The organism is Nocardia sp. NBC_00403, assembly GCF_036046055.1.
GTDB lineage: Bacteria > Actinomycetota > Actinomycetes > Mycobacteriales > Mycobacteriaceae > Nocardia.
Map to the genome: position 1 here is coordinate 5050999 of NZ_CP107939.1, position 115343 is coordinate 5166341.

General features: G+C 65.4%; 79 protein-coding genes, 3 pseudogenes and 1 riboswitch (1 of these 83 running past the window's edge). Of the genes and pseudogenes, 50 read left to right on the forward strand and 32 right to left on the reverse strand.

The window, feature by feature from the left end; genetic code table 11:
* Window positions 1-27: 27 nt before the first annotated feature.
* Window positions 28-465: an Lrp/AsnC family transcriptional regulator gene (locus tag OHQ90_RS22425; RefSeq protein ID WP_328400492.1), complete on the reverse strand. Its 438-nt coding sequence runs from the start codon at window positions 463-465 to the stop codon at window positions 28-30.
* A 138-nt stretch (window positions 466-603) separates the two neighbouring features.
* Here OHQ90_RS22425 and ddaH point away from each other — a divergent pair, with 138 nt between their 5' ends.
* The gene (ddaH, locus tag OHQ90_RS22430; protein ID WP_328400494.1) at window positions 604-1476 is read left to right on the forward strand and encodes a dimethylargininase; all 873 of its coding nucleotides are present in this window, start codon (window positions 604-606) and stop codon (window positions 1474-1476) included.
* A gap of 154 nt (window positions 1477-1630) precedes the next feature.
* On the opposite strand, the gene OHQ90_RS22435 is transcribed toward ddaH, so the two are convergent.
* From OHQ90_RS22435 to OHQ90_RS22445, 3 genes are all read right to left on the reverse strand, one after another.
* Complete coding sequence (locus OHQ90_RS22435) at window positions 1631-2179, reverse strand: hypothetical protein (RefSeq protein ID WP_328400496.1); 549 nt, start codon at window positions 2177-2179, stop codon at window positions 1631-1633.
* Window positions 2180-2267: 88 nt separating this feature from the next.
* Window positions 2268-2819, reverse strand: coding sequence for a hypothetical protein (locus OHQ90_RS22440; protein WP_328400498.1), 552 nt, complete (start codon window positions 2817-2819; stop codon window positions 2268-2270).
* 28 nt (window positions 2820-2847) lie between these two features.
* Window positions 2848-4086: a precorrin-3B synthase gene (locus OHQ90_RS22445; RefSeq protein WP_328400500.1), complete on the reverse strand. Its 1239-nt coding sequence runs from the start codon at window positions 4084-4086 to the stop codon at window positions 2848-2850.
* Between the two features lie 119 nt (window positions 4087-4205).
* On the opposite strand from OHQ90_RS22445, the gene OHQ90_RS22450 reads away from it, so the two are divergent.
* From OHQ90_RS22450 to OHQ90_RS22465, 4 genes are all read left to right on the forward strand, one after another.
* The gene (locus tag OHQ90_RS22450) at window positions 4206-4646 is read left to right on the forward strand and encodes a nuclear transport factor 2 family protein (protein WP_328400502.1); all 441 of its coding nucleotides are present in this window, start codon (window positions 4206-4208) and stop codon (window positions 4644-4646) included.
* Window positions 4647-4985: 339 nt separating this feature from the next.
* Window positions 4986-5279, forward strand: coding sequence for a hypothetical protein (locus OHQ90_RS22455; protein ID WP_328400504.1), 294 nt, complete (start codon window positions 4986-4988; stop codon window positions 5277-5279).
* Between the two features lie 114 nt (window positions 5280-5393).
* Window positions 5394-5493, forward strand: a riboswitch (cobalamin riboswitch).
* Window positions 5494-5525: 32 nt separating this feature from the next.
* A complete protein-coding gene (cobN, locus tag OHQ90_RS22460; protein WP_328400506.1) occupies window positions 5526-9098 on the forward strand; it encodes a cobaltochelatase subunit CobN in 3573 nt (1190 codons plus the stop codon).
* A 532-nt stretch (window positions 9099-9630) separates the two neighbouring features.
* Window positions 9631-10161 (forward strand): hypothetical protein, encoded by a 531-nt coding sequence (locus OHQ90_RS22465; RefSeq protein ID WP_328400508.1) that lies wholly within the window; start codon window positions 9631-9633, stop codon window positions 10159-10161.
* A gap of 250 nt (window positions 10162-10411) precedes the next feature.
* Here OHQ90_RS22465 and OHQ90_RS22470 read toward each other — a convergent pair.
* A pseudogene (locus OHQ90_RS22470) lies at window positions 10412-10662 on the reverse strand (helix-turn-helix transcriptional regulator); the annotation flags it as partial.
* Between the two features lie 421 nt (window positions 10663-11083).
* Between OHQ90_RS22470 and OHQ90_RS22475 the strand changes: the two are divergent.
* Entirely contained in the window at window positions 11084-13675 is a 2592-nt protein-coding gene (locus OHQ90_RS22475) for an MFS transporter (RefSeq protein ID WP_328400510.1), read from the forward strand.
* Between the two features lie 127 nt (window positions 13676-13802).
* Here the strand turns inward: OHQ90_RS22475 and OHQ90_RS22480 are convergent, their stop codons facing one another.
* Window positions 13803-15464, reverse strand: coding sequence for a hypothetical protein (locus OHQ90_RS22480; protein WP_328400512.1), 1662 nt, complete (start codon window positions 15462-15464; stop codon window positions 13803-13805).
* A gap of 203 nt (window positions 15465-15667) precedes the next feature.
* Complete coding sequence (locus tag OHQ90_RS22485) at window positions 15668-16138, reverse strand: cupin domain-containing protein (protein WP_328400514.1); 471 nt, start codon at window positions 16136-16138, stop codon at window positions 15668-15670.
* Between the two features lie 287 nt (window positions 16139-16425).
* On the opposite strand from OHQ90_RS22485, the gene OHQ90_RS22490 reads away from it, so the two are divergent.
* The gene (locus tag OHQ90_RS22490; RefSeq protein ID WP_328400516.1) at window positions 16426-19323 is read left to right on the forward strand and encodes a UPF0182 family protein; all 2898 of its coding nucleotides are present in this window, start codon (window positions 16426-16428) and stop codon (window positions 19321-19323) included.
* A 194-nt stretch (window positions 19324-19517) separates the two neighbouring features.
* Here the strand turns inward: OHQ90_RS22490 and OHQ90_RS22495 are convergent, their stop codons facing one another.
* The 3 genes and pseudogenes from OHQ90_RS22495 to OHQ90_RS39475 form a co-directional block, all read right to left on the reverse strand.
* Window positions 19518-20750 (reverse strand): MFS transporter, encoded by a 1233-nt coding sequence (locus OHQ90_RS22495; RefSeq protein WP_328400518.1) that lies wholly within the window; start codon window positions 20748-20750, stop codon window positions 19518-19520.
* Between the two features lie 177 nt (window positions 20751-20927).
* Window positions 20928-21353 carry an EamA family transporter gene (locus tag OHQ90_RS22500; protein ID WP_328400520.1) on the reverse strand — a complete coding sequence of 142 codons (426 nt, stop codon included), beginning with the start codon at window positions 21351-21353 and terminating at the stop codon, window positions 20928-20930.
* A gap of 94 nt (window positions 21354-21447) precedes the next feature.
* Window positions 21448-21795 (reverse strand): annotated as a pseudogene (locus tag OHQ90_RS39475) (EamA family transporter); the annotation flags it as partial.
* A 194-nt stretch (window positions 21796-21989) separates the two neighbouring features.
* Between OHQ90_RS39475 and OHQ90_RS22505 the strand changes: the two are divergent.
* The 3 genes from OHQ90_RS22505 to OHQ90_RS22515 all read left to right on the forward strand — a co-directional run bounded on the left by OHQ90_RS22505 (window position 21990) and on the right by OHQ90_RS22515 (window position 26111).
* Entirely contained in the window at window positions 21990-22511 is a 522-nt protein-coding gene (locus tag OHQ90_RS22505; protein ID WP_328400522.1) for a MarR family winged helix-turn-helix transcriptional regulator, read from the forward strand.
* Between the two features lie 76 nt (window positions 22512-22587).
* A complete protein-coding gene (locus OHQ90_RS22510) occupies window positions 22588-25317 on the forward strand; it encodes a LuxR C-terminal-related transcriptional regulator (protein WP_328400524.1) in 2730 nt (909 codons plus the stop codon).
* An 86-nt stretch (window positions 25318-25403) separates the two neighbouring features.
* The gene (locus OHQ90_RS22515; RefSeq protein WP_328400526.1) at window positions 25404-26111 is read left to right on the forward strand and encodes an alpha/beta fold hydrolase; all 708 of its coding nucleotides are present in this window, start codon (window positions 25404-25406) and stop codon (window positions 26109-26111) included.
* A gap of 84 nt (window positions 26112-26195) precedes the next feature.
* Here the strand turns inward: OHQ90_RS22515 and OHQ90_RS22520 are convergent, their stop codons facing one another.
* Window positions 26196-26339, reverse strand: coding sequence for a hypothetical protein (locus OHQ90_RS22520; protein ID WP_328400528.1), 144 nt, complete (start codon window positions 26337-26339; stop codon window positions 26196-26198).
* Between the two features lie 149 nt (window positions 26340-26488).
* Complete coding sequence (locus tag OHQ90_RS22525) at window positions 26489-27154, reverse strand: hypothetical protein (RefSeq protein WP_328400530.1); 666 nt, start codon at window positions 27152-27154, stop codon at window positions 26489-26491.
* A 771-nt stretch (window positions 27155-27925) separates the two neighbouring features.
* On the opposite strand from OHQ90_RS22525, the gene OHQ90_RS22530 reads away from it, so the two are divergent.
* Complete coding sequence (locus OHQ90_RS22530) at window positions 27926-28147, forward strand: hypothetical protein (protein WP_328400532.1); 222 nt, start codon at window positions 27926-27928, stop codon at window positions 28145-28147.
* 283 nt (window positions 28148-28430) lie between these two features.
* On the opposite strand, the gene OHQ90_RS22535 is transcribed toward OHQ90_RS22530, so the two are convergent.
* From OHQ90_RS22535 to OHQ90_RS22545, 3 genes are all read right to left on the reverse strand, one after another.
* Window positions 28431-29105, reverse strand: a complete 675-nt coding sequence (locus tag OHQ90_RS22535; protein WP_328400534.1) for a DUF6875 domain-containing protein — start codon at window positions 29103-29105, stop codon at window positions 28431-28433.
* Window positions 29102-46315 (reverse strand): non-ribosomal peptide synthetase, encoded by a 17214-nt coding sequence (locus tag OHQ90_RS22540; protein ID WP_328400536.1) that lies wholly within the window; start codon window positions 46313-46315, stop codon window positions 29102-29104. The genes OHQ90_RS22535 and OHQ90_RS22540 overlap by 4 nt, the downstream gene beginning before the upstream one ends.
* Window positions 46316-46974: 659 nt before the next feature.
* Window positions 46975-48651 (reverse strand): GMC oxidoreductase, encoded by a 1677-nt coding sequence (locus OHQ90_RS22545; RefSeq protein ID WP_328400538.1) that lies wholly within the window; start codon window positions 48649-48651, stop codon window positions 46975-46977.
* 305 nt (window positions 48652-48956) lie between these two features.
* On the opposite strand from OHQ90_RS22545, the gene OHQ90_RS22550 reads away from it, so the two are divergent.
* Together OHQ90_RS22550 and OHQ90_RS22555 are read left to right on the forward strand one after the other, a co-directional pair.
* Complete coding sequence (locus tag OHQ90_RS22550) at window positions 48957-50240, forward strand: cytochrome P450 (RefSeq protein ID WP_442941155.1); 1284 nt, start codon at window positions 48957-48959, stop codon at window positions 50238-50240.
* A gap of 176 nt (window positions 50241-50416) precedes the next feature.
* Window positions 50417-50809 carry a PPOX class F420-dependent oxidoreductase gene (locus tag OHQ90_RS22555; RefSeq protein WP_328400542.1) on the forward strand — a complete coding sequence of 131 codons (393 nt, stop codon included), beginning with the start codon at window positions 50417-50419 and terminating at the stop codon, window positions 50807-50809.
* Between the two features lie 170 nt (window positions 50810-50979).
* Here the strand turns inward: OHQ90_RS22555 and OHQ90_RS22560 are convergent, their stop codons facing one another.
* Window positions 50980-51243: a helix-turn-helix transcriptional regulator gene (locus OHQ90_RS22560; protein ID WP_328400545.1), complete on the reverse strand. Its 264-nt coding sequence runs from the start codon at window positions 51241-51243 to the stop codon at window positions 50980-50982.
* A gap of 98 nt (window positions 51244-51341) precedes the next feature.
* Here OHQ90_RS22560 and map point away from each other — a divergent pair, with 98 nt between their 5' ends.
* Window positions 51342-52109, forward strand: coding sequence for a type I methionyl aminopeptidase (gene map / locus OHQ90_RS22565; protein ID WP_328400547.1), 768 nt, complete (start codon window positions 51342-51344; stop codon window positions 52107-52109).
* 13 nt (window positions 52110-52122) lie between these two features.
* On the opposite strand, the gene OHQ90_RS22570 is transcribed toward map, so the two are convergent.
* Window positions 52123-52362 carry a hypothetical protein gene (locus OHQ90_RS22570; protein WP_328400549.1) on the reverse strand — a complete coding sequence of 80 codons (240 nt, stop codon included), beginning with the start codon at window positions 52360-52362 and terminating at the stop codon, window positions 52123-52125.
* Here OHQ90_RS22570 and OHQ90_RS22575 point away from each other — a divergent pair.
* Window positions 52361-52930, forward strand: a complete 570-nt coding sequence (locus OHQ90_RS22575; protein ID WP_328400551.1) for a PadR family transcriptional regulator — start codon at window positions 52361-52363, stop codon at window positions 52928-52930. The two genes, OHQ90_RS22570 and OHQ90_RS22575, sit on opposite strands and share 2 nt — an antisense overlap.
* Entirely contained in the window at window positions 52927-53310 is a 384-nt protein-coding gene (locus OHQ90_RS22580; protein ID WP_328400553.1) for a PPOX class F420-dependent oxidoreductase, read from the forward strand. Before OHQ90_RS22575 ends, OHQ90_RS22580 begins: the two co-directional genes overlap by 4 nt.
* Window positions 53311-53361: 51 nt before the next feature.
* Here the strand turns inward: OHQ90_RS22580 and OHQ90_RS22585 are convergent, their stop codons facing one another.
* Window positions 53362-54738, reverse strand: coding sequence for a TldD/PmbA family protein (locus OHQ90_RS22585; RefSeq protein WP_328413036.1), 1377 nt, complete (start codon window positions 54736-54738; stop codon window positions 53362-53364).
* A gap of 20 nt (window positions 54739-54758) precedes the next feature.
* A complete protein-coding gene (locus tag OHQ90_RS22590) occupies window positions 54759-56288 on the reverse strand; it encodes a TldD/PmbA family protein (RefSeq protein ID WP_328400555.1) in 1530 nt (509 codons plus the stop codon).
* A 460-nt stretch (window positions 56289-56748) separates the two neighbouring features.
* Between OHQ90_RS22590 and OHQ90_RS22595 the strand changes: the two genes are divergently transcribed.
* Window positions 56749-57300: a TetR/AcrR family transcriptional regulator gene (locus OHQ90_RS22595; RefSeq protein WP_328400557.1), complete on the forward strand. Its 552-nt coding sequence runs from the start codon at window positions 56749-56751 to the stop codon at window positions 57298-57300.
* A gap of 17 nt (window positions 57301-57317) precedes the next feature.
* Here OHQ90_RS22595 and OHQ90_RS22600 read toward each other — a convergent pair whose 3' ends face one another.
* A complete protein-coding gene (locus tag OHQ90_RS22600) occupies window positions 57318-58085 on the reverse strand; it encodes a sulfite exporter TauE/SafE family protein (RefSeq protein WP_328413038.1) in 768 nt (255 codons plus the stop codon).
* A gap of 299 nt (window positions 58086-58384) precedes the next feature.
* Here OHQ90_RS22600 and OHQ90_RS22605 point away from each other — a divergent pair, with 299 nt between their 5' ends.
* The 10 genes from OHQ90_RS22605 to OHQ90_RS22650 all read left to right on the forward strand — a co-directional run bounded on the left by OHQ90_RS22605 (window position 58385) and on the right by OHQ90_RS22650 (window position 81169).
* A complete protein-coding gene (locus OHQ90_RS22605; RefSeq protein WP_328400559.1) occupies window positions 58385-59560 on the forward strand; it encodes a sensor histidine kinase in 1176 nt (391 codons plus the stop codon).
* A 150-nt stretch (window positions 59561-59710) separates the two neighbouring features.
* A complete protein-coding gene (locus OHQ90_RS22610) occupies window positions 59711-60370 on the forward strand; it encodes a response regulator transcription factor (protein WP_328400561.1) in 660 nt (219 codons plus the stop codon).
* Between the two features lie 91 nt (window positions 60371-60461).
* Window positions 60462-60941, forward strand: a complete 480-nt coding sequence (locus OHQ90_RS22615) for an FxsA family protein (RefSeq protein ID WP_328400563.1) — start codon at window positions 60462-60464, stop codon at window positions 60939-60941.
* A gap of 52 nt (window positions 60942-60993) precedes the next feature.
* Window positions 60994-61296 carry a chorismate mutase gene (locus OHQ90_RS22620; RefSeq protein ID WP_328400565.1) on the forward strand — a complete coding sequence of 101 codons (303 nt, stop codon included), beginning with the start codon at window positions 60994-60996 and terminating at the stop codon, window positions 61294-61296.
* 63 nt (window positions 61297-61359) lie between these two features.
* Window positions 61360-61611, forward strand: coding sequence for a hypothetical protein (locus OHQ90_RS22625; protein WP_328400567.1), 252 nt, complete (start codon window positions 61360-61362; stop codon window positions 61609-61611).
* A gap of 28 nt (window positions 61612-61639) precedes the next feature.
* A complete protein-coding gene (locus OHQ90_RS22630; protein WP_328400569.1) occupies window positions 61640-63238 on the forward strand; it encodes an amidohydrolase in 1599 nt (532 codons plus the stop codon).
* 242 nt (window positions 63239-63480) lie between these two features.
* Window positions 63481-65061, forward strand: coding sequence for an apolipoprotein N-acyltransferase (gene lnt / locus OHQ90_RS22635; protein WP_328413040.1), 1581 nt, complete (start codon window positions 63481-63483; stop codon window positions 65059-65061).
* Between the two features lie 436 nt (window positions 65062-65497).
* Window positions 65498-79252 (forward strand): non-ribosomal peptide synthetase, encoded by a 13755-nt coding sequence (locus OHQ90_RS22640; RefSeq protein ID WP_328400571.1) that lies wholly within the window; start codon window positions 65498-65500, stop codon window positions 79250-79252.
* On the forward strand, window positions 79249-80244 hold the full coding sequence (locus tag OHQ90_RS22645; RefSeq protein ID WP_328400573.1) for an ATP-binding cassette domain-containing protein: 996 nt from the start codon (window positions 79249-79251) through the stop codon (window positions 80242-80244). Before OHQ90_RS22640 ends, OHQ90_RS22645 begins: the two co-directional genes overlap by 4 nt.
* Before the next feature lie 142 nt (window positions 80245-80386).
* On the forward strand, window positions 80387-81169 hold the full coding sequence (locus tag OHQ90_RS22650; protein ID WP_328413042.1) for an ABC transporter permease: 783 nt from the start codon (window positions 80387-80389) through the stop codon (window positions 81167-81169).
* Between the two features lie 228 nt (window positions 81170-81397).
* Here OHQ90_RS22650 and OHQ90_RS22655 read toward each other — a convergent pair whose 3' ends face one another.
* On the reverse strand, window positions 81398-81733 hold the full coding sequence (locus OHQ90_RS22655) for an RNA polymerase-binding protein RbpA (RefSeq protein ID WP_328400575.1): 336 nt from the start codon (window positions 81731-81733) through the stop codon (window positions 81398-81400).
* Window positions 81734-81970: 237 nt separating this feature from the next.
* Between OHQ90_RS22655 and OHQ90_RS22660 the strand changes: the two genes are divergently transcribed.
* A complete protein-coding gene (locus OHQ90_RS22660; RefSeq protein WP_328400577.1) occupies window positions 81971-82297 on the forward strand; it encodes a hypothetical protein in 327 nt (108 codons plus the stop codon).
* Window positions 82298-82443: 146 nt separating this feature from the next.
* Here the strand turns inward: OHQ90_RS22660 and OHQ90_RS22665 are convergent, their stop codons facing one another.
* Together OHQ90_RS22665 and OHQ90_RS22670 are read right to left on the reverse strand one after the other, a co-directional pair.
* Window positions 82444-83553 (reverse strand): hypothetical protein, encoded by a 1110-nt coding sequence (locus OHQ90_RS22665; protein WP_328400579.1) that lies wholly within the window; start codon window positions 83551-83553, stop codon window positions 82444-82446.
* Window positions 83554-83697: 144 nt separating this feature from the next.
* Window positions 83698-84417, reverse strand: coding sequence for a M23 family metallopeptidase (locus OHQ90_RS22670; RefSeq protein ID WP_328400581.1), 720 nt, complete (start codon window positions 84415-84417; stop codon window positions 83698-83700).
* 183 nt (window positions 84418-84600) lie between these two features.
* Here OHQ90_RS22670 and OHQ90_RS22675 point away from each other — a divergent pair, with 183 nt between their 5' ends.
* Window positions 84601-84924 (forward strand): ArsR/SmtB family transcription factor, encoded by a 324-nt coding sequence (locus tag OHQ90_RS22675; RefSeq protein ID WP_328400583.1) that lies wholly within the window; start codon window positions 84601-84603, stop codon window positions 84922-84924.
* Between the two features lie 14 nt (window positions 84925-84938).
* Here the strand turns inward: OHQ90_RS22675 and OHQ90_RS22680 are convergent, their stop codons facing one another.
* Window positions 84939-85925: a glycosyltransferase family 9 protein gene (locus OHQ90_RS22680; protein ID WP_328400585.1), complete on the reverse strand. Its 987-nt coding sequence runs from the start codon at window positions 85923-85925 to the stop codon at window positions 84939-84941.
* 220 nt (window positions 85926-86145) lie between these two features.
* Between OHQ90_RS22680 and OHQ90_RS22685 the strand changes: the two genes are divergently transcribed.
* The 6 genes and pseudogenes from OHQ90_RS22685 to OHQ90_RS22710 all read left to right on the forward strand — a co-directional run bounded on the left by OHQ90_RS22685 (window position 86146) and on the right by OHQ90_RS22710 (window position 89953).
* The gene (locus tag OHQ90_RS22685) at window positions 86146-86559 is read left to right on the forward strand and encodes a VOC family protein (RefSeq protein WP_328400587.1); all 414 of its coding nucleotides are present in this window, start codon (window positions 86146-86148) and stop codon (window positions 86557-86559) included.
* Between the two features lie 83 nt (window positions 86560-86642).
* Complete coding sequence (locus OHQ90_RS22690) at window positions 86643-87224, forward strand: HdeD family acid-resistance protein (RefSeq protein WP_328400589.1); 582 nt, start codon at window positions 86643-86645, stop codon at window positions 87222-87224.
* A 91-nt stretch (window positions 87225-87315) separates the two neighbouring features.
* Window positions 87316-87673: pseudogene (locus OHQ90_RS22695) on the forward strand (Rv2640c family ArsR-like transcriptional regulator).
* Window positions 87674-87901: 228 nt separating this feature from the next.
* Window positions 87902-88795: an alpha/beta fold hydrolase gene (locus OHQ90_RS22700; RefSeq protein WP_328400591.1), complete on the forward strand. Its 894-nt coding sequence runs from the start codon at window positions 87902-87904 to the stop codon at window positions 88793-88795.
* 283 nt (window positions 88796-89078) lie between these two features.
* A complete protein-coding gene (locus tag OHQ90_RS22705; RefSeq protein WP_328400593.1) occupies window positions 89079-89471 on the forward strand; it encodes a VOC family protein in 393 nt (130 codons plus the stop codon).
* A gap of 20 nt (window positions 89472-89491) precedes the next feature.
* On the forward strand, window positions 89492-89953 hold the full coding sequence (locus tag OHQ90_RS22710) for a sigma-70 family RNA polymerase sigma factor (protein WP_328400595.1): 462 nt from the start codon (window positions 89492-89494) through the stop codon (window positions 89951-89953).
* On the opposite strand, the gene OHQ90_RS22715 is transcribed toward OHQ90_RS22710, so the two are convergent.
* Window positions 89841-90242: a TetR family transcriptional regulator gene (locus OHQ90_RS22715; RefSeq protein WP_328400597.1), complete on the reverse strand. Its 402-nt coding sequence runs from the start codon at window positions 90240-90242 to the stop codon at window positions 89841-89843. The two genes, OHQ90_RS22710 and OHQ90_RS22715, sit on opposite strands and share 113 nt — an antisense overlap.
* Between OHQ90_RS22715 and OHQ90_RS22720 the strand changes: the two genes are divergently transcribed.
* From OHQ90_RS22720 to OHQ90_RS22750, 7 genes are read left to right on the forward strand one after another with little or no spacing between them, the layout of a single operon-like run.
* A complete protein-coding gene (locus OHQ90_RS22720; RefSeq protein ID WP_328400599.1) occupies window positions 90241-91134 on the forward strand; it encodes a metal-dependent hydrolase in 894 nt (297 codons plus the stop codon). The two genes, OHQ90_RS22715 and OHQ90_RS22720, sit on opposite strands and share 2 nt — an antisense overlap.
* Window positions 91134-92210, forward strand: a complete 1077-nt coding sequence (locus OHQ90_RS22725; protein WP_328400601.1) for a PDR/VanB family oxidoreductase — start codon at window positions 91134-91136, stop codon at window positions 92208-92210. The genes OHQ90_RS22720 and OHQ90_RS22725 overlap by 1 nt, the downstream gene beginning before the upstream one ends.
* Window positions 92211-92238: 28 nt before the next feature.
* A complete protein-coding gene (locus OHQ90_RS22730) occupies window positions 92239-93738 on the forward strand; it encodes an aldehyde dehydrogenase family protein (protein ID WP_328400603.1) in 1500 nt (499 codons plus the stop codon).
* Between the two features lie 2 nt (window positions 93739-93740).
* A complete protein-coding gene (locus tag OHQ90_RS22735; protein WP_328400605.1) occupies window positions 93741-95204 on the forward strand; it encodes a flavin-containing monooxygenase in 1464 nt (487 codons plus the stop codon).
* Window positions 95201-96094: a short-chain dehydrogenase/reductase gene (locus OHQ90_RS22740; RefSeq protein ID WP_442941156.1), complete on the forward strand. Its 894-nt coding sequence runs from the start codon at window positions 95201-95203 to the stop codon at window positions 96092-96094. The genes OHQ90_RS22735 and OHQ90_RS22740 overlap by 4 nt, the downstream gene beginning before the upstream one ends.
* A 49-nt stretch (window positions 96095-96143) precedes the next feature.
* Window positions 96144-96530 (forward strand): alpha/beta hydrolase, encoded by a 387-nt coding sequence (locus OHQ90_RS22745; protein WP_328400607.1) that lies wholly within the window; start codon window positions 96144-96146, stop codon window positions 96528-96530.
* A gap of 23 nt (window positions 96531-96553) precedes the next feature.
* Window positions 96554-97057: an SRPBCC family protein gene (locus tag OHQ90_RS22750; protein ID WP_328400609.1), complete on the forward strand. Its 504-nt coding sequence runs from the start codon at window positions 96554-96556 to the stop codon at window positions 97055-97057.
* 528 nt (window positions 97058-97585) lie between these two features.
* Here OHQ90_RS22750 and OHQ90_RS22755 read toward each other — a convergent pair.
* A complete protein-coding gene (locus tag OHQ90_RS22755) occupies window positions 97586-98653 on the reverse strand; it encodes an ADP-ribosylglycohydrolase family protein (protein WP_328400611.1) in 1068 nt (355 codons plus the stop codon).
* A 332-nt stretch (window positions 98654-98985) separates the two neighbouring features.
* Here OHQ90_RS22755 and OHQ90_RS22760 point away from each other — a divergent pair, with 332 nt between their 5' ends.
* Window positions 98986-100635 carry a sulfatase-like hydrolase/transferase gene (locus OHQ90_RS22760; protein ID WP_328400613.1) on the forward strand — a complete coding sequence of 550 codons (1650 nt, stop codon included), beginning with the start codon at window positions 98986-98988 and terminating at the stop codon, window positions 100633-100635.
* A 1129-nt stretch (window positions 100636-101764) separates the two neighbouring features.
* Here the strand turns inward: OHQ90_RS22760 and OHQ90_RS22765 are convergent.
* Together OHQ90_RS22765 and OHQ90_RS22770 are read right to left on the reverse strand one after the other, a co-directional pair.
* A complete protein-coding gene (locus OHQ90_RS22765; RefSeq protein WP_328400615.1) occupies window positions 101765-103306 on the reverse strand; it encodes a hypothetical protein in 1542 nt (513 codons plus the stop codon).
* On the reverse strand, window positions 103297-103923 hold the full coding sequence (locus OHQ90_RS22770) for a hypothetical protein (protein WP_328400617.1): 627 nt from the start codon (window positions 103921-103923) through the stop codon (window positions 103297-103299). The genes OHQ90_RS22765 and OHQ90_RS22770 overlap by 10 nt, the downstream gene beginning before the upstream one ends.
* A gap of 260 nt (window positions 103924-104183) precedes the next feature.
* Between OHQ90_RS22770 and OHQ90_RS22775 the strand changes: the two genes are divergently transcribed.
* Entirely contained in the window at window positions 104184-105029 is an 846-nt protein-coding gene (locus OHQ90_RS22775; RefSeq protein ID WP_328400619.1) for a class I SAM-dependent methyltransferase, read from the forward strand.
* A 133-nt stretch (window positions 105030-105162) separates the two neighbouring features.
* On the opposite strand, the gene OHQ90_RS22780 is transcribed toward OHQ90_RS22775, so the two are convergent.
* The 3 genes from OHQ90_RS22780 to OHQ90_RS22790 form a co-directional block, all read right to left on the reverse strand.
* Window positions 105163-105792: a hypothetical protein gene (locus OHQ90_RS22780; RefSeq protein ID WP_328400621.1), complete on the reverse strand. Its 630-nt coding sequence runs from the start codon at window positions 105790-105792 to the stop codon at window positions 105163-105165.
* Window positions 105789-106634, reverse strand: coding sequence for a hypothetical protein (locus OHQ90_RS22785; RefSeq protein ID WP_328400623.1), 846 nt, complete (start codon window positions 106632-106634; stop codon window positions 105789-105791). Before OHQ90_RS22785 ends, OHQ90_RS22780 begins: the two co-directional genes overlap by 4 nt.
* 237 nt (window positions 106635-106871) lie before the next feature.
* Window positions 106872-107303 (reverse strand): nitroreductase family deazaflavin-dependent oxidoreductase, encoded by a 432-nt coding sequence (locus OHQ90_RS22790; protein ID WP_328400624.1) that lies wholly within the window; start codon window positions 107301-107303, stop codon window positions 106872-106874.
* A gap of 383 nt (window positions 107304-107686) precedes the next feature.
* Here OHQ90_RS22790 and OHQ90_RS22795 point away from each other — a divergent pair, with 383 nt between their 5' ends.
* From OHQ90_RS22795 to OHQ90_RS22820, 6 genes are all read left to right on the forward strand, one after another.
* Window positions 107687-108013, forward strand: coding sequence for a GYD domain-containing protein (locus OHQ90_RS22795; protein WP_328400625.1), 327 nt, complete (start codon window positions 107687-107689; stop codon window positions 108011-108013).
* 866 nt (window positions 108014-108879) lie between these two features.
* Entirely contained in the window at window positions 108880-109323 is a 444-nt protein-coding gene (locus OHQ90_RS22800; RefSeq protein WP_328400626.1) for a hypothetical protein, read from the forward strand.
* Window positions 109324-109988: 665 nt separating this feature from the next.
* Window positions 109989-111518 carry an ABC transporter substrate-binding protein gene (locus OHQ90_RS22805; protein ID WP_328400627.1) on the forward strand — a complete coding sequence of 510 codons (1530 nt, stop codon included), beginning with the start codon at window positions 109989-109991 and terminating at the stop codon, window positions 111516-111518.
* Window positions 111515-112444: an ABC transporter permease gene (locus OHQ90_RS22810; RefSeq protein ID WP_328400628.1), complete on the forward strand. Its 930-nt coding sequence runs from the start codon at window positions 111515-111517 to the stop codon at window positions 112442-112444. The genes OHQ90_RS22805 and OHQ90_RS22810 overlap by 4 nt, the downstream gene beginning before the upstream one ends.
* Entirely contained in the window at window positions 112441-113247 is an 807-nt protein-coding gene (locus OHQ90_RS22815; RefSeq protein WP_328400629.1) for an ABC transporter permease subunit, read from the forward strand. Before OHQ90_RS22810 ends, OHQ90_RS22815 begins: the two co-directional genes overlap by 4 nt.
* Window positions 113244-114689, forward strand: a complete 1446-nt coding sequence (locus OHQ90_RS22820) for an ABC transporter ATP-binding protein (RefSeq protein ID WP_328400630.1) — start codon at window positions 113244-113246, stop codon at window positions 114687-114689. The genes OHQ90_RS22815 and OHQ90_RS22820 overlap by 4 nt, the downstream gene beginning before the upstream one ends.
* Before the next feature lie 13 nt (window positions 114690-114702).
* On the opposite strand, the gene OHQ90_RS22825 is transcribed toward OHQ90_RS22820, so the two are convergent.
* Window positions 114703-115343: the 3' portion of a hypothetical protein gene (locus OHQ90_RS22825; RefSeq protein WP_328400632.1), read on the reverse strand. The gene runs 130 nt beyond the window's last position; only the last 641 of its 771 coding nucleotides appear in the window; its start codon lies beyond the right edge, outside the window — the gene reads right to left on this strand; its stop codon occupies window positions 114703-114705.

Below are 115343 nucleotides of genomic sequence, written 5' to 3' on the forward strand. Positions count from 1 at the left end.
GTGCCCGCCGAGGGAGGTCGGCGCGGGTCAGGTCCGCGGCCGTTCGAGGATGCGCGACATGACGATGGCGCTGCGCGTGCGGCCGACCCGAGTGTTCTCGCGGATGCGTTCGACGGTCGACTCGATCTCGGCCATATCGGTGGCCATCACGTGGACCAGCGCATCGGCCTCGCCCGCGATTGTCCACACCCCGACGACCTGGGGAATCGGTTCGAGGCTGCGCCGCAGTTCGGCCGGGGTGATGTTGTCGCGGTAGTAGACCTCGACATATGCCTCGGTTTTCCAGCCGAGCGCGGCGGGATTGACCATGGCGGTGAATCCGGTGATCTGCCTGCTGGCCACCATCTTGTCGACACGCCGCTTGACCGCGGGCGCCGACAGGCCGACTTTCGCGCCGATTTCTTGGAACGACGCGCGTGCCTCCCTGAGCAAGTGGGCCAGAATCCGCCGGTCGATGTCGTCCACGCCACACCCATTCTGTCGCCGCGCAACGATTCGCCAGCATTCCGCATATCTGCGCAACGATTCGTTGTTTCTGGCGCAATAGTAGGCGAATTACCTTCGTGTCAGTCGAATGATCCGCGCCTACCTCCGGGAGACACGTTGACCTCCGTAGCCACGCTCCACAACGAGCCACCCACCCCGCGACAGCCATCACCACGACGGTTCGTGATGTGCCGCCCCGACCACTTCGACGTCTTCTACTCGATCAATCCGTGGATGGATCCGACCGAGCCGGTCGACCGGGCCCGCGCCCTCGACCAGTGGGAAACCCTGCGCTCTACCTTCGAGCAGTACGGCCACCAGGTCGATCTCGTCCCCGGTGAGCCGGGACTGCCCGACATGGTGTTCGCCGCCAACAGCGGACTCATCGTGGGTGACCGAGCGTTGTCGGCGCGCTTCACCCATCCCGAACGCGCCGCCGAGGGCCCCGCGTATCACCGATGGTTCGCTCAGCGCGGACTCACCGAACTCGTCAGCGCGCAGGAGGTGAACGAGGGCGAGGGCGATTTCCTCCTCGTCGGTGATCGGATCCTCGCCGCGACCGGGTTCCGCAGTTCGGTTGCCGCACACCGCGAAGTCGAACGCTTCTTCGACCTGCCCGTGGTGTCCCTCGAATTGGTCGATCCGCGGTTCTATCACCTGGACACAGCGATGATGGCACTCGGTGACGCCAATATCGCCTACTTCCCGCCCGCCTTCAGCACGGCCAGCCGCGAGTTGCTCGCGGAGCTGTATCCGGACGCGATCGTCGCCACCGACGCGGATGCGGTGGTGCTGGGCCTGAACGGCGTCTGCGACGGACTGAACGCCTTCGTCAGTGACAGGGCGGTCGACCTGATCGAGACTTTGCGGGGACACGGGTACAACCCGGTCGGCCTCGACCTGTCGGAACTGCTGAAGGCGGGCGGGGGGGTCAAATGCTGCACCCTCGAGATCCATGATGATCCGAGACGAGAAGAGAACGCGGCTTAGCCGATCGACGTAGTGATCTTCGCCGAGGTCAGGGATGAGCCCGGGTGTGCAGGCAGTCATCCCAGGTCGTCCCGCCCCGTTGGTCATGGCCGACGGGGCGGGCCGACCGGCATCGCAATGGCGCGCACGTCCTCGTGCGGCCTGCGGGTTTCGCCTACCGGCACATCGCGTCGATAAGTTCCGGAAAGTTCGGGAATTCCTCCCGTGCCGCAGCCACGATCTCCGCAGCGGACCGGCCCGGTCTCGGCCCGAACCGCTCGGCGATCTCCCGGAACGCCTCGTTCGGCACCCGCGCACCGAAATGGGTCGGTGCGAATGCCTCGGCCGGCCCGTAACCGTCCGCGAACAGCCAGAGCAGGTCGAGGAGATTGCGTGCTATCAAGCCGCATTCGCCCTCGGAACCGAGATACACGATCGGCTGCTCGGCGATCGGCGCAGCGGGCCGAACCAGCCAGAACCCGGCGTAGTCACCGGCTCCCGTCGCTCCGAAGAACCGGAATTCACTGCCGTCGGCCGCTTCGTTGCCGGTCCACAGGCGAAACCAATACGCGGTCCGCTCTGGCGGCTCGAAATGTGTGTAGGGCTCGAAGTCGCAACCGTGAGAGATGTCGGTCTCCTCGTCCCACTCCCACTCGAAGCCGATCTCGACCACTTCGGCCAGCGCGGCGGGCAGGGCAAGGTCGTCAGCTGCGGTGTCGATCATGGTGGAAGGATAGTTGCTCCGGCGCCGTGGCCTGGAATGCTTTCCGGTGCACCGACTCTCGACCCGCCGCACCCGCGCCGTGGTGCGGTCAGAAGGGCAGTTGCGCACGCCAAGCGCTGACGGCGGGGTCGGCGAGTGGGTGCGCTTCGGTCAGGAACTTGAACAGCAGTAGCGCGCCGCTGATCTGCAGTGCGGCCAACGGCAATTCGCCGATCAGCGCGATACCGACCGAGAGCCAGACGTCGTCGGCGCCTGCGGTCATCACGTCGAACCAGGCGTCGACGAGCAGCAGGAGGCCGGTCCCGAACGCGGGGAGGATGAGCAGTCGTCTGCGTTTCCAGCCCAGGTAGGCGGTGGTCGCCATCATGGCGACCAGAAGGACGTCGAAGCCGACCCAGGTCAGGGTCCAGTTCCTCGCCTGGTAATCGGCCGGTAGCGTGACTGCGAGATAGACGATCCACGGGATGAGGACCAGCGAACCGCCGACCATCAGGGTCAGTCGGACCCCCCGGTGAATCCGGACCAGTTCCGGCCTGGGCAACACCCGCTCGGGTGGCAGCTGCAAGCGGCTGATCAGCGCGCGGCGCTCGTCGTCCGACATGGCCTGGATCTCGTCGTCGCTCAGTCTGTTAATTGCCATGCTGCACGGCCTTTCCCCAGGAGGACGATCAGTCGACGCGATAGCCGTCCGGCGTGGCGACGACATCGGTCACCGCACCGCGCGGCCTGCCGCAGCGGCGCGCACAGCCCGACCAGTGCTGCCGTCCGCCAACTGTCACCTCGCCGGCCTCGAAGACAGGGGCGCTCGGAGCGCCGGAGGAGGTCGGATCAGGTTGCGGCAGAACGAGTTCGGAGTGGGGCGCGTCGGAGTCGAACGTTGCGCTGTCGGGCAGTATCCGGCCCGAGTCCACCGCGGCACCGACATCCGCGCGGACGTCGGTGAGCGACTTCGCGCAGCCGGGCTGACCGGCGCAGGCGCTGACCAGCAGCCACGGGGAGTTGGCATCGAAGATCAGACCCATCGGGGCGAGCACGCGGACGACCTGCTCGGCGGGCCATTCCTCCAGGTCCGCCAGCACGAGGCTGCGCCAGGGGGTGAGGAAGACCGGTCGTTCGACGGCGGCGATGAATTCGGCGGTGCGTGCGGGCAGCGAACCGAGCCGTACGCCGGCGCCGAGGCTGACCAAGCCGTTGTCCTGGGTCAGCCAGCCGATCGGAATGTCTTGGTTGGCAGCGATTTTCAGCAGATCGGCGCGGGCGGCGAGTCCGAGCAGGTCGGTGAGACGTTCGACGCCGTTCTCGATTTCGTGCAGCCGCCACTGGCCGGAGCTCAGGTCGAGGAAGCCGTGCGCGGCGGCGAGCATGACGTCGACGGCATCGGTGGCCGACACCCTGATGCCGGTGTCGAGCCCGGCCAGCAGGACCGCGAACTCGTCGGCGTCGACGGCGTGCACGCCGATATCGCCACCGAGACCGCTGACGTCACCGCGGCCGTCGTCGAGGGTGAACAACACGCGGCCGGGCAGGTCGGCCAGGCGAGGCGCGGCGAGCAGGCCGGCGTCGAGCGCGGGGACGAGTCGGTGCACATCGGCCCGACTGCCGACGCGCCCTGCCAGCGGCGAGGCAACGATATTGCGCACCCGCTCGTGCGTATGACTCGGCAGTAGCCCGGCGGTTTCCAGTCGCGCGGTCAGCTCTGTCGCGTCGCGCACCCGACGCAGCTGCACATTGGCGCGTGAGGTCAGCTCGATGTTTCCGTCGCCGAGCTCACGGGCGGCTTCGGCCAGTGCCTGCAACTGCTGCGCCTCCAGCCGTCCGCCGGGCACGCGGATACGAGCCAGCGGTCCGTCGGCCGCCTGATGCAACCGCAGCACGCCGGGGCAGGAGTCGGGAGATGTACGCGTCATGACCCATCCAGCGTACGACCCGGCCAGGTATTCGGCCCGAGGTCACCCCGGGTGCGGACTACCCACGGTGCTGCGTTTGTCGTGTGGCAGCGGACCGGCAGGCTCGCTAGTCTGCTGGCATGACCGAATCATCATCCCTCGCCGACCGTTTCGCGATCGTCGACGTTCTGACCAGGATGTTCGTCTACACCGATCAGAAGCGCTGGGACGATCTGCTCGATGTAGTGTTCACCCCGAAGGTCGATTTCGACGGCGGTTTCGGCGGCCTGGTCGGTATCCGCGATGCCGCGGACATCGTCGGCGACTGGCGCACCGGCCTCTCCGACCTCGACGCAGTGCACCATCAGGCGGGTAACTACCTCATCGACCTGCAGTCCGGCCACGCCGCGGTGCACGCCGACGCCATCGCCGTCCACCTGAAGAATGACGCCGTCAACGGCAAAACCCGCACCTTCATCGGCAGCTACACCCTCGGGGCCGAACGCACCGATTCCGGCTGGCGCGTCAACCGGTTCCACTACCACCTCAAGCTCATCGAGGGAAACGCCGACCTGACCTAGGTGTACACACCTAGCCCAGCGTCGTGCGGCCGCGATCATCTCGATCTCGACCAGCCGGCTCGGGTCGAAGATCCCGGCCGACCCGACGGTCAGCGTCGGTGTGTGATCGCCGAGGACCTCCTGCCGAACCTTCGTGTCGACCTCATCGAGATATACCGGCAGCCTTTCGACGAACCGCTCGACAGCCTGGACGTTCGCAGCTCGGGCAATTCGACCTCGGGCTCGCGCAGGTGCAGCTTGTGGGCCCGCTCGTTTTCGCCGGACTCACCCGCCTGCGCCACGCCGCCCATGCCGACCGCGCCCGGGTCGTCGACGACTTGCCGCCCGCGCCGCTACCGGATGGCCGCGTTGCTGCGGATGAGCCGTCATCGTTATCCGGTGGCGTTCTCCGACGTTCATGATGGAGGTATGGCGTCCGATCGCGTTCAGGTTCGCGTGATTCTTGTGTTCGGGGATCGTGCGCAGTTAGACACACCGTGGCATTCGGCGCGGGACCCGATGTGGGTGCCCGCGGCACTGATCGCCGAGCAGGCCGGGTTGCCGGTGAATGAACTGCCGGGCAGAGAGTTCAGTGCCGTGGGAGATCGGAAGTCCCTGACGGACTTCCGGCTGGTCTTCGACCCGCGTCTGTAGAACGGGGAACTGCGCGTCCGATCCGCAGGGTTCGTATCGGGCAGAAACGTGCCTCGACGAGTCTGCCCGCTGCGGCAGACAGACAGGTGGCAGGTGTGTGCCGCCCTGGCAGGTAGCATCTGGATGCTCGGCGGGCGACGAGGAAACCGGTGGAACTCCGGTGCGGTCGCGCCACTGTCACAAGCCAGACCCTCTCCGGCGAGCAACGAACCCGATGGGCGCGTAACCCGAGGAAGGCCGTCACCTGTGATTTTGCTGCTGTCCACGTCCGACACCGATCTGTTGAGCGCGCGCGCGAGTGGCGCCGACTATCGATGGGGCAATCCCGCTCGGTTGCTGGTCGAAGACCTGCCCGCGCTGCTCGACGGCGCCGATCTGGTGATCGTGCGGATCCTCGGCGGAAAGCGGGCCTGGGAAGATGGCTTGGAAGCGGTGCGTGTCAGTGGAGTGCCGATGGTGGCGCTCGGTGGCGAGCTCGCGCCCGACGCCGAATTGATGGAGTGCTCGACGGTGCCCGGCGGCGTTGCCGCCGACGCACACAACTACCTCGCGGCCGGTGGTGCGACGAATCTGCTTCAGTTGCACAACTTCTTGTCCGACACCGTGCTGCTCACCGGGCACGGCTTCGAGCCGCCCGTGCAGTTGCCGAGCTGGGGCGAGCTGGCGCGCACCGCGGCGACGGTCGACGGCCCGACCGTCGCGGTCATCTACTACCGTGCACAGCACCTCGCGGGGAATACCGGATACATCGATGCGCTCTGTGCCGCAATCGAGAACGCCGGAGCGCGGCCCCTGCCGCTCTACTGTGCGTCGTTGCGCACCGCCGAACCCGCATTGCTCGACACACTCCGGCAGGCCGATGCACTGGTGGTGACGGTGCTCGCGGCCGGCGGGTCCAAGCCCGCGACCGCGTCCGCCGGTGGCGACGACGAGGCGTGGGACGTCGCGGCGTTGGCCGAGCTCGATGTGCCTATCCTGCAAGGCCTCTGCCTGACCAGCGGCCGCGCGCAGTGGGAGGCCAACGACGACGGGCTCTCGCCCCTCGATGTGGCCACTCAGGTGGCGGTGCCGGAATTCGACGGCCGGATCATCACGGTGCCGTTCTCGTTCAAGGAATTCGACGCCGACGGTCTGTCCACCTACGTGCCGGACCTCGAGCGCGCGGCGCGGGTGGCGGGTATCGCGGTGCGGCATGCGCGGCTGCGTCACATTCCGGCCGCACAGCGTCGGGTCGCCTTGATGATGTCGGCCTATCCGACCAAACACGCCCGCATCGGCAACGCGGTCGGCTTGGACACCCCGGCGAGCGCGATCCGATTGCTCACCGAGATGCGTTCGGCTGGTTACGATCTGGGGCCTGCTGGTGCGGTTCCCGGGCTGCAGGAGCGCGATGGCGACGCGCTTATTCACGCGCTCATCGCTGCGGGTGGTCAAGATCCCGACTGGTTGACGGCCGAACAGCTCGAAGGCAATCCGATCCGGATCAGCGCGACGCAGTACGCGGCGTGGTTCGACACGCTGCCCGAGGACCTGCGCGAGGCCGTGATCGAGGCGTGGGGCCCGCCGCCCGGGGAGCTGTATGTCGATCGCTCCGCCGATCCCAACGGCGAAATCGTCATTGCTGCATTACATTTCGGCAATGTGGTGTTGATGGTGCAGCCGCCGCGTGGTTTCGGTGAGAACCCGGTCGCCATCTACCACGACCCGGATCTGCCGCCGAGCCATCACTATCTCGCGGCCTACCGCTGGATCGCCGCACCGGACGGGTTCGCCGCCGACGCCATGGTGCACCTCGGCAAGCACGGCAACCTGGAGTGGCTGCCGGGCAAGACTCTCGGCATGTCCGCTTCGTGCGGCACCGATGCAGCGCTCGGTGAGCTGCCGCTGATCTATCCGTTCCTCGTCAACGATCCGGGTGAGGGCACGCAGGCCAAACGTCGAGCACACGCCACCCTGATCGATCACCTGATCCCGCCGATGGCGCGTGCCGAAAGCTATGGCGACATTTCACGTCTGGAGCAGCTGCTCGACGAGCATGCCAATATCTCCACCCTCGACCCCGGCAAACTGCCCGCGATCCGGCAGCAGATCTGGACGCTGATGCGCGCGGCGAAGATGGACCACGATCTCGGGTTGGCCGAGCGCCCTGAAGAGGACGTCTTCGACGACATGCTGCTGCACGTCGACGGCTGGCTCTGCGAGATCAAGGACGTGCAGATCCGCGACGGATTGCACATTCTCGGGCAGTCGCCTACCGGGGAGAGCGAACTCGACCTGGTGCTCGCCATGCTGCGGGCGCGGCAATTGTGGGGTGGGGAGCGGAATGTGCCGGGGCTGCGCGAGGCGCTCGGGCTCGACGAATCCGGAACCGAGGCCCGTGAGCGCGTCGACCGGGTGGAAGCCCAAGCGCGCGGGCTGGTCTCGGCGCTGCAGGCGGCCGACTGGTCCGTCGATGTCGTGGACACGCTCACCGACAACCCTGCGGCGCGGCAGGTGCTGCGGTTCGCCGCCACCGAAGTGGTGCCGCGGCTGCGCCAGACCGGCATCGAGATCGACCGGGTCCTGCACGCGCTCAACGGCGGATTCATCCCGGCGGGCCCGAGCGGTTCGCCGTTGCGCGGGTTGATCAACGTGCTGCCGACCGGCCGCAATTTCTACTCCGTCGACCCGAAGGCGGTGCCGTCGCGACTGGCCTGGGAAACCGGGCAGGCCATGGCCGATTCGCTGCTGGATCGATACCGGGCCGACCACGGCGAATACCCGCGTTCGGTGGGACTCTCGGTGTGGGGCACCTCGGCGATGCGCACCTCCGGCGACGATATCGCCGAAGTTCTTGCGCTGCTCGGCGTCCGGCCGGTGTGGGATGAGGCCAGCCGCCGCGTCACCACGCTCGAGGTCATTTCCCTGGCGGAGCTCGCCCGCCCCCGCATCGATGTCACCGTGCGGATCAGCGGATTCTTCCGCGACGCGTTCCCGCACGTGCTTGCACTGCTGGACGACGCGGTGCGGCTGGTGGCCGAGCTGGACGAGCCACTGAAGTCGAATTACGTACGCGCGCACGCACAGGCCGACCTCGCCGAACACGGCGACCAGCGCCGCGCGACCACCCGCATCTTCGGCTCCAAGCCGGGCACCTACGGCGCGGGCATCCTGCAGTTGATCGACTCGAAGAGCTGGCGCACCGACGACGACCTCGCTCAGGTGTACACCGCGTGGGGCGGCTTCGCCTACGGCCGTGACCTCGACGGCGCGCCCGCGGCCGACGACATGCGCACCGCCTACCGGCGGATCACGGTGGCCGCCAAGAACACCGACACCCGCGAACACGACATCGCCGACTCCGACGACTACTTCCAGTACCACGGCGGCATGGTCGCCACCGTGCGCGCGCTGACCGGCAAGAACCCCGAGGCGTACATCGGTGACAGCACCCGCCCTGACGCGGTGCGCACCCGCACCCTCTCGGAGGAGACCTCACGGGTCTTCCGTGCCCGCGTGGTGAACCCGCGCTGGCTGGAGGCGATGCGCCGCCACGGTTACAAGGGCGCATTCGAAATGGCTGCCACTGTCGACTACCTCTTCGGATACGACGCAACCACCAACGTCGTCGCCGACTGGATGTACGAAAAGCTCGCGGAGAGTTACGTTTTCGACGATGTGAACCGGAAGTTCATGGAGCAGTCCAACCCGTGGGCGCTGCACGGAATTGCCGAGCGGCTGCTGGAGGCCGCCGAGCGGGACCTGTGGGAGCAGCCGGAGCAGGCCACGCTCGATCGGTTGCGGCAGGTCTACCTGGAGACCGAGGGCGAGCTCGAGTAGCTCCGCTGGGAGCGGCTGTCGATCTGGTTCGACCGGCCAGGCGGCCTCGGCGCGGGTGCGCTCAACTCGGGGCGGGCGGACCTGGCCACCGTTGCCGACGTCTTTGCCGCGGATCGGCGAGTTCCCTCATGGTCGTTCATCTTCTGTGCGCGGCGATACGTCGATCCCGAGATGGTCTTGCGGCTGGTCGTCCAAACGTCGTCTCGGAGTCGTGTATTCGGCCGAATCCGTTGCGGTGCACTGTGGTTGGTTCGTTTCAACGTCAATTCGGCTGCCTCGATCACCGAGGGTGCGGGCGGGTGCGGAACCGACATGTCGGTTTATTCGGATCCCGCACGTTGTGGTGTGAAATGGAATTGCGAGAATTTCAACCACCCAATTTCTTGGGCAGCCGAATTAATTGATCTTGCAAGACAATTCGATTTCGTGATTCTATCGACAGCGATAGCGGTTGGGGCGCATGATTATCCGTGTCCCATTTGCCGATTCTCGGGGTACGTCAATCGAATCGGCCGGATGATTGGAAAGTCTTATGATGATCAAGAGATTGATAGCGGCAACGATGTTCACTGTCGCCGCGACGGGCATCGCCGCGGCGACTGCGCACGGTCAGCCGGTGGCGCCGGGCGCAGAGTTCGAAGGGATGGACAGCGGCGTCGTCTACACGGCCGCGGTAGCACCCGACCGTTCGAGTGCGACGGTCACGCTGGCGCCGGGGACGTTCGAGGTGACGCCCACCACGGGCGTGATCACGGTGCTGGCGCCCGACGGGTCGGTGGTCGGCTCGCTGCCGACGGCGGTGCAGACCGTCGGCGGTCAGCAGGTGCAGGTCATGCCGCAAATCGACAGCACGGCAACAGCTTTGACGCTGACGCCGCTCGGTGCAGTGGCGCCGGAACCCGGTGCGTTGCAGAACATCGGTGACGCGGGCACCACTATCGCGGGTATTGCGATCGGTTGCGTCGTCGGGGCGCTCATCGGGCTCATCTTCCTCGTCGTCACGGCCATTCCCGGCTGTATCGTCGGCGCGATCGTCGGTGGAATCATCGGCGCCAATCAGTGATTCATCAGCGCAGGACTGAATAAGCCATAGCGGATGTCCTCGACCGGGCTCGGTAGGAAATTGCCGCCCCGGCCGGGGATATTGCTGTTCAAATCTCTCGATACCATGAATTCATAGGGCACCCGCCGCTTTACGGAACCGCTCAGCGGTGGCTCGCAGGTGCGCGGCGAGTTCGGATGCGTCGAGCACCTCGAAGTCGACATCGAGTAGCCCGAGATAGAGCGTCGACATCCGGGCAGTCGCCGACCGACCCCACCGCGACAGTGACTGCCTCGTCATCATCGAGCAATAACGGAGGCGGCGCGGATCCGGCGCCGAGCCGATACCCGCCTGCGGCGCCAGGAGTCGCGTCCGCGGGATAGCCCAGGTGCCGCAACCGCTCGACGTCGGTGCGAATGGTTTGCATCGACACCCTGTGCCGCTCGCCAACGCGGGTCCGGTCCAATCCCTGTGCAGCTGCAGCAGCGACAGCAGCCGCAGCAATCGTGCGGAGGTTTCCAGCCTTCCCCGATGATCTCAGGCATTGCGGATAGAACGCTTCCGCAAGCCTGCGCGCTCCGCGGGAGCGGCGGGCGTGGTAGATCGGTGGCTGCGCCGCGGACGAGCTCACCTTTCTCGCCCGCGGCGATGCGGTGGATGATCGGCTGTGGTGCGCTGGAAGGGTGTCTGTATAGTGTGCGGTCGCAACTAGTTTCAGGTGCTAATGAAGTCTGGCCGGACGGATCGATTACCGGCCGCCACCGTGTTGCGCTGCCTCGTCGTCGACGGCCCGCAGTGCACCGGTCAAGCTCGCCGAGCTACTGCATGCCGAGATCGCAAGGCGCATGGCCTCGTCGAGTGTCGGGTCGACTATTCGTGACCCGTGTGCAACAGGTTTCGAGACACTCCACCGCAGCTAGCCGATCAGAATTAGGGCCCCCACATGACGAATTCCACGATTCAGGCACCGGCGGCGCCGCCGGTCCTGGACGCAGGCGAGGACGCGTCGCTGTCACACCGGCAGATCCTGACCATCCTGTCCGGCCTGCTGCTCGGCATCTTTCTGGCCGCACTCGACCAGAACATCGTGAGCGTGGCGATCGTCAAGATCTCGAACAGTCTGCACGGATTCGACGAGCAGGCCTGGGCGACAACGGCATATCTGATCACCGCGACGATCACCACACCGCTGTACGGCAAGCTGGCCGACATCTATGGGCGAAAGCCCTTCTATCTCACCGCAATCGGCCTGTTCGTCCTCGGCTCCATCGCCTGTACCTTCGCGACCTCGATGTACGAACTCGCGGGTTTCCGGGCATTCCAGGGCCTCGGCGCCGGTGGGCTGATGTCGCTGGCCTTCACCATCATCGGCGACATCGTGCCCGCCCGCGAACGTATGCGCTACCAGGGTTATTTCATGATGGTCTTCGGTTCGGCCACGGTCTTGGGCCCGGTGCTCGGCGGTTTCTTCTCCAACTACGACGACCTCTGGGGGCTCGAAGGCTGGCGCTGGGTATTCCTGGTGAACGTGCCGATCGGCGTGCTGGCGCTAGGTGTGGTCGCCAAAGTGCTCAATGTGCCGCATCAGCGTCAGCAGCACCGGATCGACTGGTTCGGCGCGTTGGCGTTGACGATCTGTGTGGTGCCGCTGCTGATCGTCGCTGAACAGGGCAGGAACTGGGGGTGGAGTTCCGACCGGGCACTGATCTGCTACGGCATCGGCGCGGCCGGGCTGGTGCTGTTCCTGTTCATCGAATTCCTGATGAAGGACGCCGCGCTGATCCCGTTGCGGCTGTTCAAGAGTTCGACGTTCAGCGTCGCCATCATCGGTGGCTTCATCGTCGGTATCGCGATGTTCGGGGCCATCGTCATGGTGCCGCAGTATTTCCAGGTGGTGCGCGGCTACTCGCCGACGAAGTCGGGTCTGCTGATGCTGCCACTGGTGCTCGGCATCATGATCGGCTCGCAGGTGGCCGGGCAGATCACCAAGGCCACCGGTCATTACAAGGCGCTGCCGGTGCTCGGCTCCTTCGTGATGGCGGTCGGCGCCGCGCTGCACGCGCGCGTGCTCTATGACAGCCCGCTGTGGCAGCCGCTGGTGTACGCGGGAATCATCGGGGTCGGCCTCGGTGGCTGCATGCAGACGCTGATCATCGCGGCCCAAAACGCCGGTCCGCGTTCGGATATGGGCGTGTCGACGGCGGCCGCGACATTCTTCCGGCAAATGGGCGGGACGCTGGGGGTCGCGGTCTTCCTGACGATTCTGTTCAACCTGTTGCCACACAAGATCATCGATGCGTTCGGCGGACAGCTGCCGGACGGTTTCGACGCCGCCCAGCTCAGCAGCATGCAGAGCAATACGAGTGGAATCGCGGAGCTGCCGGAGGATCTGCGGGTGCCGATCCTGACCGGATTCACCAGTTCCATGTCGGGAGTGTTCTACGTCGCCGCCGCGGTCGCGCTGCTCGGGGCGATTGTGCTGGTGTTCATGAAGGAGATTCCGCTGCAGGACGATCCGGTCCCGGGGTCCGCCGTGCCCGCGGAGGCCGAGCTCGTCGCGCAGTCGGTAGGCGCGGACTCCACGTGGGAGGAGTCGCAGGTGTGGGAGGGCGCCACGCAGGCCTTGTCCGAACCTGCGCCGGTGCTGGCGGGTGGGCACCTCTCGGTCGATCATCAGGGCAACGGTGTGTACCAGGTCTCGGTGTCGGGAACGACAGCGGCGGATCCGGATTCGATGGAAGTCCGCTCCGAACCCGATCGCCGCTCGATCCGCGGTCGTATCCGGCACGGGGACGGCCGGCCGGTGCCCGGAGCCGCGCTGACTCTGATCGACCAGCGTGGGCACCAGGTTTCCCGGGCGACCGGCGATCCGCACGGCGGGTACGTCATCGGTGTGCCAGAGGGCGGTAACTACGTGCTGATCGCGTCCGCAACCGGACATCAGCCGGAGGCGGTGAGCGTCGCCGTCGGCCACCGGACCCTGCAATTGGATCTGACGCTCATGGGTTCCGGCGAGTTGTCGGGAGTGGTCAGATCGGCCCGGCGCGGCGAACCGCTGGCCGGCGCGACCGTCACGCTCACCGACATGCGCGGCGAGGTCGTCGGCGCGGCCATTACGGCGGGTGACGGCGTTTACGTCTGTCATGGCGTCGTGTCGGGCACCTACACATTGGTCGCCGTCGCCGAGCATATGCGTCCGAACGCCGCCACCCTGACCATGCCCGACAGCGGCCTGCTGCGCCAGGACATCGACCTGGCTCCGATGGCGGTGCTCGCCGGATCGGCATGGTCGGACGGCGACCGATTCGTTCCCGACGTCCAGATCACCGTCTTGGATGCTGACGGCGACCTGACCGCCACCGCTCGCACCGACGAGAACGGCCGCTACGTCGTCAGTGATCTACCCGAGGGGCAGTACACCGTGGTGGCTCGCGGCTATCCGCCGGTGTCCAGTCGCGTGACGGTGATCGGTGGCGAAGTGGTCCATGACGTGAAACTCGGCTACGGACAGGATGATTCGGCGATCCATCGCTGAGCCATCGAGGCGCGCCGGCAGCCGCTGGACTCGTCGATTCGGCATCAGACCACGCCGGTGAGCTTTCGCGTGGTCGGGCTGCAACAGTGCGTGGCTTCGCGGTTATTGCAGCCCGAGACCCGCGTGCTTACTCGGCGATCTTGGCGCGGAGGGGACCGCCGATGCTGTTGAACAGCAGGTCGCCGTTGGGGAAGGCTTCGACGATCGCGTACGCGCCGTTGCCGAGGTTCGATTGACCGAAGATGGTGCGGTGCACGGTTTCTCCGGTCTGCCAATCCATACCGGTGACCTCCCAGCCGTCGGCTTTGCTATAGCCGTTGACGAAGACGATCCCGGCCCTGCTGGATACCGCGGGCACCATCGAGGTGGATACGACATCGCCGCGGGTCCATGCCGGGGTCCACTTGTCGGCGTTCGGATCCCATTCGAATCGTTGCATGCCGTGCGGGGGCTGGAAGACCGGCCCGTTGGCGATCACATCCACCAGGCGATCGGGTGCGCCCTCGGCCCCGATGTTCTGCACCACGAACGCGCCGTAACCGTTCACGACGACCGACTGCTCGCTCTGGATGAACTCCGGCTTTGGATCGGACAGGCCCGCTGTCACCTCGATCTGATCGGCGATGCGATCGGATTTGGTGCTCGGCTTCTGTGTGAACCCGTCGGGGATCTTGTTACGCCAGAACGCGACCAGCTTCATATGGTCGGCGCCATCGGTGATCACCACCAATTCGTCGGTATCTGTGCCGAAGCCCATCAGCGTCGGTGTGGAGCCGGTGCCGATACCGAACTTCACCGCAGGAGGCTGGCGACCGAAGTCATACGGCGATGACCAGGCGCCGTCGGCTTCGGCCGTGGACAGTTTGCTTCCGGTCCACACCACTTTGCGCATGATCTTGTCCGTCGCGGCGTAAATGCCACCCTTCTCGTCGATGGCCATCGAATTGGAGACGGTCTCGTCGTCTCCGAACCGAACCTGCTGAGGCTCACCGGCCAGCGTGCGATCGATGACGAACAACGCGCGAGATCCGAGCACGGTCAGCTGCCCGTCGTATGTCATGTTGACGCCGACGATGTTCTCCGGAATACCCAGCGTTGTCGTCCCGGCGCCCAGCCACGGCTTGAAGTCCAATTGTGCGACGATCTCGATACCGTCCTCGGGCTTGTCCTTATTCTTCAGCCCGAACTTCACGATCTCCGAGTTCTGGGTGACGTAATAGACGTTGTTGTCCTTGTCGACCAGGCTGTAGACGCCGTTGGCGATCCGCTGCCAGGTCGCCCCGCCCCAATCGTCGCGGATGGCGGTTTCGATCTGACCTACGTCGGAGAAGTTCTGATCCAGGACCTGATCCAACGCCCGAGGCGGAATCGGCGCGACACCGGGTGTATCCATCGATGCGACCTGCCGGAACCCGCCGTCGGACACGTCGACGTACCGCACACCGGAGGTCGAGGAGATCCACCGGTACTTCGAGTCCGTCGACGCCAGCGCGATGATGTTGACCGGCCCGGTCGCCACTCGCGGCATCTGCTTCGGGTCGATATGGAAGGTGCCGCGTGGCACCGGGTCCGGGAAACTGTCCGACTGGCCGGAATCCAGGTGGGTGACCGCGTATTTCTGCGCGGCCAGGTTCGGGTTTCGCGGCGGACTGTCGCCCGATTGTTCGCCCACATTCGCGGTGTTCTTCGTATCGGACGAGTCATCGCTACATCCGGGCAGCACGAAAACCGCCGCCACTGCCATGGCGATCACTGCGGTACTCGTCCGGAAATATCGAGGCTTGCTCACAACCGTGCTCCTGTCCTCGCGGTCGGTATTGCGCTCGAACCTGACGGTGACGCACATACACCCGTTCGCCGATGCGGGCATCGACGGCCGACAAACGGAACAACACGAGCTGAAACAACGCATTTGGCATCGCCAACATAACACCGGCTACTGGACCGAGATCGAGAAATCAGCGATGGCCTGCCGCGGAACCAGATGCACTGTCAGCGTGGCGGATGCAGGTCATCGACCCAGGCCACCTGCTGGGGATCCGATTCGATATCGGGCAGGTCGAGGTTGACCACAACCGGTTCTTGGTCGCTGCGGACCACGACGCACGATAGTGGCGCGTCGGAACTGGCGTTGATCTCTTGATGTGGCACGAACGGGGGGACATAGATGAAGTCGCCCGGCCCGGCCTCCGCGGTGTATTCGAGCCGGTCGCCCCACCGCATCCGAGCCCGGCCGGCAACAACGTAGATGACGGTCTCTACATGGCCATGATGGTGCGCGCCGGTTTTGGCATCGGGGTGAATGAGTGCCGTCCCCGCCCATAGCCGCTGCGCGCCCGCCCGCGCTGCATTGATCGCCGCGGCGCGATTCATCCCTGGTGTCTGCGGCGTATTCGGATCCAATTCGTCGGCATGCACGATCCGCACCCCATGCAACCGATAATCGACTCCCACGCTGGCCATCGCAACCTCCGCTCGGACTCGGCACCTATTCTCCTCCGGCACCGCCGAGCGGGACATGATGGTTGGAGTCCGATCGAACGGCCGGCCGTCGACTGATGAGTGGGGCGGTGATGCGTGCCCGGTTCGAGTTCGATCTTCAGTCGGCTCGATGGTGCCGAACGGTAGGACCTCCCACATGATCGCGAAGTCTACCGGCGGCGGGATCACCCGCCGCCGGTAGAATCAGGCCAGATGGTCATGCGTCGGCTAACACCGTTCGGCTCAACGCAACCACGGGAGTGTGGGAGATGAGCGCACGCGACGGCCCCAGCCTGCGGCGGTTACATCGCGGCACGCGGGTACTGTTGATCACCCTCGTGGTGTTCGTCGTGTCGTTGCTGGTCATTCCTCGACTGACCAGCGTCTACGTGAACTGGCTTTGGTTCGGTGAAGTCGGATTCCGCGGTGTCTGGCTCACCGTGCTGCTCACGCGCCTGTCGCTGCTCGTCGCGGTCACACTGTTCGTCGGCGGCATCCTTTTCGCGGCGATGTGGCTCGCTTTCCGGTTCCGGCCCCTGTTCACCCGCTCCGCGGAAGAAGATGTCCTTCGGCCGTATCGCGCCGTGGTGCTCCGGTGGCCGGCGCGGATCGGGCTGGGCATCGCTACCTTGGTGGGTCTCGTCTGCGGGCTTATCGGGCAGTCGAGTTGGGGGACAGTTCAACTGTTCATCCACGGCGGGTCCTTTGGTGTGTCGGATCCCCAGTTCGGACATGATGTCGGGTTCTTTGTTTTCGATCTGCCCTTCTATCGACTCGTTGTGAATTGGCTGTTCGTCGCAACCGTTCTCGCGTTCGTGGTCAGCCTCGCGACGCATTACCTATTCGGGGGTTTGCGGCTGTCCGGAAAGACGAGCGGCCTGATTCGCGCCGCCCGCGTCCAGCTGGCGGTGTTCGCCGGCATGTTCATCGTCTTGAAGTCAGCCGCCTACTGGCTCGACCGATATTCGCTGCTGTCGAGCAGCAGAAAGGAACCGACCTTCGCCGGTGCCGGCTACACCGATATCAACGCAGTCCTGCCCGCCCGCCTGATTCTCTTCGCGATCGCCGTCATCTGCGCCGCGGCGGTCTTCGCCGCCGTCGTGGTTCGGGACCTCCGAATCCCGGCGATGGCGGCCGCGCTACTGCTGCTTTCGTCGATCCTGGTGGGCGGCGTCTGGCCGCTTGTTGTCGAGCAGTTCTCGGTTCGCCCGAACGCCGCCGACATGGAACGCGTGTACATCGAACGCAATATCGCAGCGACCCGACAGGCGTACGGGATCGATGGCGACCGGGTCGAGTACCGGGCCTATCCCGGCATCGGTACCAAGCCGCCGCCCGAGGTTGCGGCGGACGTGACCACGATCGCCAACGCCCGCCTGCTCGATCCGAATGTGCTCTCGCGAACCTTCACTCAGCAGCAACAGCTGAAGAACTTCTACAGTTTCCCGACGAATCTGGACCTGGATCGTTACCGCATCGGCAAGGAACTACGTGATTACGTGGTGGCGGTCCGCGAGCTGACCCCGAATGCGTTGAGCGGCAATCAGACCCACTGGGTCAATCGGCACACCGTCTACACCCATGGAGACGGCTTCGTTGCCGCACCGGCCAACCGTGTCAACGCCGCAGTCCGCAACGCCGACCACGACGCCGCCAGCAGCAACAGCGGATACCCCATCTACGCGGTCAGTGACATCGCGTCCCTGGCGTCCGGGCATCAAGTGATCCCGGTGGATCAGCCGCGCATCTACTACGGCGAGATGATTGCGCAGGCGAGCCCTGACTATGCCATCGTCGGCGGCAGCACCGAACCCCGCGAATACGACACCGACTCCACCAAATACACCTACACCGGCGCCGGAGGCGTCTCGATCGGGAACTGGCTCAACCGGCTGGCCTTCGCCACCAGCTACACCGAACGCAACATCATCTTCTCCAAAGCGATCGGTCCCGGATCGAAGATCATCTTCAACCGGGATCCGCGCCATCGCGTCGAGCTCGTCGCGCCGTGGTTGACGACCGACAACAACCCCTACCCAGCGGTCGTAAAGGGCCGGATCGTCTGGATCGTCGACGCGTACACCACAATCGACGGCTACCCCTACGCCAAACGCAGCTCGCTCGAAGCCCTCGAGCCGGGCGACAACATCGGCATCCGCCATCCCCGAGAGATCTCCTACCTACGAAACTCGATCAAGGCCACCGTCGACGCCTACGACGGCACGGTCACCCTCTACCAAATCGACCAGCACGACCCGGTTCTGGCGGCATGGATGAGCGTCTTCCCCGGCACGGTCGAACCCGAGGAGTCGATCAGCGCCGAGTTGCGAGCCCACTTCCGGTATCCGGAGGACCTGTTCACGATCCAACGCGAGATGCTCGCCAAATACCACGTCGATGAACCACGAGAGTTCTTCACCAACAACGCTTTCTGGTCGGTGCCCAGTGACCCGACCGTTGACACCAACCCGCACCAGCACCCGTTCTACGTCCTGCTGGGCGACCCGGACAACGCCCGGCCGTCGTTCCGTCTGGCCAGCGCGATGGTCGGTTTCAACAGGGAATTCCTCTCCGCCTACGTCTCCGCCCATTCCGACCCCGAGAACTACGGCAAGATCAGCGTCTTGCAGCTACCTACCGACACACTCACCCAGGGACCGCAGCAGATCCAGAACTCGATGATCTCCGACACCAGAGTGGCGTCCGAGCGAACTCTGCTCGAGCGTTCGAACCGGATCCAGTACGGCAACCTGCTCACCTTCCCGATCGCCGACGGTGGGGTGCTCTACGTTGAGCCACTCTTCACCGAGCGGATTTCGACAACACCGAACGGATCGACGTTCCCGCAACTGGCACGGGTCCTCGTCAGCTACCGCGACCCGGGCACCGGTGGCGTCCGCGTCGGCTACGCCCCGACGCTGGCCGAGGCGCTCGACCAGGTGTTCGGCGCCGACACCGGCAGACTTGCCACCGCACCCGGCGACGGCCCCGCGCCCGCACCGCCACCAGGCCGGCAGCCCGCATCACCGCCACCCCCACCAGCGGAATCCCCGCAGGCTGTGGATCAAGCGAAGATCGCCGAACTCAACGCGCAGATCGACGCCATTCGCGCGGCCCTCGAGCGTCTCCAACAGGAGTTGAAAGATCTCGAACGTCCCGGTCGATAAGGTATATCGGCGCATGGGTTTTCGCCGACACGCATGGCGGCAACGCGGGAGCACGATCGCGGATCGAGGCGAAGACCATCCTGATAAGCCTCTGGCAATGACCTTCCCGCGCTGCGCGGAGTGTTCCCCGAGACCGCCGAGCAGCGCGGCTGGGTGTTCTACAAGGAGATTGTCAAGCGTCCGTCACTCCTTCATCAGGATTGAAGGACCGGCTGATCACTGGCGGACGACGCGTCGTCGGGGACGGTGCGTGTGGGCTTCCGGCGACTGCTGAGTGTGACGAGCAGCGAAGCTGCTGTCAGCGCCACACCGAACCAGAAGACACTTCGGACACCTGAATGATCGGCGAACAGCCCACCGAAAAGTGCTCCGAGCGCGATAGAGGTGTTGTATCCCAAGGTATTGAGTGACATCGCGGCTTCGAAGGTGTCGGGCGCGGCAGCGAGCGTCATATTGATCTGACACAGGTTCATGGCGCCGAAGGAAACTCCCCAGAGAGCCACCGAGATAATCAGACCGGCCTGCCCGTGACCGATTGTGAGCAGCAACAGCAAGGACGCCACGAGTCCCGTGCAGGCGACGATGAAGCTGGCCCTCAGATTCTTGGTCGAGGTATATCCGGCGATAAAATTTCCGGCCGCCCCTCCGGCGCCATAAATTATCAGCAATCCTGTGATATAGGCGGGCGTGGCTGATGAATTATTCTCCAAGAAGGGTCGTATGAAAGTGTACGCCCCGAAATGGCCGAGTACATATAGTACGACGGTAAACATCACCAGGCGTAGTCGTACGTTATCGAGTGGAAGCTTGAAGACTTCCCGGACCGAAACCGCATTATCCGATGGTAGTGATGGAATTATGGCAGCGACCGCGAGGAACACCAGCGCGCTGAGGCCGCTCCAGATAAGGAACGTGGTTCGCCAGCTGGTGAGGCTTTCAAGGAATGTTCCTAGCGGCATGCCGACTACTGCGGCGATCGAGATGCCGGACAGTGCGACCGCGGCCGCTCTGCTCGCGTGGCGTCCTGGAACAAGGCGCATCGCCATGCCTACGCCTATGGCCCAGAACACCCCGTTGGCAAATCCCATGATCAGCCGCGCTGTCAAGACCAGCGGATAGTTCGGTGAGATGGCGGTGATCAGGTTTCCAAGGGCCAATATCGCCAGTAGCGCGGACAGCAGCACTCGTCGGTTGACGCGCCTGGTCCATGCCACGATAAACGGTACGCCCAGTCCGGCTGAGATGCCGTACAAAGTAACCATCAGCCCCGCAACGCCCACCGATATGTTCAGGCTTGCGCTTACCGGAGTAAGTAGGCCGACGGGCATCAGTTCGGTGGTGACGAAGACGAATAAGCTGGATGTGATGGCGGAAACTCCCAGCCATGATCTCAGGGCCGAGTATGGGTGTTCATCTTGTGTGGCCAATTTCTACTCTCTGATGTTTCAGATTATGACTATACGGAGAAACGGATCAACTGAGTTTTTTTTGTAGTTCCGGTTATCTGCATCGAGCAATCATTGACTACCCTTTTTTACTGTTCGCGATGGCTTCGGTCCGGGCATTGCTGGGTTGCCGCTTCAGGGGGCCGTTGAGAGGAGCCCTCATGGGTTGACCGGTCGGGGTTGCGCGAGCAGCGCGGCGCCGATAATCACCAGAGTTCCGGCCAGCTGCAAAATCGACAACGTCTGATGCAGAAACAGATATCCGAGGAGGGTTGCGACGATCGGGCTGCCCAAGGCAAGGAACGAGACGGCCAGTGCCGGCAATCTCTCTATCCCACGGAACCAAATCGCATAACTGAGGACAGCGCCTAGGGAGATGAGATAGCCGAATCCGATGGTGTTGGTTCCACTGATGGTGGTCGGCAGCCCTTCGACGAACAGCGTGAAGGGCAACAGCACGAGTCCGCCTGCGGTGAGTTGCCAGCCAGTGAAGGGCAGTAGCCCCACTCCGTCCGGGCGCCCCCACAGTTTGGTCAGCGTGATGCCGGTAGCCATACTGGCCGCGCCGGCCAGTGCCGCCGCCACGCCGAGAAAATCCAGCGCCGCTGTCCCCTTTGAGCACGAGCAACGCGACACCGCCCGCACCGAGCGCGCAGGCCGCCACGTGCGTGTATCGAATTTTGTCCCCGATGAGCATTGCCGCCAAGGCCAGTACAAGCATCGGCTGCGCCGACATGATCATTGCTGCTATTCCACCCGGTAGGCGATAGGCGGCGACGAACAACAGGAAGAGAAACGCGCCGATGTTGAGCGTTCCGAGCACCAGGGCGCGCCACCGCCAGATCCCGATCGGCAGCGTGCGGGTGAAGGTCAGCAGAATCAGGCCCGCGGGAAGCGCCCGCACGGTGGCGGCCAGCAATGGGCGGTCTGGCGGCAACCACTCGGTCGTTACCAGGTAGGTGCTTCCCCAGATCGCAGGTGCCAGCGCCGTCACGCCCACGGTAAGGAGTTGCTGGCCGCTCTTCATGCCAGAGCGGTCGGTGCGGGCCGGTCCGGCGGCAGTAGGTCACCATTCGATGAATAGGTCGTTCCCCATGCGGCAGGCGCGAGCGCGGTGATCCCCGAGTCGAACAGCCTGGCCGATATGCCGGAAGAAGGTCTCGATAGGGAGTTAGTTTCCATGGAAGATAAATTACCTTCCATGGAAGGTATAGTCAACGAATGGCTACGGACCGCAACTCGCCCGAACCCGACGCTGTCGATCGCATCGTCGGTCAGTGGCGCCGCGAACGGCCCGACCTCGACCCGAGCCCGATGCATGTGATCGGCCGAATCTCCCGCCTGCACTTGGCGCTGGACGAGCAGCTCTGTCGAGTCTTCAGCGACCACGACCTGGGTCGGGGCGAGTTCGATGTGCTTGCCACCCTGCGGCGCTCCGGTCGCCCGTTCGAGCTGAGCGCCGGTGAGCTGTGCGAGTCGATGATGGTGACTTCCGGGGCGGTCACCAAGCGCGTCGACCGACTCGAGCGCGCCGGACTGGTCAGTAGGCGCGCGGCCGACGACGACGCTCGCGGTCGACTGATCCAGCTGACCGACCGGGGCCGTGAGGTCATCGACGAAGTGGTCGAGCAACACGTCCACAACGAGGCGCGGTTGATCTCCGGCCTCACCGCTGATGAGCGGCTGGCTCTCACCGACCTGCTGCGCAAGTTGAGTCAGACACTGGCTGAGTCGATTGTGTAGCGAAAGTAGTTGTCCTACTGTTCACTTGGTGGCGCCAACTCGGTGAACAGTACTGTCGAACGGGGGTTGGGTCGCCGTGTTGGTTGGTCGTGAGGTCGAGCGTGATCTGATTACGGAGTTCGTCCTCGGACAGGCCGGCGACGAGCCGGCGTTGGTCGTCCGCGGTGAGCCGGGCGTGGGAAAGACCGCCGTGCTGGATATGGCTGCCGATATCGCGGCGTCCCACGGCATTCGGGTGTTGCGGGCGGCGGCGCTCGAGTACGAAGCCGATCTGAAGTTCGGTGCGCTGAATCAGCTTTTGCACCCGTTGTTGAACGGAATCAGCGAGCTCAGTGCTGCACATCGGCAAGCGTTGAATGTGATCATGGGGTTGGAGCCGGGGGCGATGCCATCGCAGCTGATCGCGGGCGCTGCGACGCTGGCACTGCTGGGAGCGGCAGCGGGACAGGGCGCTGCGCTGTTGATGATCGTCGACGATGTGCAATGGCTGGATCTGTCCAGCACGATGGCGTTGAGTTACGCAGCCCGGCGCTGGACAGGGATCGACATCCGGATGGTCGTCGCAGTGCGCGCGGATTCCGATGATGGCTTCACCCGCAGTGGTTTCCGTGTCCATGACCTGCCGGCGCTGGACGACGGTAACTCCGACGCGCTGCTGCGTGCCGCGTATCCGGCGCTGACCGCGAATGTGCGTCGACGCCTACGTGCCGACGCACAGGGTAATCCGCTGGCGCTGCTCGAGTTGCCGGTTGCGTTCGAGAAGGGGAGTCCCCCGGCCAATTTGCCTGCAGTCTTGCCGCTGACCGACCGGTTGCAAAGATTATTCGCCGATCGCCTCGCGGGGTTGCCGGACCGAACGCGGCGGATGTTGTTGTTCGTCGTTCTCGCCGGTGCCGAAAACAGCATGACTTTCGAGGACTGTGCACCCACACCGGCGGGGCTGGCCGATCTGCCGCCGGCCGAGCGCGCGGGGGTTGTCCGCGCGAACCCTCGCACCGGCAGGGTGGAGTTCCGTCATCCGCTGATTCGGTCGGCGGTCATCGAGCAGTCGACGAGCGAGGAACGCCGTCATGTCCATCGCATCCTCGCCGAGGCTTTCGCCAGGCAACCACAACGGCGGGCCTGGCATCTCGGGCAGGCGGCAGTCGGTCCCGACGAGGAGATCGCCGCGTCGCTGGAAGCGTTGTCGCAGCAGATGATTCGTCATGGCGACAGCAGGCGCGCGACGGCTGCGATGCTGCGGGCCGCTGAGCTGAGCACCTCGGACTCCGATCGCGCCCGGCGCACAGCGCGCGCGGCCTATCTGGGGACACTGATCACCGGCGACCTCGCCGATACATCCCGCCTGCTGGTGGAAGCGAACCGCACCGAGGTCGGCGAAACACCGTCATTGGAAGCGGCAGTCGCCGCGGCCTCCCAACTCCTCAACGACGAAGGTGACGCCACCACCGCAGGCAGGTTGTTACTCGCGACTATTCGAGTTCACGATCGTGATATCGGTTCCGGCGAGGACACCATGATCGAGGCCTTGCACACGTTGCTGTATGTCGGCTTCTTCAGTGGACGACCGGAACTCTGGAACGACATCAGCGAGGTTCTCGAGCGCGCCGAGCCGCAGCCGCCGGACACGCTGTCGTTGCTACACCACATCTTCGTCAACCCGGTCGAAGCCACCCAGGAAGCTCTGCGACAGCTCAGTGACGCACTCGACGGACTGCGCTTCTCCTCCGATCCACTGCGGATCATCCGCGTCGCGACGGCGGCCGCCTATGTCGATCGCATCGGTGTTGCCCGCGAATCCTTGTGGCGAGTGATCGCCGACGGTCGCCGTGGCGGTGCGATCGCCAAGGCTATCGAAGCTTTGTTTTTGATTGCGCAGGTCGATTTCTTCGAAGGCGACTGGGATGAACTGATCGAGGTCGCCGATGAGGGGCTGCAATTGTGTGCCGAGCTCGGCTACACATTGCTCGCGGGACCCGGCCAATTCCTGCGCGCCCTCGTCGATGCGGCCCGTGGCCACACCGACACCGCCGACCTTGCCGCCGAGGAACTGCTGCTGTGGGCCGCGCCACGGCACCTCGTGACTTACGCCGCCTACTCATCCCACATCCGATGTCTTTCCGCGCTCGGGCGCTCAGGTTTCGACGAGGCGTACCGGCATGCGGCGTCGGTCAACGCACCGGGTGGTTTTCCGCGCTACACACCACACGCGGTGTGGCTGGTGCTCGACCTCACCGAGGCAGCGGCCCGCAGCGGCAGGCTTGTCGAGGCGCGAACCCACGCCGAGGCCGCTGTCACGGCCGGTTTGCCCGGGCTTTCCGTCAGGCTCCGGATGCTGACCATCGCCGCGCTCGCCGTCACCGATCCACACGACTGGCGCAAGCTGTTCGAGGACACCCTGGCCACTCCCGATAGCGATCGATGGGTATTCGACCGCGCCCGAATAGAACTGCTCTACGGGGAACGGCTGCGTCGAGAGCGTGAACCAGCGGCAGCCCGAGCCCATCTGACGGCTGCGGCCCAGGCATTCGAACGACTGCAAGCGGTTCCATGGCTGGAACGGACCCGGTCGGAACTGCGAGCGGCAGGCGAGCCCGCGCTACCAGAGATCCGTGGCTCTGTGCTGACGCCACAAGAACAGGCGGTCGCCGAACTGGCGGCGTCGGGACTGACCAACAAGGAGATCGCCGAGCGACTGTTCCTCTCGGCGAGGACGGTTTCCACCCACCTCCACCGCGTGTTCCCGAAGCTCGGCATCACCACCCGCAGCGCACTGCGCGACGCGATGCGCAGACATCCCGGCTGACCTACGTCAATTGACGGATTCAGCAGCCCTGCCACGAACCTAGATTCGGTTGTGCCGAACAGCAATTCAGTGCAGAGGAGACCCGAATGAGTGCGAATAACAAGACCGTCGTCCTGGTTCACGGAGGTTTCGTGGACGGGTCCGGATGGCGGGCGGTCTATGACGAGCTCACTCGAGACGGCATCAGCGTGCGCGTCGTGCAGAACCCGACCAAGTCGCTCGCCGACGACGCCGCAACCACACGACAGATCCTCGACGACATCGATGGCGAGGTCGTCCTCGTCGGACATTCCTACGGCGGAGCGGTCATCACCGAAGCAGGTACCCACGACAAGGTCGCCGCCCTCGTCTACATCACCGCTTTCGCCCCGGATAAGGGCGAGTCGGTGAACACACTCATCGCCGGCTTCCCCCAAGACGGACCTCAGCCCCCGATCCTGGCACCTCAGCAGGGATACCTGTTCCTCGACAGGACGAAGTTCCACGAATCATTTGCCGGGGACCTCTCCTCGCAGGAAGCGGCGTTCCTGGCCGATTCCCAAGTTCCGTGGGGCTTGGACGCGCTCGGCGGGACCGTGAGTGAGGCCGCCTGGCGGCTGAAGCCCAGCTGGTACCTGCGAGTCACCGAGGACAAGATGATCCCGCCCGCGGCGCAAGCCTCGATGGCCGAACGGATCGGTGCGACCGTCATCGAGACCCCGGGAAGCCATGCCGTCTATGTCTCCCGCCCCGACGTGGTCGCGAACATCATCCGAACCGCAGCGGGCGCGGCCCGGCCTCGAACAGAGGCATGATCCCCGATTGGCGGCCACCGGCCGGGTCCCCTGTCCACTCGCGGCCGGCCGGGCGGGCGGCGAATGGACGGGGACGGCTCGCCGTCAGCTGGTGTATCCGCCGTCCACGGCGGGGGTGGTGCCTGTGACATAGCGGCCGCCGGGACCCCGCCAGGTAGGCCACCGCGGCGCGATGTCCTCGGCCGGGAACCGACCCAGGGAGCGTCGCTGGTATCCATAATCAGTCATCGATGACAGCGTCTTCCAGACTGAGTCGTAGTCGTCGAGTTCGGGGTCGTACCCGGTTCTGACGCTAGTCTCGGGTGCCGCCGGAAGCGCGTCCGCTCGGCATCCCGCCGGTGGTACGGCGCACGGCTTGAACTAGTGCCCGTACCTACTCAAACCAGGGCGGCACGGCCTTGTGCGTACGCGATGAGGTTCTCTGCGTACGCCGCCGCGTCCCGCTCCGCGAGGCATGCCCGGAATTGGATGCATGCGTCGTCGAGTTGCAGTCCTGGTCCGCGGTTGGCGAGCAGGACGATGATCGCCTCCCAGGTCTCGATCCGCGGGTTCGGGTCGGCCAACAGTTCGTCGAGGTACCGGTCCGGTTCCAGCAGCCGCAGCGCCCGGCGCGCGTAGGCGTGCACGCGCCGAGGCAGCTCGGCGCGGATAGCGTCGATGTCTGCTTGCAGCGCTTGCCGGCCCGGTTGTGTCGGGTCGACCTGTAGAGACCACAACTCGGTGAGGTCATCCGGTAGGCCGTGGTCGCCGATCAGGCCGGGGCCGGTGGCCTGCTCTAGCGGTGTGAGCGGGAGACCCAGCTGCGCATTGCGCCAGTTACAGAATTCCCACCAGGCGGTCGGGGTAGCGCTCAGGCTCAGTCCGAATCTGAGCACCTGCTGCCCTCCGGTCCAGGTGCGCAGTGTCCGGGTGCGGCCGACCGACGCCACGCCACCCGGCACGACTCGCACCCAGATAGCCTCCGAGCCGTGAAAGCCATACGGCTGCAGCAGCTTCCCTGCTTCGCGCATCAGTCGGCGCAGCGCCGAGTCCGGTCCGACCATGCCAGCAGACTAGCGGCACGCACCGACACAAACGGATCAGCAAGCATCCCACCATGTTTCGCCCAATGCAGATTCCGCTCTGCCGGCCTTTGCCCGGGTATCGCCGATACAGTGGATCGGTTCTTCCGCTGGTGGATCCGATGACTTCGCCGTTGGCGGCTTGTCTTCGTGGTGCGCGACCCCTGAGGCGCACAATTGCGGCAGCCGCAGTTCCAGCGAGTGTGGGGCCGAACTCGGTACCACCACGTGCTCGCTCGACGATCTTGTATTCGGGCGGTAGCAGGACGTTTCGACCAACTCCAGTCCATCGGATGCGACATAGCCTCTTTCGGGCCCGAATGATCTCCTTCTGCTGCATCGAGTGCCTGGCCCCAGGCGGTGAGGTTAGGAGCGGGCTGGGCGACAAGACCGATTGCCACGAGATTGCCCGCGTCCACGGTGGCGACGCCCGGGTTGGGCCCGGGCTGACATCGAGGCGACTAGTCGGCGGCTTCAGCTCGATGTCGCCCATTTCGAAGACGGCAACCGGAGTGAGCCACTGTAAGCGCAGACTGCATCGTGAGACCGCGATCTACCGCGAATCTCGTCGGATACCAGGCAGTGACACCCCGAATTATCGAATTCGTAACCCATCTGTGTCTTGATCAACTAGCGAATCGCGACTTACGGTTTGAACCCAACGGCAAATTTCTAGCGACCAATGGAGCGCGAGGCATCCACGGGACGGCTCGGGCTCGGTAAGCAAGCTCGCCCAACCAGCGGGAGCAGGTCATGACATGTTCGAAGCTCATTGTCGCTACCGCTGGCTTCATTCTGGCCGGGGCTGGGGCACTCGATATTCTCGGCGACCAATCGGTTCCCGTCGAAACCGTCCGTATAGCCACCGTCTCGAATAATGCGTCGAGCCCACCCGTGCTCGGAAATGCGCGGATCGATGTGCCACGCACGGTGAGCTGTCCGATCGAACCCGCCGCTGTCGACGACTTGAAGTAGCGCAACCTCCACCGGGATGCTGCTGTGACATAGGCTGATTCACGTGGCCGGGATTCGGCCCTATGGGCGCGGCCTGCGAGCGTTGAGTTGATCTTTCGTCAGATCGCAACGTCGGGGGAACGGAGCACGCCGCCCGAATCCGGCCATGCGATCCGGTGCGGCTGTGCCCTCGACCGCTGATCGAGCACGATGGACGGCGGGAAGGAACCGTCGCGGTAGAGCCCGAAGAGTCATCTCCGACGCCAGCGACCCAACGGCTCGGTTGCTATCGACGCAGCCGACCTCACGGAGTTCCTTCCCCGGCGTCGGGTGTTTGGACGAGTTTGTGGGAAATCGTGGAGGTGATGAACTCGGGGAGGTCGGGGGCGAAAAGTCTGAGGTAGGTGTCGATCCATTCGTGGCGAGTGTTGAGGAATGGGAAGTCGGTGGGAGCCATATGGCGTACAGCGAGGATAGGCAGGGGGGCGTCGAGTGCCGGGAATGCCGGATTGTGTAGTCCGGGGAAGGTGCAGCCCGGATAGAATTGGCCGATCATCAGCCCTTTCTCGACGAACCGGGTTTTCTGGTCCTGTTGAACAGTTTCGATATCGGCGTATTCGGTGATATCGGGAAATACTGCAAGGACGGCCTTGAATTTGGAATCGGGTTCGTCCCGGGGTGGCAGGGCGGGAAACAGCTCGTATAGGTCGTCGACAATGGCGGTTAGGCGCTCGATGTCGATGTAGCGACCATCGATGAACACGACCCACAGATATCGGCGTTCCATGGCGTGGCCGGTGTAGGGGCAGACGGGGCCGGGTCGGCCGAGGGCCGGGTGGGGTTGGCACAAGTATTCGCGGGTCCACCGGCGGAGTTCGGCAGCGTTGGGGTGCTCGGTCGCACCAGTTGCCGGGTCCAGAGCGAATAGGTTGGACGGTTCGACGCCGGTGCGCGTCCCGATGAGTCGGTAGGTGTTCACGATCGGCTTGTCCTTGCGTGGGTGGGGGCCTCCGGCGAGGAAGTATCGGTGGACCGGAAATGCTCGGCGAGGACCAGTCCGATGGCGCGGAGTGCGTCCGGGTCGGTCATCCGTTCGTGCCGGGCGGGAATGCGGTGTTCGGTGATGCGGCCGGCGATGTGGTCGTGCCATGCGAGAGCCGGAGAGGGATCGTCGTCTCTGGGGTCGGTGGCGGAGCTGAAGTAGATCAGGTCACCGTCGAAGGGTGCCGGCCGGTAGTCGCGGGTGAGGTCGATGAGCCGGGTGTAGTCGCGGTGCAGGATCACGAGATGCTCGGGGGTGAGGGCGGTGAAGAGTCCGCCTTGCCGGTGCAGCAACTCGGCCGCGGCCTCGATGGTGAGGTCGGCAGGGAGCTGGGAAACGGCGAGACCGCCGAACTCGGTAAGCAGGTCCACGATGGTGGGTGTGGGAGTGCTGATGTTACGGGCGGTGATGACGCGGGTATCCATCATTGCCAGGGTCGCGACGGGGTCGCCGTCGCGGCGGAGCTGGACGGCGATCGCGTGGGCGATAGTGCCGCCGAGCGAGTAGCCGAGCAAGTGGTAAGGGCCGTGCGGCTGGACAGATCGGATCTCCCGTACGTAGCGGGCGGCGAGTTGGTCGAGCGTGTCGAATTGTGCGGTGGGGTCGGTGAGTGTGGGGGACTGCAGGCCTTGGACCGGACGGTCGGGGTCGAGGTGCTGCACGAGTCCGCTGAAACCCCAGGCCAATCCGATAGCCGGGTGGACGCAGAACAGTGGCGGGTCGGTACCGGCGGCACGCAGCGGGAGCACGACAGAGAGCGCGTCGCCGAGATCCTGTTCGTCGAGGCCGCGTAGGCGGGTGTCGATGCGCCGCGCCAGCGATTGCGGTGTGGGGTCGGTGAAGACCCACTGCACCGGCACGTCGGCACCGGTCGACTCCGCCAGCCGCGCCACCAGTTGGGTGGCGGCCAGCGAGTTGCCGCCGAGGGTGAAGAAGCCATCGTCGACGCCAACACGTTCGATGTCGAGAGTCTGGGTGAAGGCGTCGCAGACGGTCGCCTCGAGTGGGGTGGACGGCGACCTGAACCGGGCAGGTCGCCGCTCGGGTGCAGGCAGGGCTTTGTAGTCGAGTTTGCCGGTGGGTGTGAGGGGGATTCGGTCGAGGGTGAGGATGGCGGTGGGGATCATATGGGTGGGTAGTCGGGTCACGAGGTAGGTGGTCAGTGCGATGGTGTCGGGTGTGGTGTGGGGGGTAGGGACGACGTAGGCGGTGAGTTGGTCGGCGCCGTCGGGTCGGGTGTGGACTGCCACGGCGGCGTAGGTGATATCGGGGTGGCTGCGTAGCGCGGCTTCGATGTCGCCGCGTTCGATGCGATGGCCGTGAATTTTGATTTGCAGGTCGCTGCGGCCTTTGTATTGCAGTGTTCGGTCGGCGGTCCAGGTGACCAGGTCGCCGGTGCGGTACATCCGTGTCCCGGTCGGCCCGTACGGGTCGGGGACGAATCGGGCTGCCGTGGTTGTGGGCTGCTTGTGGTAGCCGCGGGCGAGGCCTGGCCCGGAAACGTACAGTTCGCCGACTACTCCGGGTGGGACGGGGCGCAGTCTGCGGTCGAGTACGACAACGGTGAATCCCCGGGTCGGGCCGCCGATTGTCATCGGGCTGTCTGCGGTTGTGCTCATAGGAGCGTCGGCGCAGCTAGTGATTGTGGTTTCGGTAGCCCCGTAGGAGTTGATTACCGTGCGGTCCGGTGTCCATTGTTTTGCCAGACCTGGTGGACATATCTCGCCGCCGAGCATCACCGTGTCGAGGGTGTCGAGTTCGTCGGGGGGCAGCGAGGCGAGCACCGTTGGGGTGAACGCGGCATGGGTGACGTGTTCGGCCTTGATCGACTCGGCTAGTTCGGTGCCGCCGACTACTGGTGCAGGGGCGAGGACCAGTGTGGCGCCGGCGGCTGCGGCACTGAGCCATTCGAGGATCGAGACGTCGAAGCTCACGGAGGCGGCGGCCAGCACTCGAGCGGTCGGGGTGAGGCCGAGCCGCTCTCGAGTGTCCGCGGCCAGGTTCGCAATACCGCTGTGGGTGACCACGACCCCTTTAGGGGTCCCGGTGGAGCCCGAGGTGTAGATCAGATAGGCCGGGTGTTGTGGCCGTAGCGTGGCGGTGCGGTCGGGGTCGGTGATCGCATTGGGGGAGACCGACGCTGCCGTCGCGGCGAAGGAGGGGTCATCGAGGGCGAGCCAGCTCGTGGTGTCCGGTAGCTGGTCTCGGTAGATCCCGAGTGTCAGCCCGACGGCGGCACCGGAATCGGTGACCATGCTGGTGGTCCGGGCGGGGGGATGGGTGGGGTCGATCTGGACGAACGCACCGCCGGATTTGGCGACCGCCCACACGGCTGTCACGGCGTCGATGGAGCGCGGTAATGCTATGGCCACGAACGATTCCGGACCTATCCCTGTCTCGATCAGTACCCGCGCCCACCGGTTCGACGTTTCATCGAGTTCGCGGTAGGACAGCCTTACGCCGTTGCATACCACCGCTTCTGTGTCCGGCGTCATCGCGGCCGTCAACACCTGCGGCAACACCGACATCACCGCCTCGGGCCGACCGCGAACAGGTACCAGCGTGGCTCGCTCGACCGGCGATAGCAGCTGAACTTGGGTCAGCGGGAGGTCGATGTGTTCGGCGATGGTGTCGAGCACGCGCACCATTCGATCGGCGATGGCGTCGATCTGGTGTTGTGTGAACAGTTCTGGCAGGTATTTGAAGGTCAGATGCAGTTGGGTGTCGTGGTGGACCACCAGCCCCAGCGGATAGTGCGCGGCGTCGTGTCCGTGCACGTCGAGGACACGCATTCCTGCGATGTCGGTGTCGTCGGACAGCCCGGCCCTATCGACCGGGTAGGACTCGAGGACGGTCACGGTGTCGAACATCGAGCCGGGCCCGGCCACGCGTTGGATCTGCGCGAGCCCGAGGTGGTGATGGTCGAGCAGCAAGGCTTGTTCGGTTTGGATTCGCCGTAGTAGTTGGGCCAGGGTTTCGCGGTGGTCGAGCCGGACCCGCACGGGCACGGTGTTGACGAACAGCCCGATCATCGATTCGACGCCGGGGATTTGCGGGGGGCGCCCGGAGACGGTGGTGCCGAAGACCACGTCCTCGCGGGCGGTGGAAGTGGCGAGCACGATCGCCCAGGCGGCTTCGATGAGGGTGTTGAGCGTGGCCTCTTGTTGCTGGGCCACCGCGACCAGGGCCGCGGTGCGCTGTTCGCTCAGCTGCACCCGGATTTCGCGTGCGGCGATGGTGGGCCGACGGCCGCGGTCCGCGGGCACCAGCAGAGTCGGCTCGGTTATGCCCTCGAGTGTCTGCGCCCACGCGGCTTCCGCCGCATCCTGGTCCTGGGAGTTCAGCCACCTCAGGTAGTCGCGGTAGGGACGCACGAGGGGCAGCACCGTGGCATCGCTGTCGGTGGCGTAGAGGGTCAGCAGTTCCCGGATCAGCAGTGGCGTGGACCAGCCGTCTATCAGGATGTGATGCATGCTCACCAGCAGTTGGTACTGCTGGGGTGCGGTGCTGATCAGTGTCAGTCGCAGCAGTGGCGCCGTGGTCACATCGAAGCAGGTGCGGCGGTCGGTGTCCATGAGCTCTTCGAGCGCAGCCTCGGTGTCATCGCGCTCGGCCAAGTCGATCTGGGTGAAGGGCACGTCGACGTGCTGGTGCACCACCTGGACCGCTTCACCGGCGCCGGCGCGCACAAACGCGGTCCGCAGGTTCGGGTGCCGTCCGATGAGAGTCTGCGCCGCGCGGCGTAGCCGGTCCGCGTCGACGTGCCCGCCGAGTTCCAAACAGAGTTGCACGATGTAGGCGTCGAGGGCCCCGTCGGCGAGCTGGGCGTGGAATAGCAACCCCGTCTGCAGCGGCGTGAGCGGCCATATGTCGTCCAGTGTCGAACGTTTGATTTCGAGCCGGTCGATTGTGTCTTGGTCGAGGTCGACGAGGTCGACGTCGGAAGGGGTCAGCCCGCCGGCGCCGGGCCCGGACGCGTGGGCGGCCAGAGCGGTCACCGCGTCGCGCCACAGTCCCGCGAGGTCGGCGACCTCGGTGTAGGAGAGTAGACCGGTCGGATACTCCCAGGCGGCGGTAAGGGTAGGCCCGTCCGATGTGTCCATGGTGACCGCGTTGATGCCGAGCAGGGCTGCGACGGGTGCGTCGGGATTCTGGACGCCGCCGCCCACAGTGTCGTCGCCGACGGGCATCCACGCGACATCGCGCAACGTCGCGGGAGTGGTGTCGAACCGACCGAGATAGTTGAAGCTCAGCTGGGGGGTGGGCAGTTCACGCAGGATGCGGGCGGTATCGGCGTTGAGGTAGCGCAGTAGCCCATAGCCGATCCCGTGGTTGGGGACCTGTCGGAGTTGTTCCTTGACCGACTTGAGGACAGCCGCGGCGGCAGCCCCTGCGGCGAACGCATCGTCGATGTCGATATCGGACAGGTCGAGTCGCACCGGGTAGGTGGTCGTGAACCATCCGACGGTGCGGGTGAGGTCGGCACCGGGAAGAACCGTGTCGTGGCGGCCGTGGCTTTCCAAGGTGAGCAGCGCCTCGGTGACGGTGTTGCCGTGGCGGCACTGCCATCGAGTCAGCGCCAGCGCGAGCCCGGCGATGAGGGCGTCGTGCACGTTGCTGTGGAAGGCTCGGGGCAGGGTAGTGAGTACGGCGCGGGTCACCTCGGTAGGTAGCGCCACCTCGACAGTGGCGACGGTGGCTTGCACGTCCACGACCGGGTCGATCGGGCGGGTACCGATCGGCGGATCGGCAACGCCGAGCGTGGACCGCCACCAGTCGAGTTCATCGCGACTTTCGGCGGCGGCGTTCAGAGCATGCGCCCAGCGTCGCATCGAGGTGCCGACAGGCGCGAGCCGCGGCTGTTGCCCGACGCTGAGCTGAGCCCATGCCGCAGCGAAATCGGGAACGAGGATCCGCCACGATACGCCGTCGATGACCAGGTGATGTGCGACGACGAGCAGCCGTCCCGGCTGTCCGGCCCAATCGAACCAGACCAGCTGGAGCATGACCCCGGCTGCGGGGTCGAGGCGTTCGGCCGCGGCATTCGCCTCAGCGTCGGCGAGCGTGGCGAAGACGCTGCTGCCGGGTGCCGCATCCACCGGCACGCGCCGGATCAATCCGGCAGTGGGCATCGCTGTCGGTTGTACCCGCAGCGCCCAGCCCGACGTGTGCGCGGGTTCCGGGCGTAGTCGAGATCGCAGCATGTCGTGCTGATCGATTACTGCCTGGACGGTGGCATCGATTCCGGTGGCGTCGATGCCGGTCGGCAGAGTGAGCATCACCCACTGACAGAAACGGTCGAAGCCGCCGCGCTCGAACATCCAACACATGATCGGTGTCACCGGTATCGGCCCTACGCCGCCGCCGGGCAGTTCCGTCGGAAGGGAGGTCGCCGCGGTGCTGTCGTCGAGAACGGCGATCTCGGCCAGCCCGGCCACTGTTTTACGTTCGAACACCTCGCGCGTGGAGAACACCACACCCGCCGCCCTGGCCCGAGTCACCAATTGGATCGACATGATGCTGTCGCCGCCCAGGGCGAAAAACGAATCATCGAGACCGACCGTATCGATACCCAATACCTCGGCGAACAGGCTCGCGAGAGCCGTTTCCACCTCGGTAGCCGGTGCCCGGAATTCGCCGCGGCGCGTGGTGAAGTCCGGCGCGGGCAGAGCGGTGCGGTCGAGCTTGCCGTTCGCCGTCATCGGTAGCGCGTCGAGCACCACGACAGTCGCGGGCACCATGTGCGAGGCCAATCGCTCCCCGACGAACGCGAGGACGGCGGCCGCGTCGAGGTCGGTGCCGGGCTCAAGCACCACATACCCGATCAACCGGTCGCCGATGGCAGGGTCCCGGTGCACAGTCGCTACCGCACTGGCCACAACCGGGCAGGCTCGCAGAGCCGATTCGACCTCGCCGAGCTCGACGCGGAAACCACGCACCTTGACCTGGAAGTCCGACCGGCCCACATAATCGAGCGCCAGACTTCCCTCAGGTAGCCGCAGCCACCGCATCAGGTCGCCGGTCCGATACATGCGCTGCCCCGGGCCTGCGAACGGATCGGCGACGAACCGCGACGCCGTCAGACCTATCCCGTTGCGGTAACCGCGAGCCAGACCCGGGCCCGCCAGATACAACTCCCCGACGACCCCGACCGGCACTGGTCGCAACCACGCGTCGAGCACGACCTGACCGACCCCGTGGATCGGTCCGCCGATCGTCACCGCCTCACCTGCCACCATCGGCGCACCGACATCGGTCATGATCGTGGCCTCCGCCGGACCGTAGGTGTTGAAGAATCTCCGGCCCGGTGCCCACCGTGACACCAACTTGGGTGAGGGCGCCTCGCCACCGATCACGACGGTCCGGAGGTCCTCGAGCCCGTCCGGATCGACCGTCCCCAAAGCGGCGGGCGTCAGCGCGGCATGGGTCACCTTTGTGCGCAACAGGATCTGCGCCAGCTCGCCCCCGCCGTAGATGGTCGGGGGCGCAATCACCAGCCGCCCACCCGTTGCGAACGCCCACAGGTGTTCCAGCATCGCCGCATCGAAACTTGGAGACGCGAAATGCAGCACCCGCGCGGTCGGTCCGATGTCGAACCGCGAACCCTGTTCGGCCACCAGGTTCGCCAGCCCTCGATGCGACACCACCACACCCTTCGGCATACCTGTCGAGCCGGATGTGTAGATCACGTACGCCGCATTGTCGACCCGCACCGGCGATGTTCGCTCCGCATCGGTCACCGGCAACGCCGGCAACCCCGCAACCTCCGCCTCGACCGCCGACTCGTCGAGGACCAACCACGGCACCGCCGCAGGGAGCCGATCACACCACTCCGACAGTGTGATTCCCACCGCCACACCCGAATCGGAGAGCATGTGCTCGACCCGGCTGGTCGGGTACTGCGGGTCCACCGGCACGAACGCTGCCCCCGACTTAGCCACCGCCCACAGCGCTAGCACCGAATCGACCGACCGCGGCAACCCGACCGCAACACTCGCCTCCGGCCCCACACCCCGACCGATCAGCAACCGTGCCAACCGATTCGACTCCGCATCCAGCTCGCCGTACGTCCACCGCCGTTCCCCGCACACCACCGCGACCGCCCTCGGATCGCGCTCCGCCGCGGCCGCCAGCACCTTCGGCAACACCTGCTCCGGCACAGCCGGGTCACCCGACACCGGCGTCAACTCCCGGTGCTCGGCCGGGGAGAGCAGATCCAGCCGGGCCAGCGGCAGATCCGGGTCGGCCGCAACGACGCTGATCACGCGCAGGACACGCTGCAGGGTTGCATCCATCGTGTCCTGGTCGAAGAGTTCGGGCAGGTACTTGATTTTGAGGTGCAGCCGCGTGTCGACACGCGCAACCACTCCCAGCGGATAGTGCGCGGCGTCGGTGCCGGTCACGTCGAGCAGCCGCATGCCGCCGATGTCGGTATCGGCGGTCAGCCCACCACGATCGATCGGAAAGGACTCGAACACCGTGATCGTGTCGAATACCGTCCCTGGCCCGGCCACCCGCTCGATGTCGGTCAGGCCCACGTAGTGGTGATCGAGCAGCGCGGCCTGCTCGGCCTGGATCCGGTCGAGCAGCTGCCCCAAGCTCTCGGCGGGGTCGAGACGGACGCGGACCGGCAGTGTGTTGATGAACAGCCCGATCATCGATTCGATGCCCGAGATCTGCGGGGGCCGTCCGGACACTGTAGCGCCGAATGTCACGTCCTCCCGGGACGTCAATGTGCCCAACACGATCGCCCATGCCATTTGGATCACGGTGTTGAGGGTGATTCCACGGGCCCGCGCTAGGCCGGTCAGCGCCGCGGTCTGTTCCTCGGTCAGTTCGCCGAGCACATCCCGTGATTCGGTGTACGGGCGGCCGGGATCGGCCGGAGCCACCAGGGTCGGCCCGTCGGCGCCGTCGAACGCGCGGGCCCAAGCTTCGAGTGACGCAGCCGGGTCCCGCCCTACGATCCATGCCAGGAAGTCCCGGTAGGGCCGTGTACGCGGCAGTATCGAGGCGTCGCCGTCGGTGGCGTAGAGGATCAGAAACTCTTTCAGGAGCAGCGGCGTCGACCAGCCGTCGAGCAGCAGGTGATGATTGGTCAGCACGAGCCGGTAGTGCTCCGGCCCCGTGGTGACCAGCATCCAGCGGAGCAGCGGCGCACGAGCCGGGTCGAACCGGGTCACCCGGTCCGCGGCGATCAGGCGATCCCACTCGCGATTCCGCGCATGGTCATCAAACCCGGACAGGTCGAGCTCCGACCATGGAGCCTCGACATCTTCATTGACGACTTGCACCGGTCCGGCAGCGGTGTCGGTGACGAATGCGGTGCGCAGATTCGCGTGCCGGTCGAGCAGCAGTTGTCCGGTCCGGCGCAGCCGCTCCGGATCGACCTGCCCACGCAACTCGAGGACCAACTGCACCAAGTAGGCGTCCGTCGACTCCTCGGACACCAGCGCATGGAACAGCAACCCCTCCTGCAACGGAGTCAGTGGCCAGACATCGCTCAACGCCGGGTAGCTGTCTTCGAGTCGCTCGATCTCGGACTGCCCGAGCCTGATCAGACCCAGATCCGACGGCGTCCGTCCGGCCCCGGCGCCGTGGATATGTGTTGCCAACGCGGTCAATACCTGGCACCACGACTCCGCCACCTCACGCACCTCGTCGACAGTGAGCACCCTGTCGGGATACGACCAGATTGCCCGCAACCGCGGCCGGCCCTCATCGTCGAGGGTGAAGGCATTGATGTCGAGCGCCGCCGACACCGGCAGTTCCGGATTCTGCGCACCGGCGAGCTCGGCACTCGCGAGGTTGCCATCGTTGTCCACCGGCATCCATCCGGCCGACTGCATTCCTTCGGGAATCCTCGTGGAGACGTAGTTGAACTCGATCTGCGGCGTCGGCAGCGCCTCGAGTATCGGTCGGGTGTCCGGGTTGAGATACCGCAACAAGCCGTAGCCGATTCCGTGGTCCGGGACAGCGAGGAGTTGCTCCTTGACGGACTTGACCGCTGCCCCCATAGCCGGCCCGCCGGCGCACGCGTCATCGAGATCGATGCCCGACAGATCCAGGCGCATCGGAAACCTCGTGGAGAACCAGCCGACCGTCCGGCTCAGATTCGAACCCGGGACGGCGCCTTCCACGCGGCCGGGCTCTTCGAGACCGATCACGACGTCCACTAGCGGGCGACCGGAGGCTTCCGTCTCATGCTCGCGCCGCCACTTCGTCACCGCCACCGCAAGCGCGGCCAGCAACCCGTCACGCACGCTGCCGTGGAATGCCGCGGGCACGTCGGTCAACAGCGCCTCGGTCAGCTCGGGGGACAAGTCGACCTCGACCGAGCGAACGGTGGCAGCCACGTCGATCGCGGGGTCGAGTGGCCGGGATCCGATCATCGGATCGTCGCCGACGGACATCGCTTGCCACAGTTCGAGTTCGGCGGCCCGCTGCGGCTGTAGGGCTGCCTCGGCCAGCCCGTGCGCCCACCTGCGCATCGACGTCCCGACCGGGGCCAGTTCGGGTAGCTCGCCGGATGCTATCCGCGCCCACGCGACCGCGAGATCCGCGATCAGCACCCGCCAGGAAACACTGTCGATCACCGAACGATGCACCAGCACCAGCGCCTTGCCCGGCTCCGCTGCGTCCACCGGATCGAACCACACCACCTGCATCACGATCCCAGCGCCTGGATCGAGCCGGTCCGCGCCGACATCCAACTCTGCCGCCGCCGACGCACGGAACTCGACACTTCCCAGCTTTCCGTCCGTGGCCACCCGGTGGACGATGTCGTCGGCTCGAACCATCCCGACGGGCAGCACCTCCCACGTCCAGCTCCCTTCGGCGCCCGGGCGCAGCCGCGCGCGCAGCATGTCGTGCCGATCGAGCACCGCCTGCACCGTGCCCGTCATCCTCTGCAGGTCGATCCCCGCCGGCAGACCCAGCACCACTGCCTGCGAGAAGCGGTCGAACCCCGACTCCGCGCGTTCGATCAGCCATTGCATGCTCGGTGTGGCCGGCATCGGCCCCACACCCCCGCCAGGTAGTTCCTTCGGAAGGCAGGCCGCCGCGCTGTTGTCGCGGACGGCGATCTGGGCCAGCCCGGCGACCGTTTTGCGCTCGAACACGTCGCGCGCGGAGAACACCACACCCGCCGCCCTGGCTCGAGTGACCAGCTGGATCGACATGATGCTGTCGCCGCCGAGGGCGAAGAACGAATCGTCGAGACCGACCGTGTCGATACCTAATGCACCGGTGAACGATTCGGCGATCGTGTGTTCGAGGGGTGTTCGGGGTGCTCGGAACGGTGTGGTGTCGGTGAATACGGGATCTGGTAGTGCTTTGCGGTCCAGTTTGCCGACCGGTGTCAGCGGGATGTGGTCGAGCACCATGATGGTGGATGGGACCATGTAGGACGGTAGCCGGCTGGTGAGGTGTTCGGTGAGGGTGGTGATGTCGATCGAGTGCCCTTGTGCGGCAAGGACATACGAGACCAGTGACTCGGTGCCGGATTCGTTGTGGTGGCCGATGGTGGTGGCGAAGCCGACGCTTTCGTGGGTGGTGAGTGTTGTGTCGATCTCGCCTAGTTCGATGCGTAGTCCGCGGATTTTTACCTGGAAATCGGATCGGCCGAGGTGTTGGATCGATCCGTTGGTTGTCCACCGGACTATGTCTCCGGTGCGGTACATGCGTTCGCCGGGTATCCAGGGGCAGGCTGTGAAGCGTTCGGCTGTCAGGGCTGCTCGGTGGTGGTATCCGCGGGCCAGGAGTGTGCCCGCGATGTACAGTTCGCCTGCTACACCGGCTGGTACGGGTTGTAGTCGTTGGTCCAGTATCCATTCCGAGACACCACGAATCGGGCCACCGATCGTGACCGACTCACCCGCCACCAACTGAGCGCTCTGGTTTGTCGTGGTCGTCGCCTCGGTCGGACCATAATCGTTCACCATGTCGCGCCCACCGCTCCAGCGCTCGACCAACTCGGTGCCGTACTGCTCACCACCGACTGCTAGGTGTTCCCACTCTGGCAGTGGCCAACGGGTGTGGTCGATGGTGGACAATGCGGACGGTGTGATGAGGCCGTGGCTGACGTGCTCGCGGTCGAGTAGTTCGGCGAGTTCGTCGCCGCCGTAGATGTCGCTGGGTGCGATGACCATGGTCGCGCCTGCGCGCAACGTCAGCAACAATTCCAGTACCGATACGTCGAAGCTGGGTGAAGCCAAATGCAGAATACGAGAACGCGATTCGATGTTCATGGCATCGTGGTGCTCGGTGGCGCAGTTGCGGAGTCCGCGGTGGGTGACCGCGACGCCTTTGGGTAGTCCGGTTGATCCGGAGGTGTAGATGACGTAGGCGATGTCATCGACTCGCAGCGGGCGTACGCGGTCACAGTCGGAGATCGGCTGGGCACTGATGGCATTGTCGGGGTTGTCGGCTGTCAACCAGTCGACATCGTCGGGTAACCGGGCGCGCACCGATGCCACGGTCAATCCGATGGCCGCTGTCGAATCGGTCAGCATGTGGGTGATGCGCTCGAGGGGATAGGTCGGGTCGATCGGTAGGAACGCTGCTCCCGACTTGGCGATCGCCCATACCGCGAGTACCGACTCCGGCGAGCGTGGAATACCTATCGCGACAATATCTTCCGGGCCGATTCCGCGTTGGATGAGTAGTCGGGCCATCCGGTTGGAACGTTCGTCCAACTCCCGGTAGCTCAGTCGCCGCCCCTCGAACACGATCGCGGTGGCCTCGGGGTCTCGAGCAGCTGCCGCGGTCAACAGGTCGGCCAAAGTGGTGGGCGCCGCCGCGGGCGCACCAGAACGCGCCAGTAGATCAGCTCGTTCGGCGGGCTCGAGTACCTCGATCATCCCGACCGGAGTCATGGGATCGGTGGCGACCGACTCGAGTATCCGGATCCAGCGATGTACCAGAGAATCAATAGTTGGTGCGTCGAACAGATCCGTGGCATAGGTGACCGCTACTGCGATCTCGCCGCTGTCATGGGTGTCGGACAATACGACCTGCAGATCGAAGCGGGACACCTCACTGGACAGGTCGACTATCGATATATCGAGGCCGGGCAGTTCGAGTTTCACTTGTTCCAGATTTTGGAATGCCAGCATCACCTGGAAGAGCGGGTGTCGGGATTGGGACCGTTGCGGGGCGAGTTGGTCGACGAGTTGTTCGAATGGAATGTCGGCGTGGTCGAAGGCATCCAGATCGACCTGTCTGGTGCGGCTGAGGAGGTCGGTGAATGATTCGGCGAGATCGATGTCGGTTCTCAATACCAGTGTGTTGACGAACATGCCGACCACGTCGTCGAGTTCTGCTGCGCCGCGCCCGGCGATCGGTGTGCCGATCGGAATGTCTGTGGTGCCACTCAGTCGGGCGAGCAGGACCGCGAGCGTGCTGTGGACCACCATGAACAGTGACGAATTCTGTTGCCGCGCGAACCTTTCCAGCGACTGCATCAACTTCGCGTCCAGCGTGTAGTCGATGGTGGCCCCCCGATTCGACGCCACCACCGGCCGCGACCTGTCAGTCGGCAGACGAAGCTCCTCGGCCACTCCGCCCAGAGTTTCGGTCCAGTACCGGATCTGCTGGGCGCAAAGCGATTCCGGATCGTCGGGCGAGCCGAGGGCGGCTCGTTGCCACAGTGCGTAGTCCGCGTACTGGACAGGCAGCGGTGTCCACGAAGGGCGTTCTCCGCGGATCCGTGCGGTGTACGCAGTCGTCACGTCGCGGGCCAGCGGTGTCATGGAGAAACCGTCCGCGGCGATGTGGTGCACCACAACGGTCAACACGTATTCGGGCTCCTCGCCACCGGCCGTGCGGAACAATCGGGCACGCACTGGTGCCCGGGTGCTCACATCGAAACCTTCGGTGACGAATTCGGTTACCGCTGCGTCCAGTTGGCTCGGCGGAACCGATACCAGGCCGAGCTCGAAGTCGACCTCGTCGGCGGGTTCGATCAGCTGGATCAGCGTTCCGTCGTGGTCCGGGTATCGTGTCCGCAAAGACTCGTGTCTGCGTAGCACGTCAACCACGGCCGATCGCAGGGCGTCGACGCTCAACTCGCCACGCAGCCGAATGGCGATCGGCACATTGTATGCCCCCGAACTGGTGTCGTACTGGTTGAAGAACCACATCCGTTGTTGGGCCGGTGCCAACGGCACGAGCTCGGGGCGCGGCCAGGCGATCAGTGGTGGGCGTTGTCGCCCCGTGCCGGCATGCCGCTCGATATGGGTTGCGAGCGCCGCTACCGTGGATGCCTCGAACAACAGCCGCACCGGAACCTCGGTTTCCAGCGCGGCCCCGAGTCGCATCGCAACCCGGGTCGCGACCAAACTGTCTCCGCCCATGTCGAAGAACGAGTCGTCGAGACCGATTGTGTCGATACCAAGTACATCGGTGAACACTCGAGCGATCGTGTGTTCTATCAGCGTCTCAGGCGCTCGGAACGCCTTTTTGTCGGTGTGTACCGGCTTCGGTAGTGCCTTGCGGTCGAGTTTGCCCACCGGTGTCAATGGAATGTGGTCCAGCACCATGATCGAGGGCGGGACCATGTAGGACGGTAACCGGTCGGTGAGGTATTTGGTCAGGGTTGCGGTATCGATCGAGTGATCCGGCGTGGCAACGACATACGAAACCAGCGACTCGGCCCCGGAATCGTTGCGGTGGCCGATGGTGGTGGCGAAACCGACGGTCTCGTGGGCGGCGAGTGTCGCATCGATCTCACCGAGTTCGATGCGTAGGCCCCGAATTTTCACCTGGAAGTCGGAACGGCCGAGATGCTGGACCGCTCCGTCGGCCGTCCACCGAACCACATCCCCCGTACGATACATACGCTCACCGGGTCTCCAGGGACAGGCTACGAAACGCTCGGCCGTCACACCTGCCCGACGATGATATCCGCGGGCCAGCGCAGCACCCGCGATATACAACTCACCCGCTACACCGACTGGTACGGGTTGCAGCCGCTGATCCAACACCCACTCCGAGACACCGCGAATCGGACCGCCGATCGTAACCAACGCACCCGCCACCAACGGAGTGCCATGGTTCGTCATGATCGTGGCCTCGGTCGGACCGTAAGCATTGAAGAACTCACGACCGTCGGCCGTCCAGCGCCGCACCAGTTCCGGCGGGCAAGCATCACCGGCAGCAACGACGACTCGCAGGTTGTCGAGCCCGTCCGGATCCACCGAAGTCAACGCCGCCGGCGTGATCACGGCGTGGGTCACCCGCTCGCGGCGCAGTAGCTCAGCCAGCTCTGCGCCACCGTAGATGCCGGGCACGACGATCACCATCGTGGCGCCGGCACCCGCCGCAAGCAGCAACTCCCAGACCGATGCATCAAAGCTCGGCGACGCGAAATGCAGGGTCCGCGAAACCGCAGTCACCGCATAGCGTTCCCGCTGTTCGGAACTGAGCACGGCCAACCCGGCATGCGTCACGATCACGCCCTTCGGCACACCGGTCGAGCCCGAGGTATAGATCAGATACGCTGGATGCTGCGGTCGTAGCGGGGTTGTGCGTTCGGGATCGGAGATCGGCTGGGCACCGAAGTCCTTGTCGAGGTTGTCCGGTATCAGCCAGTCGATGTTGTCGGGGAGTCGTGCGCGTACTGATGTCATGGTCAGACCGATGGCCGCTTTCGAATCGGTCATCATGTAGGTGATGCGTTCGGTGGGGTAGGTCGGGTCGATCGGCAGGAAAGCAGCTCCCGATTTGGTGATCGCCCATACCGCGAGGACCGAATCCATAGAGCGCGGCATACTGATCGCGACGATGTCTTCCGGGCCGATACCCCGTTGGATGAGGACCCGCGCTAATCGGTTCGAACGCTCGTCCAACTCTCGGTAGCTCAGCTGCTGCCCGTCGAACACGATCGCCGTGGCATCGGGATCCTGCACGGCCGCCGTGGTCAGCAGGTCGGCCAGGGTGGTGGGCACCACGGTCGGTGCACCGGAGCGTGTCAACAGATCGGCTCGTTCGGCAGGCTCGAGCACCTCGATCGTCCCGACCGCAACCATGGGATCGGTGGCAACCGACTCCAGTACCCGGATCCACCGATGCACAAGAGAATCGATGGTCGACGCGTCGAACAAATCCGTGGCATAGGTGACCGATGCCGTCATGTCGCCGCTGTCACGGTCGTCCGACAGCACGAAGTGCAGGTCGAAACGAGACACCTCGGTAGGCAGGTCGACCACCGACGCCGCGAGACCAGGCAGCTCGAGCTCAACTCGTTCCAGATTCTGGAATGCCAAAAGCACCTGGAACAGCGGGTACCGGGACTGGGATCGCTGCACAACGAGCTGATCCACCAACTGCTCGAACGGAACATCGGCATGCTCGAAAGCGTCCAGGTCGACCTGCCTGATCCGGCCTAGCAGATCGGTGAACGATTCATCGAGATCGATGTCGGTCCGCAACACCAGAGTGTTGACGAACATGCCGATCACGTCGTCGAGCGCGGCTGCGCCACGCCCGGGGATCGGTGTGCCGATCGGAATGTCGGTGCTACCACTCAACCGGGCAAGCAGAACCGCCAACGCGCCGTGAATCACCATGAACAGTGATGAATTATGTTGCTGCCCAATCACTTTCAACGATCCAACCAGCCCGGCACGCAATGAATAACTCGCAGTGGCAACCCGAGTCGATTTCGCCACCGGCCGCGGCCTGTCGATTGGCAGACAAAGCTCCCCGGGAAGGTTCGCGAGCGTGGCGCGCCAGAACGCCAGGTTCTGGCGGCGGCGCCGGATCCGAGCGCCGTGGCGGGCGCTGCTGGGGTGGACCTGCCCGAGATCAGTGCCAGGCGTGGCGGCTGCGAACGCGTCGAGGAACTCCAAAAATCCGGTGCAATGCGCCGACAATTCGGGGCCGGTATAGAGGTTGGGATTGGCCAAGAAGTGGAGAATCGTTCGCGGCGGGTCTCCGGTCTGATATAGGTCGACCAACAAATCCTCGACGGGCCCCGAGCTCAGGAGATGGAACTCCCCGGTCACCGATCCAAAACGGATCTGCTGGGGGAAATACATGACATTCACCATCGGACCCGCGAAACGCCGCTGCCCGCTGTATCCCGCGGCGGCGCGAATGTCGGTGAGGCCGCACCGCTGGTGCCGCAACGCTCCTATCAGGTCGGACTGCACCCGCCGCACCAGCATCGCGACCGTATCCTCAGTGCCGAGCACGATCGGAAGCGGCACGACGTTGACGAAGACTCCCCCCGACCGCCGCAGCACCGCGGTCGTGCGACCCGACACGGGAATATTGACCAGGACCTCGTCTCGCCCCGTCATACGGGCCAGATAACTTCCGAATGCGGCGATCACCACCGCGGCCGGGGTCGCCTCCAACGCTTTCGCGGAATGATCAATCCGCCCTACCGTCCCCGTGGGGAGTTCGCCTTTCGCGACCACACTGTCGGCGCGCGCGGGTGCGTACCCGGTGGCGAGGCTGGACTCGTCCTCGACATCGGCGAGTCTGTCCACCCAATAGGCTTGGTCGCTGGTGAACCGCTTCGACTCTCGGTAACTGCAGTCGGCCTCGTAGAGGGTGCGCAGGTCCGCCGCTCGGTTCGGCTCTGCTGTCTGGCCCTGCACCGCCGCCGTGTACAGCGCCGCGACCCGGTTCATCACCATCATCGCGGCGTAGCCGTCCAATGCGACGTGGTGAATCCTGCAGTACCACAGGAAATGTCGATCTCCGACCTGCACAACCACCCATGCGACCAACCGGTCGCGGGTCATCTCCAGAGGTGCGGTGTACTCCCGGCGCATCCACTGCAAGGCTGCGGCCATGGGGTCCGGTTCACCACGCATATCGATGACCGGCCCCGTCGATTCAAGCAACGGGTCGAACAACTGATACGGCTCACCGTCGACCTCGACCAGCCGCAGATACCCCGATTGGAATTCGAGGCCGACTCGAATCGACGTCTCACGCAATACCTCCAGATCCAGATCCCCATGGAACTCGAGATACTGCGCCTCACATATCGGCACGTCCGGGCTCAACTGCTGCGCCAGCCACAGCCCCCGCTGCCCCGCAGACAGCGGCACTGGCTGAGTGACCGACACGTTTGGCCCGGTATCCCCGCCCGATCCGGCGTCGGGTGGGAACTGCGGTCGCAGAACGGTCATCACTTGCCTCCAGACCCGACCGCGCCCAGTATAAGCCGACTGATTGGTATGCGCATACCCTCGGACCCATGATCCGCGCGGTGAAATAATGTCTGAATTTGCGGAATTGATAGGGCGCCGCTCTGCGACTTATCCATGAAGATCGTGAGGTCCATCGGGCCTGGATGGCGACCCCGTTCGACTCGTGACCATCCGCCTCGGCCCGACATCTCGAGGCGCTTACTCGGACACCTCAACGCACTTGACTCGACACCCAATTGCGGATTGCCGCTGCCTGATCGCTAGGGCGGCCGGCCCGTCGGGATTGATGACCCAGCCACCGGCAGCGAGGGAAATAGCTACCATGACCTGCGTTTTTGATGCGACGTCAGAGGAAATGTGGGTTGGGTCGAAGTGGACCGCAGTGACCTCGAAAACCTCCTCGGGAACTGGCGACATGTCGCAGGCGGTGGGGCAGTGGCTTTCGGAAGCAAGGCGGGGGACTTCGACTCTCCGTGGCTTTACTGTTCTATTCGGACAAATAAGACAAATAATAAGTAAGGTTCCGGCGCGCTTCTCCTGATCGTGCTTATTATTTGTCCGTATTTCGACGATAATGATGCGGGCACGTTACTCGATGGGGCGTGCACAACGGTATCCTGCGTGCATCTCGGCCTCGACTACTCCCCAGAACGGATTATCTGTTCGATATTGCGCTCAGCCAGCGCGCTGATCGTCAACGACGGGTTCACTGTTCCAGTGCTGCCGGGCACAGCCGCCCCGTCCATCACGTACAGGCCTCGATAACCATGCACCCGACCGTGCCCGTCCGTTGCGCGTCCGATCACTGCGCCGCCCAAAGGATGCGAGGTGAATGAGGCGTCCCCACCGATGACCGGTGGGGCGAGGGACAGGCAGTGGCAGGCCGCCTTGTCGTTGACCTCCTGCGCTCGCGCGAGGTAGCCGGCAGCGCCGTCTTCAGGCCACTGTAGGTCCACCCGCCCGTCGGCCGGGTTGTAGACGAACCGGCCGCGGGTGTCGTCGAGCACTATGCCCAGCGACGCGAGAGTGCCGATGTCGAAAGGCGTTGCGCCGGGGATGAACCAGTTCTCCAGCGACACAGGTGCGCCCGCCTCGTCCAGAATCCGGCTCGCGGACGGCGTGCCCTGCAGACCTACGTCCAACGAGTCGAGCGGCCGTGCCAGGCCGACATCACCGTTGCTGCCCCAGCCTTCGCCGATGTGCTCGTTCAGGTTCGGCAGCGCGCCGGTCTCCCGTGCGCGCACCAGTAGCTCGGAGGTGCCGATGGAGCCCGCACCGAGGAATAGCTTGTCGCAGGTCAGCGTCCGGATACGGAGCACCTCACCGGTAGGTGCGAGTTTGGTCACGGTAACGGTATAACGACCCGACGCTCCCGGTTCCTTGGCGATGGCGTCCACTCGGTGGCCGGGGTAGATCCGGGCAACGCCGGTGTTCTCGGCATAGCGCAGGTAGTTCTGATTCAGATCGAACTTCGCGCCGTTGGAATTGCCGAGGTTCGAACAGCCGACCGTCGCCGACGGCGTCGATCGTCCGGCCAGCTCGTCGCGGATGACGTTCCAATTCCACGTGCCGTCGATGCGCTGCGGCACATAGCCGGCCGCGCGGAACTGATCATCCCAGGCCCGCGCGTGTGCGAACGCGACGGAGTGATAGATGTCGTCCGGGATCGGGCTCGGCCGCAGCATATTTCGGACCCGGGGGTAGTAGACATCATGCATCTCGTGGTAGTCGACCACACCGCCGAACACATGGTCGAAGAACCGCTGCTCCGGCTCGATCATCACCCCGGTGAACACCACCGACCCGCCGCCCACACACGCTCCGCGCCACACGTCGATGCCCGGGTAGCTGGAAACGTCGAGGACACCGCCGAACGGATCGAACGACATGGGGATCCCGGTCACGCCGGTAAAGGAGGTGCGATGCCAGAAGCCGCGACCATCCGGAATCGTGTCGACGGTGAAGATGTCGCGCCACAGATCATTCGGCCAGCGTGACCCACGCTCGAGCACCGCGACCTCGGTCCCGGACTGCGCCAGGCGCAGCGCGGTGATCGACGCCCCGAACCCAGAGCCGACGACGATCGCAGGCACATGGTCGGCCGGATCCGGCAGCGGCGCGAAGATTTCCGGCACCAGTGCGCGGTATACCGCCGCGCTCGGGTTCAGGCCGTGGTCGTCGGCCCGCGCCAGGGACCGGGCCGTCGCCAGCGTGCTTCCACCCGCAAGGCCCAGCATCATAGCGGCCAGGCCGACGCCCTTGACGAAACCGCGCCTGTCCATTGTGCCGCGCACCTGATCTGAAGGTCGCTCCATCACATCCCCAAACCTCCTGGTGATTCGGAAAACTCGGTAACGCGCGAGCGGGTGGCCGGTACCTGGCGATGATCATGGCGATGGGCATCGTCGGGGGTTGCTGATCCCGGCAAAGTCTGTTTCTACCACGCTACCTGCGAACCGGGACCACAAGCCGGAGTCGGTCCGTTCGACCACCGTGTCGGCCATACGCAGCGCCTTCCGGCCCCCTCCGTCGCCATCGCAGACGGCGGCTAGCCAAAGATTAGCCGACAGTGCCGTCGACGGCGCTCTACCATAGGGACAGTCCAGCGTGGGAGGTGACAATGTTAACGCGCGCGTGGATTCGGTGGCTGGTCCTGCATGGCCTGGCAAGGTCCTATCTCGTGTGGTCGGCGCGTCGGGGCGATCCCCTCGCGCAGATCCTGGCCGGTCCGGATCGCGGGCTCGGAGCGCCTCGATCCATCGAGGAGATCCGGCGGCGGGGACGGATGCCCACGATATCGAGGGTTCGCGTGACCGCGGACCACGAACTGTGCCGACTGATCCTGCGGGACCGTCGCTTCGGCGTGGTCACGCCCAACAATCGAGCCCTGCCGAAGCCGATCCGCTGGGTGCTGACCAAGACCGATCTGGAACTTCCCAACCTCGCGGAACCGCCCTCGATGCTGGTGACCGATCCGCCGGAACACGCCCACTACCGACGCCTGGTCGGGCAAGCATTCACGCCGAAGGCGATAGCCAAACTGGGGGAACGGGTTGTCGAAGTAACCGATGACCTGCTCGAACGCCTGAAATCGACGCCGCGACCGGATCTGATCGACGACTTCTCCGCGCAGTTGCCCATCGCGATCATCGCCGAGATTCTCGGGTTGCCCGCCGACATGCATTCGACCATGCTGAAGTGGGGAGATACCGGTGCGCCGCTGCTCGACCGAGGCCTGACCTGGACCACTTTCCGCCGCGCCATCGAAGACCTGGCCGAGGGGCAGCGGTACTTCGAACAGCACATCGCCGGGCTCAGCGCCGAACCGGGCGATGATGTGCTCAGTATGCTGGTGACAGGTGGCGAGCTCACCCGCCGCGAGCAGGTGGCCAACGCGGCCCTGCTGCTGGACGCCGGATTCTTGACGACGGTGAACATGCTCGGCAATGGAATCGCGCTGCTGACAAGCCATCCGGACCAATTGGACATGCTGACGGCGCGGCCAGAGCTGTGGCCGGGTGCGGTCGAGGAGATCCTGCGCTACGACGGTCCCATACGGATAACGGGCCGGATCGCGAGCTGTGATGTCGACATCGCCGATCAGCACGTCAAATCCGGTTCCCTGGTCCTGCTGTTGCTGGCGGGCGCCAATAAGGACCCCACCGTCTTCCCCGATCCCGAACGATTCGATGTGACCAGGGCCAACGCCGCAGAACATCTCTCGTTCAGCAGCGGGGTGCACGGCTGCCTGGGGGCCAGTCTTGCCCGACTGGAAGGCGCCGTCGCACTGCGCGGGCTCTTCGAGAGGTACCCGGATCTGCGTCTGGACGGCCCGCCGATCCCGCGTGGCCTGGTGAATCTGAACAGCTACCGCTCGATGCCCGCCAAACTATCTGCCGACTAGCCGTTGCGGGTCGTGACGTCGGTGACATCACACGGGGTTCGGTCGTGCCCTGTGAAGGCGGTGTCGATTGGGGAATAACGGCAGCTCACGGGCGATGGAAGTACGTCGTGGCGCGTAGTTCGGAATGTGACCGTAGACGGATGTCTCCAGCCCCGCCGGCGGCCTACGGTTTTGTCATGACGTGGAATGAAGTGAGCAATAGCAAGTACGCGCGGCTGACTACTTTCAAGAAAGACGGCACTACGGTCGGAACTCCGGTCTGGGTGGCGCCGGACGGCGACCGCATCGTGGTGTGGACCAACCCTTACACCTGGAAGGTCAAGCGCATCCGGCGCAATCCGGATGTCACGGTCCAGGTGTGCGACAACCGCGGTCGCACCGGAGGCGGGGAGATCCTCGCCGGGACTGCCGAGATTCTGGGCCCCGAGGGCACCGAGCGGGTGCGCGACCTCGTCGCCGACAAGTACGGCCTTGTCGGCAAACTCGCCATTCGCGGGCACAAGCTGATCAGGGGCGCGGATCGGTCTGTCGGCATCGTCATCACACCTCGCGCCGCCGCTGGGGAGTAAGGGCTCGCCGGTGCCGGTATGAGGGAGCCCATGCTCTCGGCAGTTAACGGGGCCACACGACACAACAACGCCGGGTATCTGTTTCTTGCGGGCAGTAGCCGCGCCCGGAGGCGGTTAGAAGCGCCACGATGACGGTGTGGGTCCTGTGTTCGAGCTGGCGCCCAGGGTCGTCAAGCGGATTCGGCGAGACCGGCTGAGCGCCAGGCGTCGGCTAGTTCTTCCAGGGGAATGTCGAGAACCGCGGCGACGGACACGATGGTGCCGAAGGCGGGGGTGGGGAGGCGGCCGGTCTCGATCTTTCGGAGGGTTTCCGGCGAGATTCCTGCTGCGGCAGCGGTTTCGGTGAGGTCGCGGTCCGCGCGAGCGGCGCGCAGCCGGGTGCCGAGGCGGCGACCGGCCTCGACCTGTGCGGGCGTCAGTGGGAGGCGAACCATGGCATCAGCGTATGGGCGGTATTTAAATACCGCAAGTGGCTGGTATTAAAATACCGCACCGGCTAGGGTGGTATTAAAATACCGAACGGAGCAGGTTGATGGTGGAGCTGAAGAGCCGCGACGAGATTGCGCGGATGCGAGTCGCGGGGGAGTTCGTCGCGGAGATCCTGGCAGCGCTGCGGCAGCACGCGCAGGTCGGCGTGAACCTGCTGGACCTGGAAGCTATTGCGCGGGAACGGATTCGGCAACGGGGCGCGGAGTCGTGCTACTGGGATTACGCGCCGTCGTTCGGGCGGGGCCCGTTCCGTAACACCGTCTGTTTATCGGTCAATGACGCTGTGCTGCACGGTCTTCCGTTCGACTACGTGCTGCGTGATGGCGATGTGCTGAGCATGGATCTGGCGATCGGCGTCGACGGTTGGGTGGCGGATTCGGCAGTCAGCGTGATCGTCGGCCGGGCCGCGCCGGAGGATGTCCAACTGGTGCGGGCCACGGAGGAGGCCTTGGCTGCGGCAATCGCAGTGGCGTTGCCCGGCAATCGGATCGGAGATATCTCCGCCGCGATCGCGGATGTGGCGCATGGCTACGGGTATCCGGTGAACACCGAATTCGGCGGGCATGGCCTCGGGCGCACCATGCACGAAGACCCGCACATACCGAACGCGGGGCGCGCCGGGCGCGGATACCGGCTTCGGCCGGGGCTGACGATTGCCATCGAGCCCTGGTTCGCGGCCACGACCGACCAGATCTACACCGATCCCGACGGTTGGACGATTCGGTCGGCCGATGGCTCGCGCACCGCGCACTCCGAGCACACCGTGGCGATCACCGCCGATGGACCGGAGATCCTGACGCTGGTCGGATGACAGGCGGCTCAGGTCAGCTTTCTTCGGATAGCCAGTCGGCCAGATCGGTGGCCGCGCGCAGCTCTTTCGCTACCGACATGCGCTCGGCCTCGGACAGCTTCATTGCCCGCAGTTCGGTGCGCCACCGTTCGCCACGGGCGGATTCGTTCGTGGCAACGGACAATTCGATCAGCGCGGATAGTGCCCGTGCCTTGTCCGCGCGGGTGGCTTCGACGCCGAATCGTCCGAGTCCGACCTTAAGGAGCTCGTTCATGTCGGTCGTTCGGCTGCTCGTCCTCGGTGTGATGCGGTTGCGTCAACCCACCTACGGCTATGCGGTGCGCCGCGAATTGTTGTCTTGGCGTGCGGAAACGTGGACGAACGTCAAACCGGGCCCGATCTATCACGCGCTCAGGCAGCTGACCCAGGAAGGCAAACTCAGCGCCTTGGGGACCGAGGGCAGCGATCAGGGCCCCGGCCGCACCCTGTTCGAAGTCACCGAAGCCGGCGAGGCAGAGTTTCGCGCGCTGATGGACGAGGCGCTGGTGAGCATCGACATGGAAGAACTCGGCGCCGCGATCGCGTTCATGGACGCGCTGCCGCGTGCTCACGTCATCGAGAAGCTGCGCGAACAGCGCCGCCGCAGCGAAGCCGTCCGCAACGACCTGCTCGCCATGATTCCCTCGTTCCCCGGCCGCTACGAACCACCACACGCCACCGACCTGCTCGAACTGTGGAGCGGAGTGTTCGGTCACCTGGCCGGGTGGACCGGCGGCCTGCTCGAACGGTTGGAAGCGGGCGAATACCGGATGCCCGACCGACCGAATACGCTGCCCTCATGACGAACACGCTCGGGGCCGTCGGCAAGGCGGATTATGTTCTGCTGACAACGTTCCGGAAGGACGGCACACCCGTCGGCACCGCCGTGTGGGCGGCGGCCGACGCAGGCAAGCTGTATGTGTGGACGGTGACCGACAGTTGGAAGGTGAAACGACTGCGTCGCAACGCGGCCGTCACGGTGCAGCCGTGCAGCGCCTCGGGCAAGCCGCACGGCGAGGTGATCGAGGGCACCGGGCGGGTGCTCGATGCGGAGGGCACCGAGCGGGTCCGCAAGCTACTCAAGAAGAAGTACTGGCTGCTCGGCCCGCTGGTCATTCTCGGAAGCACCCTGCGCCGTGGCAAAGCGGCCACCATCGGCATCGAAATCACACCCGTCGCCTGACCGTCCCTGGGCACGGTCGGATGATCGGCCGCCGACCATTGCCCACGTCGGTCAGGTCGCCTGACTGACCGAAGACATGTGGAAGTCGGGAATTCGCAACGGCGGCATGGCCGTCCGGGTGAACCAGTCCTTCCATTCGCGGGGGAGCGTGGTCTCGGTCGCACCCGCTTCACTGACGCGGCGCAGTAGATCGATGGGGCTCTCGTTGAAGCGGAAGTTATTGACAGCGGCGGTGACTTCCCCGTTCTCGACGAGGTAGACGCCGTCACGAGTGAGTCCGGTCAGCAGCAGTGTGGCCGGGTCGACCTCGCGGATGTACCAGAGCGTGGTGAGCAGCAGGCCGCGTTGGGTGCGGGCAATCATATCGTCGAGATCGGCGTCGGAGCCGCCGGTGAGCAGCAAGTTCTCGGCGGGCAGCGTGGTGGGCGCATCGAATTCGGCGGCGGTGGCGCGCGGATAGACGAGAGATTCGATGACGCCGTCGCGCAACCAGTCGACCCGCTGTGCGGGCATGCCGTTGTCGAAGACCGAGAGCGCCTCCGAGGAAGCGGATGTCGCGACGAACGGACGGTATTCGAGACCACCGGCCCGCGGGTCGGAGTACAGGGTCAGCGGAATGTCGGTGAGCCGCTCACCGATTCGGGTACCGCCCGCGCGGGCAAAGGCGGTGTGACCCTCTTGCGCGCCGCGGCCCTCCATCTCCCAGGCCATGTAGATCATCAGGTCGGCGACTGCCGAGGGCGGCAGCAGGGTTTCGTAGCGGCCCGCGGGCAGCTCGACGCGCCGCTTGGACCAATCGAGGCGACGTGCGAGCTCGGTGAGCAGGCGCGGAATGTCGACATCGGTGAAGTCAGCGGTGCCGACACCGACCCAGGCGCTGGCCAGATCGGCCCCATCGCCGCGTTTTCCATTGATCTCCACCGAACCGGTGGGCTGCACGAACCGGCGTCGGATACCGGTCGAGGTGCCGAGCCAGGTGGTGTGGATCTGGTGGTGGGCGAAACCGTAGAGGCGATCGGCACCGTCGAAACCCTTGGACAGGTCGCGGGCGAGGTCGGTGAAAACCTCGATGCCGGTGCTGCCCGGCGCCGCCGCCCAGTCGGCTGCGTTGTCGATGTCAGGGGTGAGCAACGGCATCGCGTCTTTGGCGGGTTCGGCGGTGCGGGCGGCCGCCTCGCTGGCACGCACCATGGCCTCGATGTCCTTCGGGTCGACACTGGTCGAGCTGATGCTGCCGACCCGCGCGGAGTTCGGTCCGTCGCGGAAGACCGAGATCACCGCCCAGTCGCGGGAAATCGAGGAGCCGTTGGTGGTCATCGAATTGCCTGCCCACCGCAGTGAAGCCTCGTTGGCGTCGGTGACGATCACTATTGCCTCGTCCGCGCGCGAGAGGGCGAGCGCCTGCTCGACGACCGCGCCCGCGGGCATCAGGCCGGTACCGATCGCGTTCACTGGCCCGCCTCCGTCCGGGTGTTGAGAATGTTGATGCCGCGCACCAGAATCGATGGGCAGCCGTGACTGACCGCGGCGACCTGACCCGGCTGGGCCTTGCCGCAGTTGAACGCACCGCCGAGCCGCCAGGTGGACGGTCCGCCTACCGCCTCCATCGAGCCCCAGAAGTCGGTGGTCGTCGCCTGGTAGGCGACGTCGCGGAGCTGGCCGTCGAGCTTGCCGTCCCGGATACGGAAGAACCGCTGGCCGGTGAACTGGAAGTTGTAGCGCTGCATGTCGATCGACCACGACTTGTCGCCGACGATGTAGATGCCGTTCTCGACGCGCGAAATGAGTTCTTCGGTCGTGGTGTCGTGGGTGGGATCGGGTTGTAGCGAGACGTTGGCCATGCGCTGGATCGGGACATGGTGCGGCGAGTCGGCGTAGGAGCAGCCGTTCGAGCGGTCCAGCCCGAGACGCGGAGCGAACACGCGGTCGAGTTGGTAGCCGACGAGGACGCCGTCACGCACCAGATCCCAGCGCTGCCCGGCAACGCCTTCGTCGTCGTAACCGACGGTGGCGAGACCGTGCTCCTGGGTGCGGTCGCCGGTGACGTGCATGATCGGGGTGCCGTACGGCAGGGTGCCGAGCTTGTCCGGCGTCGCGAACGAGGTACCGGCGTAGGCGGATTCGTAGCCGATGGCGCGGTCGTATTCGGTGGCGTGGCCGATGGACTCGTGGATGGTCAGCCACAGGTTGGTCGGGTCGATGACCAGATCGGTGGGGCCTGCCTGCACGGTCGGGGCTTTTACCTTCTCGGTCAGCCACCCGGGGATCTGTGCGAGCTCGCCGCCCCAGTCCCACGTGCTGTCCGTGCCGGTGAGGTACTCCCAGCCGCGTCCCGCGGGGGGCGCGAGGGTACGCATGGTTTCGAAGACGCCCGCCGCGGAATCGACGGTGATCGCCTCGAATTGCGGATACAGCCGTACCCGCTGCTGGGTGATGGTCGAGCCCGCGGTGTCGGCGTAGAAGGTCTGTTCCTTGACCTGCAGCACCGAGGAGGTGACGTGGTCGACGCCGTCGGCGGCAGACAGTCGGCCCGAATAGTCCTGCAGCAGCGCGACCTTGTCCGTGGTCGACACCGCGAAGGGGTCGATGTCATACGACGACACCCATCGCACATTGTCGTAGCGGGGCTCCGCGGCAAGCTCGACGCGCTCACGGTTCAGCGCACGCAACGTCGTTGCCACCGTCACCGCGCGGCGGGCCACCTCGGTCGCGGCCTGTGGGGTGAGCGCGGCGTGCGAGGCGAAGCCCCACGTGCCGTCGACCACCACGCGGACCGCGAAACCGAGATCGGTCGCATTGGTGATTGCCTCCACTCGGCCGTCTCGCAAGCGGATCGACTGGGTGACCAGCCGGTGTACTCGCAGATCCGCGTGCTCTGCCCCCGCCGCCTTCGCCGCGGACAACGCGGCATCGGCGAGCGCGGTCAGCGGCAGCGAAAGGAACTCGGCGTCCACATCCTTGGAAGTCGCGATGCTCACCCGGACCAACTTAGTCGCTCCCCTCGCTACAGTGGCGCAGCACCGCAAATACACGCCGCGCGAGTATGCCTACGGCGCAATGTTGCATGAACCGCAAAGCGGCACACGATGCTTGCGCGGTGCCCCGTATCGCGACAGCCCAAAACGCTTGAATGGGTGAATGTTCGGCCGAGCCCTGGCGAACCGCGACGCACCAGATCAGAGGTTCGTTGCTATCGGAAGTGCAGGCTGCAGGACGCCGCGCCGGTCGTCGCAAATCGGGGTGGATGGGACTTCGACCATCGCAAATGGGTAACGGCACGCGCGAAACCGTCGCCTACCGTACCCAAGTCGCCAAATGCCGTACTGTGCCCGCGTGCCGCCATCCGCCCTCCGCGATCGCAAACGAGACCGTACCCGCCGCGCCCTCCTCGAGGCAGCCGTCGAACTATTCGAGAGTAGAGGCTACGAGGAAACGACGGTGGCCGACATCGCCGCCGTGGCGGAGGTCGGCACCCGCACGTTCTTCAATTACTTCGCGAGCAAAGAAGAACTGCTGTTCCCAGAGCAGGACGAACGCGTGCGCGCGGCGGTGGCCGCGATCGCCAGCCGTCGCCCCGGCGAACGTCCGGTGGAGGTGCTGCTGCGTGCGCTGCGCGCGGCGGGCGACAATCCCGGCGAACATCTCGTCGACGATCTGAGCGCGCGGATCGCCGCATTGCGCGCACAGGTCTCGCGGATCGTGCCCGCGGTGAGCGGGCGTGCGGCGCACGCACAGTTGGTCGCCCAGCGGGAGATCGCCAGGCAACTGCACCACGCGTTTCCCTCGGAACTGGACGAGGTCGGCGCCGCGGCGCTGGTCGGTGCGGTCGTCGGGGCTGTCTCCGGTGCGCTCACCGTGCTGTTCCAGAGTCCGCACGCCGGTGCGGAGGACGGCGAGCGACTGCACCAGCACATCCACGAAACGACCTCGCGGGTGCTGCAACCCTGGCTCGCCTCGAACTCCACCATGCACGCCCATCCGGTCGGCTGAACACTGCGCTTGCCTCGTCAGCCGAATTGCTGCCAGCCCAACCGAACCACCATCACGATCACCACCACGAGCAGCACGATCCGCACGAACTCCGCGCCCTTGCGTAAAGCCATGCGTGAGCCGGTGATCGCGCCCGCCACATTGCACACGGCCATGGCCGCGCCGAGCCCGAACATGATGTGACCGGTCACGCCGAAGAAAATCAGCGCGCCGACGTTCGACCCGCAGTTGATCACCTTCGCCATCGCCGCAGCGCGCACGAACTCGGTGCCGAGCAGCGTCGCGAAGGTGATGATCAGAAACGTGCCGGTGCCCGGTCCGAGCAGGCCGTCGTAGAAACCGACGAGCCCGGCGGCCAGCGCGACCACCAAGATGAATTTGCGCCGCGTCGGCGGATGCGTCGCGATCGTGACACCGATCGCTGGGCGCAGGGTGACGAAGACCGCGACCCCGACCAGCACCACCATCACGATCGGAATGAACAGGTCGCGGTCGATGAGGGAGACCGCGGCAGCGCCGGCCGCGGCGGCCACCGCGGCGATGCCCGCGGCCGGCAGCAGTACCCGCCAGCGCATCGGAACCTTCCGCGCGAAGGTCGCTACCGAGGCTCCTGTGCCCGCGACGGCCGCGAATTTGTTTGTGCCGAGCGCGGTTTGCGGCGTGATCCCAGGCGATACCAGGAACAGGGTCGGCAAGATGATCAATCCGCCGCCACCGACCACCGCGTCGACCCAACCCGCGGCCGTAGCGGCAACCAGTAAGGCCGCCCAGTCTGCAAAATCCACGCGGTCAGGAAACCAGACGGGCGGGGGTCGGATCGTCGGCACCCATGTGCTGCGGCGGTCGACCTGCCGCTTCGCGCGGATCTCCCGAGCGTTCGCCATGCGGGAGCTGGGATCGCCGGGGATGCCCGAGCCGGGGTCGGCCGCATCGATGAGATCGGCGGGAGCGCTGGTCTGTGTGGGTCGGGCCGACATGCGCGGAAGGTCGATCCGGCGCGCCGAGCTGATCGCGGGCCGGCCGACACGCGGGATCTCCCGATCGGCCCACCGAGTGTGTCCGACCTCGACATAGGCTGATATTTGTGCGCCGATTCAGTCTGTGGCTTCGCGGTAGGCCCCTTGTCGCGGATTCGGGCCTGGCCATGGCGTTGTTGCTGCTCGAGGTGCTCGGCGTGGCCAATTCCGATCACAAGCTCGCCTACCTCGGCATCGGGGTGCTACTGCCCGGTCCGGTGGCCTTCCGTCGGCTGTATCCGCGTGCGATGGCGGCGGCGATGCTGGCTCTGTCGATCACCTCCACGGTGGTCGGATATTTGGCCGAGGACAAGGCCGATCACATCGCACTGTTCGGGCTCGGCATCATGCTCTACACACTGGTCGCCTATGTCGGCCGCCGCGAGGGTCTGTGGTTCGCGGCTGGACTCGCGGTGGACAGCAGTTTTTCCTTCCTGCTGTTACACAAGCCCGCGGGCAGCGACGCTATCTTCACCGCGATGTTCTTCCTGCTGTGCTGGACGCTCGCGGAATTCATCGGTGCACGGCACGCCTATGACACCGAGGTCGCGGCACGACTCGCGGTCGCCGACTACGACCGGGAACGGCGTGCGCACGACGCGGTGTCCTTCGAACGCACCCGTATCGCGCGTGAACTCCACGACGTCGTCGCGCACGCGGTGAGCGTGATCATCGTGCAGGCCGACGGCGCGAGGTATGCACTGCGTCGCGACCCCGACGCCGCCGAGCAAGCCCTCACCACCATCGCAGGCACCGGCCGCGAGGCACTGCGCGAACTGCGCCGCACCGTCGCGCTGCTGCGTATCGAACCAGCGCTCGAGCAGGTGCCGCAGCACGGGACCGCTGGCATCGCCAAGCTCGTCGAGATGATGCGCGGCACCGGCCTCGCCGTCGAACTAGAGCTGACCGGGGAACTCGACACCATCCCGCCCGAGGTCAGCCTCGGTGTGCACCGCATCGTCCAGGAATCACTGACCAACACCCTGCGCCACGCGGGCCCGCACCCGAAAGCCTGGGTCCGGGTGCTGCGGCGGGAGACCGACGTCCTGATCGAGGTCACCGACTCCGGCGGTATCCCGGTCCAGGACCCGAACGGCAACGCGATCAAGGGCGGCGGTATGGGGCTGGCCGGAATGCGTGAGCGCATTGCCGTCCTCAGCGGCACCCTCGAAACGGGCCGCGCTACCGACGGCGCCTGGCGCGTGTGCGCGACTATTCCGCTCGACATCTCCGACGAGACCTGAGGCTGAGCCGGAATCATCCAGTAGTGCAACGGCTTTCGTGATGGGGCAGCCGAGACTGCCGGTCCGGGAAGGAAACAGGGCGGCACAGGATCGGAAGGTGGGCGAGGCTGGACCGGCGGGGTGGACCCGCAGGGACGATAGATTGGGCAGGTGCCGATCACTGTTCTCGTTGTCGATGACCAGGAACTCATGCGCATGGGGTTGAAGATGGTGCTGGGTGCGCATCCCGACATCGAGGTGATCGGAGAGGCCGAGAACGGCGCCATGGCGGTGTCACGAGCCAAGGAGCTGCGGCCGGATGTGGTGTTGATGGACGTGCGGATGCCCGTCGTCGACGGTGTCACCGCGACCGGGCGGATCGTCGACGCCGGCGACGGCTGCCGAGTGCTGGTGATGACGACGTTCGATCTCGACGAGCATGCTTTGGGGGCGCTGCGGGCGGGGGCGAGCGGCTTCCTGCTGAAGGACACCCCACCCGAGGATCTGATCTCTGCCATTCGGAGCGTGGCGGCGGGGGACGCGGTGGTGTCGCCCAAAGTGACCAAGCGGCTGCTGGATCGGCTTATTGCCGACGACCCGGGTGGGATGCGTGACCCCGGTGTCCTCGACGTGCTGACCGCGAGGGAGCGTGAGGTGCTCGAGCAGATCGCCGCCGGTCGCTCCAATGCGGAGATCGCCGAGCAGTTGTACCTTTCGGAGGCGACCGTCAAGACGCATGTGGGCCGGGTGCTGACCAAACTCGGTCTGCGCGATCGAGTCCAAGCGGTCGTGCTGGCGTACGAGACCGGCTTGGTGCGGCCGGGCGGGTAAGCGTGAGGTCTCAGCGAGATATCAGGCTCGTTCGGGAGAAAAGCGGGTCCATGGTGCGTTGGAATGAAGTAGATCGTCCGAAAGGGGCGCCATGCCTGCCGTATTGTTCGTGCTTTATCTGGTCGTCGAGTTCGCCGCGCTCTTCGGTCTCAGCCAGCTGATCGGCACCTTTCCCGCCATCCTGGTGCTGATCGGGGTATCGGCTGCGGGCGTGCTGCTGATCCGCTCCCAGGGCAGGCGCGTGTTCGAGCAGCTCGGTCGCGCGGGCCGCGGGGAGGCCGCCCCCGGCGCCGCTGTCACCAACGGCGTACTCGTTGCCGCAGGCACCTTCCTGATCTCCATCCCCGGCCTGGTCACCTCGGTGGTCGGCCTGCTCCTCCTCCTGCCGCCGACCCGCTTCGTTATTCGGCCGTTCGTGACCGCCCTCGGCGCTCGGCGCCTCAGCCGCCTGGCCGCCGCGATGCCTTACCGCGGCGTGGTCATCGACGGTGACAATGTCGTCGATGGCGTCGTCGTCTCCGAGTGGTATGACGACGGACGGTCGTCGACTCGGCGCGCGATCGGTGACTGAGCTGTCGGGGTCGGACTGTCGAAGTGCGTGCCGTGCCCTAGGGTCTAGCACAATGTCCGATCCGATGTCACTCGCACATATCCGCTCCCGCATCGATGCGCTCGACGCGGACCTTGTCCGGCTCTTGGCCGACCGCCAGGAACTGGTGCGCATGGCCGCCACACACAAGACCGATGAGCACGCGGTGCGAGCGCCCGCCCGGGTAGAGGCGGTAGTCGCCTTGGCGCGGGAGCGCGCCGCCGCGGCGGGGTTGGCGCCCGCGGTCGCCGAATCGGTATGGCGGGCAATGATCGGCGCCTTCATCGAACTCGAACTGGCGGAGCAGGCCGCGATTCGCGACCGGGTCGGCTCGTAGCGCTTTCGACCGCTGGGCACCCGCCTACTTCCCCACGGCGGTCCGAAGGGCTATCGTGCCCAGATGGCCACCGAGCAGCTCACCGTGACGGTGAGCCAGGAGCTGGCCGCAGCCGTCAGGCAGGCGGCGGCGGCTGCGGGACAATCTATTTCCGGATTCACGGCCGCGGCGCTGCGGCTGGAGCTCATTGCTGTGGAGGCGGGTTGCCGCGCTTCGGGCAGTGGGCACGGTGCGTCGCCGCCCGCGTATGCCGAAGTCATGGCGCTGTTGGCGTTGCCGCCCGACGAGTCACCGCAAGCGGCGCTGAAAGGCTGACGAGCCACATACGGCAGACTGGTCTCCCGTGAGTACCCAGTTGCTGATCGGCGGTCGCTTCTACAGTTCAAGTTCACCTGACGCGACGGCGATGGCGGTGACCGACGGGACCGTGGTGTGGCTCGGCGCTGAGCAACCGGGCCGGGCGCTGCATCCCGATGCGGAGATCATCGACCTCGGCGGTGCGTTCGTGGCACCGGCGTTCGTCGATCCGCACGTGCATGTGACGGCGCTCGGCTTGAAGCTGACGGGGTTGGACCTGTCGCTCGCGCGTTCGCTCGCCCACTGCCTGGAACTGCTGCGCGAATACGCGACCGCACATCCCGAAGGGGCGATCCTCGGTGACGGCTGGGACGAGACGCGCTGGGCTGAAGGCAGGCCGCCGACTATCGAGGAGATCGACGCTGCGGCGGGGATCGGCCGTCAGGTCTACCTGTCACGGGTCGACGCGCATTCGGCAGTGGTGTCCACCGCGCTGTTGAACGCCGTGCCCCAGATAACCGGCGCGACCGGATTCACCAGGGGTGAACCCTTGCGCGTCACCGCGCATCACCTGGTGCGCACGACCGTGCTCGCGGGATTGGATCGGGCCCACCGTGATCGGGCCCGCCGGGCGGCTCTGGATGCCGCGGCCGCCCGTGGCATCGTCGCCGTGCACGAGTGCGCTGGACCGGAGATCGCGGGCCGCGCCGACGTGCGCGAACTGCTCGAGTTCAAGCACGGTGTCGAGGTTCGCGCGTACTGGGGTGAGCTGGTGCGCACCGCGGACGAGGCGCGGGCCCTGGCCGGTGAACTCGGTGTGCATGCACTGGGCGGCGATCTGTTCGTCGACGGCTCGCTCGGTTCGCACACCGCCTGGCTGCGCGAGCCGTATGCCGACTCCAGCGGCTCCGGCATCGGCTACATCGACACCGACGCGATCGCCGCACACGTGCAGGCGTGCACCGAGGCAGGCGTCCAGGCGGGCTTCCATGTTATCGGCGACGCCGCGATGGACGCGGTGGTCGCCGGATTCGAGCGGGTGGTGACAGCTCTGGGCGGACCGGCCGTCGCCGCGCGCGCGCACCGCGTCGAACATGCGGAAATGATCGATGCCGAGCAGATCCGCAAACTCGCCGCCTGGGGTGTAATCGCCAGCGTGCAACCCGCTTTCGACGCGACCTGGGGCGGGCAGGACGGAATGTACGCCGCCCGACTCGGTGGTGAACGCGCCGCCACTTTGAATCCCTTCGCCGCGATGGCCGCTGCCGGTATCGCGCTCGCGATCGGATCGGACGCACCGGTCACTGCTCTTGAACCCTGGTCGGCCGTCCGCGCCGCCGTCCAGCACCGTACTTCCGGCCACGGTCTCTCGCCGCGCGCCGCCTTCGCCGCAGCAACCAGGGGAGCGTGGCGAGCGGGCGGAGTTCGCGACGGCATCGCGGGCACGCTGATCCCCGGCGCTCCCGCATCCTACGCGGTGTGGGACGCCGACGAACTCGTCGTCGCCGCAGCCGCGGACACGGTCCAGCGCTGGTCCACCGACCCGCGTTCCCGCGTTCCCGGACTGCCCCCGCTGGACCTCGATGCGCCACTGCCGACCTGTTTGCGCACCGTGCACCGCGGAGTAACGATTCATGAAGCGTGAAACCGGCGGTATCGCAATGACATCGGATCTCGATGCCACCGCGCGGCCTGCATCGTGGAGCGCGCGACCGTGACGAACCCAGCAGGCCGCGGGTCGACGCGATCGGATTTATGGTCGATGACCAGTGGGGACCCGGTGGGAGACGGGCCGATGGGTGTGGTGGCGGAAGGCGGCCACCGGTGAACCGTGAGTGGGGCGCTGCCCTATGGCGGCAGCTCACGACCCTCATCGAACGGCATCCGGTGTGGTGGCGGTCGGTGTCGGCGGTGCTCGCGGGTGTGTTGTTGTTCGGCAGCTTCCCGCCGCGCCCGTGGTGGTTCCTCGCGCCGCTCGGCATCGCGGTGCTCACGCTGACGGTGCGCGGCAGTGGCAGGCTGCGCGGCGGATTCGGCTACGGATTCCTCGCCGGCCTCGGGTTTTTCATTCCACTGCTGCCGTGGACGGGGATCTACGTCGGCCCGGTGCCGTGGCTGACGCTTTCGACGGTGTGTGCGGTGTATATCGGACTTTTCGGACTGCTGGTGCGCCTGTTGTGCACGTTGCCTGCCTGGCCGCTGTGGGTCGCGCTGGCCTGGACGACGACGGAATGGGTCCGATCCAGCTTTCCCTTCGGTGGGTTTCCGTGGGGCCGTGTGGCATTCGGTCAGGCCGACGGATGGTATCTGCCGTTGGCGATGCTCGGCGGCGCTCCGTTGATCGGCTTCGCGGTGGCGTTGACCGGTGCTGCGGCGGCGGCACTTGTTCTCCAGCTGCGGGTGGCAGCGCGTGCGGACGCCGAAGCAACCCGTAGCCGGCCCACTCGCCTCGGGATTATTACTGCGGCAGTGACTCTGGCTATCATGCCTTGCGCCGGAGCGATCCTCCGGTCCGCGCTGCCCGACCCGGAGGATGGCGACCGGATGATCACGGTCGCCGCGATCCAGGGCAGCGTGCCGCGGCTCGGGTTGGACTTCAACGCGCAGCGGCGCGCCGTGCTGGACAACCATGTCCGGCGCACCGAGGAATTGGCTCGGGCAGTCGCGGCGGGGCAGGTTCGCAAGCCGGACATCGTGATCTGGCCGGAGAACTCGTCGGACATCGACCCATTGCGCAACGCCGACGCGGGCGCGCTGATCACCGAGGCTTCGCAGCAGATCGGTGCGCCCATTCTGGTCGGCGCGGTGCTGGTGAACGCCGACCGCACGACGACCAATTCGGTGATCGTGTGGAACGGTGCGGCGGGTCCGGGGGAGCGGCACGACAAGAAGATCATCCAGCCGTTCGGCGAATACCTGCCGATGCGCAGCTTCTTCCGACTGTTCTCCGAATATGCCGATCGTGCCGGATATTTCGTGCCCGGTCACGGCGACGGTGTGGTGCGCGCCGACGGCGTCGAGATCGGTGTTGCCACCTGCTATGAGGTCGCCTTCGATCGGGCCTTCCGTGATTCGATGCGGGCGGGCGCCCAACTGCTGACCGTGCCGACCAACAATGCGACCTTCGGCGACAGCGAGATGACCTACCAGCAGCTGGCCATGTCGCGCGTGCGCGCGGTCGAGCACGGCCGCGCGCTCGTCGTCGCCGCGACCTCCGGTGTCAGCGCGATCATCGGGGCGGACGGTGCGGTACAGCAGGAGACCGCCAAGTTTGTGCCCGCCGCGCTGGTAGCCGAGCTACCGCTGCGCAGCTCGATGACATTTGCGACCCGAATCGGACCCGCGCCGGAACTGCTCTCGGTTATCCTGACCACTGCCGCTGTGGTGTTCACGGTTACCCGGCGGCGCAATGCCCGCGGTAGCACAGCGACCGGTGCGGATGCTTTCCTCGATGAGCCGGTCGGTTGATCCTGGCGCACGTTCGATCCACGCTGCCGCCGATGGTTCCATGCGGCGGTTGATCTTCTCCACGCAGCGATGCCACGTCCAATAACCGAACATTCGGTATTTTTTGGGGCAGGTGTGACTGGCGGACGCCCGCCCCGCGGTCCTGTGCGCCATTCGCCAGACTGTAGCTGGAGCTGAGATTTACTGCCCTGCTTGTCGCCATACCCCGCCGTCTAGGGCCTATTTTCGCCGAAATTGCCAGTTTGCGGAGACGTAGCTGACGAAAGTGACTTGCCGCCAACGGCGTTGGATGTGAAACAAATCCAAAACGTCGGCCATCCGGCCGATGTGATGCTCCGAATCATAGGGCGTGGATCACGTCCTACGGCTGGCGCGTGCGCGTCTGCTGTGGCGGTGCTCGGGGAGTGCGTCAACAGCGGCAGAAATGGAGTGATTGATGAGTTCATTGGCCACGGACCGTGTAGCCCAATGTTCTTCCGGTGAATTCTCGGCCCAGCCCTTTGCACTCTCGCCCGCGCAGACGGCCCTGTGGTATGCGCAGCGGATCCGCCCCGATGTGCCGCTCACGATCGCTCAGTATGTCGAGATTCACGGCGATCTCGACATCGGCATGCTGCTCTATTCGATCGAACGTTTCGGCGCCGAAACCGAGGTCGGCCATGTGCGCCTGGTCGAGATCGACGGTGTCCCGCACCAGGTGATCGATCCGGAACGGCGCCCGGGCTGGGCCAGGATCGATCTGCGCGAGGAGGCCGATCCGCACGCCGCCGCGCTGCGCTGGATGAACGAGCATGCCAGCTCGCCGATCGATCTGGAACACGATCCCCTCACGGCCAATGTGGTGCTGCGGACCGGCGATTCGGACTACATCTGGTACGCACGTGCCCATCACATTGTTATCGACGGCTACGGTGCGATGAATGCGCTGACCCGCACCGCCGAGATCTACACCGCCATCGAGGGCCACACCGAACCGGTGGTCTCGCGGGCGACGCCACTGGCCACGATCTACGCCGACGCGTCCACCTACCGCGATTCGAGCCGGTTCCGCACCGACCGCGAATACTGGCACGAGCAGTTGGCGGGTGCGGGCGAGCCGATGACGCTGTCGAACGTGAACGACACCACCGCGGGGCTCGAAGCGGGCAGGCGACGCGCCACGGCCGTCCTCGACGACGCGACCTCGGCGGCGATGGATGCGGCGACGGCCGCGTGCGAAACACACAACTCGACCCTGTTCGTCGCGGCGCTGGCCAGCTATGTGCGGTCGGTGACCGGCAATCCCGACGTGGTACTGAGCCTGCCTGTCTCGGCGCGCACCACCGTTGCGCTGCGCCGTTCGGCCGGTGTGGTGTCGAATGTGGTGCCGATCCGGTTGCAGTTCGGTCCCGAGACCACCGTGCGCGATGCGGTCCGTGCCGCCGAACTGCAGATCACCGGAGCGTTGCGTCATCAGCGCTATCAGCATGACGACATCCGCCGAGACTGCGGCTACTCCCGCGACGCCCGCGGATTCTTCGGACCGATGGTCAACATCATGCTGTTCCATACCGAGCTGAAGTTCGGCAGCCTGCTCGGCACGCTGCACGTGCTGGCGACCGGCCCGGTCGAGGATCTATCGATCAACCTGTACAACGGCGATGGCAACCGCATCCATGTCGATTTCGAGGCCAACTCACGGCTCTACGGTGATGCCGAAGTAGCAACGCACCACAGCCGCTTCCTCGATTTCTTGACCAGGTTCCTCGCGGCCGAACCCAGCACCCCGGCGTTGTCGCTGACGGCGATCACCGATGCCGAACGCGAACGCGTGCTGACCGGGTGGAACGCCACCGAGACGTCGGCCCGACAAGGCACCCTCGCCGGCCTGTTCGCCGATCGTGCCGTGATCTGCCCGGAGGCGACGGCACTCGAATTCGGCGACGAGACACTGACCTACCGCGAGCTCGACGAGCGCGCCAACCGGCTGGCCCGGTTGCTCATCGCGCGTGGCGCGGGCCCCGAATCCGTGGTTGCACTGTGCCTGCAGCGCAGCACGGAACTCCTCGTCGGTATGTATGCGATCGTCAAGACCGGTGCGGCCTACCTGCCGCTGGACCCCGACCACCCGGCCGAGCGGATCGAGGAGATCCTGCACCAGGCCGAACCGGTATGCGTGTTGACCGCCGCACGTGACGAGCTCACCCTGCCCACGGGCACCGCGCAGCTGGCCATCGATACCGTCGAGCTGTTCGCATTCGATGCGCGCCCGATCAATGACATCGACCGGCGCGCACCGTTGCGCGCCGATCACCTGGCGTACGTCATCTTCACCTCGGGCTCGACCGGAAAGCCCAAGGGCGTCGGCGTGACTCACGCCGCGATCGTCAACCGGCTGCGCTGGATGCAGCACGAATATCCGCTCGACGCTACCGATGCGGTACTCCAGAAGACTCCGGCCACTTTCGATGTGTCGGTGTGGGAGTTCTTCTGGCCCTTGCAGATCGGCGCCCGACTGGTGATCGCGGCACCGGATGGGCATCGGGATCCCAGCTATCTGGCCCACACCATCGCCGAAAAAGGTATCACCACAGCACATTTCGTGCCGTCTATGCTGTCGTTGTTCGTCACCGATACCGATGTGCGCGGCTGCACCGGGTTGCGTCGGGTCTTCTGCAGCGGTGAGGCGTTGCCCGCGGCCACAGTCCGTGATTTCTACGCGGCGCTGCACGGAACGCAGCTGCACAACCTGTACGGACCCACCGAGGCCGCGGTCGATGTCACCTACTGGCCCTGCCCCGTCGACCCGCCGAGTGTGCCGATCGGATCACCGGTGTGGAACACCCAAACCTATGTGCTGGATTCGCGATTGCAACCGGTGCCGCCGGGGGTGGCGGGGGAGCTGTATCTTGCCGGAGTTCAGCTCGCTCGCGGTTACCTCGGTCAGCCGCGGCTGACCGCGGATCGTTTCGTGGCCAATCCGTTCACGCCGGGCACCCGGATGTACCGGACCGGTGACCTCGCGCGTTGGCAGGCCGACGCGACGGACCGCGGTGTCCTCGAGTACCTGGGGCGCAGCGACTTCCAGGTCAAGATCCGCGGCCTGCGCATCGAACTCGGCGAGATCGAGGCGGCTCTGCTCGAGGACGAGCGGGTCGCGCGTGCAGTGTGCGTGGCTCAGGCCGGACGAACCGGTGACGAACTGCTCGGATACGTCGTGCCTGCCGCGGCGGCGAACATCGACGCCGCGAGCCTGGACACCGGCGCGCTGCTCGCGGTCCTGCGCCGTAGTCTGCCCGGCTACATGGTGCCTTCGGTGCTCGTGGCGCTCGACGAACTACCGCTCAGCCCGAACGGCAAGATCGACCGCAAGGCCCTGCCTGCGCCGACCCACGCCCATCGTCCGGCGGGCCGGTCCGCCGCCGAGCCGCGCACCGAGGTGGAACGGGTGCTCGCGGACATCTTCGCGGAGGTTCTGCAGACCGACGATATCGGCGTGGAGGACAGCTTCTTCGACCTCGGTGGCAACTCGCTGATCGCCGCGCGGGCGGTGGCCCGAATCAACGCCACGCTGGGTACCGGTCTCACCATCCGAGACCTGTTCGAGGCTTCGACCATCACCGCACTGGCCGAGCGATTCGCCACTCACAACCCGGACACGTTCTCCCCGAAACTGGTCCCAGTCGGACGCCCGGCAAGGATTCCGCTCTCGCTGGCCCAACAACGACTGTGGATCCTGAACCGATTCGCCGAACACGCCGCCGCCTACAACATGCCGCTCGCGGTCCGGATCGACGGCCCGCTGGACCACAACGCACTGCGGGCCGGACTCGTCGACCTGATCGAACGTCACGAGAGCCTGCGCACCACTTTTCCCGACTCGGCCGAGGGGCCCTGGCAGGTAGTGCATCCGGCCGCCGAAATCCCGCTCACCCTCGATCCGATCGATGCGGTCGGTTCGGACGTGGCTGCGCTCGCCGCCGAATTCGCCGGGTACGGTTTCGATCTGCGTAGTCAGGCGCCGATCCGGGTCGCGCTCTGGCACACAGGGTCCGACCAGCATGTTTTTCTCGTTGTGCTACACCACATCTGCGGTGACGGCTGGTCGATCGCGCCGCTGGCACGAGACCTGATGACGGCCGTCGCCGCCCGGTCGATCGGCATCGCGCCGCAGTGGACCCCGCTGCCGGTGCAGTACGCCGATTTCGCACTGTGGCAGCGGGAGCTGCTCGGCGAGGAAGCCGATCCGGCCAGCGCACTGAGCCGACAGTTGATCTACTGGCGCACGGCACTGACGGGCCTGCCCGATCAGCTCGATCTGCCGCTGGACCGCCCGCGCCCGCTGCGCCGGTCGACCGCCGGTGATCGGGTCGAGTTCACGATTTCCCCCGCGACCCGCCGTGCCGCGACCGAACTGGCGGCGGCGCGAGGCGTGAGCATGTTCATGGTCCTGCATGCCGCGCTGGCGACGTTGCTCGCGAGGCTGTGCGCGACAACGGATATCGCTATCGGCACGCCGATCGCGGGACGTTCGGACCCGGCGCTCGACGACTTGGTCGGCATGTTCGTCAATACCCTTGTCCTGCGCACCGATGTGGATCCCGCCGCCGGCTTCGACCGGATGCTGGATGTGGCGCGCGAGACCGACCTGAACGCCTTCGCCAACGCCGACGTCCCGTTCGAGCGTCTTGTCGAGGTTGTCAACCCGGAGCGCTCGGCAGCGCGCCATCCGTTGTTCCAGGTGATGCTGTCCTATGACCGTGCGCCGGAGATGCGCATCGATTTGCCCGGCGTGCGGGTCGAGGTGCTGCCGATCGAATCCGATGTCGCCAAGTTCGATCTGCAGCTCGAGATTCACGACAGCGTCTGCGATGGGCCGCTGGCCGTCGAATTCGGCTATGCCACCGATGTTTTCGACAGGCGCACGATCGAGAGTTTTGCGCGCAGGTTTGTCGCCGTGCTGAATGCGGTGGTGGCCGCGCCGACCATGCCGATCGGCGATCTGGAGATTCTCGACCGACGCGAATCCGCGAACCTGGTGCCGATCGCCAGTTCGCCCGCCGAGCCGACGATCAGCCTGGCCCGACTGCTCACCGATATCGCCGAGCGCCTGCCCGACGCGGTCGCGGTGCGCTACCTTGGCGTCGACACCACCTATCGCGAGCTCGACGAGCTGTCCAATCGCCTGGCACGAGCCCTGATCGAGCACGGTGCGGGCCCTGAGGTCGTGGTCGCTATCGCACTGCCGCGCAGCCTCGACTCGATCGCCGCGGTCTGGGCCGTCGCCAAGACCGGCGCCGCCTATGTGCCGATCGACCCGAGCTACCCGGTCGAGCGGATCGGGCACATGATCTCCGATTCGGGCGCAATACTCGGCCTGACCATCCCGGACTGCCTGCCCGCCATGCCGGCCTGGCCTGCCGCCCGCGGTAAGCACCACAAGACCTACGTCGACTGGCTGGTGCTCGGCTCCGACGCACTGGAGACCGAATGCGCGGACTACTCCACCGGTCCGATCACCGACGTGGATCGTCACCACCCGATGCGCACCAGCCATCCGGCATATTTCATCTACACCTCCGGTTCCACCGGACAGCCGAAGGCAGTCATCGTCACGCATGCCGGGCTCGCGTCCCTGGCCAGCGAGCAGATGTATCTGTTCGGCGTGACGGATTCGGCACGGACACTGCACTTCTCCTCGCCGAGCTTCGACGCGTCGGTCCTGGAGATGCTGCTCGGCTTCGCGGCGGGCGCGACGATCGTGGTGGCGCCGGCAGGGATCTACGGCGGCGCCGAACTCGCCGCGCTGCTGCGCGAGGAGCGGGTGACCCACGCCTTCATCACCCCGGCGGCGTTGGCGACCGTGCCGCCCGAGGGCCTACCAGACCTCGATGCGGTCATCGTCGGCGGTGAGGCATGCGCAGCGGATCTGGTCGAGACCTGGTCGGCCGAACACCGCATTCACAACATGTACGGACCATCGGAAGCTACTGTCGCCGCGACCGCGAGCAGGCCGATGGTCGTCGGCGCACCCGTGCCGCTCGGTCTTCCTGTCCGTGGCATGCGCCTGTTCGTGCTGGACGGGCGGCTGCATCCGGTCCCGCCCGGGACACCCGGCGAGCTGTATCTTTCGGGCCCCGGCCTGGCCCGCGGCTACCATGGCCGCTACAGCCTTACCGCACAACGCTTCCCGGCCAATCCACACGGCAGGCGAGGTGAACGGATGTACCGGACCGGTGACCTGGTGGTCGCCGATTGGACCGGGCACCTGCGCTTCCTCGGCCGCGCTGACGACCAGATCAAGATCCGTGGCTTCCGCATCGAGCTCAGCGAGATCGATCACGTGCTGCGCGCGCATCCAGGGGTGCGCTCGGCGATCACCATTGTGCACATCGACGAGCAGGGTCAGCCCCGGCTGGCGGCCTACCTGACCGCCGATGCGGCGGTCGACGCCGCCGCCGTCAGCGAGACCGCGCGGCAGCGACTGCCGGGATATATGGTGCCTGCTTCGGTCATCGTGCTGGACGAGATGCCGGTCAGTCCCGCGGGCAAGCTCGATCGAAAAGCGCTGCCGGAACCGGTCTTCGCCGCGCTGGGATCCTCCCGCGCGCCGAGCACGGAGCTGGAGTGTCGCGTCGCGGCGGTGTTCGCCGCTATTCTCGGGCGGCCGGTGACCGGTGTGGAGGACAGCTTCTTCGACGTCGGCGGCAACTCGCTGCTGGCCACCAGGCTCGCCGCCGCGCTACACGCGGAATTCGGTGTCGACCTGCCGGTGCGGGAGATCTTCGAGGCGCCGACGGTCGCGGGCGTCGCCGAGCGCATTACGGAAGCGCCCCGGACGCAACGGATGGCGCTGGCTGTGCACACCCCACGTCCGGGACGCATTCCATTGTCGCTGCCGCAGCAGCGACTGTGGTTCCTCAACCGATTCTCCCCCGAATCCAGCGCTTACAACATCGCATTCGTCATTCGAATCGACGGCGATCTGGATGTCGCGGCGCTTCGTGCGGCCCTCACCGACGTAGTGGATCGCCACGAAGTGCTTCGGACGGTGTTCCCACAGGACAACATCGGCGCTCAGCAGATCGTGCTGCCGACTGCGCGGGTTGTGCCGACCCTCGCGCCGACCGTCACCGACGAGACGGGCGCGGACCTCGCGCTGCACACGCTTGCATGCCGCGGTTTCGATCTGACCAAGGACATACCGCTGCGAATCATGCTGCTGAGCACCGGATCCGAGCGTCATCTGCTCGGCATCGTGGTGCATCACATCGCCGCGGACGGCTGGTCGCTCTACCCGCTGACCAAGGACCTGGCTACCGCCTACGCGGCGCGACACGAGGGCGGCGCGCCCGCGTGGGCGCCGCTGCCGGTGCAGTACGCCGACTTCGGGCTGTGGCAGCGGGCCTGCCTCGGCGAGGAGTCCGACGACCAGAGCATCGCGGGCAGTCAATTGGAGTACTGGCGCACCGCGCTGGCCGGTCTGCCCGACGAACTGCCCTTGCCCTATGACCGCCCGCGCCCCGCCGACCCGACGTTGCGGGCCGGGACGGTGCGTTTCACGGTGCCGGAGCCGGTGCAGCACGCACTCGGTGAGCTGGCCCGTGAGCAGGGCGTGAGCCTGTTCATGGTGCTGCGCTCCGCACTCGCGGTGCTGCTTCGCTGCGTGACCGGCGGTCGTGACGTGGTGATCGGTACCCCGGTCGCGGGCCGCACCGACACCAAACTCGACGAGCTCGTCGGCATGTTCGTCAACACCCTGGTGCTGCGCTCCGACGTGAACCCCGACACCTCGTTTGCGGCGCTGCTGCGCGCGGACCGGGACACCGAGCTGGCCGCCATGGCACACGCGGATATTCCGTTCGAGCGCGTCGTCGAAGAACTGGGTCGCGAGGCGCGGGCCACCAGTCGTCACCCGCTGTTCCAGGTGGCGTTGACGGTGCAGGACGCGGCGGCCCCCACCCTGGAATTGCCCGGCCTCGCGCTGCGCGCCGAGGAACTGGACATCGCGCTGGCCAAGTTCGACCTCGAGCTGCGAGTCGCGCATTTCGGCCGTGACGGAGGGCCCGGTGAGCCGGGCCGCGAGTTCGAATTCGTCTTCGCCACCGAACTTTTCGATGCGGCGACTATCGAGACCCTGGCCGACCGCTTCCTCAGGGTGTTGGCCGCTGTCACGGCGGACCCGCGAGTGCTGGTGCGCGACATCGATGCGCGGACCGAGAACGAACGGCGCACGCTCGCACCGGCTCACGGTGGTTCGACCACCCCGCAGTGCACCCTGGCCGCTTACTTCACGGCGACCGCGCAGGTGCACGGGCACCGTACGGCGGTGCGCTACGGCGCCACCTCCCTCACCTACGCCGAGCTCGACCGGCGCTCGAATCGCTTGGCGCGCGCATTGATCGGGCGCGGCCTGGGCACGGGGGATCGCGTCGCGCTGGGGCTGACCCGCTCCATCGAATCGGTCGCCACCATGCTCGCGGTGGCCAAGTCCGGCGCGGCGTTCGTTCCGATCGATCCGAAGTACCCGGCCGACCGGATCCGGCACATGCTGGTCGACTCCGGCTGCTCGGTCGGCGTGACAATGTCCGAACACGCCAACTCTCTGCGGACGAGCGCGGCCGTGGACGACATGTCGTCGGCCGGCCCCGCGACCATCACGGAGTGGCTGCTGCTGGACGATCCAGAGTTCCTTGCGGAGCTGGACCAGCTCGACGACAGCCTGGTGGACGATGTGGACAGGCTGCGGACGATGCGTATCAGTGAACTCGCCTATCTCATTTACACCTCCGGTTCCACCGGCAAACCCAAAGGCGTCGCCGTCACGCACAGCGGCCTGTCGAACCTCGCCGACGAGATCCGCGAACGCATGCAGGTCGATCGGGATTCGCGCACGCTGCACTTCTCTTCACCGAGTTTCGATGCCGCCCTTTTGGACCTGCTACTCGCGGTGGGATCTGGTGCCACGATGGTGATCTGCCCGCCGGACACCTACGGCGGCGACGAACTCGCCGCGCTGATGGAGCGTGAGCGCGTCACCCACACCTTCATGACCCCGGCCGCGCTGGCCACCATCGATCACGATCGGTGGCCCCTGCCGAACCTGCGCGGGCTGATGGTCGGTGGCGAGGCTTATGGTTCGGACCTGGTGGCCCGCTGGGCACCGGGACGGCAGCTGTTCAATGTCTACGGTCCCACCGAGACTACCGTCGTCGTCACGTTCTCGAGGCCGCTGGCCGTCGACGAACCGATCACCATCGGTACGCCGGTGCGCGGGGCGCGGGCGCTGGTGCTCGATGAGCGCTTGCGTCCAGTGCCTGTCGGCGTGCCGGGTGACCTCTACATCGGCGGATTCGGCATGACGCGAGGCTATTTCGAACGCCCCGCGCTCACCGCGTCCCGGTTCGTCGCCGACCCCTGCGACCAGGCGGGCTCGCGGATGTACCGCACCGGCGACGTGGTGCGCTGGACGGGTGCAGGCGAGCTGATGTACCTCGGTCGCAGCGACCACCAGGTGAAGGTGCGCGGATTCCGCATCGAACTCGGCGAAATCACCGCGGCGCTCGCCGAAAGCGAGTACGTGCGGTTCGCACACACGGAGGTGCGGCATATCGCGGGCGTGGATCGGATCGTCTCGTTCGTGCAGGCAGCCGACGACGCGGTGGGCGTGGACATCGACAAGGTCCGCGCCAAGGCCACCGAACAACTGCCCGCGCATATGGTTCCGGCGATCATCACCGTGCTGGAACGGATTCCGCTGACGCCGACCGGCAAGCTGGACAGTGCCGCGCTGCCCGAACCACAGCTGGTCGCCGACACCGTCGAGCGCGCGCCGGAAACCGAGTCCGAGCGTCTCGTCGCGGGCGTGATGAGTGAACTGGTCGGTGTGGACGCCGTCGGCGCCGGCGACAGCTTCTTCGACATCGGCGGAAACTCGCTGTTGGCAACCCAACTCGTGGCCCGCCTGGCCGCAGCGACGAATATCAGGCTCGAGGTGCGGACCGTCTTCGCGTCGCCGACGGTCGCCGAGCTCGCCACATTGCTCGACTCCGGTCCGGCAGGCGAGGTGGTCAGGCCGGAGCTGGTCCGGCGCGACCGCCCGGAACGAATTCCCTTGTCGGCGGCGCAGCGTCGGCTGTGGTTCCTCAACCGCTTCAACCAGATCAGCGCACAAGGCGCGGCAGCCGACCACACCGCGGGCGCCTACAACATTCCGGTTGTGCTGCGGATGCGCGGCGAGCTCGACGTCGATGCACTGGTCCGCGCGCTGCACGCGGTCCAGCGTCGGCACGAGACCCTGCGCACCGTATTCACCGAGATCGATGGGGAACCGTCACAGGTCGTCCTCGATCCAGCAGCGGCCGCGGTCACCCTGTTCGTCGCGACCGTGGGACCCGAAGACGTGTCCGATGCGGTGCGGCGTTTCGCCGCACCGGGATTCGATCTGGCCGAGACGGCGCCGATCCGGGCCGGACTGATCACGGTGGCTCCCGCCGCCGATCCGGCAGGCGCCGACAACTCGGTGCAGCCGGCCGCGTCGACCGAGAACATCCTGCTGCTGGTGGTGCACCACATCGCCATGGACGGATGGTCGCTGGAACCGCTGGCCGCCGATGTGGCGATGGCCTACCGGGCAGCCTGTGACGAGCAGAGCCCGGAATGGCCCGAACCCGAGATCCAGTACGCGGACTACACACTCTGGCAACAGGACACGCTCGGCACCGAGTCCGATCCTGCTTCGGTGGTGAGTCGTCAGCTGGATTACTGGCGGAGCGCCCTCGAGGGGCTGCCGGAGCTGCTGGCCGTGCCCGCCGATCGGCCGCGCCCGCCCACGCCGTCCTATCGCGGCGGTCTCGTGGAATGCGCGATCGATGGGCTCACCCATCGGGAGCTGCAAACGGTCGCCACCAGCAATAACGTCAGCATGTTCATGGTGCTGCACGCCGCGCTCGCGGTGCTGCTGCACCGGATGACCGCGGCCGACGACATTGCCGTCGGCACACCGATCGCCGGGCGCGGCCACCCGGCCCTGGATCGGATGGTCGGCATGTTCGTCAACACGTTGGTGTTGCGGACCCGCATCGATCCGGATGACAGGTTCACCGACCTGTTGCACCATGTCCGCGATACCGACCTGGACGCCTTCGCGCATGCGGACCTGCCGTTCGAGCGACTCGTCGAGGTGCTCAACCCGGCCCGCTCGCAGGCACACCACCCGATGTTCCAGGTGATGCTCTCGGTGCAGAACCATCCGGCGCGGGTGCTCGAGCTGCCCGGGCTACGGATCGAGGCCGTCGATGTGGACGCCGGGATCGCGAAGTTCGATCTGCAGTTCACCCTCGTCGAATCGCAGACCGCGCAGCGGGAACCCGATGGCATCACACTGTCGGTGAACTACGCGAGCGATCTGTTCGACGAAGAGACCGCGGTCCGGCTCGGTAAGCGGATGGTGCGCCTGCTCGGCGCCATCGCCGCCAATCCGACCACCGCGATCGGCGATCTGGAACTGCTCGATCCTGCCGAGTGGTCCGAGCTCGCTCCCGTGCGCGGGAGCGAACCCGACCGGCCGGTGACCTTCCCGGAGTTGTTCGCACAGGCGGTAGAGGTCGATCGGAAGGCGGTCGCGCTGCGCGCGAACGACACCGAGGTGACCTACGAAGCCCTCGATCGGTGGACCAACCGGCTGGCCCGGGTGCTCATCGGCCGCGGCGTCGGGCCGGAAACCCTGGTGGCGCTGGGGATTCCGCGCTCAATCGAATCGGTGGCGACGGTACTCGCGGTGGCCAAGGCCGGTGCCGCGTTCGTGCCAGTCGACCCGCTGTACCCCGAACAGCGCATCAGTCACATGCTGTCGGATTCCGGTGCGGCGCTGGGCATCACGCTCGCAGAGTACTGGGATCAGTTGCCCGCGGGCGCGGAGTGGATCGTCCTCGACGATCCGGAATTCCGCGCCACGGTGCTCGACTCCTCGGATACACCGATCACGGAGGGGGAGCGGACGTCCGCGCTGCGCATGGACAATCCTGCGTACGTGATCTACACATCCGGTTCGACCGGTACCCCGAAGGGTGTGGTGGTCACCCACGGCGGGCTCTCCAACTTCGCCGCGGAGACCGCGCAGCGCTTCGACGTCCAACCCGGTTGCCGGGTACTGCATTTCGCGACGCCGAGTTTCGACGCCGCGATGCTCGACCTGCTGCTCGCACTCGGCGGCGCGGCCACTCTGGTGATCACGCCCGCCGGTGTCGTCGGCGGCACCGATCTCGCACAGGTGTTCATCGAGGAGCGCATCACCCACGCGTTCATCACTACCTCTGCGCTCGGCACGGTCGACCCGACCGGAGTCACCGAGCTGGCGCATGTGCTGGTCGGCGGCGAGGCGTTGCCGCCGGACCTGGTCACCCGCTGGGCGCCGGGCCGCAACCTGTACAACGTGTACGGGCCCACCGAGACCACCATCGTCACGGTGATCTCGCAACCGATGGTGCCCCGGGGACCGATCACCATCGGCGGCCCGATCCGCGGCGTCAACGCGACAATCCTGGACACCCGCCTGCACCCTGCGCCGATCGGCGTGACCGGTGAGCTGCACTTGGCGGGCAATGCGCTGGCTCGTGGCTATCTGAATCGGCCGGGGCTTACCGCTCAGCGTTTCGTCGCCAATCCGTACGGAAAACCGGGCGAACGGATGTACCGCACCGGCGACCTGGTGCGCTGGAGCGGGCAGGCCGCGTCGGCACACGAGATCGAGTACGTCGGCCGCACCGACCATCAGGTCAAGATCCGCGGCTTCCGTATCGAGCTCGGCGAGATCGACACCGCGCTGGCCCGCCACCCCGCTGTCGAATTCGCCACCACCATCGGGTATCACACGCCCGCGGGCGTCACCGCGCTGGTGGCGTATGTGAAGCCGCGCGCGGGGACCGTCGTCGCCGCTGCCGAGCTCATCGAGCACGTCGCTGAGCTGGTGCCGAATTACATGGTGCCGCAGTCGATCATGCTGATCGACGAGGTGCCGCTGAGCCCGGTCGGCAAGCTGGACCGAAAAGCGTTGCCGGAGCCGGTGTTCCGTGCAGCGGACGGCTACCGCGTACCGGCGACGCCGACCGAGGTTGCGCTGTGCACGGCCTTCGCCGATGTGCTCGGTGTCGAGTCTGTGGGTGCCGACGACGGGTTCTTCGAACTCGGCGGCAACTCGCTGCTCGCCACCAAAGTTGTTGCGCAGCTGCGGGCTTCCGGGATCGACCTCCCGGTGCAGCTGATGTTCGGCGAGTCCAGCCCGGCCGCCATCGCGGCCAGGCTGGACGGACCCGGCACCGCCGCCACGGCCATCGCCGCAGCGCTGGGGCCGGTACTGCCGATCCGCCCGAGCACGGCTTCCACACAGGCGCCGTTGTTCTGCATCCATCCCGCGATCGGGCTGGCCTGGTGCTATTCGGGTCTGCTCGCGCATCTGCCGTCGGACCGGCCGCTGTACGGGCTGCAGGCGCCGCATGTCGCGGGGGAGGACGGGTTCGCCTCCATTGCGGAGGCCGCCGGCCACTACGTGGCGCACATCAAGGCGATCCAGCCGGCAGGTCCCTACCACCTGCTCGGCTGGTCGCTCGGCGGGTTGATTGCGCACGAGGTGGCCGTCCAACTGCAGGAGACGGGCGACGAGGTCGCGCTGCTGGCGATGATGGATAGCTATCAACTCTCCGATGAGTGGCTCGAACACGCCATCCCCGGTGTCGCCGAGATCATCGGCGAATTCGGCGCCGACCTGCTCGCGGACGGCGTGGAGGTCGACCCGGCAATCAATCTGAGCGATGCCGCGGAGCTCCTGCGGTCCCAGCCGGGCCCGTTCGCGGCGCTCACCGTCGAACACCTGGAGCGGCTCTATGCCGGCTACACCAACGGCACAGTGCAGGCGCACTGCTTCCGGCCGCGTACCTTCGACGGCGACCTGCTGTTCTTCACCGCCGCCCATGACGAGATCAACCGAATCGACCCCACCCGCTGCGCGGCGGCCTGGGAGCCGTTCGTCACGGGGCAAATCCATGACCACCAACTGCCGTGCCGACACTCGGCCATGACGACACCGGACTCGCTCGCCGTGATCGGGCCGGTGCTGCGCAGGCATCTCGATGTGCAGCCCCCAGGTCCTCGGCAGCAGCACTGCGAAGGAGGCACACAGGTGAGCGACCCGACCGTAAATGAGGTGCAATCGTGAGTTTGGCGGTGGAAGTACTCGGCCTGGTCAAGAGCTACGGCCGGGTACGGGTGCTCGACGAGATAGACCTACAGATCCCGGCCGGAACGGTGCTGGGCCTGCTCGGTCCCAATGGTGCGGGCAAAACGACGACGGTCCGCATCGTCACCACGCTGCTGCGTCCGGATGCGGGTACGGTGCGGGTTGCGGGCATCGATGTGCTGCGTGATCCCGCGACGGCCAGGCGGCGCATCGGCCTGTCCGGTCAGTATGCGGCGGTGGACGCCAACCTGTCCGGCTACGAAAACCTGCGCATGGTGGCCCGGCTGTACGGAATGTCCCAGCGCCAGGCGACATCTCGTGCGGCCGAGCTGCTGGGTGCCTTCGGGCTCGACCATGCCGCGCATCGCAGGGCGGGCACCTACTCCGGTGGCATGGCACGGCGCCTCGACCTGGCCGGGGCATTGGTTGCCCGGCCCGACGTAGTGGTGCTCGATGAACCGACCACCGGGCTCGACCCGCGCGGCAGGATCGACATGTGGCGCGTCATCGGCGATCTCGTCGATGACGGCACCACGGTGCTGCTCACCACGCAGTATCTGGAGGAGGCCGATCTGCTCGCCGATCGGATCACCGTCATCGACCACGGCCGTGTCATCGCCCGCGGCTCGTCCGACGAGTTGAAGACCTCCATCGGCGGTGACCGGCTCACCATCACGTTGGCCGCCGGGCAGGACGTGCAGCCCGCGCTGACCGTGCTCGCCCAGGTCGGTATCGGCGAGCCGAGCTGCGACGATGGCTCCGACCTGGCATCGGTGGTGGTCGGTGACGGCTCGCGCACCATGGTCGAGGCGCTGCGGCGCCTCGATGACGCCGGCGTGTGCGTCGTGGACGCGACCGTGCACCGCCCGAGTCTCGACGATGTATTCCTGTCCCTCACCGGCACCGCGGCGCGCACATCCGCGAGCCTCGCACCGGAGACCGATGACGCACAAGAGGAGATCCTGTCTTGAGTGACCGAACCGCCGTGCCGAGTACTCGTGAGGTGTCGGCGTGAGTACTACCCCGACACTGGAGCGCGACGAAGCGCCGAAGTCGCCGTCCACGGCGAAAGAAGAAGCAACCCACGGGATTACGCATGAGCCGCGGGCGCGGATCATTCGGGACAGTGCGATCGTCGCCTATCGGAACCTGCTGACCATCCTGCGGGTGCCGACGCTGCTGGTGACGGCGACGATCCAGCCGCTGATGTTCGTGTTCCTTTTCGCGTACATCTTCGGCGCTTCGCTCGGTGGCGGCCAGTACCGCGAATTCCTGCTGGCGGGCATCTTCACCCAGACGGTCGCTTTCAATGCGGCTTTCACGACCGTCGGGCTCGCAGGCGATCTGCACAAGGGCATCATCGACCGGATGCGTACGCTGCCGATGTCACGTCTCGCGGTGCTGATGGGCCGCACTCTGTCCGACCTCGTCGTGAATATCCTGAGCCTGGCCGTGATGGTCGGGTGCGGTTATACGGTCGGCTGGCGGATCAATGGCGGGATCGCCGACGCCGCACTGGCATTCGGGGTGATCCTGCTGTTCGCCTTCGCGATGTCCTGGGTCGGCGCCCTCACCGGTCTGCTCTCGCCGACCGTCGAGGTAGCCCAGAGCGCGGGCCTGATCTGGCTTTTCCCGCTCACGTTCATCTCCTCCGCCTTCATCTCCGCAGAGGCACTGCCCGGCCCGCTGCGCACCGTCGCCGAATGGAACCCGATCACCGCGGTCTCGGCTGCGGGCCGAGAACTGTTCGACAACGGCGCGCCACCCTCGTTCGTTCCCCCGACCGGCTGGGCCGCCGAGCATTGCATCGAGTACGCCGTCGGCTGCTCGCTGCTGATCCTTACCATCGTCGTCCCGCTGGCCCTGCTGCGCTACCGGAAGGTCGCGAGCCACTAGCCGATCGAGCGATCGGCCACTGCCGCGGTGGGTGTCGTCGTTGGGTAAACGAGCACCTCATCGTGCCGAACAGCGCGGAACCGGCCTGCCGAGGAATGTGGCAGACCGGTTGCTGTCGTGCATGGGTCCGGCGCGCGGCCGGGCAGCAATGTTCCGGAGACGCGAAAGGCCGCTTATCTCGAACGAATTCGAGATAAGCGGCCTTCTTCGGTGTGCGGGGCCTGCGACCTAGGCGCGCCGACGGGTCTTCAGGAGGTCGAGGCGCTCCTTGAGCAGTTCCTCGAGTTCATCCTTGCTGCGACGCTCCAGCAGCATGTCCCAGTGGGTGCGCGGCGGCTTGACCTTCTTGGTCTCCTGGGTGGTGCCCTCCATGAGGGTGCCTTCCTGGCCGTTGCGGCACAGCCAGGTCGGGGGGATCTCGGCGTCGTCGGCGAACGGCACGTCGAATTCCTCGCCGTTGTCCGTCTTGTACCGAGCGATCCGCCGCGGAGCCAGGTCGTGGTCGCGATCGGTCTCGTAGCTCACCGCTCCGAGCCGACTGCCCCGGAGTACGCGATCTGCCATGGTGTGCCTCTCCCTAGGTGCTCGAGTCTTGTTGCGCTGCGACCGTGTCCGGACGAGCTCGCGCTCGCTGGACCTTATGTGCAACGAACGGGCCTGCGCTAATAGTTCCCGACACGGCGACGGTGAACCGTTCCATTGTAGTCGGTGCGCAGTACTGGCCGTGCCACGGCCGTGGTGTCGCCACTCCTGGGGACCTCCAGGTTCATTCAGTGGGACCGACCACTAATGTTCTGCCTCATGTCGCGCCGCTTGCTGGTGTCCTGCCTGTGGTGTGGGCGGGAAATCGTGGAATCGGAGGCCGGACGTCGTCGCCGGTACTGCCGCCAATCGTGTCGCCAACGCGCCTACGAACACCGCAACAGCTTGAAAGGGACAGGGATTCCCGACGACTCCGTTGTGCTCAGCGCACAGGAGGCGGCGGATCTGGCCGACCGCTGGTTCGCCGCGAGATGCGCCGCGGAGGACGTCGCTACCGCGATCGGTGAGGGCGCGAACACCGAGGAGCTGAAGGTTCTCAGCACGACGCTGCTCGAGCTGACCCGGGACGCCGAACGCTTGCGCTGACTCCCGCTCGGCATGGTGGAGTCGGGGTGTTGCGCGCTTAGGCCGCGTGGGCGCGGTGGCGCGATTGTCTCGGCACGAATCGAGCCGAGACTCCGCAGGCTGGGGAGTAGTTCGGCTGACGATCGGGGATCACGGTGGCGCGTGACTCAACCGAGCGGCTGAGCACCCGGTGTGCGGAGGCGAGACTTGGCGGCGAGCGGCTGAGTGGGATCGTCTGCCCTTTCGATTTCGGTTGCGCGATTGCGCAGATAGATGACGGTGAGCAGCAGCCCCATGATTGCCGCGAGCCCACCGGTGGCGGCCAGGGTGGCGCTGTCGGGGTGGATCAGCGACTGCGCTCGCATGGCCTGCCAGGTCACGATCGACAGCATCCCGGCGTAGCCGAGGGCCAGCACGCCCATGACCTCCGCGCGCGCATGTTCGGTGCGCAGCCATGGCAGCCGGGGGGCCAGCCAGGCCAATGCGAAGGCCGCGAGGAGTAACACCTGGATACCGTGCAGCCCGACGAAGTGCGGTACCCGCAGGTCGCCGCCGATCGTGCTCCAGTGGGTGATCGGCATACCGCCCATGCCGTCGCGGGGCATGTTCGCGGAGCGTGCGGCGTCGTCGAGGACGGTGTGTCCGGCGATGAGTTCCACGATGTCGCCGTTCGCATCGCGGACGCGCTGCTTACCCGTATATCCCATCTGGTATGCGATCGCCATCCCCGCGACGGCGAGTGCCAGGCCGGCGTGAATGGCACGCGCGATCGGCCGGTCGACGATTCGCTGCCACGAAAGAATCAGCGCGATAATCAGATTCGCGAGGAACAGGCCGGGGACGCCGGACATGAACACCTGCTGGCCGATCGAGTTCACGGTGTCGGTGCTGTAGTTGTTGAAGTGGCTGAAGGTGCCGCGGGCGGCCTGCACGGCGATGAAGCCGACGTCGGCGAATCCGGTGATCGCGAACACCGTGCCCAGCCACCAGGTGGACCGACTTCCCTTGTGCGGCAACGATAACAGCCACGCCAGCGTGAAGCCGTAGAGCAGGAAGGCGAAGCCGAACTTGAAGGGTTTGAGCCAGACCGACTCGCCGAGCAAGATCCGGTCGTCGATGATCATGCCGCCCACCGAGACCAGCATGAGCGCGGCCATCGCGGCCACCATCCACAGCAGCGGGCGGTGCAGTAGGCCTGCGGGGCGGACGCGGGTCGGGGTGCGGCGATGCCGGGGCGCGGTATCCCTGGCTGCGGAGTCGATGTCGATCGTCGGCATGCACCGACGGTAGGAATCGGCGCCGCTCGAACACGTCCCGCTACAGCGCCATTCGCGGCTGATACCGGAGTATTAGGGGAAGAACCGGAGGCGTTCGCGAGCTCCTGATCGACTCGCGAACGCCGCTGGACTATTCGGGGCGACTCAGTCGTCGGCCGCGTGCCCGACGTCGATGCCGCGAGCGGCAAGCCACGGCATCGGGTCGACCGGGCCGACGCCTGGCTGGTGCACTTCGTAGTGCAGGTGCGGGCCGGTGGAGAAGCCACGGTTGCCGACGGTGGCGATGACGTCGCCCGCGCGGACCTCCTGGCCGACATCGGCCAGGATGTCGTTCACGTGGCCGTAGACGCCGATGCTGCCGTCGTCCTGCTGGACGCGCACCCACAGGCCGAAGCCCGAGGCGGGGCCTGCCTCGATGACGGTGCCATCGGTGACGGCCGCGATCGGGGTGCCGATCGGGTCGGCGAAGTCGAGGCCTGCGTGCAGTGCGCCCCAGCGCGTGCCGAAGTTGGAGGTCAGTACGCCCATGATCGGGCGGACGGTGTGCGGCCGGGCGGCTTCGGCGGCTTCGGCGGCTATCCGGTTCTGCTCCCAGATCACGGCCTCGGGCACGACCGGCGGCGTCGGTGCCTCGGGCGGTGTGAAGGCGATGAACTGAACGGCGTTGCGGGCATCGGCGTCGGTCATCACGGCGGGGGACTTGCCTGCGATGAGCTGGCCTGCGGAAGTCGCATCGGCCTGATGGTGATCAGTTGCGGCCAGCACGCCGAATGCGGCGCTGACGATCGCGGTGACGGCGGCCGCTCGGGTGGCGACGCGGTACCGGCGGGAACGGCTGGTTGATAACGGAACGGTCACGGGCATGCTTTGAACGTACGGGAGTGTGATGCGGGTGCCGCAATCATGTGGTTACCGTCACAGTGGCACAAAAGCCCTGTTGATTGATCACAAGTACATAACGAAACTGCGTGGCAATCGAGCCGACCTGGTGAAATACCCCGATCGGCCGAATTGACCGATCGGATGCTAGTTGATCACACTACTTAAGTGGACACTAACGGAGTTCGTGCGCTGGAGGCGCTAGCCGACCCGACTCGCCGTGCGATCTTCGAGTCGCTGCCCACGGCGCCGTTATCCGTCGGTCAGCTGGCGACCACCGTCGGAGTGAGTAGCTCCGCGGTCTCCCAGCATCTGCGGGTGCTGCGCGAAGCGAGGCTGGTGATGGTGCGCCGCGACGGGAACCGGCGACTGTATTCCCTCGACCCGCGCGGGCTCGGCGACGCACGCGACTATCTGGAACAGTTCTGGCCGAGCGCGCTGGCCGCGTACGCGGCCGCGCTCAGCACCGCACGAGCCGTAGAGGGAATCTGACCGCAGGCGGTTGTTCAGCCCACCCGGCGGTAAGTGGCGCGGCGGCGATCGGTGCCGGTGCCCGGCCACGTGCGCTTGGTGAGCTGCTTGTCGACAGCGTTGATCACCTCGGTGACCCCGATCCGCAGCAGGCCCGGATCAGGGGTGTCGGCATCGGGGTCGCCGACCTGGCCCGCCCAGAGCACCGCATGCCTGCCGAGCAGGTGCGGGGGCGGTCCGCCCCAGCGCGGCGGGGTCGGGCCGAAAATCTGCACCGTCCTGGTGCCGAAGGCGGTGGCCAGATGCGCGACGCCGGTATCGCCGGAAATGACGAGCTCGGCCTCGGCGACAGTGGCAGCCAGCTCGATCAGGTTCTGTTCGCCCGCGAGCATCCGCCTGGTCGGCAGGCTTGCGCGTGCGGCGACATTCAACGCGATATCCCGTTCGGTCTCGTCGCCGGTGAGCACCACCTCGCGGCCGAGCACAAGTAGATGGCGGACGACGGCGGCGAATCGGTCCGGCGGCCAGCGCCGAGCCACAGCGCCTGCACCGATATGCACGACGACGCAGTCCCGATGGCTGGTCGTCGATACCGGCGGTACCAATCCGAGGTTGCGTCGATCGGCGACGATGCCGTCGGATTCGAGCAAATGACACCAGCGCTCGACGTCGTGCATGTCCGGCTGCCATTCCGGGCCTTCGAGGTCGGGGAAGGCGGCGTTGCGGTAGGTGAGGATGCGGCCGGGATCGGTCTTGGTGAGCGTGACGATGCTTTCGGCGCTCGGACCGTGCAGATTGACGGCGAGTTCGGGCTGCGGGCCGTCCCAGCGGAATGCGCTGAGCTCACCGGTCGGCACCATGGCGTCGACGGAGGCGATCAGGTCGACGATCGGCTTCAACCGGTGCGGCGCCGCCAAGACGATGTGGTCGTTGGGCCTCGCTCTGCGCAGCGCACGTAACGCCGGGACCGCGGTGAGCAGATCACCGAGGCCACGTGCCTGCAGCACGAGTACAACCGCCACCCTCTTCTCCTAGCCACCCGAGACTCACGAACCCGACCCGAACGCGCGCATCTGTGGTGCACACGACGAGAGTCACTTAGGGATGACTACCCGGCCTTTTCTGGCAGTAAACGTCGACGAGCCGGACGTTATTTATGCCACAGGCCCGGTATCCATGCCGCGGCATCAGTCCGGGGACTAATCTCCCAGGTGGCGGCAACCTACTCCCAAGGAGCGTCCCATGGTCTCCCGGCTCAACCCCTACATCAGTTTCGGAGACACGGCCCAGGTGGCACTGGAGTTCTATCGAGAGGTGTTCGGCGGAACCCTGTCCGTCGACACGTTCGGCAAGTTCGGCGACAAGGACGCGCCGGGCGCGGAGCTGGTCATGCACGGCATGCTGGAGACGCCGAGCGGGTTCACGCTGATGGCCTCCGACACCCCGCCCGGCATGGAATACAAATCGGGAAGCAGCATTTCGATCAGCCTCAGCGGCGACGAAAGCGCCGAACTACACGGCTACTGGGACAAGCTGGTCGAAGGAGGCGCTGTGACGGTGCCGCTGGAGAAGCAGATGTGGGGCGACGAGTTCGGCATGTGCACGGACAAGTTCGGCGTCGCGTGGATGGTTAACATAACTCCCGCCCATCAATAGGCGGATCGGGGTGGCCGTGACCACTCGGCGCGTTGTTCAGCAAATGGTCAGAAAACCACGCTGGCAGGGCCTAGCATTTCGATATGACGACAAACAGCGTGGTAGAGGGACCGCTGCAAGTGCTTGCTCGCAGTGCATGGCAATCAGTTCTGGTCACCGGCATCCTCTCGGTGATCCTGGGTGTCCTGATTCTGGTATGGCCGGGCAAGACGTTGTTGGTGGCAGGCATCATCTTCGGCATCTATCTGGTGGTTTCCGGTGTGCTGCAGTTGCTGGCCGCCTTCGGTGCGCCGGCGAGTGCCGGTATGCGCGTGCTCTCCTTCATCACCGGCGTCCTGTCGATCGTGATCGGCGTCTTCTGTTTCCGCGACGAGCTTGCTTCGATTCTGTTGCTCGGCGTTTGGATCGGTATTGCGTGGCTGTTCCGTGGCGTGGCTTCGGCGATGTCCGCGATCTCCGAGCCGGGACTGCCGGGGCGCGGTTGGATCGGTTTCTTCGGTGTGATCACTGCGATCGCGGGTGTCGTGCTGATTGTCTGGCCGGTCGAGTCGGTGGCGACGCTGGCGTGGGTTGCCGGCATCTGGCTGGTGGTCCTCGGCATCATGGAGATCATCACGTCGTTCGGTATTCGCAGGGACGCCAAGCGGCTGCAAGGGGGCCTCTGACCTCGCGAAACAATGTCCGGCCCGCGCCCGGGGTGCGGGCCGGATTCGTTTCTCCGGTCTCCAGGATTTCGATATATGTCAAGATGGCTGTATGCCGAAAACGTTGCCAACGATCGATGTCTCCGCACCGATGCTGCGCGCCGGTGGCCGCGGCGCCCGTCGATGACCGAGCCGCGCTCGAGGTGGCCCTTCGGTTGAAGGCGCTGGCGGATCCGGTTCGGGTGAAATTGATGTCGTTGCTGCTCGTGCAGCGTGACGGCAGCGTGAAAACCCGTAATCTGGCGGCGGCCGTCGCGCTCGCGGAATCCACGGTCAGCCATAATCTCGGGCAATTGCGCACCGCGGGGCTGGTGGAGTCGACGCGCCAGGGGATGAGCGTGCACCATGCGGCACGCCGAGATGCGTTGTCCGCCTTGTGTTTCGTGCTCGACCCCGAATGCTGCCGGTAGCCGGCCGCGACGTGGTTGCGGCAACTGGCGTGGCCGGTGACGGCCGCCCCAGTCGAGTAGATCTCGTCTGGGGCGACCCGGAGTCCGGGGAGGACAACCGCCCCACCGGCGTGTGGGTCGGGCGGAATGGCTTACTTCGGCTGCAAACTTCGGAAGTGCGGCACGCGCGACCGATAGCGGAGCAGAATTCCGGTTGAACCCACCACTGCGGGAAGGAGACGATGCGCGATGGACAGTAGTAACGCCGGCACGCCTTCCAGACCGGCCTGGATCCCTGCTGAGCTGTACCCATTCGCAAGCCACTTCGAAAAGATCGACGGTTCGCGGGTGCACTATGTCGACGAGGGCAGCGGGCCACCGCTGATCCTGCTGCACGGCAATCCGACGTGGTCGTTCCTCTACCGCGACGTGATCAAGGGGTTGCGGGATCAGTACCGCTGTATCGCGATCGACTATCCCGGGTTCGGACTCTCGCAGGCTTCTCCCGGGTACGGATTCACGCCCGCCGAGCATGCCCACGTGGTCGAACAGCTGGTCACGCGGCTCGACTTGCGTGATGTGACACTGATGGTGCAGGACTGGGGCGGCCCGATCGGATTTGCCGTCGCAACGCGACACCCCGACCGGTTCGTTGCGTTCGTGGTCGGCAACACGTGGGCGTGGCCCAAGTCCGATCCGGGTACCCAGGCGTTTTCACGGTTCTTGGGCGGTCCGATAGGGGGCCGGCTGATCCTGCACCACAATTTCTTCGTCGAACGGATCATCCCGGCCGGTGTCCGGCGCAAGAAACTGCCCGACGCGGTGATGGACGCCTATCGTGGCCCGTTCCCGACACCGGAATCACGCCGGCCGGTGCACGTGTTCCCTCGCGAAATCCTCCGCAGCAGAGCATTTCTCGCCGAAGTCGAGCAGGGGCTGGCCGTACTACGCGACCGTCCGGCGTTGCTGGTCTGGGGAACGAAGGACGTCGCGTTCCGTGCGCCCGAACGCCGCCGATGGGAGCAACAATTCGTGGACCATCGCACTGTCTTGCTGGATGGCGCGGGGCACTACATCCAGGAGGATGCTGCCGACGAGATCGTTGCCGCGATCATCGAGTGGCGCAATCCGGGGACGCCGTAGCATTCGCCGAAAATCGGGCGGATATGGCGTAGACGCAGGTGAAGCGGCTGAACGCTCGTTTTCGAGCCACACCACAGTCGCGGTATGCGGCATGAGGTGTGTCCCGTTTCGATCAGACTGAATCATGTACTGGGCCTGTACACGCGTGCCGCCGAGCCACACCGCGAGCGCCCGGTAACCACTTCGGCGGACGGTCCTGTTACCTTCTGCCGTCGGCACTCGTCATAGGTGCGACGACCGAATACGAATGGTCGTCGCACCAACGACTGAAGTGGAGAACAGGATGCTGACAAACATCATGTACGTGACGATCTACGTCACCGATCAGGACCGCGCGCTGGGGTTCTACACCGAGGGGCTCGGTCTGGAAAAGCGGATCGACTTCCCGGGGCCCGACGGACGTTTCCTCACCGTCGGCGTTCCCGATAGCCCGGTGCAGATCATCCTGTGGTCACATGCGGCGGCCGCGGGACAGCCCGCCGACGTGGGCCGGTACGCCGCGCCCGGTCCTCTCATCCTCGAATCCGACGATTTGCGAAAAGATTTCGAGGTCCTGCGTCAGCGTGGCGTCACCTTCGAACAGTCCGAACCCGAGGACTACCCGTTCGGGATCCGCATCGAGGCGGCGGATCCGGACGGCAACCGGATCTCGCTCCGTCAACAACGGAAGCCGTGACCGCCCACCCCTCCAGCCTCGTGACCGAGACGTTCGAAGCCCAGCGCGATCGGCTGCGCGCCGTCGCGTACCGCGTGCTGGGCTCGCACGCCGACGCCGACGCCGACGCCGAGGACGTGGTCCAGGAAGCCTGGATGCGCCTCGTCCGCCAGGACGCGACGACCATCGGCAACCTGGCGGGTTGGCTGACCACCGTGGTCGGCCGAATCAGCCTGGACCTCCTGAGATCCCGCCAGGCCCACCCCGAATCCGCTTATGGTCAGGAGTTTTCGGCCCTCGTGGTGACGCCGGACGACGACCCTGCGCCGGACGAGCAAGTGGCGCTGGCCGATTCGGTCGGCCTGGCCCTGCTCGTTGTGCTCGATTCGCTCACCCCGAGCGAGCGCCTGGCGTTCGTCCTGCACGACATGTTCGCGGTCCCATTCCACGAAATCGGCCAGATCCTGGGCAAATCCGCGGCAACCGGGGCTTGGCCTGCGTGATCGCCGCGCGCAGCCGCTCCCACCCCGATCCGGTGACCCGATCGACGTCGGCCTGTCGTGCGATGTCCTCGATCGTCGTCTTCTTGACGCCCACCTTTGTGAACTGGATGAGCGCGGCATCCAGGATGCGAGACTCCACCGAATCATCGATCTCGGGCTTGTTTGTCGAGGTCGCAGCTGTGGAGATCACGCCTCGACAATAGCAAGGAATAGTCGTCGTGCAACATGCACCGGCTATCTGTTGCTGCCACATTGCAATGGCAAATGTTGCAATGTACAGTCGGTGCATGGCTGAGACTTCCGGTGCAGCGGAGCACCACTACAGCGATGAAGCGCATGCGATCAATGCTCGGGACGTCCACTTCGACTTCGACTCGGTGCCGATGCACTACATCCCGGGTGAGGTGCTGGCCACGCACATCGTCAATGTCATGCACCTTGTGCTTCCCGAGGGTGAGCGAGCGATGGCCAACTGCCTGGCCGAAGCATTGCCGCTGATCCGGGACGAGCGGCTACGCGAAGAGGTTGCGGGATTCATCGGCCAGGAGTCGATGCACGCGAGCAGTCACGAAGGTGCGCGCCGCCACCTGCAATCAATCGGTCTCGACGTCGAACCGTATGTACGAAAGATTGCGTGGCTGGTCGACCGGATCCTCGGTGACCACGGACTGACCGGCCGAGCGAAGGACGCCTGGCTCAAAGAGCGTCTCGGCCTGTTCGCCGGTATGGAGCACTACACCGCCGTGCTGGGCGAATGGCTCCTCGAGGCCGACATCCTCGAGGAAAAGGGTATGCATCCGACGATGCTGGATTTGGTCCGCTGGCACGGTGCCGAAGAGGTCGAACACCGCAGTGTCGTTTATGACGCCTACATGCACGTCGACGGCAGCTATGCGCGGAAGGCGCGCACCGCAGTCCTCGCCAGTGCGACCTTGCTACCGCTGTTCATCGTCTCAACGGCGCACCTGTACCGGAAGGACCCGGAGCCGAACACGGGGCGGCTGTGGCCGCTGCAGTTCGTGAATGCCACGGTCCGCGGTGTCATCCCGAGCTTCACGGTGTTCTTCACCGAGCTGCCGCGTTATCTGCGCCCGGGCTTCCATCCGTCGCAGCTCGGCCCGATGGACACCGCGCTGCGTTACCTCGCCCGATCTCCCGCTGCGCGAGCAGCGGGCCACTGATGGGAACCGACACGGTGACACCGGAATTCACGCCGCCCGCGACCCTGCGTGTCCTCGGCGCGGTGATGGATGCTTACCTGCGGGTTTTCGTTGCCGGGTCCACCGCATCTCTGTTGTCGCGGTCGAACCCGGTGCGTCGCACCGGGTTCGAACTGGATCTTGTCGTCGAGGACGTTCGCATCGAGGCCGAGGATGTGGTGAGTCTGACGTTCACCGCATCGAATGGTGGGCCGCTACCTACATGGAAGCCGGGATCGCATCTCGATGTGTTCCTGCCCTCCGGACGCCAACGCCACTACTCGCTCTGCGGCAACCCCAGCGACCGTTTCCGCTACCGGATTGCCGTCCGGCGCATTGCGGACGGTGGCGGCGGATCGCGTGAGGTTCATGACGCGTTGTGCCCGGGCGACGCCGTCCGAGTGCGCGGGCCGCGCAATGCGTTCACGTTCATCGACGCGCCGTCGTATTTCTTTGTGGCCGGCGGTATCGGGATCACGCCGATCCTGCCGATGGTCAAGGCGGCCGACGCTGCCGGTGCTCGTTGGAAGATGGTGTATCTCGGCCGATCGCGCGAGACGATGCCATTCCTCGGCGAGTTGGAGCGGCTGCGGGGCGGCGAGCTCGACATTCGGCCCGACAGCGAGTTCGGCATCCCGAATGCCGCTGAACTGCTCCCGCGGGCGGAGGCCGGCGCCGCGGTGTACGTCTGCGGTCCGCCGCCCGTGTTGGCGGCCGCGCAACAGGCGATGTTCACTGTCAATCCGACGGGTTCGCTACACACGGAACGTTTCTCGGCTCTCCCGGTCGTGGACGGCAAGGAATTCGACGTCGAGCTGGCGCGCACCGGTGCGACTGTTCATGTGGGTGCCGAGGAGACCGCACTCGCCGCGATCAGGCGCGAGGTTCCCGGAGTCGTCTACTCCTGCCAGCAAGGGTTCTGCGGCACATGCAAGGTCGCGGTGCTCGCGGGCGACGTGGATCACCGCGACCGAACGCTCACCGACGGTGAGCGCGACACTCACATGCTCAGCTGCGTATCGCGCGCGGCGGGCGATCGACTCGTCCTCGACCTCTGATCGCGGCGCAGAAAGGGCAACGACGTCCATGACGGCAACAATCAAAACGGGTGCGAGCCAAGCTCTTTCCACCTTCGAGGTCCACGACCCCGCTACCGGGCATTCGGTGGGTAGCTACCCTGTGCATGCTGCCGCTGACGTCGACGCGACCGTCGCGACGGCTCACGATGCCGCCGCGTGGTGGGCTGCGCTCGGCTGCCCCGAGCGCCGTCGACGCTTGGATGCGTGGCGGGCCGAGATCACCCGCGGACGCGCGGAATTGGCCGAGACCATCCACACCGAGATGGGCAAGCCCGTTTCGGATGCGAAGCTCGAGATCGCGATGGCGCTCGAACACCTGAAGTGGGCCGCCGCCCATGCCGAGAAGGTGCTCGGCCGCCGCTCGGTGTCGCCGGGGCTGCTGGCGATCAACCAGGAGGCGACTGTCGAGTATCGGCCGTTCGGTGTCGTCGGTGTGATCGGCCCGTGGAACTACCCGGTGTTCACGCCGATGGGATCGTTGTCGTTCGCGCTTGCGGCCGGAAATGCGGTGGTGTTCAAGCCGAGCGAGTACGCCACCGGCACCGGCATATGGCTGGCAAACGCATTCGACGCTGTTGTGCCGGAACATCCGGTGCTGTCGGTGGTTACCGGTCTCGCCGAGACCGGCGCGGCATTGTGTCGCAGTGCCGTTGGCAAGATCGGCTTCACCGGCTCGACGGCCACCGGCAAACGGGTCATGGCGGCGTGTGCAGAGAACCTCACGCCGGTGCTGATGGAATGCGGTGGCAAGGACGCTTTGATCGTCGACGCCGACGCTGATCTGGACGCCGCGGCCGACGCGGCAGTATGGGGCGGACTGTCGAATGCCGGGCAGACATGTCTGGCCGTAGAACGCATCTATGTTCACGCGGATGTCCACGCCGAGTTCGTGGCGAAGCTGGTCGCGGCCGCGAGCGGAATCACCGCGGGCGGTGGCGATTCGAAGATCGGCCCGATCACCATGCCGAAGCAGGTAGCGGTGATCCGCAGGCATATCGAAGACGCGATATCGCGTGGTGCCACCGCGTTGCTGGGCGGGCCCGAAGCGATCGATGGGCAGTTCGTGCAACCAACGATCTTGGTCGATGTTCCGGAGGATTCGTCGGCTGTCACCGAGGAAACGTTCGGTCCCACATTGACCGTCGCGAAGGTGCGCGACATGGACGAGGCGGTCGAGCGCGTCAACGCCGGCGAATACGGTCTCGGCGCTACCGTATTCGCCCGGCGCAACGGCAGGCAGATCGCCGATCGCATCCGATCCGGCGGCACGTCGATCAATGCCTTTGTCGCGCACGCGACCATTCCGACACTGCCCCTCGGCGGAGTCGGTAGCTCCGGGTTCGGTCGCGTGCACGGACCCGACGGACTCGAGGAATTCACCTACGCGAAAGCCAGGACGCGCCAACGGTTCCCGTCACCGCTCGCGCTCACCACGTTCACTCGTAGCGCCGCGGTCGACACCGTCGTCGACCGGCTCGTTTCGGTGCTACATGGAAGGACCCGCTGACCATGGCTACCGACACTGAACACCGGCACATTGCGATCGTCGGGGCCGGTTTCGCCGGCATCGGTCTGGCGATAAAGTTTCGCGAAGCCGGGTTCGACGATCTCGTGATTCTGGAACGTGCCGATGACCTCGGCGGCACCTGGCAGGCGAACACCTATCCGGGCTGCGCGTGCGACGTTCCATCGCACTTGTACAGCTACTCCTTCGCCCCGAATCCGGAATGGTCGCGCACCTACGGCCGGCAGGAAGAGATCCTGGAGTACATCCGATCGGTGGCGGTGACCCACGATGTGGTGCGCCACATCCGCTACAGCGCGGAAATGCTCGATGCCCGGTGGGACGATGCGGAATCGCTATGGCGCGTCAGCACCGTGACCGGAGATTTCACCGCGGACTTCGTGATCTCCGCGACCGGCGTTTTCAGCGAGGCGAAATACCCTTCGTTGCGCGGGTTGGAGACCTTCCAGGGCAAGGCATTTCATTCGTTGCACTGGGATCATGAGCATGATCTGACAGGGGAGCGGGTCGCGGTAATCGGCACGGGCGCCTCGGCCGTGCAATTCGTCCCGGAGATCCAGCCCAAGGTCGGCGCGCTGACCCTGTTCCAGCGATCGGCGCCGTGGATCGTGCCGCGAATGGACCGCAGGACGCTCGGACTGGAGCGGCAGCTGCTGCGCCGAGTGCCACTGGCAGGCAAAGCGATTCGGGGTAGCTTCTACACATTGATCGAAGGCTTCGGCTTGATCGGGTTCGTGGACAAACGGTTCCGTCACCCGTACGAGCTGCTCGGCAAGTGGCAGCTGCGCCGTCAGGTCCGCGATCCGCACCTGCGCAAGGCGCTTACTCCGGACTACATGATCGGCTGTAAACGCGCGATCTTCTCCGACACGTATCTGCCCGCTCTCGATCGAGACAATGTCGAGGTCGTCACCGACGGCATCGCCGAGGTGCGCGCACACTCGGTCGTGACACGCGGCGGCGTCGAGATTCCGGTCGACACGATCATCTACGGCACCGGATTCGAGCCTGTCTCCGAGGCTTTCGGGCGATTCACCGGGCGCGGCGGCGTCACCATCGCCGAACTGTACGAGAAGCGTCCGCAAAGTTATCTCGGCAGTGCCCTGTCCGGATTCCCGAACTTCTTCTTCACTCTGGGGCCCTTCGGGGCGGCCGGAAACCAATCCGCGATCTACATGATCGAGTCACAGATCGCCTACATCGTGGACGCGTTGAAGACGATGCGGGCCGAGGGCGCACGCCGCGTGGAGGTACGGCCGGAAGCGCAGGAGGCGTTCCTCGACGAGATGCAGGAACGAAGCCGCTCGACGGTGTGGCTCACCGGCGGATGCCACAGCTACTACCAGACACCGGACGGCCACAATGCCGGCCTCTACCCGAACTGGAGTTTCGAATACCGAAGTCGTACAAGCCGATTCGATGCCAGCTCCTATGAAGTGAGTGCATGATGGACATAGGACAGCTCAACCCGCTGCGCTGGATCGGTAGCACCGCATATGAGGTGCGCAACAAGACGGTGCTGATTACGGGAGCCGGGCAGGGAATCGGCCTGGAACTGGCGAAGATCCTGTACGCCCGCGGGGCTTCGGTCGCGCTGGTGGACATCGACGAAGGCGCCGCCCGCATCGCGGCGGAAGCACTCGGAGATCGCGCCTGTGCGATCGCTGCGGACGTCGCGGATCGTGAGTCGACGGACGAGGCGATCGCGCAGGCAGTGGCCAGGTTCGGCGGCCTCGACATCGTAGTCGCGAACGCGGGTGTGGTCCCGCGTCCGGCGACGTTGCGAACCATGGACGGCAGCGATTTCGACCGCGTCATCGGCATCAATCTCACCGGTGTGTTCAATACGGTTCATCCGGCCCTCGACCACGTGATCGCCGCGAAAGGTCATGTGGTGGTGGTCTCGTCGGCGGCTGCCTTCGCGCCCGGTATGGGCGGTGCGCCGTACATGATCAGCAAGGCGGGCGTCGAGCAACTCGGGCGCGCGCTCCGGGTCGAACTAGCCGCAGTCGGTGCTACGGCCGGCGTCGCCTACTTCGGCGTTGTGGAGACGGCCATGACACACGACACCCTCGATCGCGACGACCTGGGCCGCGCGCTCGGCGACATGCTGCCATGGCCGCTCAACGTGCGAATCACCGCGGCCGAGGCCGCCGAGACGATTGCCGACGGCATCGGTCGGCGAGCCGCGCGGACCATCGCCCCTAGCGGCTGGGAGCCGTACGCCCTCTTGCGCGGAGCGGTAAACGTCGTGCTTGACAACCGACTCGCCCGCGACGCCGGGGTGCAGGCGCTGGTCCGCGAGGTCGAACAGCGCAACGGCCGGCCTGCATCATGACCACCGCCGAGGATCGGTGCGCTCCCGGATTTCTCGTCAGCTGGCGGGTGTGACAGTTCGCCCCGCCACCAGTATGGCTCCGGTCGATCGGCACGGCATTCGGGTAGCACGGCAACGGTGGCGCGGGCCCGCGCCACCGTCGATGTACAACAGCGACGGTTCTGCCGATCCGCGCCTGGAATTGCGTCCGACGCGTGGAATGACGTTGCCGCCGACAGTGATCCAGGTCGGTGACGCCGAGTTCCTGACCGTGGACTCGATCGAACTCGCCGACCGGCTCGACCGAGCGGGTGCGCGATGCGAGCTGCAGGTGTGGCCGGATCAGATGCACGTCTTCCATGCCTTGGCGGCCCTGATTCCCGAGTCGCGCTCGGCATACCGCGCGGCCCTGTTCATCACGACCAATCTCGACCGTGCCACCACCATCGCGGTCTGAGCACTCCGAAAAGGACGACAGCCATGGCACGCAAGTACGCCCTCGACGAATCCGACGACACGTTTCTCGCTACGGCCGGCCGCCGCTACGTACACGTCATCGATCTCCTGGCCCCTCCGGGGAGGGTATGGGAAGCATTGTGCGCCGACGATGCCCTCGTGTCGTGGTCATCGATCGTCACCCGAGTGGAATGGACCAAGCCACGGCCCTTCGGAGTGGGCACCACGCGCGTGGTGACACTGGCAGGCGCGGTCCGGCTCGAGGAACGGTTCTACCGCTGGAATGTCGACGAGCGCATGACATTCACCGTCGACGCGGCATCCGTCCCGGGCCTACGTCGCTTCGGCGAGGACATCGCCCTCGAAAAGACGACTGGCGGTACGAGATTGACATGGACGTTCGCGTTGGAAGGCGAGACGGGCGTCCAGCCGTTGTTGTGGCTGCTCGACCCGGCCAATCGCATCGTCACCTCGGGTATCGCGCGTGGCATCGGCCGCCGCGTCCGGGACAGCAGTGCTACTGCATGACCGAGTTTGCGCCGGTGGCGACCCTGCTGGGACCGGAAGACCATGAGAAGGGCCTGCTGCGTTCTGCTGGTCGAGCAGCACCGCATGTCGAGGCGAGTTGCCGATCTCCGGTGCCGGCAAGATTCTCGAGCGCGAGCTGCGCAAGAAGTATGGGGGAGAGGACGCGCGCCAAGTGAACTGACCTCGCCCGGGCCGACTCAGCGAGGCGGCGGCCCGGGTCGGTGTCGTGGTCGCAATCGGGTTCGAAAAGCGGACGGAGCCACGGTCGACGTGTCGGATACCCGCGGTCGATCGAGAACGTTTCGCCGAGCATGCCGCTCAGGTCATCGAGCCGATAGCGCGGGCCCGCTCATCCAGGATCGGAAGCGGCGCGGCCCGAGATCGTTGAGGTCGAGGGCTCGCGCCTCCTTCGCTGCTGATCGACCAAATGGCGTCTCGGTCACCGCCATGGACGTGGTCAGCGGTCGGGAGTTCGGAGGTTACCAACCGGGCCGTTCGCAACCCCGCGTAGACGTCACGGGCGTCCTGTCATCGGCCTTCGTCGAACGGGTATCGGGCATGGAGTGCGGACCGGTCGCCGAGTCCATAGTTCATGACGAGGTCATCGGCGACCTGGACCAGCACATCTCGCCCCTCGACCGCAGATATCCAATCCATCGGCAGCCCGGAGACGCCATAGATGGCGCCGATCAGGTTGCCGGCGACCGCGCCGGTGGAATCGGAGTCACCCGAGTGGTTCACCGACAACAGCAGTGCTGCGCGCACATCGTTCGTCTTGGCCGCGTGTAGGGCGCAGAACGCAGCGATGGCCAGGCACTCCTCGGCGATCCACCCCGCGCCTACCTGCTCGAGGAGTTCGGCCGTGGCTGCATGCTCGGACAACTCGACGGCGCGTGTCAGTGCCGCCGCTGTTTCCGCTGCTGCGGGTATCTCCGTGAGCTGGGTGACCGTCTGCTGCACGGCAATTGGCAGTTCGATACCGCTCACCACGCGATCGATCAGTGCCGCGAACGCACCAGCCGCGAGATATCCCGTGGGATGCCCGTGGGTCAACTGCGCAGCCCCCGCGGCCGTGGCGAACGCACGATCAGGCCCCATGCCGGCCAGTCCGAACGGCGCGGAGCGCATCACTGTGCCGCATCCTTTCGACCCCGGATTCACCGGACCGGGTTCACCGAACGGGTGCGGCGCGAGATATCCCCGTTCTTGCTGACCCAGCCCCGACATGCACGCATTCCCCGGCGCACGCACCGCATACAGAAACGGCAGACCGGCCAGCCAGCCATCGATATCCGATGCTGGTCCCTCCTGCCGCTGAGTCTGTAGCCAGCGTAGATACGCCCGGCGCAGCGCGGGCACGGGATCGACACCGGGCACCGACCGCAACAACCCCTCCGCGGTGAACAGGGTCATCTGGGTGTCATCGGTGATCTGCTGCGGCGCGTCCTCGGCATACTGCGGTAGAAATCCCGTCACACCGTCAGGGCCATACCGCTCGCGAATCTGCTGGAGCTGCAGGAATTCGATGGGCCACCCGAGCGCGTCACCAACCGCCCCGCCTAGCAGGGAGCCCCGAACCCGGTCGAAGACCGTCATGTAATCCACCACGAGACACCATCATTACGCATCTATTCCGCACAGGTCCTTCCGCCTTGCCCGCTACGCGGCGACGCGCCCCAACGATGAACACGCACATACCCCGGACGATCGCTCTGTTCGGTGACCTCCGCTGCGCGACTGCACTGGGAATCCACGCAGCCTGCCTCCCGAATCCACGAGTACATCGACGTTATAGTGCCGATTGCGGTCGAGTCCGGCGTACCAGGTGAGGCTCCCCGGATCCGTAGTGACGCTTTCGCTGGGTTCCGACTGCTCGATCGGATCCCAGGTAGTCGACATGTGCAACATTCCGTGAACGGAGTAGAAGCGTGACGATCAGCAGGCGTGGTTTCTTTGCCCGCGGTGCCGCGGCCGCAACGGCTGCCACCGCGGCGTCGGGCGCGACGGGGGCCGGTAAAGCCCGCGCCGATGTCGACCCTGATAGGCCGAACATCCTCATTGTGCTCGTAGACGAGATGCGTGCGCCGATGTGGTTCCCCGACCAAGAAGCGTTGGACGGCATACTGCCGCATATCGCTCGAATCCGCAGAGGCGCTGTGTCATTCGAGCAGCACTACACCGCGGCCAACGACTGCACACCGTCGCGTGGAGTCCTGCTGACCGGCTTGTACTCTCATCAGACCGGTTGCATGATGACCTCACAGTCGACGTTGTCACCGTTGTTCCCCACTTGGGGCTCGATGATCCGCGAACACGGATACGAGACGACGTGGTGGGGAAAGTGGCATCTCGGCCACGATTCGGACACGATTCCAGGATCGCTGGCGAATTATGGATTCACAGGCGGCACCTATCCGTCGCCCAACGGTGCGCCCGGACAGGGCTTGCAGATGGACCCGGCCATCGTCGACCAATTCATCGGATGGCTCGATGCGGAAGCAGGTCGAGCGCCGTGGTGCTGCACGGTGTCGTTGGTCAATCCGCACGACATCCAATGGTGGCCTCGATGGACCCAACGCCTCCAAGCGCAGCTCGACATTCCACGCTGGATGAACGACCTGCCCGCGAACTACGAAAGCCTCGAGCAGCTGGCTCAGAAGCCTCGCCTGCAGCTTGCATTGGTGGAAGCCTCGGCCGTCGCGTTCGGGTGGGCTCCCTACGGAACTCCCGGTGCCGAGCAGCAGTGGATCGACATGCGCAACTTCTATCTGTGGCTGCAACAGCAGGTCGATATCCAGATCGGCCGAGTGCTCGACGCGCTGTACGAGCGCCCGGATGTCGCCGCCAACACCGTCATCGTCTTCACCTCCGACCACGGGGACTACGCGGGCTCGCACGGGCTGCACGGTAAAGGCGGCGCCGCCTACGACGAGGCGATCAGGGTACCGCTGTATGTGCACGATCCCCGCGGTCTACTCAGCCCCAAGTCTTCGACCAGTACCCGTGAACAGCTCACCTCCAGCGCCGATATCACCCCGCTGCTGCTGACGATCGCCTCGGGCGGGAGCGCATGGCGCGGGGACGCGAGGTACGCACACCTCGCCGATCGCCTCGACATCGCTGACCTGTGCCGCGATAGGAGCAAACCGGGGCGGCCCTGGATCGTGCACGCCACCGACGAACCCACCATCGAAGAGGCGGCCGTGCTCTTCAACCAGAATGCACCTGCACACGTTGCAGCGGTGCGCACCGCTGATGCGAAATACGTGTCCTATTCACACTTCATCAACGGACGAATAGAAGTAGACCCAGCTCAGCAACAAGAATTCGAGCTCTATGACTACGCGGCGGCGGGCGGGCAACTCGAACTCGACAACCAAGCCGCACGTAACGGTGATCTGCGCGCCCAGATGGAACCGCTACTGCAACAAGCCATTGCGGAACTGAACCAGCCGCTCCCGGGCTACCTGCGCCAAGCCCAGGAGCAGGGCTGGGCGGATTATCTTGCACAGGAACACAATATTCTCGCAATTGCGCAACACGTGCTCGGCGAATTGCAAAACGCCCTGCCCAAGTAGTCTCGGGCCGGATCGTCATGGCTTGATCATGCCGAGTGCTGCGGCCGGCGTACTCACCGGCGCGGTGTCTTGTGTCCAAGTTATTTTGTGACGGTGTGGGCAATGTTATCGGAGTTAGAAAGAAGATGGTGCGACGCAATTGTCAAGACAATAGTTTCGACAACGGACTGACTAGTTCTGATGCGGCAACCCGGAATAGTGCCAGACTAACTGCATGGACCAGGGAAGTGGTGATCCCCTTCGGGCCAGTGGGATACCCGGTCCAGCCCTTTGCCGAGCGGCCCCGACCAGGCTTTTGTGGAGCTTCACGCTCGACGCATGGCGGCAGTGGAATATGCGCCGGACTCAGATGCAAATACCGATACTGGCGGATCCGAATGGCAACCAGAGGCACACTGTCACGGAGCCGACTACTTGCACTACTTCGGGCGCCGATGGCGACGGTTCCGCCGACGCGATAGCAGGTGCGATCATCCCGAGGGATGATACTGTGGCGACTGCGGCCAGCAAGAGTGCTAATTTGGTTCGCATGGCGAACTCCTTCGGGTTGAGCAGATGGAATTGATCCCAACAATTCTGGATCGATATGAAGGACATTGAAAGAGGGTTAATCCTCTAGTGTCGAGACATGTTCGACTGAGGCTGATTTTTTCCAAATAGACCTTCCATGGCTACTTGATTGGTGCCGTAATGATGTCCGGTTGTGACCGCTACTAGGGTCATCCTCGGTTCGGGTGGCACGCGCAGGTCCGATGTCGGCCGTTATTGATGCCACTATTGTCGAATATGTCCGGATTGTGGTTTACGTCGCCCTTTGCCGCAAAATATGAGACCCGGTCCGAATAGGGCCGGGTCTCCGGGTTTCGGGCTGTTCAGCGCGGGGCGAGGCGGTCGACCACGATCCGGACTTGAAAGTGGTCGTGTCGAGCAGTTCGAGGTGGCTGAGGGCGCGGCCCTCGAAGGGTTTCTTTCGGTCGGTTGACGGACCTACGCCGACGTCGGCCCGAGTCACCGTCGCGGGAGCCGGCGAGTCAACCGCGAACGTCTGCCACCGGCATCCCATAGACCCGACCGGTCGCGCTCTCGCCGGTCGACCGGCGGTCCGGAACGCCGCGCCAGCCGAGTCGAATCAGGATCGGTTCAAGGTCAGATCCAGCCGGGCGATGTGGAACCGAGTATCGGTGACATCGACAGAGGTTTCCGTGAAACGGTTCCCGCCCAGTACGTTTCGGACGAATTCGCGTACCACGGCGGGCTGCGCGTCGAGGCCCGCCAGCAGCTCCGGCGCCAGTTCTATCGTCCCGTCGAAATATCGTGGCTGACTGGAGATTCCCGGCCGCTGTGGCGTCTGGCGCAACCCGTCGACTGTGTGCAGAATCAGATCCAGCTGCTTACCGTCGCCGAAGTCGATCCGAAGCGGTGTCGGGGTGACGGCCACATCGAAGGTGTGCACTTGTGCTCTCCACCCCTGCGCAAAGACGCCGTCATAGTCATACGGCGAAGGGGCCGCCAGCGTATCGAGCGAACGATCGGTCGGCGAATTCTCCAGCACGGCCCCGGCAAGAGGCTGATCGGTACGGACGAATGTCCAAGACTCGTCGGTGAGTTGCTTTGTCCAGTAGCCGGTTCGACCGCCGTCACGGCCCTCGACTCGCAGTTCCAGGGCCGACGAGCCGGGCCCGGTCCGGTGAATGGAGATGCGGTCGGTGATTTCACCCGGCACCTTCGGCTGCCGCATCCAGTCCGGTGCGGGCAGCTGAATCGCGGCGTATCGGCTGTCCAAGCGTTCCGACAGCATGTCGGGAGCCTCGGGCAGTTCGCTCTGATCGTGATAGGAGTAGCGAAAGAACACCTTGTCGGCGCCGGAGATGTCGAAATCGTAGAGGCGCGTATAGAAGTCGCCGAAACGGTTGACGATCAGCGAGGTCGATGCGCTCGTGGACAGCGCGATCGCCTGGAACCGACCGCCGTGCGGCGTCGCCATCTCGTAGCTGTGATCCACCGGCAACCAGGGATCGATGTACTGGATGCGCTGACCATCGTGGGTGAGCGCATAGACGTGCGACACCTTCGCGCCGCCGACCGGGTGATCGTTGCCGGCGGTATCTCGCCAGACGTGGTCCTCGTTGGGTGAGAGAACCGACCAGGACCAGGTGCGAGTGCCCGGAGGCAGCGTGTTTCCGGGGCCGGTCCACAGTGGGGTGCCGTAGCGGCTGCTCCAGTTCCAGTCCCGGGGTGCGCTGAGCGCGTGGTCCATGGTGTAGAACCGGCCGTCGCGGTCGATCATCATCACCTCGTCGTCGTCGGCGGAGACACCGGCGACGCGACCCTCCAAGCAGCCCGGTAGCGCCACGGTGCGCCAACCGCCCTGGGCGGCGGACTCTTTCACATATACGTGGCCGTCGCGGTTGGCGAATGTCCAGCGTCGGTTGAACGAGTCGGTGGGGGTGCGGAAGTGGATCCGCTCGGGCAGGTCGACGGCGGCAGGAGCCAATGCCGCCAGTCCGGCAGTGGATTCGTCGACTGTCACTTCCGGGGTGCCGACCGTGCCCACCGGCGCACAGCCGGGGTCCGCGACAGTCACCGAATGCGTTGCCACCCCGGCCAATACCAGCCCGGTCACAGCGACGACGGCGGTACGCCGGATGGCTTCGGGTCGCATCACAGCCATCCCGCGGCGCCGAAGCCGAGGATCGCGACGGCGTCGACGCCGAGGATCGCGCCGAGAGTGAGTGCTTTGGCGCGCACGGTGGGTAGATCATGCACAAAGAAGCAGACCGCGAAGAACGGTACATAGCCGATGAGCCAGATGAGGACGGGGAAGCCCGGCCGCCACCACGACCATTCCCAGGTGAGTACCCCGACCTTGTTGAGCAACACTTCGACGCCGACCGCCGCGGCCGAGTTGGCCGCGATGAGAACTGGCCGGTTGGGCAGGCCGAAGATGCGGGTCTCGCGGGGCGGCAACATCTTTGCCGCCGCGATCCCCATGATGGCGAACATGAAGCAGATCTCGATATTGAGGCCGATGAGGATCTGATATGCGGTGGGGCCGGCCGCGCCCCAGACCGGCGCCCGATCGGTGAAATGAAAGACCAGGGCGTTCCAGATCTCGTTGAACCAGTCCATGCCCCACAAGGCGAGTCCAGCGAACAGGACATTCCAGTTCCGTCGTTCGATTTCGACGGCATAGATGTAGATGACGATCAGCAGAAGCGGGATCACATACCACTTGAATTGACTCGCATCGCGAAGTATCTCGAGCGCCTCTCGGGCGTTGTCGGTCAACGGCGCACCTCCCTCTCGTGATCGCCGGGCCAAGCGAGTATTACACATCGACATCAAACGTCAACATGTAACGAGTGTGGTCCAGCGGTCGAGCAGGTAAGGAGCACACGGCTCCGGTCGGCGAGCTAGCGTCCATCCGCCGTCCTCATCGGCTGCAGTTCCTACATCCGCACGGGCCCTGCGCATCCCGACCGGCCGAACGCGAGTTCTCCCCGCCCGCTCCGTAGTTGCGCCCAGGCCGAGCCGGTAAGGTGGCGGGCATGCAGGTCGGGCAACCGAGTAGAACCGCAATGGCCGTAGCGCGTGCGAGGGCCGACCATCAGGTTGCCGACGAGCCACGGGTGTTCACCGATCCGTTGGCTCTGCAGATCATCGGTGAATCCGACTCGCGGGCAAATGAATTCGACAATGGTCTCGATCAGGATCTGGCTCGTCGGCGGCGGTTGTTTATCGCGGCGCGCAGCCGATTCGCTGATGACATCGTGGCGGCCGCGGTCGCCCGGGGGACTGGTCAGGTAGTGATCCTTGGGGCTGGACTGGACACCACCGCCTACCGCAATATCCACGAGGACGTGCGATTCTTCGAGGTCGATCACCCCGACACCCAGGAGTGGAAGCGGCGCCGACTGTCCGGGACCGGAATCGCGATCCCGTCATCGCTGACCTTCGCCCCGATTGATTTCGAACAATCCACGCTGGCAGACGGGTTGGCCGAGGCAGGGCTCGACCGCGCTCGGAGCGCGGTGTTCATCTGGCTCGGCGTTGTCATGTACCTGACCAGAACGTCGGTCGAGGACACTCTTCGCTACATCGCCGGCCACGGCGGACCCGCGGAGGTGGTTTTCGACTACCTGTACCCGATCTCCTCGACCCTCCACGATCCTGCGGCCGGACACCAACAGGCACGCGCAGATCGCGTCGCCGCGGTGGGCGAACCGTGGCTCAGTTTCTTCACCGCGGACGAAATCCGCGGCAACTTGCTGTCCTTCGGTTTCGATCGGGTCGAAGACCGTTCCGCGACACAGCTGTTGGCCACCTACGGCATCCGAACAACCGCGCGTCCTATGAATTCAGGACCGCACCTGATCCACGCCGGCACGGCGTGAGCGCCCAGGATCCCTTGTCCCTGGACGTCATTCGGATCAGATTTGTCCGACATGCCGGCCACCACCGGTCTACCAGGACCGCGAGCGGATTCACGGCTACGAGCGAGGGCGCCGTGCGTTCTGAGCGGCCTGCTCACGCGGTGAGATCGGCGCCCGGTGACGCGGGAGGCCGGGCCGGCTGGCGGCCGATGAGCGGGATCGGCCGTCGCAGGTCGACCATGGTCGCCACGTGGAGCGTGCGTTTGCGCTGCAGGATCGGCCCGACTTCCGGCGCGGCGACGGAAACTTTCACAGTGCAGTCACCAGGGCCCAACGCCACCAGCATGCCGCCGCGCACGGTTGCCGCGAGCGGCTGAAGCAGCAACGCAACGCAGAGTTCGAGCGCAAATTCGCCCACCCGGTTTCCGTCGACGGTGACCTCGAGCCGTGGACAGCAGGTTTGGGTAACCTCGTGTTCGAACAACTCGACCTGCTCGACTCGGTCCGGGCAGGTTCGCATCGCCGCACGGAGAAGCCGGTCGTAGCGGCGCCAACCCGCGACCGCGACCCTGCCGAGGTCGATCTCGAGCAGCTCGTCGACCGCCTTGGCCAGCTCGCGCAGCGCCGCCGACCGCAGGATCACGGTAACGACCGGCGCTCGGCGCAGCGCCAACTGCTCGACACCTCTCTCGTGCAGGCGCTCGGCCAGCTGACCCACGTCGGCCCCGCGCGCGGCGCCCGGGAACAGCACCGCCCGAGCCGTGATCGATGCGGGACTCGTCATCTGGGCACCTCCCTGACGTGTAGCTGTGGCTCGCCGCCGCTCAGCCGAACCCGAACAGCCGGAGCGTGGGTGGGGCGGGTGATCTGGCGAATGTAAATCGACGGGCTCATGTCCTCGACCACATGTACGCATACCTGCGGCGGGTGCGGATCACGGCGGTACGCCCGCGCCGGATCGGTCGGGTGCTTGCGCCGCTGATGCAGTACGAGCGTCGCGACACCGACGGCGAGAAGAAACCCGCCGATGCCAAGCGCGTCGCCGATGTGGTTGTCCCGCTGACGATCATCGCTTCGTGGTGCAGCGGTCGGCGGTTGCGTGGTGGGTGGCTGCGTGACGGGCGTGGTAGTCGGCTCGGTGGTCGTGGGTTTGGAGGTGGTCGTCGTGGTGGTCGGGCCGACCTGTGCGGGGACGATCTTGATGGACGCTTCCCTCCGGATTACGTGGTCGTACGTCGCGCGGCAGGTGACGTTGATCGAATGCGCGCCGAGTTCGGTCCGGTCGGGCACGCTGACGGGAGCATCGAACGAATACTGGTGGACGTAGGCGGTGGTCACCGAATCAGACCAGTTCGGTGAGACGCTCACCGCGTCGCAGGGCCAGTAATCGCCGTAAATGGTGATTTGCGTACCGCGTTGGGCGGTGGGTGGCACGCGGAGAGTGGGTTCGGGGACCGTATCAGGACTCCCGGACGGTGTGGGGGAGATACCGGAGCTCCCTGACGTTCCGGTCGGCGGGGCCGGCCAGGTCGTGGTAGGCGCCGTCGCGGCGATCGGTACCGATACCGCGCCGAGCAGCCCAGCCGCGGCCACCGCGACAAGGAACACTCGCGCGTCGTCTCTCATGATCACCTCTCCGAGACGCGGGAGGCTCGGAGGATCCGTGCCCCGGAGTCAGTCTGTTCCCGTCCCGAGGTGTCGACGTGAGTAGCGCACTACCTGTTTCGGCGCTCGTGCCTGCAGGAACAACCGGAGATGAGGTCGGACCGAGTGAGCTTGTGAAATTCGAGGAGATCGGACTGCTTCGCCATCACAATGACCGGCAACGCGGCTTGGAAGTGCACGACCGGAGCGTATGAGATCTCACTGATTCGGCGTCAACAGCACGAGCGGGATCTCACGGGTGGTCTTGCGTTGATAGCCGGCGTAGCCCTTGTACGCCGCGACGACCCGGGGCCACAACGCTGCGCGTTCTTCCGCGTTGGCCACGTGGGCCGCCATCGGTCGCTGGGGACCGCTCTGCAGCGACACCTCGACATCAGGATTGTCACGCAGATTCAGAAACCACGCAGGGTGGGTGGGGTCGCCGCCGCGCGAGGCCACGATCACGATCGTCTCGCCGTCGATGACCGGCGCGGTCAGCATGACCTTTCGCGGCTCACCGGTCTTGCGACCGATCGTGGTGAGCTCGAGGGTCGGCATCCCCACGATGGTTTTGCCCAGCTTCCCGCCGCTTACTTTGAGCAAGGCACGGTGGATGGCGTTCTGGATCTTCAGCTGGGCATCACTCGGCATGCTGCGGAATCTACACCGGTACGCGACTGCGTGAAGGGCTGGTATTGCAGGGCATTTCGAATACCAGAACATCCTTCGTCGGGATTCGGGTTCAGCGAGAACTCGAATCCGTGCCATTCCGTATCACTCAGCCCATACGCTGGTGAACCTCGGTTTCCGCCGAACCCGGTCGGCAGTGATAGGTGTTTGCCTGTGGCGGCTGACGGTGACTTCGTACTCCCCCGCGGGCACCGGTGACGCTGCCGTCTGATCACCATTACATTGCTGCATCATTGCTGGACATTGCATCGGCATTGCCGCCTTTGCGGTAGTCGAGACCGTAGTCTCGGGCTCACCGAGTGGATGCGGGACGCGGTGGTCTCGCGAGGAGGAGGCGACACGAGATGCCCAAATACTTGTGGCGGGTCAACTACTCCCAGGAAGGAGCGCGTGGCCTGCTCGCTCAGGGTGGCAGTGCTCGCCGACTGGCCATCACGGAGATGGTCGAAAGCGTGGGCGGCCAGGTAGAAGCCTGCTATTTCGCTTTCGGTGAAGACGACCTGTTCGTCATCGGCGATGTTCCGGACGAGGTTGCTGCAGCTGCGCTCGCAATCCGTACTGCGGCATACGGAGCGGCAGTCTCACACACGGTGGCACTACTGACCCCTGAGCAGATCGATGAAGCAGTCGCGCGTGACGTCACGTACTTGCCGCCCCAGGTCGGGCCGTAGTTCTTCCCGTCTGGTGTCGGGATTGTTCTATCGACTTGCTGAGCATGACAGTGCGAATCGGCGTCCGCCCACGGTTGCGGGCGGACGATTCGGCTATTGCCGCGGCTACCGTGGGTGGCCGAAGTACATCAGTTCCCAGATCGCGTCGTCCTTGTAGGTTTCGATCAGGTTGTTGACCGCCTTTGCGGTGGGCTACTCACCCGGCGAAGGCGCCGTGTCGGCGAGTTGGCGGGCGGTGGCGGCGCCGATACCGATACTTGCGCCGGTGATGAGCGCGACGGTTCCGGTCAGTTTCTATGTCGTGGGTATTGTCCTGTGCTCTCGATGTTGGGGCGAGCCAATGGGAATGAGCTCCCAACCAATTGGCCAGCGGGGATGGACCGAGTGCTCGCGGAGATCGGCGCCGGGGCTTGGGGGTGTCCCCGATCCGGATATCGGGTGGGTTTCAGACAGCTCCAATGCGGCTACTAACAACTGGCGTCAGGGCCGGGTCCAGAAGAGTGCGTTCATCCAATGGAGGTGCTGTAAGCAGCGCCAGGATGGCTGGTCTTGGTTTGGCGGTGTGTAGTGCACCGAGTCGTCATGTCGATCAGTCGCGGCTGGGAGCCGGTCAGCGTGTCGGTCGCCGCCACCGGTATCGGGGCGGAACTGTTATCGGCCAAGGGATCTCGACGGGAACAGGGCTGCGCTCCGTACCGCTGTGAGGACGCCTGAACGTTCGCTGCGGCCGTGCTTGTTCGATACGCTCACTGCTGGAACGACTTCCGCTACTCGCTGCTGCGATGTCGGTGGGGTCGGTCCCCGGCCGTATGGCTGGCGCGGGTAGTAAGCCCGCGAGTGTGATTGCGTGGGAAGGACATTGACGGATGACGGTGCGGCGGATGGTCGCGGGGGCTATGGTTTCGGTAGGAATCGGTGCGCTGGTGTGCGGAACGGTGGTGACACCGGCGCAGGCGGATCCGCTACCACAATGGGCGCCGTTAGGCACCACGCTTTATACCTTTGGCGATGCGAATTTTTGTGCCGGGGCGATCGGCGTGGCGGTGGAGGCCGCACCACATCAGCCCGGCCACGTGCTGGCGCACGTCACACCACTGGGTTACCAGCGCGGGCCGTGCGGCAATCATGTGATGCTGGGGTGGGTGGGCTCGGCGGGCGGACGAACTCAGGACGTATACGTGCACACCGATGCGGCGCAAGGCGACACTGTGACCGTCGACCTGTGGGTGGGGATGGGTCCGGCCAAGATCATGGCCGACACGTGGCCGATCCAGGGCCCGTTCGCGGAGTGGTATCTGCTGGTGCCCTAGCCCGTGCCTGGGTGTATGGCGCCTAGCGGGGTCCGTGAGCGGGCCGCAGTTCGGGTTTGGCTGTAGGTCGAGGCCATGGTCCCGAGGAGAGGACTGATCAGTTCAGGGTCGGATTTTCCCGGCTCGCGCAGCGGCCCCCGCTGGCGCCGTCGATCCGCAGCAATCCTGGACAACCGCAGGCGTGGCGACACAGCGACACCGCCCTTCGGTCCGGACAGGGCCGGGTTGCCAGGCCGCTTTCTGCCACCCGGACTCGGCTTGCGTCGCCGAGTTCGGCTGTGCCCGAATGGAGTTCGGCGTGCGATGTGGCCCACCTCGGGATTCATATCGTCGCCCCCACGTTGTCGGTCGGATAGGCGCCTGAGTTGCAGTACGCCCGCAATGATGCTGTCGATGCCGTGGTGTCGGTACAGGTCTTCGGTCGTTCCCGATTGGCCGAAACCGGTGACACCGAGCGGCGTTGGTGGGGACCTGCTGGATGGTGCCGAGAAAGGCGAGCGTGTGCAGGCGACCGTCCAGGACTATCAGCACAGGGGTCGACGGATTGCTCGCCCCATTAGCGGCCATCGCAATAGTTGAGGTGTTGCCTGTCGGTGAGTCGCCACGCTAGCCTCTATCGAGTTAGCGGAGGCTAACCTTCGAAGTGAACCGGGTGAGGTCGAGCGATGGATTTGAATAGGCGTCAACTCTTCAAAGCAGGCCTCGGACTGAGTGCGATACTGGCGATCGCCGCCTGTGGAGATGGATCTTCGTCCGATGGCTCTGGTGGCTCACCTCAGCGCGGCGGCACGCTTCGTATCGGTGCAATCGGCAAATCATCCAAGACCGAGCGGGATCCTCACGCGACGATGAGCAATGAAAGCGATTTCCTCATCATGTCGCTCATCTATGATCCGCTGACGGTTCCCGGAACCGACCCGAACGTGGCCCCTCGGTTGGCGTCGAAGTGGGAATCCGATGCAGAGCAACGGAATTGGACATTCACGATCGCCGAGGGTGCCACCTTCCACGACGGTCGTCCGGTCACTGCCGACGATGTGGTGTGGTCGCTTCGGCGTCTGCGTGAGGTCGCGGGTGAAACCAAGGTGCCTGTGTCGTCGGTCGATGACATCAAGCCGGTCGGCGCGAACGCGGTTGTGCTGACTTGCGCGGGTCCGAACAGCCAGTTGCCGTTGCTGCTGCGATTGATGACTTTTGCCGCCCCCAAGGGAACCACAGACTTCACCAAAGGCATTGGCAGCGGCCCATTCCGGCTCGAAAGCTACAACAATGGCAACGCCCGGCTGGTGCGAAATGACAACTGGCACGGCGGCGCCCCCTTGCTCGACGCTGTCGAAGTCACCCTGTTCGAGAGCCCTGAATCGATGGCCAACGCAATCATGGCCGGGCAGATCGATGTCGCATCGAGTGTCGGCGCCGTCGCGGGGCGGACGGCAGAAGCCCGCAGTGACCTCCAGGTCATCCGCCGTCCGAATGATGTCGCGATTGTCATCGCGATGAGGACCTCCGACGGGCCTTTCGCTGATCCGCGCGTGCGGGAAGCGCTCCGTCTTGCCGTGGACCGCCCGGCGATGGTCGCACAGGTGCTTTCGGGCTACGGCAGTGTGGCCAACGATATTCTGGGCACTGCTGATCCGACCTTCGACTCATCGATCGCGCAGCGAAAGCGCAATGTCGATCGAGCAAAGCAACTGCTCGCGGATGCGAAGTTCGACACCGGAAGAACCTATCCGCTGGTCACGAAGCAGGAGGCCGCGGGTGAGGTGGAATCGGCGAAGGTGTTCGCGAGCCAGGCCAAGGATATCGGGCTGAATATCGAGGTGGTCGTCCAAGAAGCGAACGCTTTCTACGATGACACCTGGCTGAAGGCCCCGTTCTACACAGTGAACTGGGGCACCAATGACTCGGTCATGTTCTTCGCCAGCAAGGTCATGTCGTCGCGGACGAAGTGGAACGAAACCGGCTTCAAGGATGCGGAGTTCGACAAAGCCTACGCCGACGCACTCGCCGCGCCGGCAGGCGCGAAGTTCACCGAGGCGAGTAAGGCGATCCAACAGATCCAGTACGACCGTGGCGGTTACATCGTGTGGGGCATGGCGGATGGCATCGATGTTGCGTCCCGTTCAGTTCAGGGTCTGCCGAAGCTAGGAGGATACGGCCGAGTCCAGCTCGAACGCGTTTGGTTGTCGAGTTGATCGCCCTCACCGGACTGGTGGTGCGGCGGCTCGGACTGTTGATCGCACTGCTTGCAGTGGTATTCGTTGTGGTCGACCTGCTGCCGGGAAACGCGGCACGGGCCGTCCTCGGACGCGATGCGGGAGCGGATCGGATAGCGGCGAAGGAGCACGAGCTGGGATTGGACCGGCCGCTGCCGGTCCGTTTCTGGAACTGGTTCAGTGGGGCCGCTACCGGGGATTTCGGCACCACGGCCCGCGGGCAATCGGTGAATGAGCTGTTGGCGGCGAAGTTTCCACAAACCTTGCTGCTGGCATCGGTCGCGATGTTGGCCACGGTGGTGATCTCGCTGCTGTGCGGGTTGTGGTGGTCCGCGCGGCCTACCGGCTTCACCGCTCGCGTTATGCAACCGAGCTCCGCCTTCGTCATCGCGGTTCCGGAATTCGTGGTGGCAACACTGTTGGTGCTGGTTTTTTCGCTGTGGCTGGATTGGCTGCCCGCGGTGACTTTCACCGACCGCTCCGGATATCCGGCGAGCCCGGAGATGCTGATCCTGCCAGTTGCGGCCCTGGCGATACCACAGGCGGGCTGGAATTCGAGGGTAGTGCGTGGCGCGTTGATCGACGCGGCCGCCGCACCACATGTGGAGAGCGCCGTTCTGAATGGGCTCCCGGAAAGGACTGTCCTACTCCGTCACGTCCTGCCGTTCGCGTTACCCACGATCGCAACGTCTTTCGCAACCTCGGTCGGTACGTTGTTCGGCGGCGCTCTCGTTGTGGAGACGATATTCAACTATCCAGGGATGGGCGCCATGGTGGCGGGATCTGTCTCCGACCGCGATACCGCGCTCGTAGCGGCAGTCGTGGCAATGACCGGAACAACGATCATGTGCGTCTTGCTGCTGGCCGATGCCATTCGTGCCTGGGCTAATCGAGGTCGGCGATGACGACCTCGACCACCTCCCGGAGGCTGTGGCCGACGGTGTTACCCGCGGCCGCGGTTGTCACCGTTGCGATAGTCGGACCCGCGCTCGCGCCGCACGCAGTCGATCATGCGGTCGGTATTACCTTCGAGAAGCCCAACAGCGCGGCCTGGCTGGGTGGCGATCGGCTCGGCCAAGACGTCACGAGCCAGTTGTTGCGTGGCGGCTGGGGACTGCTGCTGCTGGGCGCGATCATCGCCCTGTTGGTGACCGCGTTCGCCGCGATCCTCGGATCGATAGCAGCGCTGCATCCGAGAACCGGGGCATGGATCGAACGCACCGCCGATCTGGGCATGCTGTTGCCGCCGGTGTTGGCGATCCTGCTATTTATGCTCTCCTGGCCCGAATCCGGAGCCGTGGGTTTGGTGGTCGTATCGGTGATCGCGGGTACACCGTATTCGGCGCGAGTGTTCGCAGCGGCGGCGACCGGAGTGGCGGCGTCGGGCTTCATCGAAGCGGCGCAGGCACGCGGAGAACGGTTGAGTTACCTCATTTTTCGAGAGCTGCTCCCGAACCTGCGCGAAACACTGCTCACTCAATTGGGCCTACGATTCGTGGAGGCGATGTACCTCGTGAGTACTGCGGCGTTCCTACAGCTGCCGACCACCCTCGGAGACGCGAACTGGGCGGTGATGGTCCGCGAGAACGCCTCCGGGATCCTGCTGAACCCCGCCGCGGTGCTGGCGCCGAGTGTGGCGATCGGTCTGTTGGCGGTCAGTGTGAACAGCGCCGTTGCGGCGTTCGGGCGTGGGCGGAGCAGCGTATGACGACTGGGGTGCAGGTCGAGGATCTCACGATCCATTCGTCGTCGGGTGCGGTATTGCTGGCAACGACGTCGCTGTGTGTTCCCCAAGGCTCCGTCACGGCGTTGACCGGTCCATCCGGAGCGGGGAAAAGCACGCTGATGCGTGCGGTGCTCGGCCACCTTTCCAGCGGTACGACTCGATCGAGCGGTTCGGTGCGGGTCGCCGGACAGGATGTGTTCGCGCTGAGTCCCGATGCGTTGCAGTCCTTCCGCCGCGGGCACATCGCTTTCGTGAGCCAGGATCCGGGTGCCGCGCTGAATCCGACAATGCGGGTTCGGTCACTGCTCAGAGAAGCGGCGAACCATTCCAGAGATGCCGATCTGGGTACCGTGCTCGCTCGCGTCGGGCTGCCCGAGCACTGTCTGCATCGGCGTCCTGGCGAACTGTCCGGTGGTGAACAGCGACGGGTCGCGCTTGCGCTCGCGCTGGTCCGCAAGGTTGGTGTCCTTGTTGTTGATGAGCCTATCGCCGGGTTGCATGGGGAGCTGCGGAACGGGATAGCGGAGCTGCTACGTTCGCTGGCCACCGACGATGATGTCGCGGTGGTGGTTTCGGGCCATGACACCAAGGTTCTGCACCGGCTCGCGGATGACGTGGTCGCGCTGGGCGAGCCACAGGTGGGACTGCTGGAGCTGGCGACGCGGCCTTCGGATCCCGTGGTCGCGGGGCCGCCCGCCCTGCAGGCGCACGCGATATCCGCAATGGCGGGTCGCAGAAGGCTACTGGCATCGGTCGACCTCAGTATCGGGGCCGGGGAATCGGTCGCAGTCGTCGGGCCGTCGGGCGCGGGGAAGACCACGTTGGCCCGAGTGCTGGCCGGTATCCATTCCGCGGCGTCGGGCACTCTCGAGGTGGATGGACGCGAATTGGCTGTCGGGCGCGCACGCCGATCTCGCCGCGACCGGAGGCGAGTGCAGCTGATCCCGCAAAACCCGCTGTCCACACTCAACCCGAAGCAGACTGTGTTGCAAGCGCTTTCGCGACCACTGCGGCTCAGCGGGATGACCGGAAAGGCTGAGGTCGCTGATCGCGCCGCACGTCTGCTGGGCAGTGTGGAGCTGGACGCCGATCTGTTGGGTCGATATCCGGACGAGCTTTCCGGCGGTCAGCGGCAGCGCGTCGCGATCGCGCGCGCGCTCGCCACTGAACCGGATGTACTCATCTGCGACGAGATAACATCGGCACTCGATACCAGCACCGCTGAATCGATCATGGAGTTGGTGGAGCGAACTCGAATCGCACGGGGGATCGGCGTCCTGGTCGTCAGCCACGACATGGCAGTGGTGGCCAGGTATTGCCGCCGGATCCTTGTCCTTGCGGACGGAATGGTTGTCGAGCACGGAGACACCGCGGGGGTGCTGGCAGACCCCAGCGCACCTCAGACGAGGGCGCTGCTGGTCTGAGCGCGGGGCGCGATTACCCCGAGAAGTAGTCCTCCAGCCCGCCTTCGCGGACGGTGTCCACTGTGAAGCAATGGAATCCACCGCCGAAGAGCCGACGGTGGCGATGCTGGACCGGTACCACGGTCATTCTGTTCGCCTCGAGGAGTTCGATGAGTTCGGTGTGCGCCGAATTGACAAGCACGGTCTCGGAGTCGATGGACAGCAGGTTCATGTCGATGAACTTGCTGGTGAGCACCAGATCGTTGTCGTCGTAGCTCGGGAAGCCGTCTGCTGCCGGTTCGGGATAGTAGATGCGGTCCCATTTCTGCAGCTCGACGGGCAGTTGATCCACGATCTCGGGCGAGCGCGCCAGCAACAGTCCGGGGCGAAGCGGCAATACGGTGCTGTCGATGTGATCATCGCTGAGCCGGTAGAGCCGATGCAGTCGGAAGCGACCTTCGAACTGCCGGACCAGCCATTCGAAGGCGAGCTGGTGATGAGCTGTCGACACATTGACCAGGACATCCTCGCCGAAGCGCAGTATCTGCGCGGCATCCATCATCATCTCGAAGCCGACGTGATACGGCGAGTCGTCGGGACGGCCGACCGGTGCAAGCGGCTCGTCGGCCGAACCGGTGCCTTCGACATAGGAGAAGTCGAACGATCCGTCGGTCA

Excerpts from the sequence above, each read along its gene's own strand:
- OHQ90_RS22690 (WP_328400589.1), top strand. The coding sequence starts at position 86,643 with ATGACGACAAACAGCGTGGTAGAGGGACCGCTGCAAGTGCTTGCTCGC.
- OHQ90_RS22435 (WP_328400496.1), bottom strand. The coding sequence starts at position 2,179 with ATGATCGACACCGCAGCTGACGACCTTGCCCTGCCCGCCGCGCTGGCC.
- OHQ90_RS22490 (WP_328400516.1), top strand. The coding sequence starts at position 16,426 with ATGAGCGCACGCGACGGCCCCAGCCTGCGGCGGTTACATCGCGGCACG.
- OHQ90_RS22730 (WP_328400603.1), top strand. The coding sequence starts at position 92,239 with ATGACGGCAACAATCAAAACGGGTGCGAGCCAAGCTCTTTCCACCTTC.
- OHQ90_RS22540 (WP_328400536.1), bottom strand. The coding sequence starts at position 46,315 with ATGACCGTTCTGCGACCGCAGTTCCCACCCGACGCCGGATCGGGCGGG.
- OHQ90_RS22485 (WP_328400514.1), bottom strand. The coding sequence starts at position 16,138 with ATGGCCAGCGTGGGAGTCGATTATCGGTTGCATGGGGTGCGGATCGTG.
- OHQ90_RS22530 (WP_328400532.1), top strand. The coding sequence starts at position 27,926 with ATGACATGTTCGAAGCTCATTGTCGCTACCGCTGGCTTCATTCTGGCC.
- OHQ90_RS22785 (WP_328400623.1), bottom strand. The coding sequence starts at position 106,634 with ATGAGAGACGACGCGCGAGTGTTCCTTGTCGCGGTGGCCGCGGCTGGG.
- OHQ90_RS22750 (WP_328400609.1), top strand. The coding sequence starts at position 96,554 with ATGGCACGCAAGTACGCCCTCGACGAATCCGACGACACGTTTCTCGCT.
- map (WP_328400547.1), top strand. The coding sequence starts at position 51,342 with ATGGTGGAGCTGAAGAGCCGCGACGAGATTGCGCGGATGCGAGTCGCG.
- OHQ90_RS22455 (WP_328400504.1), top strand. The coding sequence starts at position 4,986 with ATGGCCGCGTTGCTGCGGATGAGCCGTCATCGTTATCCGGTGGCGTTC.
- OHQ90_RS22790 (WP_328400624.1), bottom strand. The coding sequence starts at position 107,303 with ATGCCGAGTGATGCCCAGCTGAAGATCCAGAACGCCATCCACCGTGCC.
- OHQ90_RS22800 (WP_328400626.1), top strand. The coding sequence starts at position 108,880 with ATGACGGTGCGGCGGATGGTCGCGGGGGCTATGGTTTCGGTAGGAATC.
- OHQ90_RS22445 (WP_328400500.1), bottom strand. The coding sequence starts at position 4,086 with ATGACGCGTACATCTCCCGACTCCTGCCCCGGCGTGCTGCGGTTGCAT.
- OHQ90_RS22780 (WP_328400621.1), bottom strand. The coding sequence starts at position 105,792 with ATGACGAGTCCCGCATCGATCACGGCTCGGGCGGTGCTGTTCCCGGGC.
- OHQ90_RS22670 (WP_328400581.1), bottom strand. The coding sequence starts at position 84,417 with ATGCCCGTGACCGTTCCGTTATCAACCAGCCGTTCCCGCCGGTACCGC.
- OHQ90_RS22755 (WP_328400611.1), bottom strand. The coding sequence starts at position 98,653 with ATGACGGTCTTCGACCGGGTTCGGGGCTCCCTGCTAGGCGGGGCGGTT.
- OHQ90_RS22560 (WP_328400545.1), bottom strand. The coding sequence starts at position 51,243 with ATGGTTCGCCTCCCACTGACGCCCGCACAGGTCGAGGCCGGTCGCCGC.
- OHQ90_RS22625 (WP_328400567.1), top strand. The coding sequence starts at position 61,360 with ATGGCCACCGAGCAGCTCACCGTGACGGTGAGCCAGGAGCTGGCCGCA.
- OHQ90_RS22450 (WP_328400502.1), top strand. The coding sequence starts at position 4,206 with ATGACCGAATCATCATCCCTCGCCGACCGTTTCGCGATCGTCGACGTT.
- OHQ90_RS22685 (WP_328400587.1), top strand. The coding sequence starts at position 86,146 with ATGGTCTCCCGGCTCAACCCCTACATCAGTTTCGGAGACACGGCCCAG.
- OHQ90_RS22555 (WP_328400542.1), top strand. The coding sequence starts at position 50,417 with ATGACGTGGAATGAAGTGAGCAATAGCAAGTACGCGCGGCTGACTACT.
- OHQ90_RS22775 (WP_328400619.1), top strand. The coding sequence starts at position 104,184 with ATGCAGGTCGGGCAACCGAGTAGAACCGCAATGGCCGTAGCGCGTGCG.
- OHQ90_RS22515 (WP_328400526.1), top strand. The coding sequence starts at position 25,404 with ATGAGTGCGAATAACAAGACCGTCGTCCTGGTTCACGGAGGTTTCGTG.
- OHQ90_RS22735 (WP_328400605.1), top strand. The coding sequence starts at position 93,741 with ATGGCTACCGACACTGAACACCGGCACATTGCGATCGTCGGGGCCGGT.
- OHQ90_RS22505 (WP_328400522.1), top strand. The coding sequence starts at position 21,990 with ATGGCTACGGACCGCAACTCGCCCGAACCCGACGCTGTCGATCGCATC.
- OHQ90_RS22475 (WP_328400510.1), top strand. The coding sequence starts at position 11,084 with ATGACGAATTCCACGATTCAGGCACCGGCGGCGCCGCCGGTCCTGGAC.
- OHQ90_RS22520 (WP_328400528.1), bottom strand. The coding sequence starts at position 26,339 with ATGACTGATTATGGATACCAGCGACGCTCCCTGGGTCGGTTCCCGGCC.
- OHQ90_RS22655 (WP_328400575.1), bottom strand. The coding sequence starts at position 81,733 with ATGGCAGATCGCGTACTCCGGGGCAGTCGGCTCGGAGCGGTGAGCTAC.
- OHQ90_RS22805 (WP_328400627.1), top strand. The coding sequence starts at position 109,989 with ATGGATTTGAATAGGCGTCAACTCTTCAAAGCAGGCCTCGGACTGAGT.
- OHQ90_RS22815 (WP_328400629.1), top strand. The coding sequence starts at position 112,441 with ATGACGACCTCGACCACCTCCCGGAGGCTGTGGCCGACGGTGTTACCC.
- OHQ90_RS22720 (WP_328400599.1), top strand. The coding sequence starts at position 90,241 with ATGGCTGAGACTTCCGGTGCAGCGGAGCACCACTACAGCGATGAAGCG.
- OHQ90_RS22570 (WP_328400549.1), bottom strand. The coding sequence starts at position 52,362 with ATGAACGAGCTCCTTAAGGTCGGACTCGGACGATTCGGCGTCGAAGCC.
- OHQ90_RS22575 (WP_328400551.1), top strand. The coding sequence starts at position 52,361 with ATGTCGGTCGTTCGGCTGCTCGTCCTCGGTGTGATGCGGTTGCGTCAA.
- OHQ90_RS22440 (WP_328400498.1), bottom strand. The coding sequence starts at position 2,819 with ATGGCAATTAACAGACTGAGCGACGACGAGATCCAGGCCATGTCGGAC.
- OHQ90_RS22705 (WP_328400593.1), top strand. The coding sequence starts at position 89,079 with ATGCTGACAAACATCATGTACGTGACGATCTACGTCACCGATCAGGAC.
- OHQ90_RS22465 (WP_328400508.1), top strand. The coding sequence starts at position 9,631 with ATGATGATCAAGAGATTGATAGCGGCAACGATGTTCACTGTCGCCGCG.
- OHQ90_RS22615 (WP_328400563.1), top strand. The coding sequence starts at position 60,462 with ATGCCTGCCGTATTGTTCGTGCTTTATCTGGTCGTCGAGTTCGCCGCG.
- OHQ90_RS22545 (WP_328400538.1), bottom strand. The coding sequence starts at position 48,651 with ATGGAGCGACCTTCAGATCAGGTGCGCGGCACAATGGACAGGCGCGGT.
- OHQ90_RS22740 (WP_442941156.1), top strand. The coding sequence starts at position 95,201 with ATGATGGACATAGGACAGCTCAACCCGCTGCGCTGGATCGGTAGCACC.
- OHQ90_RS22795 (WP_328400625.1), top strand. The coding sequence starts at position 107,687 with ATGCCCAAATACTTGTGGCGGGTCAACTACTCCCAGGAAGGAGCGCGT.
- OHQ90_RS22715 (WP_328400597.1), bottom strand. The coding sequence starts at position 90,242 with ATGCACCGACTGTACATTGCAACATTTGCCATTGCAATGTGGCAGCAA.
- OHQ90_RS22640 (WP_328400571.1), top strand. The coding sequence starts at position 65,498 with ATGAGTTCATTGGCCACGGACCGTGTAGCCCAATGTTCTTCCGGTGAA.
- OHQ90_RS22550 (WP_442941155.1), top strand. The coding sequence starts at position 48,957 with ATGTTAACGCGCGCGTGGATTCGGTGGCTGGTCCTGCATGGCCTGGCA.
- OHQ90_RS22765 (WP_328400615.1), bottom strand. The coding sequence starts at position 103,306 with ATGGCTGTGATGCGACCCGAAGCCATCCGGCGTACCGCCGTCGTCGCT.
- OHQ90_RS22820 (WP_328400630.1), top strand. The coding sequence starts at position 113,244 with ATGACGACTGGGGTGCAGGTCGAGGATCTCACGATCCATTCGTCGTCG.
- OHQ90_RS22700 (WP_328400591.1), top strand. The coding sequence starts at position 87,902 with ATGGACAGTAGTAACGCCGGCACGCCTTCCAGACCGGCCTGGATCCCT.
- OHQ90_RS22725 (WP_328400601.1), top strand. The coding sequence starts at position 91,134 with ATGGGAACCGACACGGTGACACCGGAATTCACGCCGCCCGCGACCCTG.
- OHQ90_RS22525 (WP_328400530.1), bottom strand. The coding sequence starts at position 27,154 with ATGGTCGGACCGGACTCGGCGCTGCGCCGACTGATGCGCGAAGCAGGG.
- OHQ90_RS22585 (WP_328413036.1), bottom strand. The coding sequence starts at position 54,738 with ATGCCCGCGGGCGCGGTCGTCGAGCAGGCGCTCGCCCTCTCGCGCGCG.
- OHQ90_RS22580 (WP_328400553.1), top strand. The coding sequence starts at position 52,927 with ATGACGAACACGCTCGGGGCCGTCGGCAAGGCGGATTATGTTCTGCTG.
- OHQ90_RS22660 (WP_328400577.1), top strand. The coding sequence starts at position 81,971 with ATGTCGCGCCGCTTGCTGGTGTCCTGCCTGTGGTGTGGGCGGGAAATC.
- OHQ90_RS22620 (WP_328400565.1), top strand. The coding sequence starts at position 60,994 with ATGTCCGATCCGATGTCACTCGCACATATCCGCTCCCGCATCGATGCG.
- OHQ90_RS22665 (WP_328400579.1), bottom strand. The coding sequence starts at position 83,553 with ATGCCGACGATCGACATCGACTCCGCAGCCAGGGATACCGCGCCCCGG.